This window comes from Leclercia sp. UBA2479, from assembly GCF_002341985.1.
Taxonomy (GTDB): domain Bacteria; phylum Pseudomonadota; class Gammaproteobacteria; order Enterobacterales; family Enterobacteriaceae; genus Enterobacter; species Enterobacter pneumoniae.
The window spans coordinates 458728-574070 of sequence record NZ_DDPB01000006.1 but is presented as its reverse complement, the minus strand read 5'-3'; the positions used below and the strand labels follow the sequence as shown (position 1 = coordinate 574070).

At 54.8% G+C, this 115343-nt stretch carries 100 protein-coding genes and 1 riboswitch (1 of these 101 running past the window's edge); of the genes, 43 read left to right on the top strand and 57 right to left on the bottom strand.

All coding sequences use genetic code 11. The features are described 5' to 3' along the window. Positions 1–40: 40 nt before the first annotated feature. From ispC to rpsB, 5 genes are all read right to left on the bottom strand, one after another. On the bottom strand, positions 41–1240 hold the full coding sequence (gene ispC, locus B3B59_RS07585) for a 1-deoxy-D-xylulose-5-phosphate reductoisomerase (RefSeq protein WP_233802025.1): 1200 nt from the start codon (positions 1238–1240) through the stop codon (positions 41–43). A 95-nt stretch (positions 1241–1335) separates the two neighbouring features. Continuing rightward, positions 1336–1893: a ribosome recycling factor gene (gene frr / locus B3B59_RS07580; RefSeq protein ID WP_040077093.1), complete on the bottom strand. Its 558-nt coding sequence runs from the start codon at positions 1891–1893 to the stop codon at positions 1336–1338. 168 nt (positions 1894–2061) lie between these two features. After that, the gene (gene pyrH, locus B3B59_RS07575; protein WP_004098747.1) at positions 2062–2787 is read right to left on the bottom strand and encodes a UMP kinase; all 726 of its coding nucleotides are present in this window, start codon (positions 2785–2787) and stop codon (positions 2062–2064) included. Positions 2788–2937: 150 nt separating this feature from the next. Beyond that, positions 2938–3789: a translation elongation factor Ts gene (gene tsf, locus B3B59_RS07570; protein WP_040077095.1), complete on the bottom strand. Its 852-nt coding sequence runs from the start codon at positions 3787–3789 to the stop codon at positions 2938–2940. Positions 3790–3906: 117 nt separating this feature from the next. After that, positions 3907–4632: a 30S ribosomal protein S2 gene (gene rpsB / locus B3B59_RS07565; RefSeq protein WP_040077096.1), complete on the bottom strand. Its 726-nt coding sequence runs from the start codon at positions 4630–4632 to the stop codon at positions 3907–3909. 321 nt (positions 4633–4953) lie between these two features. On the opposite strand from rpsB, the gene map reads away from it, so the two are divergent. The 4 genes from map to B3B59_RS07545 all read left to right on the top strand — a co-directional run bounded on the left by map (position 4954) and on the right by B3B59_RS07545 (position 9844). Continuing rightward, positions 4954–5748 (top strand): type I methionyl aminopeptidase, encoded by a 795-nt coding sequence (map, locus tag B3B59_RS07560; protein ID WP_040077097.1) that lies wholly within the window; start codon positions 4954–4956, stop codon positions 5746–5748. A gap of 62 nt (positions 5749–5810) precedes the next feature. Next, entirely contained in the window at positions 5811–8486 is a 2676-nt protein-coding gene (glnD, locus tag B3B59_RS07555) for a bifunctional uridylyltransferase/uridylyl-removing protein GlnD (RefSeq protein WP_207293027.1), read from the top strand. Positions 8487–8518: 32 nt separating this feature from the next. Next, positions 8519–9343 (top strand): 2,3,4,5-tetrahydropyridine-2,6-dicarboxylate N-succinyltransferase, encoded by an 825-nt coding sequence (gene dapD / locus B3B59_RS07550; protein WP_008501915.1) that lies wholly within the window; start codon positions 8519–8521, stop codon positions 9341–9343. Between the two features lie 111 nt (positions 9344–9454). Continuing rightward, the gene (locus tag B3B59_RS07545) at positions 9455–9844 is read left to right on the top strand and encodes a DUF3461 family protein (RefSeq protein WP_008501916.1); all 390 of its coding nucleotides are present in this window, start codon (positions 9455–9457) and stop codon (positions 9842–9844) included. 55 nt (positions 9845–9899) lie between these two features. On the opposite strand, the gene cdaR is transcribed toward B3B59_RS07545, so the two are convergent. From cdaR to dgt, 3 genes are all read right to left on the bottom strand, one after another. Continuing rightward, positions 9900–11057 (bottom strand): DNA-binding transcriptional regulator CdaR, encoded by a 1158-nt coding sequence (gene cdaR / locus B3B59_RS07540; protein WP_286808559.1) that lies wholly within the window; start codon positions 11055–11057, stop codon positions 9900–9902. A 154-nt stretch (positions 11058–11211) separates the two neighbouring features. Beyond that, a complete protein-coding gene (gene degP / locus B3B59_RS07535) occupies positions 11212–12639 on the bottom strand; it encodes a serine endoprotease DegP (protein ID WP_040077099.1) in 1428 nt (475 codons plus the stop codon). A gap of 131 nt (positions 12640–12770) precedes the next feature. Beyond that, positions 12771–14285: a dGTPase gene (gene dgt, locus B3B59_RS07530; RefSeq protein ID WP_046884953.1), complete on the bottom strand. Its 1515-nt coding sequence runs from the start codon at positions 14283–14285 to the stop codon at positions 12771–12773. An 83-nt stretch (positions 14286–14368) separates the two neighbouring features. On the opposite strand from dgt, the gene mtnN reads away from it, so the two are divergent. The 3 genes from mtnN to B3B59_RS07515 are packed head-to-tail and all read left to right on the top strand — an operon-like array spanning position 14369 to position 16504. Next, positions 14369–15067 (top strand): 5'-methylthioadenosine/S-adenosylhomocysteine nucleosidase, encoded by a 699-nt coding sequence (gene mtnN / locus B3B59_RS07525; RefSeq protein ID WP_286808558.1) that lies wholly within the window; start codon positions 14369–14371, stop codon positions 15065–15067. Beyond that, a complete protein-coding gene (gene btuF / locus B3B59_RS07520) occupies positions 15060–15860 on the top strand; it encodes a vitamin B12 ABC transporter substrate-binding protein BtuF (RefSeq protein ID WP_286808557.1) in 801 nt (266 codons plus the stop codon). The genes mtnN and btuF overlap by 8 nt, the downstream gene beginning before the upstream one ends. Before the next feature lie 20 nt (positions 15861–15880). Next, complete coding sequence (locus tag B3B59_RS07515) at positions 15881–16504, top strand: TRIC cation channel family protein (RefSeq protein WP_040077103.1); 624 nt, start codon at positions 15881–15883, stop codon at positions 16502–16504. 54 nt (positions 16505–16558) lie between these two features. Here B3B59_RS07515 and erpA read toward each other — a convergent pair whose 3' ends face one another. Together erpA and clcA are read right to left on the bottom strand one after the other, a co-directional pair. Next, a complete protein-coding gene (gene erpA, locus B3B59_RS07510; RefSeq protein ID WP_040077104.1) occupies positions 16559–16903 on the bottom strand; it encodes an iron-sulfur cluster insertion protein ErpA in 345 nt (114 codons plus the stop codon). A gap of 80 nt (positions 16904–16983) precedes the next feature. Beyond that, positions 16984–18372, bottom strand: coding sequence for a H(+)/Cl(-) exchange transporter ClcA (gene clcA, locus B3B59_RS07505; protein WP_286808555.1), 1389 nt, complete (start codon positions 18370–18372; stop codon positions 16984–16986). Between the two features lie 265 nt (positions 18373–18637). Between clcA and hemL the strand changes: the two genes are divergently transcribed. Beyond that, on the top strand, positions 18638–19918 hold the full coding sequence (hemL, locus tag B3B59_RS07500; protein WP_040077106.1) for a glutamate-1-semialdehyde 2,1-aminomutase: 1281 nt from the start codon (positions 18638–18640) through the stop codon (positions 19916–19918). A 278-nt stretch (positions 19919–20196) separates the two neighbouring features. On the opposite strand, the gene fhuB is transcribed toward hemL, so the two are convergent. From fhuB to hrpB, 6 genes are all read right to left on the bottom strand, one after another. Then, positions 20197–22179, bottom strand: coding sequence for a Fe(3+)-hydroxamate ABC transporter permease FhuB (fhuB, locus tag B3B59_RS07495; RefSeq protein WP_207293022.1), 1983 nt, complete (start codon positions 22177–22179; stop codon positions 20197–20199). Then, positions 22176–23066 carry a Fe(3+)-hydroxamate ABC transporter substrate-binding protein FhuD gene (gene fhuD, locus B3B59_RS07490; RefSeq protein ID WP_412098725.1) on the bottom strand — a complete coding sequence of 297 codons (891 nt, stop codon included), beginning with the start codon at positions 23064–23066 and terminating at the stop codon, positions 22176–22178. The genes fhuB and fhuD overlap by 4 nt, the downstream gene beginning before the upstream one ends. Continuing rightward, a complete protein-coding gene (gene fhuC, locus B3B59_RS07485) occupies positions 23066–23863 on the bottom strand; it encodes a Fe3+-hydroxamate ABC transporter ATP-binding protein FhuC (RefSeq protein ID WP_040077109.1) in 798 nt (265 codons plus the stop codon). The genes fhuD and fhuC overlap by 1 nt, the downstream gene beginning before the upstream one ends. Before the next feature lie 48 nt (positions 23864–23911). Then, positions 23912–26092 carry a ferrichrome porin FhuA gene (gene fhuA, locus B3B59_RS07480; protein WP_212477178.1) on the bottom strand — a complete coding sequence of 727 codons (2181 nt, stop codon included), beginning with the start codon at positions 26090–26092 and terminating at the stop codon, positions 23912–23914. A gap of 234 nt (positions 26093–26326) precedes the next feature. Then, on the bottom strand, positions 26327–28852 hold the full coding sequence (gene mrcB, locus B3B59_RS07475; protein WP_046884959.1) for a bifunctional glycosyl transferase/transpeptidase: 2526 nt from the start codon (positions 28850–28852) through the stop codon (positions 26327–26329). A gap of 88 nt (positions 28853–28940) precedes the next feature. Next, complete coding sequence (hrpB, locus tag B3B59_RS07470) at positions 28941–31370, bottom strand: ATP-dependent helicase HrpB (RefSeq protein WP_286808550.1); 2430 nt, start codon at positions 31368–31370, stop codon at positions 28941–28943. A gap of 73 nt (positions 31371–31443) precedes the next feature. Here hrpB and thpR point away from each other — a divergent pair, with 73 nt between their 5' ends. The 9 genes from thpR (at position 31444) to panD (ending at position 38459) form a co-directional block, all read left to right on the top strand. Beyond that, a complete protein-coding gene (gene thpR, locus B3B59_RS07465) occupies positions 31444–31974 on the top strand; it encodes an RNA 2',3'-cyclic phosphodiesterase (RefSeq protein ID WP_040077114.1) in 531 nt (176 codons plus the stop codon). A gap of 12 nt (positions 31975–31986) precedes the next feature. Beyond that, on the top strand, positions 31987–32691 hold the full coding sequence (gene sfsA, locus B3B59_RS07460; protein WP_286808548.1) for a DNA/RNA nuclease SfsA: 705 nt from the start codon (positions 31987–31989) through the stop codon (positions 32689–32691). Between the two features lie 175 nt (positions 32692–32866). Beyond that, positions 32867–33322, top strand: a complete 456-nt coding sequence (gene dksA / locus B3B59_RS07455; RefSeq protein ID WP_012016093.1) for an RNA polymerase-binding protein DksA — start codon at positions 32867–32869, stop codon at positions 33320–33322. Between the two features lie 71 nt (positions 33323–33393). Next, positions 33394–34284, top strand: a complete 891-nt coding sequence (gluQRS, locus tag B3B59_RS07450) for a tRNA glutamyl-Q(34) synthetase GluQRS (protein ID WP_286808546.1) — start codon at positions 33394–33396, stop codon at positions 34282–34284. Between the two features lie 54 nt (positions 34285–34338). Then, complete coding sequence (pcnB, locus tag B3B59_RS07445) at positions 34339–35736, top strand: polynucleotide adenylyltransferase PcnB (RefSeq protein ID WP_207293808.1); 1398 nt, start codon at positions 34339–34341, stop codon at positions 35734–35736. Next, the gene (gene folK / locus B3B59_RS07440) at positions 35733–36212 is read left to right on the top strand and encodes a 2-amino-4-hydroxy-6-hydroxymethyldihydropteridine diphosphokinase (protein ID WP_046884963.1); all 480 of its coding nucleotides are present in this window, start codon (positions 35733–35735) and stop codon (positions 36210–36212) included. Before pcnB ends, folK begins: the two co-directional genes overlap by 4 nt. Before the next feature lie 122 nt (positions 36213–36334). Continuing rightward, entirely contained in the window at positions 36335–37126 is a 792-nt protein-coding gene (gene panB, locus B3B59_RS07435; RefSeq protein ID WP_040077119.1) for a 3-methyl-2-oxobutanoate hydroxymethyltransferase, read from the top strand. A gap of 11 nt (positions 37127–37137) precedes the next feature. Continuing rightward, complete coding sequence (gene panC, locus B3B59_RS07430; protein ID WP_040077120.1) at positions 37138–37992, top strand: pantoate--beta-alanine ligase; 855 nt, start codon at positions 37138–37140, stop codon at positions 37990–37992. 86 nt (positions 37993–38078) lie between these two features. After that, positions 38079–38459, top strand: a complete 381-nt coding sequence (panD, locus tag B3B59_RS07425) for an aspartate 1-decarboxylase (RefSeq protein WP_039030334.1) — start codon at positions 38079–38081, stop codon at positions 38457–38459. A 3-nt stretch (positions 38460–38462) separates the two neighbouring features. Here panD and B3B59_RS07420 read toward each other — a convergent pair whose 3' ends face one another. The 4 genes from B3B59_RS07420 to B3B59_RS07405 all read right to left on the bottom strand — a co-directional run bounded on the left by B3B59_RS07420 (position 38463) and on the right by B3B59_RS07405 (position 42021). Then, complete coding sequence (locus B3B59_RS07420) at positions 38463–39710, bottom strand: polysaccharide deacetylase family protein (protein ID WP_286808544.1); 1248 nt, start codon at positions 39708–39710, stop codon at positions 38463–38465. 63 nt (positions 39711–39773) lie between these two features. Next, a complete protein-coding gene (locus B3B59_RS07415) occupies positions 39774–40214 on the bottom strand; it encodes a PTS sugar transporter subunit IIA (RefSeq protein WP_207293012.1) in 441 nt (146 codons plus the stop codon). Positions 40215–40327: 113 nt separating this feature from the next. Next, positions 40328–41098: an ABC transporter permease gene (locus B3B59_RS07410; RefSeq protein ID WP_040077124.1), complete on the bottom strand. Its 771-nt coding sequence runs from the start codon at positions 41096–41098 to the stop codon at positions 40328–40330. After that, positions 41095–42021, bottom strand: coding sequence for an ABC transporter ATP-binding protein (locus B3B59_RS07405; protein WP_040077125.1), 927 nt, complete (start codon positions 42019–42021; stop codon positions 41095–41097). Before B3B59_RS07405 ends, B3B59_RS07410 begins: the two co-directional genes overlap by 4 nt. Positions 42022–42128: 107 nt before the next feature. Between B3B59_RS07405 and can the strand changes: the two genes are divergently transcribed. Beyond that, positions 42129–42791, top strand: coding sequence for a carbonate dehydratase (gene can / locus B3B59_RS07400; RefSeq protein ID WP_040077126.1), 663 nt, complete (start codon positions 42129–42131; stop codon positions 42789–42791). 66 nt (positions 42792–42857) lie between these two features. Here the strand turns inward: can and hpt are convergent, their stop codons facing one another. Next, a complete protein-coding gene (gene hpt / locus B3B59_RS07395) occupies positions 42858–43394 on the bottom strand; it encodes a hypoxanthine phosphoribosyltransferase (RefSeq protein ID WP_046884965.1) in 537 nt (178 codons plus the stop codon). 207 nt (positions 43395–43601) lie between these two features. On the opposite strand from hpt, the gene B3B59_RS07390 reads away from it, so the two are divergent. Further along, positions 43602–45992 (top strand): glucose/quinate/shikimate family membrane-bound PQQ-dependent dehydrogenase, encoded by a 2391-nt coding sequence (locus tag B3B59_RS07390; RefSeq protein WP_286808542.1) that lies wholly within the window; start codon positions 43602–43604, stop codon positions 45990–45992. Positions 45993–46176: 184 nt separating this feature from the next. On the opposite strand, the gene cueO is transcribed toward B3B59_RS07390, so the two are convergent. Continuing rightward, positions 46177–47736 carry a multicopper oxidase CueO gene (gene cueO, locus B3B59_RS07385; RefSeq protein ID WP_286808540.1) on the bottom strand — a complete coding sequence of 520 codons (1560 nt, stop codon included), beginning with the start codon at positions 47734–47736 and terminating at the stop codon, positions 46177–46179. 145 nt (positions 47737–47881) lie between these two features. On the opposite strand from cueO, the gene B3B59_RS07380 reads away from it, so the two are divergent. The 3 genes from B3B59_RS07380 (at position 47882) to speD (ending at position 50001) form a co-directional block, all read left to right on the top strand. Further along, complete coding sequence (locus B3B59_RS07380) at positions 47882–48229, top strand: YacC family pilotin-like protein (RefSeq protein ID WP_040078596.1); 348 nt, start codon at positions 47882–47884, stop codon at positions 48227–48229. Positions 48230–48335: 106 nt separating this feature from the next. Further along, entirely contained in the window at positions 48336–49205 is an 870-nt protein-coding gene (speE, locus tag B3B59_RS07375; protein WP_212477191.1) for a polyamine aminopropyltransferase, read from the top strand. Between the two features lies 1 nt (position 49206). Next, positions 49207–50001 carry an adenosylmethionine decarboxylase gene (gene speD / locus B3B59_RS07370; protein WP_040077131.1) on the top strand — a complete coding sequence of 265 codons (795 nt, stop codon included), beginning with the start codon at positions 49207–49209 and terminating at the stop codon, positions 49999–50001. 31 nt (positions 50002–50032) lie between these two features. Here speD and yacL read toward each other — a convergent pair whose 3' ends face one another. Together yacL and acnB are read right to left on the bottom strand one after the other, a co-directional pair. Next, complete coding sequence (yacL, locus tag B3B59_RS07365) at positions 50033–50395, bottom strand: protein YacL (RefSeq protein WP_040077132.1); 363 nt, start codon at positions 50393–50395, stop codon at positions 50033–50035. A gap of 190 nt (positions 50396–50585) precedes the next feature. Beyond that, a complete protein-coding gene (acnB, locus tag B3B59_RS07360; protein WP_286783704.1) occupies positions 50586–53183 on the bottom strand; it encodes a bifunctional aconitate hydratase 2/2-methylisocitrate dehydratase in 2598 nt (865 codons plus the stop codon). A 525-nt stretch (positions 53184–53708) separates the two neighbouring features. Between acnB and B3B59_RS07355 the strand changes: the two genes are divergently transcribed. Further along, a complete protein-coding gene (locus B3B59_RS07355) occupies positions 53709–55184 on the top strand; it encodes a DUF3300 domain-containing protein (RefSeq protein ID WP_286808538.1) in 1476 nt (491 codons plus the stop codon). 10 nt (positions 55185–55194) lie between these two features. After that, positions 55195–55986, top strand: coding sequence for a DUF2950 family protein (locus tag B3B59_RS07350; RefSeq protein WP_046884971.1), 792 nt, complete (start codon positions 55195–55197; stop codon positions 55984–55986). A gap of 49 nt (positions 55987–56035) precedes the next feature. On the opposite strand, the gene traT is transcribed toward B3B59_RS07350, so the two are convergent. The 5 genes from traT to pdhR form a co-directional block, all read right to left on the bottom strand. Further along, a complete protein-coding gene (gene traT, locus B3B59_RS07345) occupies positions 56036–56767 on the bottom strand; it encodes a conjugal transfer complement resistance protein TraT (RefSeq protein ID WP_046884972.1) in 732 nt (243 codons plus the stop codon). Positions 56768–56960: 193 nt separating this feature from the next. After that, a complete protein-coding gene (gene lpdA, locus B3B59_RS07340) occupies positions 56961–58385 on the bottom strand; it encodes a dihydrolipoyl dehydrogenase (protein ID WP_046884973.1) in 1425 nt (474 codons plus the stop codon). A gap of 174 nt (positions 58386–58559) precedes the next feature. Then, positions 58560–60458: a pyruvate dehydrogenase complex dihydrolipoyllysine-residue acetyltransferase gene (gene aceF / locus B3B59_RS07335; protein ID WP_046884974.1), complete on the bottom strand. Its 1899-nt coding sequence runs from the start codon at positions 60456–60458 to the stop codon at positions 58560–58562. Positions 60459–60472: 14 nt separating this feature from the next. Continuing rightward, positions 60473–63136: a pyruvate dehydrogenase (acetyl-transferring), homodimeric type gene (aceE, locus tag B3B59_RS07330; RefSeq protein ID WP_040077140.1), complete on the bottom strand. Its 2664-nt coding sequence runs from the start codon at positions 63134–63136 to the stop codon at positions 60473–60475. A 121-nt stretch (positions 63137–63257) separates the two neighbouring features. Beyond that, positions 63258–64022: a pyruvate dehydrogenase complex transcriptional repressor PdhR gene (gene pdhR / locus B3B59_RS07325; protein WP_040077141.1), complete on the bottom strand. Its 765-nt coding sequence runs from the start codon at positions 64020–64022 to the stop codon at positions 63258–63260. Positions 64023–64555: 533 nt separating this feature from the next. On the opposite strand from pdhR, the gene aroP reads away from it, so the two are divergent. The 3 genes from aroP (at position 64556) to B3B59_RS07310 (ending at position 68450) form a co-directional block, all read left to right on the top strand. Then, the gene (gene aroP, locus B3B59_RS07320) at positions 64556–65929 is read left to right on the top strand and encodes an aromatic amino acid transporter AroP (protein ID WP_154298787.1); all 1374 of its coding nucleotides are present in this window, start codon (positions 64556–64558) and stop codon (positions 65927–65929) included. A 162-nt stretch (positions 65930–66091) separates the two neighbouring features. Then, positions 66092–67489, top strand: a complete 1398-nt coding sequence (locus B3B59_RS07315) for a glycoside-pentoside-hexuronide (GPH):cation symporter (protein ID WP_046884975.1) — start codon at positions 66092–66094, stop codon at positions 67487–67489. A 10-nt stretch (positions 67490–67499) separates the two neighbouring features. Then, positions 67500–68450, top strand: a complete 951-nt coding sequence (locus B3B59_RS07310) for a family 43 glycosylhydrolase (RefSeq protein WP_286808533.1) — start codon at positions 67500–67502, stop codon at positions 68448–68450. Between the two features lie 18 nt (positions 68451–68468). Here the strand turns inward: B3B59_RS07310 and ampE are convergent, their stop codons facing one another. Together ampE and ampD are read right to left on the bottom strand one after the other, a co-directional pair. Beyond that, positions 68469–69323 (bottom strand): beta-lactamase regulator AmpE, encoded by an 855-nt coding sequence (ampE, locus tag B3B59_RS07305; protein ID WP_040077145.1) that lies wholly within the window; start codon positions 69321–69323, stop codon positions 68469–68471. Then, on the bottom strand, positions 69320–69883 hold the full coding sequence (gene ampD / locus B3B59_RS07300) for a 1,6-anhydro-N-acetylmuramyl-L-alanine amidase AmpD (protein WP_040077146.1): 564 nt from the start codon (positions 69881–69883) through the stop codon (positions 69320–69322). The genes ampE and ampD overlap by 4 nt, the downstream gene beginning before the upstream one ends. An 87-nt stretch (positions 69884–69970) precedes the next feature. Here ampD and nadC point away from each other — a divergent pair, with 87 nt between their 5' ends. The 4 genes from nadC to hofC all read left to right on the top strand — a co-directional run bounded on the left by nadC (position 69971) and on the right by hofC (position 74079). Continuing rightward, on the top strand, positions 69971–70864 hold the full coding sequence (nadC, locus tag B3B59_RS07295) for a carboxylating nicotinate-nucleotide diphosphorylase (protein ID WP_046884976.1): 894 nt from the start codon (positions 69971–69973) through the stop codon (positions 70862–70864). A 192-nt stretch (positions 70865–71056) separates the two neighbouring features. Beyond that, a complete protein-coding gene (gene ppdD / locus B3B59_RS07290; protein WP_040077149.1) occupies positions 71057–71515 on the top strand; it encodes a prepilin peptidase-dependent pilin in 459 nt (152 codons plus the stop codon). Beyond that, complete coding sequence (gspE, locus tag B3B59_RS07285; protein WP_286808531.1) at positions 71505–72890, top strand: type II secretion system protein GspE; 1386 nt, start codon at positions 71505–71507, stop codon at positions 72888–72890. The genes ppdD and gspE overlap by 11 nt, the downstream gene beginning before the upstream one ends. Beyond that, the gene (hofC, locus tag B3B59_RS07280; RefSeq protein WP_286808529.1) at positions 72880–74079 is read left to right on the top strand and encodes a protein transport protein HofC; all 1200 of its coding nucleotides are present in this window, start codon (positions 72880–72882) and stop codon (positions 74077–74079) included. The genes gspE and hofC overlap by 11 nt, the downstream gene beginning before the upstream one ends. Before the next feature lie 31 nt (positions 74080–74110). Here hofC and B3B59_RS07275 read toward each other — a convergent pair whose 3' ends face one another. Further along, positions 74111–75154, bottom strand: a complete 1044-nt coding sequence (locus B3B59_RS07275) for a GMP reductase (RefSeq protein WP_040077152.1) — start codon at positions 75152–75154, stop codon at positions 74111–74113. A gap of 227 nt (positions 75155–75381) precedes the next feature. Between B3B59_RS07275 and coaE the strand changes: the two genes are divergently transcribed. From coaE to yacG, 3 genes are read left to right on the top strand one after another with little or no spacing between them, the layout of a single operon-like run. Beyond that, on the top strand, positions 75382–76002 hold the full coding sequence (gene coaE / locus B3B59_RS07270; protein WP_040077154.1) for a dephospho-CoA kinase: 621 nt from the start codon (positions 75382–75384) through the stop codon (positions 76000–76002). Further along, entirely contained in the window at positions 76002–76745 is a 744-nt protein-coding gene (gene zapD, locus B3B59_RS07265; protein WP_040077155.1) for a cell division protein ZapD, read from the top strand. Before coaE ends, zapD begins: the two co-directional genes overlap by 1 nt. 9 nt (positions 76746–76754) lie before the next feature. Next, positions 76755–76949 carry a DNA gyrase inhibitor YacG gene (gene yacG / locus B3B59_RS07260; protein WP_286808528.1) on the top strand — a complete coding sequence of 65 codons (195 nt, stop codon included), beginning with the start codon at positions 76755–76757 and terminating at the stop codon, positions 76947–76949. Between the two features lie 34 nt (positions 76950–76983). Here the strand turns inward: yacG and mutT are convergent, their stop codons facing one another. The 23 genes from mutT to leuO all read right to left on the bottom strand — a co-directional run bounded on the left by mutT (position 76984) and on the right by leuO (position 104144). Then, the gene (mutT, locus tag B3B59_RS07255; RefSeq protein ID WP_207292999.1) at positions 76984–77376 is read right to left on the bottom strand and encodes an 8-oxo-dGTP diphosphatase MutT; all 393 of its coding nucleotides are present in this window, start codon (positions 77374–77376) and stop codon (positions 76984–76986) included. A gap of 57 nt (positions 77377–77433) precedes the next feature. After that, complete coding sequence (secA, locus tag B3B59_RS07250) at positions 77434–80139, bottom strand: preprotein translocase subunit SecA (protein ID WP_040077158.1); 2706 nt, start codon at positions 80137–80139, stop codon at positions 77434–77436. 60 nt (positions 80140–80199) lie between these two features. After that, a complete protein-coding gene (gene secM, locus B3B59_RS07245; RefSeq protein WP_212477213.1) occupies positions 80200–80700 on the bottom strand; it encodes a secA translation cis-regulator SecM in 501 nt (166 codons plus the stop codon). A gap of 250 nt (positions 80701–80950) precedes the next feature. Then, on the bottom strand, positions 80951–81868 hold the full coding sequence (lpxC, locus tag B3B59_RS07240) for a UDP-3-O-acyl-N-acetylglucosamine deacetylase (RefSeq protein ID WP_040077161.1): 918 nt from the start codon (positions 81866–81868) through the stop codon (positions 80951–80953). Positions 81869–81969: 101 nt separating this feature from the next. After that, positions 81970–83121, bottom strand: coding sequence for a cell division protein FtsZ (gene ftsZ, locus B3B59_RS07235; RefSeq protein ID WP_040077163.1), 1152 nt, complete (start codon positions 83119–83121; stop codon positions 81970–81972). Positions 83122–83184: 63 nt separating this feature from the next. Beyond that, the gene (ftsA, locus tag B3B59_RS07230) at positions 83185–84441 is read right to left on the bottom strand and encodes a cell division protein FtsA (protein ID WP_046884982.1); all 1257 of its coding nucleotides are present in this window, start codon (positions 84439–84441) and stop codon (positions 83185–83187) included. Further along, entirely contained in the window at positions 84438–85277 is an 840-nt protein-coding gene (ftsQ, locus tag B3B59_RS07225) for a cell division protein FtsQ (protein WP_046884983.1), read from the bottom strand. Before ftsQ ends, ftsA begins: the two co-directional genes overlap by 4 nt. A 1-nt stretch (position 85278) precedes the next feature. Further along, entirely contained in the window at positions 85279–86199 is a 921-nt protein-coding gene (locus B3B59_RS07220; protein WP_233801969.1) for a D-alanine--D-alanine ligase, read from the bottom strand. Next, positions 86192–87667 (bottom strand): UDP-N-acetylmuramate--L-alanine ligase, encoded by a 1476-nt coding sequence (gene murC, locus B3B59_RS07215; RefSeq protein ID WP_040077168.1) that lies wholly within the window; start codon positions 87665–87667, stop codon positions 86192–86194. Before murC ends, B3B59_RS07220 begins: the two co-directional genes overlap by 8 nt. Positions 87668–87723: 56 nt before the next feature. Further along, the gene (gene murG / locus B3B59_RS07210; RefSeq protein ID WP_207292996.1) at positions 87724–88788 is read right to left on the bottom strand and encodes an undecaprenyldiphospho-muramoylpentapeptide beta-N-acetylglucosaminyltransferase; all 1065 of its coding nucleotides are present in this window, start codon (positions 88786–88788) and stop codon (positions 87724–87726) included. Further along, positions 88785–90029 carry a cell division protein FtsW gene (gene ftsW, locus B3B59_RS07205; protein WP_040077170.1) on the bottom strand — a complete coding sequence of 415 codons (1245 nt, stop codon included), beginning with the start codon at positions 90027–90029 and terminating at the stop codon, positions 88785–88787. Before ftsW ends, murG begins: the two co-directional genes overlap by 4 nt. After that, on the bottom strand, positions 90029–91345 hold the full coding sequence (gene murD / locus B3B59_RS07200) for a UDP-N-acetylmuramoyl-L-alanine--D-glutamate ligase (RefSeq protein ID WP_286808524.1): 1317 nt from the start codon (positions 91343–91345) through the stop codon (positions 90029–90031). The genes ftsW and murD overlap by 1 nt, the downstream gene beginning before the upstream one ends. A 2-nt stretch (positions 91346–91347) precedes the next feature. After that, a complete protein-coding gene (mraY, locus tag B3B59_RS07195) occupies positions 91348–92430 on the bottom strand; it encodes a phospho-N-acetylmuramoyl-pentapeptide-transferase (RefSeq protein WP_040077172.1) in 1083 nt (360 codons plus the stop codon). After that, entirely contained in the window at positions 92424–93782 is a 1359-nt protein-coding gene (murF, locus tag B3B59_RS07190) for a UDP-N-acetylmuramoyl-tripeptide--D-alanyl-D-alanine ligase (protein ID WP_263616175.1), read from the bottom strand. Before murF ends, mraY begins: the two co-directional genes overlap by 7 nt. Beyond that, positions 93779–95266, bottom strand: a complete 1488-nt coding sequence (gene murE / locus B3B59_RS07185; RefSeq protein WP_286808522.1) for a UDP-N-acetylmuramoyl-L-alanyl-D-glutamate--2,6-diaminopimelate ligase — start codon at positions 95264–95266, stop codon at positions 93779–93781. The genes murF and murE overlap by 4 nt, the downstream gene beginning before the upstream one ends. Further along, entirely contained in the window at positions 95253–97019 is a 1767-nt protein-coding gene (locus tag B3B59_RS07180; RefSeq protein WP_040077175.1) for a peptidoglycan glycosyltransferase FtsI, read from the bottom strand. The genes murE and B3B59_RS07180 overlap by 14 nt, the downstream gene beginning before the upstream one ends. A gap of 15 nt (positions 97020–97034) precedes the next feature. Continuing rightward, complete coding sequence (ftsL, locus tag B3B59_RS07175; protein ID WP_040077176.1) at positions 97035–97400, bottom strand: cell division protein FtsL; 366 nt, start codon at positions 97398–97400, stop codon at positions 97035–97037. Further along, the gene (gene rsmH / locus B3B59_RS07170) at positions 97397–98338 is read right to left on the bottom strand and encodes a 16S rRNA (cytosine(1402)-N(4))-methyltransferase RsmH (protein WP_040077177.1); all 942 of its coding nucleotides are present in this window, start codon (positions 98336–98338) and stop codon (positions 97397–97399) included. The genes ftsL and rsmH overlap by 4 nt, the downstream gene beginning before the upstream one ends. A gap of 2 nt (positions 98339–98340) precedes the next feature. Beyond that, positions 98341–98799: a division/cell wall cluster transcriptional repressor MraZ gene (mraZ, locus tag B3B59_RS07165; protein WP_040077178.1), complete on the bottom strand. Its 459-nt coding sequence runs from the start codon at positions 98797–98799 to the stop codon at positions 98341–98343. 598 nt (positions 98800–99397) lie between these two features. After that, positions 99398–100402: a catabolite repressor/activator gene (cra, locus tag B3B59_RS07160; RefSeq protein ID WP_040077179.1), complete on the bottom strand. Its 1005-nt coding sequence runs from the start codon at positions 100400–100402 to the stop codon at positions 99398–99400. Between the two features lie 179 nt (positions 100403–100581). Further along, a complete protein-coding gene (gene ilvN, locus B3B59_RS07155; protein ID WP_040077180.1) occupies positions 100582–101073 on the bottom strand; it encodes an acetolactate synthase small subunit in 492 nt (163 codons plus the stop codon). A 1-nt stretch (position 101074) separates the two neighbouring features. Next, entirely contained in the window at positions 101075–102799 is a 1725-nt protein-coding gene (gene ilvI / locus B3B59_RS07150; protein ID WP_046884990.1) for an acetolactate synthase 3 large subunit, read from the bottom strand. A 382-nt stretch (positions 102800–103181) separates the two neighbouring features. Then, complete coding sequence (leuO, locus tag B3B59_RS07145) at positions 103182–104144, bottom strand: transcriptional regulator LeuO (RefSeq protein WP_046884991.1); 963 nt, start codon at positions 104142–104144, stop codon at positions 103182–103184. Between the two features lie 561 nt (positions 104145–104705). Here leuO and leuL point away from each other — a divergent pair. The 6 genes from leuL to B3B59_RS07120 all read left to right on the top strand — a co-directional run bounded on the left by leuL (position 104706) and on the right by B3B59_RS07120 (position 110243). Next, positions 104706–104846 carry a leu operon leader peptide gene (leuL, locus tag B3B59_RS20480; RefSeq protein ID WP_207292991.1) on the top strand — a complete coding sequence of 47 codons (141 nt, stop codon included), beginning with the start codon at positions 104706–104708 and terminating at the stop codon, positions 104844–104846. A gap of 90 nt (positions 104847–104936) precedes the next feature. Next, positions 104937–106508: a 2-isopropylmalate synthase gene (leuA, locus tag B3B59_RS07140; RefSeq protein ID WP_040077183.1), complete on the top strand. Its 1572-nt coding sequence runs from the start codon at positions 104937–104939 to the stop codon at positions 106506–106508. After that, the gene (gene leuB, locus B3B59_RS07135) at positions 106508–107599 is read left to right on the top strand and encodes a 3-isopropylmalate dehydrogenase (RefSeq protein ID WP_207292990.1); all 1092 of its coding nucleotides are present in this window, start codon (positions 106508–106510) and stop codon (positions 107597–107599) included. The genes leuA and leuB overlap by 1 nt, the downstream gene beginning before the upstream one ends. Before the next feature lie 2 nt (positions 107600–107601). Further along, on the top strand, positions 107602–109002 hold the full coding sequence (gene leuC / locus B3B59_RS07130) for a 3-isopropylmalate dehydratase large subunit (protein ID WP_207292989.1): 1401 nt from the start codon (positions 107602–107604) through the stop codon (positions 109000–109002). A gap of 11 nt (positions 109003–109013) precedes the next feature. Further along, positions 109014–109619, top strand: coding sequence for a 3-isopropylmalate dehydratase small subunit (gene leuD, locus B3B59_RS07125; RefSeq protein WP_046884994.1), 606 nt, complete (start codon positions 109014–109016; stop codon positions 109617–109619). Positions 109620–109970: 351 nt separating this feature from the next. Beyond that, a complete protein-coding gene (locus B3B59_RS07120) occupies positions 109971–110243 on the top strand; it encodes a hypothetical protein (RefSeq protein WP_040078599.1) in 273 nt (90 codons plus the stop codon). Positions 110244–110430: 187 nt separating this feature from the next. Here the strand turns inward: B3B59_RS07120 and B3B59_RS07115 are convergent, their stop codons facing one another. Beyond that, complete coding sequence (locus B3B59_RS07115) at positions 110431–111609, bottom strand: sugar efflux transporter (RefSeq protein ID WP_040077189.1); 1179 nt, start codon at positions 111607–111609, stop codon at positions 110431–110433. A gap of 101 nt (positions 111610–111710) precedes the next feature. Beyond that, positions 111711–111863: a glucose uptake inhibitor SgrT gene (gene sgrT / locus B3B59_RS07110; protein ID WP_046884995.1), complete on the bottom strand. Its 153-nt coding sequence runs from the start codon at positions 111861–111863 to the stop codon at positions 111711–111713. Between the two features lie 87 nt (positions 111864–111950). Between sgrT and sgrR the strand changes: the two genes are divergently transcribed. From sgrR to thiP, 3 genes are all read left to right on the top strand, one after another. After that, positions 111951–113606, top strand: a complete 1656-nt coding sequence (gene sgrR / locus B3B59_RS07105; protein WP_286808515.1) for an HTH-type transcriptional regulator SgrR — start codon at positions 111951–111953, stop codon at positions 113604–113606. A gap of 36 nt (positions 113607–113642) precedes the next feature. Continuing rightward, positions 113643–113742, top strand: a riboswitch (TPP riboswitch). Positions 113743–113773: 31 nt separating this feature from the next. After that, positions 113774–114757, top strand: coding sequence for a thiamine ABC transporter substrate binding subunit (thiB, locus tag B3B59_RS07100; protein ID WP_233801950.1), 984 nt, complete (start codon positions 113774–113776; stop codon positions 114755–114757). After that, a protein-coding gene (gene thiP / locus B3B59_RS07095; protein ID WP_286808513.1) for a thiamine/thiamine pyrophosphate ABC transporter permease ThiP crosses the window boundary here: on the top strand, positions 114733–115343 show its start. 1000 nt of this gene lie beyond the right edge of the window; the window shows 611 of its 1611 coding nt (coding positions 1–611); the start codon lies at positions 114733–114735; its stop codon lies beyond the right edge, outside the window. The genes thiB and thiP overlap by 25 nt, the downstream gene beginning before the upstream one ends.

Here is a 115343-nt window from a genome sequence, read left to right as displayed (position 1 = left end):
CTAACGCTAACAAATAGCATGACCACTAGTGGCTGGTTTATCACCAGCTTGCGAGGTGGGTCACCGCTTTTTGCGCCACTACCCTTGCTTGCGCATCTACGGCCAGCACATCATCGACACTTTGCGGTTCGCGTAAATCCATCGTTTCAAGCACCCGCTGATTTAATTCGGCAATATCCGTGAAGCGGATCTGTTGCGCTAAAAACGCGGCCACCGCGATTTCATTGGCGGCATTAAGCGCCGTCGTTGCGGCCTGGCCTTGATCAAAAGCCTCCATTGCCAGTTTAAGGCAAGGGTAGCGTTGGTAATCAGGCGCATTAAACGTTAACGAACTTAATTTGCAAAAATCGAGCGGCTTCACACCAGAGACTACGCGGTTTGGCCACGCCATCGTATGTGCGATAGGCGTACGCATATCCGGTTCGCCTAATTGCGCTAACACGCTGCCGTCCAGATAACGCACCATCGAGTGGATCACCGATTGCGGATGAATCAATACCTCCATCTGCTTTGCAGAGGCATTAAACAACCATCGGGCTTCAATGTATTCCAGACCTTTATTCATCATGGTGGCGGAATCGACGGAAATTTTACGTCCCATCGACCAGTTCGGATGACGGCAAGCCTGATCGGGCGTCATTGCGCTCAGATCGGACAAAGGCGTGTCGCGAAAAGGGCCACCAGACCCGGTAAGCAATATGGAGGAGACCCCATTTTGCTCCAGATCAGCGTACCCCAGGTTCTGTTGAAAAGGTTGCGGTAAACTCTGAAAAATCGCGTTATGTTCGCTATCCACCGGCAACAAGCTGGCGCCGTTCTGTTTTACCGCCTCCATGAACAACCGCCCACAGGTGACTAACGACTCTTTATTCGCCAGTAGAACCGTTTTACCGGCGTCAATTGCCGCAAGCGTAGGCAACAAGCCCGCCGCGCCCACAATCGCCGCCATAACCTGATCGACGTCATCCAGCGCTGCCATTTCGCACGCCGCCTGCTGGCCACTTAACACCTCAGTGCGGCTCCCCTGCTCTGACAGCAGCCGTTTCACTTGACGTGCGCTCTCGTCATCATCCATCACCGCATAGCGGGGTGTGAATTCCAGACACTGTTCCACCATGCGCGAGACGTTCTTCCCCGCCACCAGCGCAGTAACGCGGTAGTGTTCAGGATTATGGCGAACGACGTCGAGGGTGCTGCAACCAATGGAGCCGGTTGAGCCGAGAAGAGTTAATTGCTTCATGAGATGTCCGGAAATAGTGAAACCAGCAAAGCAAAACGCCGTCAGCAAAGCCATAAAGGCCTTCTGGACGGCGTTTTATCAGATTACGTCAGAAATCAGAACTGCATCAGTTCCGCTTCTTTGTCTGCCAGCGCCGCATCGACTTTTTTGATAGCAGCGTCAGTCAGCTTCTGAACATCGTCCTGAGAACGACGATCATCATCTTCACTGATCTCTTTTTCTTTCAGCAGGGCTTTCACTTTGTCGTTTGCATCACGACGTACGTTACGTACGGCGACACGCGCGCCTTCAGCTTCACCACGAACAACTTTGATCAGCTCTTTACGACGCTCTTCCGTCAGCGGAGGCAGCGGAACGCGGATATCAGTACCCGCAGAGCTTGGGTTCAGACCCAGGTCGGAGGCCATGATCGCTTTCTCAACGGCTGGACCCATAGAACGATCGAAGACGTTGATTTTCAGCGTACGGGTATCTTCTACCGTGACGCTCGCCAGCTGGCGCAGCGGAGTTGGCGTACCGTAGTATTCAACAACAATGCCATCCAGCAGGCTTGGGGAAGCACGACCGGTGCGCACTTTGCTGATTTGGTTTTTGAACGCTTCTACGCATTTGTCCATGCGCACTTCAGCATCTTTTCTGATATCGCTAATCACGTTACGGATCCTTGAAAACTTGTCTCAGGCAGACTATCCGCCAGCACGGCCTCACGGGCTGTGCTAAGTATAGTCGCGTTTAAATCATGACAGCGCCAAAGGCGCGTCCAGGTGAGAATTCACTACAAAGTAAAGCGGAATCTTACCTGTATTTGTCGCCGACGGAAATTATTCCGTGATCAAAGTGCCTTCTTTTTCGCCCATCACGACGCGACGCAGCGCGCCAGGCTTGTTCATGTTGAAGACACGAATCGGCAGTTTGTGGTCACGAGCCAGCGTGAAGGCGGCAAGATCCATTACTTTCAGCTCTTTATCCAGCACTTCGCTGTAAGTCAGCTGATCGTACATGGTAGCTGAAGGATCTTTTGCCGGATCGGCAGTAAACACGCCATCCACTTTGGTGGCTTTCAGCACCACATCGGCTTCGATTTCGATACCGCGCAGGCAGGCCGCGGAATCGGTAGTAAAGAACGGATTACCGGTACCGGCGGAGAGGATCACCACACGGTTGTTACGCAGCAGGCTAATCGCTTCTGCCCAGCTGTAATTGTCGCACACGCCATTCAGCGGAATCGCGGACATCAGGCGCGCGTTCACATAGGCACGGTGCAGAGCGTCACGCATGGCCAGACCATTCATCACGGTAGCCAGCATTCCCATATGGTCGCCCACAACGCGGTTCATCCCCGCTTTCGCCAGACCAGCACCACGGAAAAGGTTACCACCGCCAATGACCACGCCAACCTGGATACCCAGTTCGACCAGTTCTTTGATTTCCTGTGCCATGCGGTCAAGGATGCTTGCGTCAATACCGAAGCCTTCTGATCCCTGCAGCGCTTCGCCACTCAGCTTAAGCAGAATGCGTTTGTACACGGGTTTTGCATTGGTAGCCATGTTTCTTTCCTGAGACTGTCAACGATTAAGATGGGGGTTAATTCTGGCGACATGTTAAGCCGCAAACCAGAACAGCGATACTAGAGCCAGTCTGATTTTATATGACGGGTGACAAAAAGAAGCCGCCCTCAGGCGGCTTCTTTTCGCTGATTAAGACTGCTTGGACATTGCAGCAACTTCTGCTGCGAAGTCAGTCTCAACTTTCTCAATGCCTTCGCCCACTTCGAAGCGGATGAAGCCAGTTACGTCAGCGTTGTGCTCTTTCAGCAGCTGAGCAACAGACTTGCTTGGGTCCATTACGAAAGGCTGACCAGTCAGAGAAACTTCGCCGGTGAATTTCTTCATGCGGCCTTCAACCATTTTCTCTGCGATCTCTTTTGGCTTACCAGACTGCATCGCGATGTCCAGCTGAACCTGGTACTCTTTCTCTACCACTTCAGCAGACACGTCTTCTGGCTTAACGAATTCTGGTTTGCTTGCAGCGATGTGCATTGCCAGCTGTTTAACCAGCTCTTCGTCAGCGCCTGTAGCCGCAACCAGAACACCGATACGTGCGCCGTGCTGGTAAGAACCCAGTACTTCGCCTTCCAGAGAAGAAACGCGACGGATGTTGATGTTCTCACCGATTTTAGCAACCAGCGCAACACGCTCTTCTTCGAACTGAGCTTTCAGCACTTCAACGTCAGTGATTTTGCCAGCAACAGCTGCGTCCAGTACTTTGTTCGCAAATGCCTGGAAACCGCCATCTTTAGCAACGAAGTCAGTCTGGCAGTTAACTTCCAGAATGATGCCGTAGGTGCCGTCGATTTTGGTGATGATCACGCCGTCAGCAGCAACGTTGCCTGCTTTTTTAGCTGCTTTGATCGCACCGGATTTACGCATGTTTTCGATTGCCAGCTCGATGTCGCCGTTCGCTTCAGTCAGCGCTTTTTTGCAATCCATCATGCCTGCGCCAGTACGCTCACGCAGCTCTTTTACCAGGGATGCGGTAATTTCAGCCATTCTTAAATCCTCGGGAGATGTGAACTGCCCGGCCGGAGGCCAAACAGTATAAATTGAAAAAAGGGGCCGGTAATGGGCCCCTATTCATACACGGTACTAATAAGGGGTAAAACCTTATTATTCAGCTTCTACGAAGCTTTCTTCCGCCTGAGAAGCCAGATCCTGGGAACGGCCTTCACGAACGGTAGTAGCTACAGCGCTCAGGTACAGGCTAACAGCACGGATTGCGTCGTCGTTACCCGGGATAACGAAGTCAACACCGTCCGGATCGGAGTTGGTATCAACGATAGCGAATACCGGGATACCCAGGTTGTTAGCTTCTTTGATTGCGATGTGCTCGTGGTCTGCATCGATTACGAACAGCGCGTCTGGCAGGCCGCCCATATCTTTGATACCGCCCAGGCTGTTTTCCAGCTTGTCCAGTTCACGAGTGCGCATCAGCGCTTCTTTCTTAGTCAGCTTGTCGAAAGTACCGTCCTGAGACTGAGTTTCCAGATCTTTCAGGCGTTTGATTGACTGACGAACGGTTTTCCAGTTGGTCAGCATGCCGCCCAACCAGCGATGGTTCACGAAGAACTGGTCGCAGCTGTTAGCAGCATCTTTCACAGCTTCGCTTGCAGCGCGCTTAGTACCAACGAACAGAATCTTACCTTTACGGGAAGCAATCTTGTTCAGCTCAGCCAGGGCTTCGTTGAACATTGGTACAGTTTTCTCAAGGTTGATGATGTGAACTTTGTTACGTGCGCCGAAGATGAAAGGCTTCATTTTCGGGTTCCAGTAACGGGTCTGGTGACCGAAGTGAACACCAGCCTTGAGCATGTCGCGCATGGAAACAGTTGCCATGTTTAAAACCTCTATATTAAAAGTTGGGGTTATGCCTCCACGTATCCCATATTACCGACCCCAAAGGGCACCCCGGAATATGTGCCGATACGTGTGTGTTATTACACAAAGTGAGATTTGTCGCTTCCGTCCACCCTGTGTATCTGAGATGGATCGGAAGTCCGGCGCGCTTTATACCACAAAACGCCACCAGAAACCAACTGTTGTTGGCCGTGCGTGCTGCTTCTGATTCTCAATTTGGCAGGCAGTACGCCTGACTGATACCATTGACAGCACTCAGACTAGTATTGTCGAAAAAATCGACACCGATGGACAGATTACATGGCTATCTCTATTAAGACACCTGAAGAAATTGAAAAGATGCGCGTTGCCGGTCGTCTGGCCGCCGAAGTGCTGGAAATGATCGAGCCGTTCGTCAAACCGGGCGTGAGCACCGGCGAACTGGACCGTATCTGTAATGATTATATCGTGAACGAGCAGCACGCGGTCTCCGCCTGCCTCGGCTACCACGGTTTCCCGAAATCCGTCTGCATCTCTATTAATGAAGTGGTGTGCCACGGTATTCCGGACGACGAAAAACTGCTGAAAGATGGCGACATCGTCAATATCGATGTGACCGTGATTAAAGACGAGTACCACGGTGACACCTCAAAAATGTTCATCGTCGGTAAGCCGACGATTCAGGGCGAACGCCTGTGCCGTATTACCCAGGAGAGCCTCTACCTGGCGCTGAAAATGGTGAAGCCTGGTATTCGCCTGCGCACTATCGGTGCGGCCATTCAGAAATTCGTTGAAGCGGAAGGTTTCTCTGTGGTTCGCGAGTATTGCGGTCACGGTATTGGCCGCGTCTTCCACGAAGAGCCGCAGGTGCTGCATTACGATGCTGACGACGGCGGCGTGGTGCTGCAAAAAGGGATGACGTTTACCATTGAGCCGATGGTTAACGCCGGTGACTACCGTATCCGCACCATGAAAGATGGCTGGACGGTGAAAACCAAAGACAGAAGCTTGTCTGCGCAGTACGAGCATACTATTGTGGTGACAGATAACGGCTGCGAAATAATGACGTTACGCAAGGATGACACCATCCCGGCGATACTCTCGCACAACGAATGATAAGAAGCCGGCAAATGCCGGCTTTTTTAATGGCTATCATATTTTCTTATGGATGGCGCGCTATGAGTAACCTTTTACCCGAACAGTATGCCAACACGGCACTCCCCACCCTGCCCGGCCAGCCGGATAACCCCGGCGTCTGGCCGAAGACAGATCTCACCTGTGCCGACATTAAAGCGCATATCGACACATTCCAGCACTGGCTGGGTGAAGCATTCGACAGCGGGATCTCTGCCGAATCACTCATCGAAGCGCGCACTGAATTTATTGATCAGCTGTTACAGCGCCTGTGGATTGATTATGGCTTTGGCCAAATTAGCGACGTGGCGCTGGTTGCGGTGGGCGGTTATGGCCGCGGCGAATTGCACCCCCTGTCGGATATCGACCTGTTAATCCTGAGCCGTAAAAAGCTGCCCGACGATCAGGCGCAAAAAATTGGTGAGCTGTTAACGCTGCTGTGGGACGTGAAGCTGGAAGTGGGCCACAGCGTGCGCACCCTGGAAGAGTGTCTGCTCGAGGGCTTAGCGGATCTTACCGTCGCCACCAACCTGATTGAGACTCGCCTCCTGATCGGCGACGTCGCGCTATTTCTGGAGCTGCAAAAGCACATTTTCAGCGACGGATTCTGGCCTTCAGAAAAATTCTTTGCCGCCAAGGTCGACGAACAGCAGGTACGTCACCAGCGTTATCACGGCACCAGTTATAACCTGGAGCCGGATATTAAAAGCAGCCCCGGCGGCCTGCGCGATATCCACACCCTGCAATGGGTCGCTCGTCGCCATTTCGGGGCCACCTCGCTCGATGAGATGGTCGGCTTTGGTTTTTTAACTCCCGCCGAACGTATTGAGCTGAATGAGTGTCTGCACCTGCTTTGGCGTATCCGCTTCGCGCTGCATCTGGAAATCACACGCTACGATAACCGCCTGCTGTTCGACAGGCAGCTTAGCGTCGCGCAGCGCCTGAACTATAGCGGCGAAGGGAACGAGCCGGTAGAACAGATGATGAAAGACTTCTACCGCGTCACCCGTCGCGTCACCGAGCTGAATCAAATGCTGCTCCAGTTGTTTGATGAAGCCATTCTGGCGCTCACCGCCGATGAAAAACCGCGCCCCATTGACGACGATTTCCAGTTGCGCGGCACGCTTATCGACCTGCGCGACGAAACGCTTTTTATCCGTGAGCCAGAAGCGATCCTGCGGATGTTTTATACCATGGTGCGTAACAGCACGATTACCGGGATCTACTCTACGACTCTGCGCCATCTGCGCCACGCTCGGCGTCACCTTCGCCAGCCGCTGTGCTACATCCCGGAAGCCCGCTCACTGTTTCTTAGCATGCTTCGCCATCCGGGTGCCGTGAAACGCGGGCTACTGCCCATGCACCGCCACAGCGTGCTCTGGGCCTATATGCCCCAGTGGTCACATATTGTCGGGCAGATGCAGTTCGATCTTTTTCATGCCTACACCGTGGATGAACACACCATTCGCGTATTGCTGAAGCTGGAAAGCTTCGCCCGGGAAGAGACCCGGAGCCAGCATCCGCTCTGCGTAGAGCTCTGGCCGCGCCTGAACCATCCGGAACTGATCCTTATTGCCGCCCTGTTCCATGATATTGCCAAAGGCCGGGGCGGAGACCACTCCGTGCTGGGTGCGCAGGACATACTGAAATTCGCCGAGCTTCACGGACTTAATTCACGCGAAACGCAGCTGGTCGCCTGGCTGGTTCGTCATCACCTGTTGATGTCGGTTACCGCGCAACGGCGAGATATCCAGGATCCGGAGGTGATCAAGCAATTTGCCGAAGAGGTACAGACTGAGAATCGTCTGCGCTTCCTGGTGTGCCTGACGGTAGCTGATATCTGCGCTACCAACGAATCCTTATGGAATAGCTGGAAGCAGAGTTTGCTCCGCGAGCTCTACTTTGCCACGGAGAAACAGCTACGACGCGGGATGCAGAATACGCCAGACATGCGTGAACGCGTGCGCCACCATCAGCTACAGGCGTTGGCGTTATTGCGCATGGAGAGTATTAATGAAGAGGCGCTGCACCAGATCTGGGCGCGCTGTCGCGCTAATTACTTTGTGCGTCATACGCCAAATCAGCTGGCATGGCACGCGCGACATCTGTTGAAGCACGACCTCACCAAACCGCTCATTCTGCTTAGCCCACAGGCCACGCGCGGCGGAACGGAGATCTTTATCTGGAGCCCGGACAGGCCTTACCTGTTCGCTGCGGTCTGTGCCGAGCTGGACAGACGTAATTTGAGCGTGCACGACGCACAGATTTTTACCACCCGCGACGGTATGGCGATGGACACCTTTATCGTGCTGGAGCCGGACGGCAGCCCGCTGGCGTCAGACCGCCACGAGCCGATCCGCTTCGGACTGGAACAGGCGATCACCCAGAGCAGTTGGCAGCCGCCGCAGCCGCGTCGCCAGCCGGCAAAACTGCGTCACTTTACCGTGGACACCGAGGTTAATTTCCTGCCAACCCATACCGATCGCAAATCCTTTATGGAGCTCATTGCGCTGGATCAGCCAGGGCTGTTGGCACGGGTCGGGCAGATCTTTGCCGACCTCGGTATTTCGCTCCACGGTGCCAGAATTACGACAATCGGTGAGCGAGTAGAAGATTTATTTATAATCGCCACCGCCGACCGGCGTGGCCTTAATAATGACCTGCAACTTGAAGTGCAACAACGGTTGACAGCAGCCCTCAATCCAAACGATAAAGGGTGACGTGTTTTTTAGTGAAATGGAAAGAGTAAACAATGCAGCAGTTACAGAACGTTATTGAGTCCGCCTTTGAGCGTCGCGCCGAGATAACTCCGGCAAATGTGGATACCGTAACCCGCGAAGCGGTTAACCAGGTGATTTCTTTGCTGGATTCCGGCGCGCTGCGTGTGGCAGAAAAAATCGACGGTCAGTGGGTCACTCACCAGTGGCTGAAGAAAGCCGTGCTGCTCTCTTTCCGTATCAACGACAACCAGGTTATTGACGGCGCAGAAAGCCGCTACTTCGATAAAGTCCCGATGAAATTCGCCGATTACGACGAAGCGCGCTTCCAGAAAGAGGGTTTCCGCGTAGTGCCGCCAGCCGCTGTTCGCCAGGGCGCCTTTATCGCACGTAACACTGTGCTGATGCCGTCCTATGTGAACATCGGTGCGTACGTTGACGAAGGCACCATGGTTGATACCTGGGCGACCGTGGGCTCTTGCGCCCAGATCGGTAAAAACGTTCACCTTTCTGGTGGCGTAGGCATCGGTGGCGTTCTGGAGCCGCTGCAGGCTAACCCAACCATCATCGAAGATAACTGCTTCATCGGCGCACGCTCAGAAGTGGTTGAAGGCGTGATCGTTGAAGAAGGCTCGGTGATCTCCATGGGCGTTTACATCGGCCAGAGCACCCGTATTTACGATCGTGAAACCGGCGAAGTGCACTACGGCCGTGTACCAGCGGGCTCCGTAGTGGTCTCCGGCAACCTGCCTTCGAAAGATGGCAAATACAGCCTGTACTGCGCGGTGATTGTGAAGAAAGTCGATGCGAAAACTCGTGGCAAAGTCGGCATCAACGAACTGCTGCGTACCATCGATTAATCAGGTATAACAAAAAGCGGGGGCTACCCCGCTTTTTTTGTATCTGCTGGTGGCGAGAATAGATTTTTTCGTTAATTATTCATAGGTTATGTTGAGATCAAGGGTACCGCTATGTACGATAATCTAAAAAGTCTGGGCATTACCAATCCTGATGAAATTGATCGTTACAGCCTCCGGCAGGAAGCCAACAACGATATCCTGAAAATCTATTTCCACAAGGATAAGGGCGAGTTCTTCGCCAAGAGCGTGAAGTTCAAATACCCACGTCAACGTAAAACCGTTGTGGCGGATGGCGTTGGTCAGGGTTACAAAGAAGTGCAGGAGATCAGCCCGAATCTGCGCTATGTGATCGATGAACTCGATCAGATTTGCCAGCGCGATCGCACCGAAGTCGATCTCAAGCGTAAGATCCTCGACGATCTTCGCCATCTGGAGAGCGTGGTCACCAACAAGATCAGTGAAATCGAAGCGGATCTTGAGAAGCTGACCCGTAATAAATAATACCGGGTGCGGTCAAACCTTTAAAACGGCAACCTGGTTGCCGTTTTGCTTTGCGTTATCTCTGCTCATCCAGCTGCAATGCCACATACAGCAACAGTCTGTCGTCAAAATTCCCCAGGTCCAGCCCCGTCAGCTCCGAGATACGGTTAAGACGATACTCCAGCGTATTACGGTGAATAAACAACGCCCGCGAAGTCGCCAGCGGTTGCACGTTGTGACGGAACCATGCCTGTAACGTACGGCGCAAAAGCCCATTGTTATCCATCGCCTTCAGACGCGTCAGCGGGCGGGCCAGTTCATTTGCCTGCCAGCCCCCGCGCAGACTGTCGAGCAGTACCGGTAGCATCAAATCCTGATAGAAATAGCTGCGGCTCTCGGGCATCCGCTGTTTCCCAACCATCATGGTAGTCCGTGCAGTACGCCAGGAGCGGGCAATGCTGCCCGGGCCGGTGAAGTAGTTCCCCAGCGCCACGCGAAAACGCAGTTGCCCGTTCTCTTTCATACGGGCAATAAGCTGCTCAACACGACGACGATGATCTTCGGCATCCCAGCGTCCAAACTGATTGAGCGCCGGTTTTAACACCACCATCTCCGTTAACGAAACAATCGCGACGAGGTTGTTGCGTTCTGGCGTCGCCAGCGCGTTTTGTAGTTGCTGCAGTTCAACCATGGCACTGTCTACGCCCAGCTGACCGCTGTCGACCTCAATCACCGCGACCACGCGCGGTTGATTCAGATCGATACCCAGACGCTGGGCCCATTCGGTTAGCGCCGGGGTGTGTTCTTCAGCCTGAATCAGGTTCATCACCAGTTCTTCACGCAGACGACTATCCTGAGCCAGCAGGTGCATCAGGCGGGATTGTTCCAGCATCATCTCGGCGGTCATGCACACCAGCTCGCCATACTTGCGCAATGACTCTGGCTCGCCGGTCAGCCCGATAACGCCAACAATTTCGCCTTCCAGACGCAGCGGCAGGTTAATACCCTGTCGCACGCCGTGCAGATGGCGGGCCACCGCATCGTCGATGTCCACCACGCGCCCCTGAGAAAGCACCAGCAGTGCGCCTTCGTGCATTTCCCCAATACGCTCACGATCGCCGCTGCCTATGATCCGCCCGCGGGCATCCATAACGTTGATGTTCGTATCAATAATGCGCATCGTTCGTGCCACGATATCCTGCGCCATTTTGGTATCAAGATGCCAGCCAGCCATGTCGTCCTCCTCTGAGCAGAGCTCAAGCATAGGGAAGTTCAACCGGGGCTGCATTGTGCGAATGCACAAAAACGGGGGGAGATGTATGGACTTGTGGAAAGGGTCACAGAAAGAGGAAAAGCCCCTGCATCACCGGACGCAGGGGCTTTGGAGATTACTGCATTAACAAATAGAGAGAAGTGTCGCCACGCTGGATATTCAGCGCCAGCACCGAAGGCTTGCTGTCGAGAATTTTGCGCAACTCAGCGATGTTTTTCACAGGCTGCTGATTAGCGCCCATAATCACGTCACCTTTCTTCAGGCCAATGCGCGCAGCCGGAGAGTTGGCTTTCACGTTACTCACCACCACGCCTTTATCTTGCCCTTTATTGCTCATCTCAGCGCCTTCGATGCCGCTGAAGATAGAGCTGGAATCGACCTGGCTCTGGCTGCTCTGCTGCAGTTCCAGGGTCACGTTGACTGGCTTACCTTCACGCAGCAGGCCCAGCGAGACTTTGCTGCCAACTGGCATAGAGCCCACTTCCGCACGCAGCGCGGCAAAGCTGCTTACTGGCTTGCCGTTCAGGGTGGTAATAACGTCACCCGCTTTAATACCGGCTTTCGCAGCGGAAGAGTTCGGCATCACCTGGCTGACAAAGGCACCGCGCTGAGCATCGACTTTCATCGCTTTCGCCAGTTCCGAGTTCAGCTCAGTCCCCATAATCCCCAGTTCGCCGCGTTTCACCTGGCCAAACTCAACCATCTGACTGGTCAGGTTTTTAACCATGTTGCTCGGAATAGCAAAGCCGATACCGATATTGCCGCCGTCCGGGGCCAGAATCGCGGTGTTGATACCGATCAGTTCACCATTCAGATTGACCAGCGCACCGCCGGAGTTACCGCGGTTAATCGCCGCATCGGTCTGGATGAAGTTTTCATAGTTTTCTGCATTGAGGCCGCTACGACCCAGCGCGGAGACAATACCGGAGGTGACTGTCTCGCCAAGGCCGAACGGGTTACCGATGGCTACCGTATAGTCACCCACCCGCAGAGCATCGGAATCGGCAAGCTTAATCGCGGTCAGGTTTTTCGGATCCTGAATCTGGATCAGGGCGATATCGGAGCGCGGATCTTTACCCACCACTTTGGCGTCAAACTTACGGCCATCGCTCATCTGCACTTTAATGCTGTTGGCGTTATCCACCACGTGGTTGTTCGTCACGACGTAGCCTTTAGCCGCATCGATGATGACACCGGAACCCAGTGCCATGAATTTTTGCTGCGGCGCTGCGCCGTCACCGCCGCCCTGACCGCCCTGGCAGAATGGCGAACTCTGGAACGGCGAACCGTCCTGACAGAACGGCGAGTTGTCGCCGAAGAATTGCTGGAAGTTACGCGGCATACGCGGGGTGTTTACCGCGGTGCTGCCTTCAACATTAATGCTCACCACCGATGGCATCACCTTTTCCAGCATCGGTGCCAGGCTTGGCATCTGCTGGGCGGTGGTTGCCGAAGCGGTCTCTGCAGCTGATGCAGAAAGTGGAGACAACGCCAATCCTAAACTCAACGCTAATGCACTCATTGCTAATGTGGTTTTTTTCATCTTTCTCAATCTCGATTTGCCAGTAACGCACAATTGCTGTGTACATGAGATTCGTTTTATAGCGCGAAGTTCCAGTATTACGATCTCAGGAAAAGTAAAAATTTATTGTCCATCTTTACAAAACTCACGCTTTATTCAACCGCCATTAAACGGCGGTACTCATCCCAGGCATATAGGTCTGTCATGCCGCTGATATAATCCTGAATCAGGCGACAACGATAATAGTATTCATATACTGGCCAGTCTAACGCCTGTCGATCATATTTCCCGACGGCCTCAATGTAGGCCAGCCGATGGCGGGTGGAGAGTTTCTGAAATAAACGTGATTCAATAGGTAAACGTCGCACCCGCTCTTTTTCTACCAGCTCGCTAAACTCATCAGTCGATAATTGCAATAAGGGACGATAGATCTCCAGCAAACCGCTGATAACGCGGTATCCCTGTAATTCGAGCTGTTCAACATCCGGGTGACTAAAAACGTGGCGAAGCGCAACATTCTTATATAAATCAAGCAACTGACTAAAATCACTGCCATCTTCAAGTAGAGCCTGATTAAAGTCACCGCGATAAATCATCGGCAAATTATCAATAAAGCGGTTTGCCGCATAGGGCACCAGCTTATTAAGTGTATTGACGCGCAAATACATAAAGAACTGATCTTCAGCGCTGCGCCGCAGGGAATTCGCGCGCGATTTCTCCCAGGCGTTTTCTACAACCTGAGAAAATAGCGATCCTTTTTCATGCGTCCCCCAGGCGTCATAAAGATGCTGATAAAGCTCCTCTACGCTAAAGATTCTTTTTTCAACCGCATCCTCCAGGTCGGCCACGCAGTAGGAGATATCGTCCGCAGCCTCCATAATCCAGGTCAATGGAAAACGGCCATGAGGCGTCAGCGACAACTCTTTACGCAACCGTTCGATATAGGCCTCTTCCGAGAGGTAATAGCCAGGCTTTTTCATCAAATAATGATGGCTGGCAGGAGGTTCCCCTTGCCACCAGGCCGGACGCGTATATTTTAAAATACAGCCCACCTGGGCCCAGGTGAGGTTCATGCGCATCAGAGAGTGCACCAGGCGTATCCCCTGCGCGTTACCCTCAAAATGACAGAGATCCTGGCGTACCTTGCGCCGCAGTTCATTCAGCGCCTCTTCGCCCTCCCGCAGGCGCAGGTCGCGCACAATACAGCGATCCTCGCTCAGCGGTTGGCTGGCGGCATCCGACGGGAACAAACGCTGGCGGAACCAGTCGTTGATAGCGGCCTCACCAAAATGGCCAAACGGCGGGTTACCGATATCGTGCATCAGACAGGCCATCTCAACGATGCTTTCGAACGGCCCCGTCAGTTCATCCAGACCGTAGGCCTCCAGCAGACGCTGCTCTTTGAGGCGGCTTAACACCTCTTTCGCGATGTAGCGGCCAACCTGCTGGACCTCCATCGAATGGGTGAGACGCGTACGCACGGCAGCGTTACGTTCGAGGGGAAAAACCTGCGTTTTTTGTTGCAGTCGGCGGATTGCCGCTGAGTTGATAATGCGCCCGCGATCGCTTTCGAAGATCCGCAGGATCTCATGTTCGCTTTTATGACCTTGCGGCGAGCGGTAACGCCGGTGCCAGTTAATTTTGTTGCGAAAATCGATATGTGACATGTGCTCTCCCGCGCGGAAAATGCGTTTCCCCTGAAGCGCATGATAGACTATGCCTCTAATCATGGCACATCGCGAGTAAATCTATGAAAATCGGTATTATTGGAGCAATGGAAGAAGAAGTTACGCTGCTGCGTGACAAAATTGAGAACCGTCAGACCCTCACCCTGGGCGGCTGCGAGATCTATACCGGCCTGCTGAACGGAACTGAAGTTGCTCTGCTGAAATCCGGTATTGGTAAAGTGGCGGCCGCGCTGGGCACAACGCTGCTGTTAGAGTGCTGCAAGCCGGACGTGATTATCAATACTGGCTCCGCTGGCGGCCTGGCGCCGACTCTGAAAGTGGGCGATATCGTCGTCTCTGATGAAGCGCGTTATCACGATGCCGACGTCACCGCCTTTGGTTACGAGCTGGGTCAACTCCCTGGCTGCCCGGCAGGCTTCAAGGCCGATGAGAAGCTGGTTACCGCAGCAGAAAACTGCATCGCTGAGCTGAACCTGAACGCGGTACGTGGCCTGATTGTCAGCGGCGATGCCTTCATCAACGGCTCCGTCTCACTGGCGAAGATCCGCCATAACTTCCCACAGGCGATTGCCGTGGAGATGGAAGCGACCGCTATTGCCCATGTTTGTCATAACTTTAAAATGCCGTTTGTGGTGGTTCGCGCCATCTCCGACGTGGCCGATCAGCAATCTCACCTGAGTTTCGATGAGTTCCTCGTCGTGGCGGCTAAGCAGTCCAGCCTGATGGTTGAGACCCTGGTGCAGAAACTGGCGCGTGGTTAAGTCGCTTTACAGGGCGCTGTTCACCCTGCTTCTGCTCACACCGGCGTGGCTGAATGCTGCGCCGCGTGTTATTACCCTCTCCCCTGCCAATACCGAGCTGGCCTTTGCCGCTGGCATCACGCCGGTTGGCGTGAGTAGCTATTCCGACTATCCGCCCGCCGCGAAAACTATCGAGCAGGTTGCCACCTGGCAGGGGATGAACGTCGAACGCATTGTGGCGCTAAAACCGGATCTGGTGCTGGCCTGGCGCGGAGGGAATGCCGAGAGGCAGATCAATCAACTCTCCTCCCTGGGCATTAAGGTCGTCTGGGTTGACGCCATCAATATCGAACAGGTCGCGCAAGCGATTCGCGATCTCGCCCCCTACAGTCCAGCGCCGCAAAAAGCGGAACGCGCAGCCCAACAACTGCTGGATGACTATCAGGCGTTAAAAGCGAAATACAACACGCCATCGCGCAAACGCGTCTTCTTACAGTTCGGCAGCCAGCCCCTGTTTACCACGGGTGCCGGATCACTGCAGCACCAGGTTCTGGAGCTGTGTGGCGGGGAGAATATCTTCGCTGAAAGCCGGGTGCCCTGGCCGCAGGTGAGCCGCGAACAGGTGTTGATGCGCCATCCTCAGGCGATTGTCGTTGCCGGCGGGGCAGGCGAAATTCCCAAAATCGAGCAATACTGGCATAGCCAGCTAAAAATACCCGTGATTCCACTCACCAGCGACTGGTTTGAGCGTGCAGGCCCGCGTATTATCCTCGCCGCAAAACAACTCTGTTCTGCGCTGCCGCAGAGTCATTAATCACTTTCGGGGATTTAACGATGCTCGTTTACTGGCTGGATATTCTCGGTACAGCCGTTTTTGCGATTTCCGGCGTTCTGCTGGCCGGTAAATTACGCATGGACCCGTTTGGCGTTCTGGTGTTAGGGGTGGTTACAGCCGTGGGCGGTGGCACTATCCGCGATATGGCGCTCGATCATGGTCCGGTATTCTGGGTGAAAGATCCTACCGATCTGGTCGTAGCGATGGTTACCTGCCTGCTTACCATCGTACTGGTGCGTCAGCCGCGACGTCTACCGAAGTGGATTCTCCCCGTGCTGGATGCCGTGGGGCTGGCGGTCTTCGTCGGCATTGGCGTGAACAAAGCCTTTATGGCAGGAACCGGTCCGATGGTCGCTATCTGCATGGGTGTATTGACCGGAGTCGGTGGCGGGATTATTCGCGATATTCTGGCCCGCGAGGTGCCCATGATTTTGCGCACTGAAATTTACGCCACAGCCTGTATCGTTGGCGGCATCGTTCATGCCACCGCCTGGTATACCTTCGGCATGCCGCTTGAAAGCGCTGCCATGCTAGGGATGGTGGTCACCTTGACCATTCGTCTGGCGGCTATTCGCTGGCACCTGAAGCTACCTACTTTTGCGCTGGACGAAAACGGGCGCTGAAAAGCAAAACGGCAACCCTGAGGTTGCCGTTTTTGTCTTCTGCACCGTGCAATTTTAGATGCTGAAGGAGGAGCCGCACCCGCAGGTGCTCTTGGCGTTCGGGTTAGTTACCACGAAACGGGAGCCTTCCAGGCCTTCGGTGTAGTCCACCGCACCACCCACCAGATATTGCAGGCTCATCGGGTCGACCACCAGGGCCACGCCCTGCTTCTCAATGGTCATATCGCCATCGTTAATCTGATCGTCAAAGGTAAATCCATACTGGAAGCCGCTACAACCGCCACCGGTAATATAAACACGCAATTTCAGCGCCGGGTTATCTTCATCGGCGATCAGGTCTTTTACTTTTTTAGCTGCTGCTTCAGTAAATTGCAGCGGCAGCGCGATGTCATCACTCATTTTATGCTCCCATGAATACTGCTATCGGGTTAAAAATCACCCAATTCTTGTTGTCATTATCTAATACCCTGGTATAGCAATCAAGTATTCTGCTCTGCCTCTTGCTTCGCCAGTGTGCGCGCAAGAATGGTGGAGTATAGCGGTTTACCGCCCAGGAATTGGGCTAATAGTGTCGCGCCGAGGCAGGTAATGATCATTGGCAAAATGAGCTGATAGTTGTCGGTCATCTCCAGCACCAGCACAATGCCGGTCAGAGGTGCGCGTAAAGAGGCCGCCAGCAACGCCCCCATTCCGGCAATGGCAAAGGTCCCGGCATCAAGATGATACGCCGGAAATCCAGCCGCAGCGGCCATGCCAAAGGCGGTACCCAACAGCGTGCCCAGCGCCAGCATGGGCGCAAAAATTCCGCCAGGCGCGCCTGACGAAAAACATAACACCGTGGTAACGACGCGGGAGAGAAACATAAACAGCAGCAGGCCGATGCTGAAATTACCGGCGGCCGCAATCGGGATTAAGCCAAAACCGCCACCTGCAGCATTCGGTTCGATAAACCCCAGGATACCGCATATCCCCCCGAGCAGGCCGCCAACCAGCACCCATTTGGTAGTGTTTCCGCCATGGATACGCTGGAACATATCCTGCGCCCGCAATATCAGCGTATTAAAAAGCGGCCCGACGATGCCAAAAATCATCCCCAACACCAGATAGAGCCACAGCGTATTCACCGGCGCGTTGGTCAGCTTGCCCACCTCTATCACCGCCCCTTCGCCATTGAAGATACGAAAGACGATGCTCGACATAATCACGCCGGTAAATACTGCCTTAATGGAGATCAGGTTGTAACGAAACTGGGCGCGCATCTCTTCAATGATAAATAAGATGCCTGCCAGCGGCGCATTAAACGCGGCGCTAAGGCCTGCCGCAGCCCCGGTAGCCAACAGGGTATGACGTGCTTCCGGGCTACGCATGCGAAAAATATCACCCACCATGCGCCCCACGTTCCCGCCCAGTTGAACCGTGGGCCCTTCTCGCCCAAGCACCATACCGGCACCGAGCGTTCCCATACCGCCGATAAACTTGACGGGCAGTATGCGCCACCAGCGCACCGGGCGCAGCTCTTCGAGCGCGCCTTCAATCTCCGGAATGCCCGACCCCCCCGCTTCAGGGGCAAACTTACGCACCAGGAAATAACCTGTCGCCGCCAGGAGCGCGGACAGCCCAAAGGCCAGGCCCCACACCAGCCAGCTGCGATCGGCATAGCTTGCAACGGTGCCAATACGCCAGTTCAGCACTATGTTGACCGCTTTTTCGAAAGCGACGCCAACGAACCCTGCCAGGGTTCCCACCACCGCAGCGGCAAGCAGGATCGCCAAAGGCGTTTTATCACGGTTAAGCAAGCGGCGTATGCTGATACGCTGCCGGGCACGTGCCAGCTGCTGTTGTTCAAAAGAGGGAGTATCTGTTTTCATGGTCTGTTCTTATTGATCATACAAATAGCCGGAGGGATTCTACCAGACGTATCCCGTCTGGCCTGCAAAAGTGCTGAATAAAATCGCAAATGAATGTGGCTAAAATGTTCACCCCAATCATTCGGGCGGCCGGGCAAAAAATGCAGGGACGAGCCGGGTAGTCAGGCCAACGCACAAGCAACTTGAGGTATCACGGGTATATAACCTTCTGCGAATCACTTAGAATAGTGTGCTTAATCATTTTATACGAACCAGGAACGACGCCATGAGCAAGTCAGAAACGCTTTACAGCGCTGCCCGCGAACTTATCCCGGGTGGTGTTAACTCCCCAGTACGCGCTTTTACCGGCGTAGGCGGTACGCCGCTGTTTATTGAACGTGCGGACGGCGCATACCTGTACGATGTGGATGGTAAAGCCTATATCGACTACGTCGGCTCGTGGGGCCCGATGGTGCTGGGACACAACCACCCGACCATTCGCAACGCGGTGATTGAAGCTGCGCAGCGCGGCTTAAGCTTCGGCGCCCCGACCGAAATGGAGGTCAAAATGGCCGCCCTGGTCACCGAGCTGGTTCCGACCATGGATATGGTGCGTATGGTGAACTCTGGTACCGAAGCGACCATGAGCGCAATCCGCCTGGCGCGTGGCTTTACTGGTCGCGACAAGATCATCAAATTTGAAGGTTGTTACCACGGCCACGCTGACTGCCTGCTGGTCAAAGCCGGTTCCGGTGCCCTGACTCTCGGTCAGCCGAACTCGCCGGGCGTTCCGGCGGATTTCGCGAAGCATACCCTGACCTGCACCTATAACGATCTCGACTCCGTGCGCGCGGCCTTTGAGCAATACCCGCAGGAGATCGCCTGTATCATCGTAGAGCCTGTTGCCGGCAATATGAACTGCATTCCACCGCAGCCTGAATTCCTGCCTGGCCTGCGTGCCCTGTGCGACGAGTTTAATGCCCTGCTGATCATCGATGAAGTCATGACCGGTTTCCGTGTCGCATTAGCGGGTGCCCAGTCTTACTACAACGTGGTGCCAGACCTGACCTGCCTCGGTAAAATCATCGGCGGCGGTATGCCGGTAGGGGCCTTTGGTGGCCGTAAAGAGGTGATGGATGCGCTGGCGCCTACCGGGCCGGTCTACCAGGCGGGCACGCTTTCCGGCAACCCGATTGCGATGGCGGCGGGCTTTGCCTGCCTGACCGAAGTGGCCCAGCCGGGGGTTCATGAGACCCTGAGCGACCTGACCACGCAGTTGGCAAACGGCCTGCTGGAAGCGGCACAAGAAGCCGGTATCCCGCTGGTGGTAAACCATGTTGGCGGCATGTTCGGCCTCTTCTTTACCGATGCCGCAACCGTGACCTGCTATCAGGATGTTGTGAAGTGCGATGTGGAGCGTTTCAAACGTTTCTTCCACCTGATGCTGGAAGAGGGTGTCTACCTGGCGCCGTCGGCGTTTGAGGCGGGCTTTATGTCAGTTGCGCATAGCGTTGAGGATATCAATAACACCATTGATGCCGCGCGCAGAGTGTTCGCGAAGCTCTAAGGGCCTGATGCCCTCACCCTGGCCCTCTCCCACGGGGAGAGGGTACAAATACTAAAAACGGCAACCTCTGGTTGCCGTTTTGCTTTTACCCGGTGCGGTCTGGTGCCCTCACCCTGACCCTCTCCCGCAGGGAGAGGGTACAAATACTAAAAACGGCAACCAGAGGTTGCCGTTTTGCTTTGACCCGGTGCGGTCTGGTGCCCTCACCCTGACCCTCTCCCACGGGGAGAGGGTACAAACACTAAAAACGGCAACCTGAGGTTGCCGTTTTGCTTTTATTATCTGCTCTGCTTTCTCAGCAGCCAGATAAAGTACGGCGCGCCGATAAAGGTCGACAGCAGCCCCGCCGGGATCTGATAAGGGAAAAGCACCATTCGCCCGCACCAGTCCGCGAACACCAGCAAAATACCCCCCGTCAGCGCCGACATCACAATGTGCGGCATCGTACGACGAAAACCCATCATACGGGCAATGTGCGGCGCCATCAGGCCGATAAAGCTTAAAGGGCCGATGGTCATGGTCGCTGTGGCGGTCAGGCACGCCGCCAGTAAGAGTAAGCCCACGCGAGACGGCGTCAGCGCTATGCCTACCGCCCGGGCGGTGTCGCCCCCCAGCGGCAGCACCGTCAGCCAGCGACGACAAAGTGGCACGATAGCCATAAGCACCACCAGCGCGATGCCCGTGCTCACCACCTGCGCGGTAGAGGCGTTATAGGTAGACCCCGCAAGCCAGGTGAGGATCTGCGCCATACGCGGGTCACCACTGGCCTGCAGCATCATTAACAGCATGGTAAAGGCAGTGCTGAGCGCCATCCCGGCCAGCAGCATACGGTGAGGCGAAAAGCCCCCGCGCCCGGCCGAGACCATAATGATCAGCAGGGTTACCGCCGCACCCAAGCTGCCCGCCGGCATCAGCCAGCCGAAGGCGTTGCCAGGGACGAAGAAAAGCATTAAGACGACGCCGAAGGCCGCACCAGAGCTGATACCCAGCACTTCCGGGCTCGCCATCGGGTTGCCGGTCAGGCGCTGAATAATACAGCCCGCGACCGCCAGCATTACCCCGGCAATCAGCGCCGCCATGACCCGCGACCAGCGCCACGGCATCAGCTCATCCAGCAGCGCCCCACTCGCCCAGTGCCAGCCTGTGGCATCACGCCCAAAGGCCAGCGCGGCCATCACCGCCAGTAACAGCAGCAGGCCGCCCCCCAGGGCATACCACAGCACGTGATGACGTTCGGCAGCAACATGGTTCCCGGCGTTCATCGCGGGCGCGCTCATGCTTCGCAGGCGCGGCAGGAGCCACAGCAGCAGCGGTGCCCCCACGATCGCCGTCACGGAGCCGGTCGAGACCTCCATCCATACGCGGGTTAGCCACAAAATAATCTGATCTGACAGCCAGAGGATAAGGGCCCCAATCAGGGGAGCGACCAGCAGCCGGGTTAGCAGGCGGCGGGCACCAACCATTTTCGCCAGCAATGGCGCAAACAGGCCGATAAAACCAATGATCCCGACGGCGTTGACCAACAGGGCGCTGATCACAATCGCCAGCGTCAGCGCGGCCAGACGCGCCAGTGACAGCGCCAGCCCGAGATTACGCGCCACGCCATCATCCAGCCCCATCAACGTCAGCGGGCGCAGCAGTAATAGCGTGAGCAAGACGCCGCCCAGCAGTTGTGGCCACAGCCGCTGCACAATGCTCCAGTCGGTCTGCGTTAGCGTACCGGTACTCCAGAGGAACATGCTTTGCAATTCATCGTGATGGAAGATCACCAGCAGCTGGTTGATCGCACCGCAGTAGAGACTGACGACCAGACCGGCAAGGATCAGCGTCACCGGTGATAACCGCTTGCCCCAGGCCACGCCAAAGACCAGCGCACCGACCACGCAGGCGCCAATCAGCGCCGCGAACTGCGGTGCCAGTGCGCCCGGCAACGCCCACAGGGTGGCGATAGTCATCCCCAACTGCGCGCCGGTCGCCACCCCCAGGGTGGTGGGTTCCGCCAGGGGATTGCGTAGCACTTGCTGGAACAGTACCCCCACCAGGCCCAGGCCCGCCCCCACCAGCAGCGAGATCACCAGACGCGGTAACAGGCTGTAGTGGAAGATCATCTGTTCGATCTTATCAATATTTGGCGCAACAACCGCTTCGCCCCACTGGGCTCGCGGCAACGCGGTCGTCAGGTTGCTCCAGGTTAAACCCAGCGCCAGCACAAACAGCGCGACCAGCAGTAGCCCCGGCAGCAATGTTATCCGTGATTTCATGCTTTGCCTCCCAGTGCGCTATCCAGTACCCGGGCAAAGTGCATCGCCGACAGGGTCGCGCCGTAGAACCACACGGCCGGTACGCGCTGGAAACGCTGCTGGCGGACAAAGGGCATCGCCTGCCATAGCGGGGTTTTCATCAATGTCTGCATCTCACGCTCATTGCCATGATCAAAACAGAGCACATCGACATCACGAAACGCCGCCAGCCTGTCAATGCCTATCGCGGTGCTGCCCCAGAAGGTCATCTCCCCTTCCCAGGCATTATTTATTCCGTAGCGATCCATCACCTCCTGGAAGAGGCAGTTTTTGCCGAACACCAATACGTGGCGGGCGTCCAGCAGCGTAATCATCAGCAAAGGCCGATCGCCGCGCCCGGCGAAACGCGGTTTGTAGCTATCAATGACGCTGTCGAAGTGATCAAGATGCTGACGGGCCGCGGCCTCCAGGTTTAACAGCTGGGCCATCTCGTTGAGCGAGTGACGCGCTTGCGTTAGCGGTGCTTTCCCGTCGCTAAACGAGAACCCCCGGCCTGGCGCAATCCGCGCCAGCTTCTCCTCTGAGGGGCCATACCCTGCCGACCACACCAGATAGGAGGGTTTCATTTGCGTCAGCAATTCGAGATTGGGCTCGGTGCGCAAACCGATGTCGATGACCGAGTCAGGGAGGCTGGGCTCGTTTACCCACAGCCGATAGTTGGGGATATCCGCAACGCCATAAGGCGTGACGCCCAGCGCGAGCAACAGCTCAACGGGCAGCCACTCCAGGGCGACAATACGGTCGTTATTGATGGCGGCTGCGGCATGTGCGGTGCCCATTTTCCAGAGCAACGGCGAAAGGGCCATCGCCGTCAACAACCGACGGCGGCTAATCGTTAAATCAGACATCAATAGACAAAGCTCACCGGTGCCGCCCCGGCAGGGTGCGGCAGAATGCCCATCGGAATACCGTAAATGGTTTCCAGCGTCTCACTGCGCATCAGTTCTGAAGGCGTGCCCTGGGCAATCATTTCCCCCCCGCGCAGCGCCACCAGATAATCACAGTAGCGGGCAGCCATGTTGATATCATGCAGCACCGCAATGACCGTCAGCCCACGCTGCTGGCTTAAACGATGTACCAATGCCAGCACATCGACCTGATGGGCGATATCCAGTGCGGAGGTAGGTTCATCCAGCAGCAGGCAACGGCTATCTTGCGCCACCAGCATCGCGATCCACGCCCGCTGACGTTCACCGCCAGAGAGGCTATCAACCAGGCGATGTGCTAGTGGTTTTAATCCCACCAGGGCGATAGCTTCTTCCACTTTTTCACGGTCGGCTACGCCAAAACGTCCCAACGCCCCATGCCACGGATAACGCCCAATCGCGACCAGCTCGCGCACGGTCATCCCTTCGGCCTGCGGCAATTGCTGCGGCAGATAGGCCACCTTGCGGGCAAAGGCCTTACTGCTCCAGCTTTCCAGCGGCTGTCCATCCAGCAAAATATCGCCTTCTGATGGCGGCTGATGACGACCAAGCATTTTCAGTAAGGTGGATTTGCCGGAGCCGTTATGGCCGATCAGACCGGTGACCTGGCCTGCAGGAAAGGTCAGCGAAAGGGGGTGCAGCAGCGTACGCCCAGGCACGCGAAAGGAGGTGGCATTTAGCGAAAAGGTTGTATCGGATTGCGTTGTTTTGTCCTGCATCGTAGCCAACTTAGTAAAAGGGCACGGCGAACCGTGCCCGAAGGAAGATTAGAAGCGGAAAGTCGCGGTGGCGACAACCTGGCGTTCAGCACCCCAGAAGCAGCCGTAGGTATTGAAGCAGCTTGCGACGTATTCACGATCGAACAGGTTGTTGACGTTAACCGCAACGCTGGATCCAGCAAGCCCCAGACGTGCAAGATCATATTTCACGACAGCATCCATGACCGTTGAACTCCCCACTTTGAAGGTGTTATCAGGATCGCCGTAACTGCTACCCACATAACGACCACCGGTACCTAAGGTTAACCCTGAAAGCGCGCCTTCATAGAAGGTGTAATCGCCCCACAGAGACGCCATATTTTTAGGAACCTGAACAGGGGTCAAACCTTTGTACGTTGTGTCATCGGTGTACTCTGCATCCGTATAGGTATAAGAAGCCGTCAGGTTAATGTTGGCATTCACCGCTGCTTTTGCTTCTAACTCTACGCCACGAGAACGCACTTCACCTGCAGCAACTTGTGCAAACGGATTCGTGGGATCGGTGGTTAAGTTATTCGTTTTGGTGAGTTCATATACCGCAGCAGTCACGACGACCGGCAGCTCTTTTGGAATGTATTTTACACCGGCCTCGTATTGCTTACCTTTAGACGGAGCATACGCGACGTTGTCAGCAGGCGTAGCAGCCCAAGCTTTTGACGGGTTTGGTTCGAACGATTCGCTGTAGCTGAAGTACGGGGTAATACCGTTGTCAAAGAGATAGTTAATCCCTGCACGCCAGGTAAACTGCTCATCGTTACGTTCAACTTTTTGACCGCTTGAACGGATGGTAGTTGCCTGCTTAGACCAGTCGTAACGACCGCCCAGCGTGGCAACCCATTTCTCCCACTCCAGTTGATCCTGGACATACAGACCGGTTTGGTGTTGGGTATTGAGCTGGAATGGTTGTGCATCCGGGAAATCTACATCGGTATACACTGGATTATTCATATCCAGCGTAGGCGCTGTGCCGTAGGCATTATCGATATCATTATGCAGACGTGAATAGTCGATACCTGTCAGCAAAGTATGCGCAACTTCACCCGTACCGAATTTACTCTCCAGCTGCGTGTCTACGCCAAAATCGTTGTAACGCTCATCAGAAACAATAATTGAACGCGTCAGTTGATTACCCGTTGCGCCGAAACCGTACACGCTCTGTTGAGATGTTTTGATTTGGCTATAACGTAAGTTTTGACGCACGGTGAAAGTGTCATCAAAACTATGTTCAAAGCTATATCCGACCATGCGCTGGTAACGAGAATAGGTGTTGTTGGGCGCATAATCGGTGAAGTTCACGGGAACACGAGAACCATCAGGTAACGGCTCAACAGTACCTTCTTTCGGTAACCAGCCGTAATAGCCCATTGAAGGATCGTTCTGAATATTTGCGCGCAGCGTCAGATTAGTTTTGTCATCAGGCTTCCAGCTAAATACCGGTGCGATGGCATAACGTTTTTGCTTTGAGAAATCCTGCTGTTGGTCATTAGAGCGGGCAAGACCGGTGAGACGATAAGAATAGATACCGTCGTCATCAAGAGAGTCACTGAAATCGAAACCGGTCTGGAACAGGTTATCCGTCCCCATCTTGAACTGAATTTCTTTTAATGGTTCCGATGTTGGGCTCTTGCTCACCATTGAGATCAACCCACCTGGGTTGCTTTTTCCATACAGCACTGAGGTTGGGCCGCGCATCATTTCTACGCGTTCCAGCATATAGGGATCAACTACAGCAGCACTGTAGTAATCACCCTGCAACTTGATACCATCCAGGTAGTTGTTAGGCGTCGGGCCAGGTGTATAGAAACCACGAATAATAACGAAATCGTAAGAGGTTGAAGAACCACGCGTAGAAACCGCAGCACCCGGAGTATAGGCTAAGGCCTCTTTTACCGAACTCGGTTGACGGGTATCCATTTCTGCACGCGTCACGACTGAAACCGACTGCGGGGTTTTCTCAATCGGGGTATCGGTTTTCGTTGCGGTGGCCGAGTGTTTCGCCGCGATGGTCGCAGCGGGTCCCCATGCGCTCTCCTGTGGAGCTGGCGCTGCGGTAACGGTAATCGTCTCTTCTTTTTTCGGGGTTTCAGCGGCCTGTGCATAGGCAGACATGCCGCTAACCGCTGTGGCTACAACCACTGCGATTTTACGCAGTGAGTAATTGATTGGCTGAGCAGTTTTTGAAAGCGCCATTGGTATCTCTCTGAGCAAGAGTGAATGATAACGTAAACGAGAATTATTATTATGACCGCAGCATATTATGCGAAACGCTGGCGGCATAGCAAGCGAATAGCGGCCCTACGGAAATTGAGGGGATAAGAAATAAACAAGAGAAAAACGGGGGTTATAAAGAGGGAATAAACCGGTTAGAGAAATGTTTGTTTTAAGTGAAATCCCCCTCTCCTCTCGAAGAGGGGGTCTGGCACGTTAATTACCGCCGAACATATCCTTAATCCAGCCAGCGACACCGTCGCTCTCTTTCTTCTCATTCTGCTGCTGCGGCTGCTGTTGTTGCAGCTGCTGTTGCGGCTGAGAAGATTGCTCGAACGGGTTACCCGTGGGTTCCGGAGCGGCCTGCTGACACAGCGAATCTGGATTGCTGGTCCAGACCGGCAGGCTTCGCATCCCGCCGCCACAGACGAAGGTACCCGACTCATCCACGCCCATATCCACGATATCTTCCGGTGGCGTCAGAACTAACGGCACTGGCGACTGGTTAGTCAGATAGCGCTGATAGATAGACATCGCACCGCTGGCACCGTACAGCTTAGTGGGCTGGTTGTTATCACGACCCACCCAGGTAATCACCACTTCACGTCCATCAATACCGGCAAACCAGGTGTCGACGTTGTTATTGGTGGTACCGGTTTTACCCGCCAGATGCAGGCCCGGATACTTCGCGCCCAGCTGGCGCCCCGTACCACGCTGCACAACCTGCTGCATGGTCCACAACGTCATGTAGGCCGCCTGCGCCGGAACGGCACGCTCCGCCTGCGGGAAGCTCTGATACAGCACCGTACCATCTTCGGCAATGACCGAACGCAGCGCGGAGAGAGGAGCGCGATTACCGCCGCTGGCGATGGTCTGGAACGCCTGCGCCACTTCGATTGGCGTCAGGTTCAGTGCGCCGAGGATCATCGCCGGAACCGGATGCAGCTGGTTTTTAGGCACACCCAGTTTTACCCAGGTATCGGTAATCGCCGGCAGGCCAAGCGCCATACCCAGGTTTACCGTCGGTACGTTCATGGAACGCGTCAACGCATCCACCAACATCACCTGTCCGCTGAACTGACGATCGTCGTTCTGCGGCGACCAGACCTGGCCATTCGGCTGGCGCAGAGAGATCGGCGCATCCGCAATCCAGGTGTTCAGGCGATACTGGTTCGGCTGGCTCAGCGCCGTCAGATAGGTGGCCGGTTTCGCCAGAGAACCAATCGAACGACGCGCCTGCATGGCACGGTTATAACCGGCATACTGCGGCTCTGCCCCGCCTACCATGGCGCGCACTTCCCCGCTGTAGCGGTCAACCACCACCATCGCGGTTTCCAGGTCGCTCAGCTTGCGCTGTTTCTTCAGGACCGGAATACCTTCCACGGCCGCTTTTTCCGCAGCATCCTGCGCCACGGAGTCGAACGTGGTGAAGATCTTCACGCCGGAGAGATCTTTCACTTTATCGCCAAGCTTCGCCTGCAACTCCTGACGAACCATCTGCATAAACGCAGGCTGCGGGGAGATAACGCCACCGCGCGGCTGTACGCCAAGCGGACGTGCGCTCAGCATTTCGTACAGCTCCTGGTCGATCACTTGCTGCTGTTGCAGCAGGCGCAGCACCAGGTTACGGCGCTCCAGCGCCAGTTTCGGGTTGCGCCATGGGTTGTAGATCGACGCCCCTTTTACCATGCCCACCAGCAGCGCCTGCTGGTCAAGGCTCAGCTCTTCGACCGGACGACCAAAGTAGTACAGGCTCGCCAGCGGGAAACCACGGATCTCGTTATCGCCGCTCTGACCGAGGTACACCTCGTTCATATACAGTTCAAGGATACGATCCTTGCTGTAGCGGGCATCCATCAGGACTGCCATGTAGGCTTCGTTAGCCTTACGCCAGTACGAGCGCTCGCTGGAGAGGAACAGGTTTTTCACCAGCTGCTGGGTCAGGGTACTCGCCCCCTGCACCGTGCGGCCGGCCGTCAGGTTGGCCAGTACCGCACGGCCAATAGAGTAAAGACTCACCCCGTCATGCTCGTAGAAATGACGGTCTTCGGTTGCCAGCAGAGTATCGACCAGCAGATCCGGGAAGCCATTTCGCGCCACAAACAGGCGCTGCTCGCCGTTCGGCGAAGAGAGCATGGTGATCAGGCGCGGATCGAGACGGAAGAAACCGAACTGGCGGTTATTATCCATGTTCTCGATGGTATCCAGATGATCGCCATCGAAGGTCAGACGCGCGCGCACCTGCCCCTCTTTGCTGTCCGGGAAATCGAACGGACGGCGGATCATCTCAATGCTCTTCGCCTGCACGGTAAATTCGCCAGGACGCGTCATTTTCGTCACCTGACGATACTGCGTCGCCTCCAGCAGTTTGACCATCTCGTTCTTGCTGATGGACATGTCCGGCTCAAGGTTCACCATCCGCCCGTAAACGGCCGCAGGCAGTTGCCATACTTTACCGTCGATACGGCTACGGATTTTTTGATCCAGATAGACGCCATAGATCGCCATCAGGGCGATAAACACAATAAAGAGCTTCAGTAACAGCCAGAACCAGCCGCGTTTTCCACGAGGCTTACGCCCTTTGCCTTTTCCTTTGCGCGGCATCGGTTCTTCATCCTCATAATCGTCTTCATAGTCATCGTCGCGCTCTTCATTTCTGAGTCGACGACGGCTTACTTTCTCTTTTGCCGGACGCGTCGGTTTCCCTTTACGTCCAATAGGCTCGCGGTCATTCCCCGCCATGCTTTTTCTCCGCAACTATCAGGCGCAAAGGCCCGATTCTCTGTTCTTAATCCCGTAGGAGAAAGAAGAAATCTCTCAAATATAATGACTACGAATATTTCTTCGTCCGTCGTGTCGGTGCCGCGTTCGCCGGATCGTCCGGCCAGACATGTTTAGGGTAACGCCCCTTCATCTCTTTTTGCACCTCACGGTAGCTTCCTGCCCAGAATGCGCTCAGATCGCGGGTGATCTGCAGCGGACGCTGCGCCGGTGAAAGCAGCTCCAGTACCAGCGGGACACGCCCCTGCGCAATAGCCGGGGTAGTGGCTTCACCGAACATCTCCTGCATCCGCACGGCCAGCACGGGTGGATTATCTTCATGATAACGAATGGCTATCCGGCTTCCGGTTGGCACAGTGTAATGCTCTGGCAGCTCAGTATCCAGCCGTTGACGTAATGACCAGTCGGTCAGATTCTGTAACGCTGCCTTAACATCCAACGCTTTCAGGGCGCGCAAAGAGTGTACGCCACCCATTTGCGGCAGTAACCAGTTTTCGAGGTTGGCCAGCAGCGAGGCATCATCTACGGCAGGCCAGTCATATTCCGGCAACCAGCGAGCCGCACACAGCAGACGAAGACGAAATTGTTCGGCCTGCGGACTCCAGGTCAATACCTCCAGCCCCTTATCGCGGATGCCGTTCAGCATCGCCTGGTGCAACTCCTCTTCAGAAGGTTTAGCCAGCGGCTTCACGCTCAGGGTCAGGCGGCCGATTTGCGCCCGACGCAGCGCTTTTAGCGTGCCCTGTGTCTCGTCCCACTCAATGGTATCGGACTGCTCAACCAGCTGCGGGCAGCGGCTGACCAGCGCCTCGATATCTACGGCAACGGCCTGCAGGATGCGGGCGTCTGGCGACTGGCTGCCCTGTAATAAGAGTGGCGCAATGAGCCACTCATGCCGCGTTAACCCGTCATCACGATCCAGCATCGCCCCCATGCCGTTCGCCAGCTGGTAACGGCCTTCCAGCCCGCGACGACGCGCCAGGCGATCCGGAAAGGCCCTGGCCAGCAGCGCCGGGATCCTGGCAGCATCGGGCGATCCGCCGTTACTGTTCAAACGCTTCATCAGCGTTTTAGCGCGCTGCTGCCAGCCTGGCTGATGGCGCGAAAATGCCAGCGCCAGATCGCTATTCCCTCCGCGTGGTGGCTCCTCAAGAATAGCCGCCAGTTTCGCCGCCGTGGCGATTTCATCGTCGCCCTTTGCCCCAGCCAGCATTGCAGCCAGCCGCGGGTCATTGCCCAGCGCCGCCATTTTCTGGCCAAAGGCGGTGAGCCGCTCGCCTGCCAGCGCCCCAAGCAGGGTAAGCAAGCGCCGTGCGGCAAGCAGGTTGACGGCTGGGGGGTGATCCAGCCAGCAGAGCTGGGTCGGATCCTGACACCCCCACTGCAATAGCTCCAGCAGCAGGCCACTCAGATCGCTTTGCAGGATCTCCGGCGTGGCTTGCGCCGCCGCGCGTTCTGCCTGCTCAAATGGGATCAGATGCAGACAGATGCCCGGCTCCAGACGACCGGCGCGGCCTGCGCGCTGGGTCATCGACGCCTGACTGACACGCTGGGTGATAAGCTTCGTTAGCCCGGTGCGCGGATCGAACTGAGCTACGCGCTCCTGGGCGGTGTCGACCACCAGACGGATCCCTTCAATGGTCAGACTGGTTTCGGCAATATTGGTGGCCAGCACCACTTTACGCATCCCCTGCGCAGGCGGCAGGATCGCTTTACGCTGCTCGGCGAGCGTTAAGGCGCCGTAGAGTGGACAAAGCAGCACATCGCTTCCCACCCGGGAGGCGAGATGTTCCTGCACGCGCTGAATCTCTCGGGTGCCGGGCAAAAATAGCAACACGGATCCGCTCTCCTGACGCAGCAGCTCCGCGGTGGCAACGGCGACGGCCTCGTCGAAGCGCAGTTGCGCGGAAAGCGCCTGATAGCGGCGTTCCACCGGAAAGGTGCGTCCTTCAGAAGTGATAACTGGCGCATCCGGTAATAGCCGTTGCAGACGATCGTTATCCAGCGTCGCCGACATGATCAACAATTTCAGATCGTCGCGCAGCCCCTGCTGCACATCAAGCAGCAGTGCCAGCGCCAGATCGGCCTGCAGGCTGCGTTCGTGATACTCGTCAAGGATCACCAGACCGATGCCCGTCAGCTCAGGATCCTGCTGCAGCATCCGGGTGAGGATCCCTTCGGTCACCACCTCCAGCCGGGTGGCGTCACTGACGCAACTTTCGGCGCGCATTCGATAACCTACCGTCTCGCCCGGCTTCTCGCCCAAAAGTTCGGCCAGACGTTGCGCCACGTTTCGGGCAGCGAGCCGTCTTGGCTCCAGCAGTATGATTTTGCCCGGAATGAGGCCCTGGTTGAGGATTTGCAGCGGTAGCCACGTCGACTTACCTGCGCCAGTAGGGGCATTGAGCAATATCTGCGGCGCGTGTTGTAAGGCGGTGAGAAGTTCAGGAAGGACTGCGGCGACCGGCAACGAGGACACGTTTGGCTCCAGAGGGTTAACATTAGCGGGCGTACATTGTAGCATCGCCTCAAACCATAACCGAGCACCCCGAATGTCTGAGACGAAAAGGCTTTTTTTCGCCATTGAACTGCCCGCCCCGCTGCAGCGTAAGATTGTGCGCTGGCGCGCCGAGAACTTCGTACCTGAGGCAGGACGTCCGGTGCAGGCAGCGAATCTGCACTTGACGCTGGCTTTCCTCGGCGAGGTGAGCGATGAAAAGCGGCAGGCGCTGGCAGCCATGGCGGGTCGTATTCGCCAGCCGGGGTTTACCCTGCAGCTTGACGATGCCGGACAGTGGCTGCGTTCCCGCGTCGTCTGGCTGGGCACTCGCCAGCCGCCGCGCGGTTTATTGCAACTCGCCAGTATGCTGCGGGCGCAGGCTGCACGCAGCGGCTGTTATCAAAGCCCCCAGCCATTTCATCCGCATATCACTCTGCTGCGCGATGCCAGCCACGCGGTAGCCATTCCGCCTCCGGGGTTTTCCTGGCACTTTCCGGTCACAGATTTCGTACTTTATGAGAGCGTGTTCGCCCGCGGGCGCACCCGCTATACGCCGCTTCAGCGCTGGACGCTGAACGAGTAATAAGGAATTTACATGCAGTTTATCCCGGCCTTACAACCCGCTACCCTGGTTCAGCGCTACAAACGCTTTCTTGCCGATGTGGTCACGCCTGAGGGGGAGACCCTCACCCTGCACTGCCCGAATACCGGCGCGATGACCGGTTGCGCCACGCCGGGCGATACCGTCTGGTACTCCACCTCGCTTAATGCCAAACGCAAATATCCGCATACCTGGGAAATTACCCAAACCACGCAGGGGGCGTTTATATGCGTCAATACGCTACGGGCAAACCAGCTGGTAAAAGAGGCGATCGCCCTTGATATGGTTGCCGAACTGCGTGGCTACAGCAGTATCAAAAGTGAAGTGAAGTATGGCGCAGAGGGCAGCAGAATTGACTTTATGTTACAGGCAGAGGATCGCCCCGAGTGCTATATTGAAGTGAAATCAGTGACGTTAGCTGACCAAGATAACGGCTATTTTCCGGACGCGGTGACCCTGCGCGGTCAAAAGCATCTCCGGGAGTTGATAAGTGTAGCGGCGGCGGGCAAACGCGCCGTGTTGCTGTTTGCGGTTTTACACTCAGCAATTGAACGATTTTCACCTGCCCGCCATATTGACCCCAAATACGCGCAACTGTTGAATGAGGCACAAAAGCAGGGGGTGGAGGTTTTCGCTTATAAAGCGGAACTTTCTGCCGATAATATGACTCTGAGATCGGCTCTTCCCGTTACGTTTTAAGGGGCTAGTCGATTGACTATTAAGTATTCTGGTCGTGTGCGCAAATACGCTTTTCCTCACAGGCTTGTCAAGTGTTACGTTTAGATAATTGCCATCCGGAAAAGCATCTGCTATTTATAGCGGCCTGATTTTTCCCCCAACCGGGGATCGATAGTGCGTGTTAAGGAGAAGCAACATGCAAGAAGGGCAAAACCGTAAAACATCGTCCCTGAGTATTCTCGCCATCGCTGGGGTGGAGCCGTATCAAGAGAAGCCGGGCGAAGAGTATATGAACGAAGCCCAGCTGTCGCACTTCAAGCGAATCCTTGAAGCATGGCGTAATCAACTTAGGGATGAAGTGGATCGCACCGTTACACATATGCAGGACGAAGCTGCAAACTTCCCGGATCCGGTAGACCGTGCCGCTCAGGAAGAAGAGTTCAGCCTCGAACTGCGTAACCGTGACCGCGAACGCAAACTGATTAAAAAGATCGAGAAAACGCTGAAAAAAGTCGAAGACGAAGATTTCGGCTTTTGCGAATCCTGTGGTGTCGAAATCGGCATTCGTCGTCTGGAAGCGCGTCCTACAGCCGACCTGTGCATCGACTGCAAAACACTGGCAGAGATCCGCGAAAAACAGATGGCGGGTTAATCCCCGCTCTGTCAGCACGTTCACACAGGCGGGAGTCTCTCCCGCCTTGTTACTTTTAGTCTCCCGGTACCATGCCTGAATCTGACTATATTGGCCGCTTTGCCCCCTCGCCTTCGGGTGAGCTGCATTTCGGTTCCCTTATTGCTGCCCTCGGCAGCTATCTGCAAGCGCGAGCCCGCCGCGGTATCTGGCGTGTGCGGATTGAAGATATCGACCCCCCGCGTGAAGTTCCCGGTGCGGCAGAGACCATTCTGCGTCAGCTGGAACATTACGGCCTGCACTGGGATGGCGACATCCTTTGGCAATCTCAGCGCCATGAAGCCTACCGTGAACGCCTGGCCTGGCTACGCGAGCAAGGTTTTTCATACTATTGCACCTGCACCCGCGCCCGTATTCAGAGCGTGGGCGGCGTGTATGATGGCCATTGTCGTACCCTGAATAATGGCCCCGAAAACGCTGCCGTTCGATTAATGCAGCACCACCCTGTGACCCAGTTTCATGATGGTCTGCTTGGCGAAATCCACGCAGACGCGCGGTTGGCGTGCGAAGATTTTATCGTCCATCGTCGTGACGGGTTGTTTGCTTATAACCTGGCGGTGGTGGTCGATGATCATTTCCAGGGCGTGACGGAAATTGTGCGCGGTGCCGATCTGATTGAACCCACCGTGCGCCAGATTTCGCTCTATCAGCAGTTCGGCTGGGCGATCCCTGATTATGTCCATCTGCCGTTAGCATTGAATCGCGAAGGGTTAAAGTTATCAAAGCAGAACCATGCCCCGGCATTGCCGAAAGGCGATCCTCGCCCTGTGCTTATCAATGCTTTACAATTTCTAAACCAGGATGTAACACATGAGTGGCAGGATTTGCGAACCGAAGAATTGCTGCAAAAAGCCATTGAAGGCTGGACGCTAAATAGCGTGCCGAAAATCCAGCATTCTCAAACGCGTCTCGCTGAGCTATGATTAGCCGCTATTTTTTTGTCCTGAAGCCTGACACACACACTACCGAGGTGCACTATTTTTACCCGAGTCGCTAATTTTTGCCGTAAGGTGCTAAGCCGCGATGAGAGCATGGCGGACGACGTCATTGCTCAACACTCTATGTCGGTTATTCCGCGCGAGCAGCATGCTATTTCCCGCAAAGATATCAGTGAAAATGCCCTCAAGGTACTTTATCGCCTGAATAAAGCGGGTTACGAAGCTTATCTCGTAGGGGGTGGCGTGCGCGATCTGCTGCTTGGCAAAAAACCAAAAGATTTCGACGTGACCACCAGTGCCACGCCGGAGCAGGTGCGTAAATTATTCCGTAACTGCCGGCTGGTAGGTCGTCGCTTCCGTCTCGCCCACGTTATGTTTGGGCCAGAAATCATTGAAGTCGCCACTTTCCGTGGGCACCACGAAGGCACGCCAACTGACCGCACGACCTCCCAGCGCGGCCAGAACGGTATGCTGCTGCGTGACAATATCTTCGGCAATATCGAAGAAGATGCCCAGCGCCGCGACTTTACCATCAACAGCCTTTACTACAGCGTGGCGGACTTTACCGTTCGCGATTACGTCGGCGGTATGCAGGATCTGAAAGAGGGAATGATTCGCCTGATCGGCAATCCTGAAACCCGCTATCGAGAAGATCCGGTGCGCATGCTGCGCGCAGTACGTTTCGCCGCTAAGCTCGGAATGCGTATCAGCCCGGAAACCGCCGAGCCGATCCCACGTCTGGCAACGCTTATCAACGATGTGCCGCCGGCACGTCTGTTTGAAGAGGCATTGAAACTGCTGCAGGCAGGCTACGGCTTCGAAACCTATAAGCTGCTGCGTGAATACAGCCTGTTCCAGCCGCTATTCCCGATCATTACCCGCAACTTCACCGAGCAGGGTGATAGCGCCATGGAGCGCATCATCAATCAGGTGCTGAAGAATACCGACACCCGCATTCACAGCGATATGCGCGTTAACCCGGCCTTCCTCTTTGCGGCGATGTTCTGGTATCCGCTGCTGGAAACGGCGCAGAAAATTGCGCAGGAGAGCGGTCTCGCCTATTACGACGCCTTTGCGCTGGCAACGAACGACGTGCTGGACGAAGCCTGCCGTTCGCTGGCCATTCCAAAACGCATTACCACCCTTATCCGTGATATCTGGCAGCTCCAGCTGCGTATGTCACGCCGCCAGGGTAAACGCGCCTGGAAGCTGATGGAACATCCAAAATTCCGCGCGGCTTACGATCTGCTGGCCCTGCGTGCCGAGGCTGAGAATAACCACGAGCTGCAGCGTCTGGCGCAGTGGTGGGGTGAGTTCCAGGTCTCTGCGCCGCCGGAGCAGAAAGATATGTTGACCGACCTGGGTGACGATCCGGAACCCCGCCGCCGTCATCGCCGTCCGCGTAAGCGTGCTCCGCGTCGCGAAGGGGCAGCATGACCCTGGCGTATATCGCCATCGGCAGCAATCTGGCCTCTCCGCTGGAGCAGGTTAATGCTGCCGTTCAGGCGCTGGGCGACATCCCGCAAAGTCGTATTGTCGCCCTTTCCGCTTTCTACCGTACACCTCCGCTTGGCCCGCAGGATCAGCCCGATTACCTCAATGCCGCTGTTGCGCTGGAGACCGCGCTCAGCCCCGACGCGTTGCTCGACCACACCCAGCGCATTGAGTTACAGCAAGGCCGCGTGCGTAAAGCCGAGCGCTGGGGACCCCGCACCCTGGATCTTGATATCATGCTGTTTGGGGATGCGGTGATCGCCACCGAACGTCTGACCGTGCCGCATTACGATATGAAAAATCGCGGGTTTATGCTCTGGCCGCTGGCTGAAATCGCCCCGCAGTTAACCTTTCCGGACGGTGAGTCCCTTACCGCCCTGCTGCAACGGCTGAACGCCGAAAAACCCGCACGCTGGTAGCCGTCTTTCTTTGTCGATTAACCATGAATAATTTATGGTTAATCGCTTAGCTAAAATCATTGTTCCCCCGAATCTTACTGTTAGAATGCGCAAAGATTTGCTTTGGGCTATCAGGAAACAGTATGAAACCAACCACCATCTCCGCATTGCAGAAATGCAAACAGGAAAAGCAGCGCTTCGCGACCATCACCGCCTATGACTACAGCTTCGCCAAACTCTTCGCCGAAGAGGGCATCAACGTCATGCTGGTGGGCGATTCGTTAGGGATGACGGTCCAGGGACATGATTCAACTCTGCCGGTGACGGTTGAAGATATTGCTTATCACACACGCGCCGTGCGCCGCGGTGCTCCGGCTTGCCTGCTGCTCTCCGATCTGCCGTTTATGGCTTATGCGACGCCGGAGCAGGCCTTTGAAAACGCAGCAACCGTGATGCGTGCCGGGGCGAATATGGTCAAAATTGAAGGTGGTGCCTGGCTTATCGATACCATCAAAATGCTCACCGACCGTGCCGTACCTGTCTGTGGTCATCTGGGGCTTACGCCGCAGTCGGTCAATATCTTTGGCGGCTATAAAGTGCAGGGGCGCGGCGACGCAGCCCAGACGTTGTTCGACGACGCGAAGGCCATCGAAGCCGCGGGCGCACAGCTGCTGGTACTTGAATGCGTGCCGGTTGAACTGGCGAAACGTATTACCGATGCGCTCTCTATCCCCGTTATCGGGATTGGCGCGGGCAATGTGACCGACGGCCAGATCCTGGTGATGCACGACGCCTTCGGTATTACCGGCGGCCACATTCCAAAATTTGCAAAGAATTTCCTCAGTGAAGCGGGCGACATGCGCGCCGCAGTCAGGCAGTATATTACCGAGGTTGAATCCGGTGTTTACCCGGCTGAAGAACACAGTTTCCATTAAGGAGTCTCGTTGTGCTAATCATTGAAACCCTGCCGCTGCTCCGTCAGCACATCCGTCGTCTGCGTCAGGAAGGTAAACGTATCGCGCTGGTGCCGACAATGGGCAACCTGCACGACGGGCATATGAAGCTGGTAGACGAAGCCAAAGCCCGCGCCGATGTGGTGGTGGTGAGTATCTTCGTGAACCCGATGCAGTTCGACCGCGTCGACGACCTGGCGCGGTATCCGCGTACGTTGCAGGAGGATTGCGAGAAGCTGAATAAGCGTCACGTTGATTTGGTCTTCGCTCCGGCACCGAACGAAGTCTGGCCGAAAGGGACCGAGGAGACCACCTACGTCGACGTCCCTGGCATCTCCACAATGCTCGAAGGTGCCAGCCGCCCTGGCCACTTCCGCGGGGTCTCTACCGTCGTCAGTAAGCTTTTTAATCTGGTGCAGCCGGATATCGCCTGCTTTGGTGAGAAAGATTTCCAGCAGCTGGCACTGATTCGCAAGATGGTTGACGATCTGGGTTACGACATCGAGATTGTCGGCGTGCCAATTGTGCGCGCGAAAGATGGCTTGGCCCTGAGTTCACGCAATGGTTACCTCACCGCAGACCAGCGCAAACTGGCACCGGGTCTGTATAAAGTTATGAGCGACATGGTCGAGCAGCTGCAGCAAAAAGCATTGAGCAGCGAAGAGATTATTGCCATCGCTGAGCAGGCATTGAATGACAAGGGCTTTCGCGCGGATGATATCCAGATTCGGGATGCCGATACGCTGTTGGCGCTTTCGACAACCAGCAAACGCGCAGTCATTCTGGTTGCCGCCTGGCTGGGTCAGGCGCGGCTGATTGATAACACAGTAGTTGAACTGGCTCAGTAATGGCTGAGCCGATAGAGAGCTAACGGATTAGTTACCCCTCCCGCTTATTGATCGGCGGGTTACGACAGAGAGTAAAGGTAAACGTAATGATTCGCAAAATGCTGCAAGGTAAGCTGCACCGTGTCAAAGTCACCCAGGCCGACCTGCACTATGAAGGCTCCTGCGCGATCGATCAGGATTTTCTCGACGCGGCGGGTATTCTTGAAAACGAAGCCATTGATATCTGGAACGTGAGCAACGGCAACCGTTTCTCCACCTATGCCATTGCGGCTGAACGGGGGTCTAAAATCATCTCCGTTAACGGTGCCGCTGCGCACTGCGCTAACGTCGGTGATATTGTCATTATCGCCAGCTTTGTCATGATGTCCGATGAAGAAGCGCGCCGCTGGCAGCCGAAAGTCGCCTACTTCGAAGGCGATAACGAAATGAAACGTACCGCAAAAGCTATCCCGGTCCAGGTTGCCTGAGTATTACCCCTGCGGCTGATTACTGATCAGCCGCGACATCGTCTCCAGGGAGTCCGTCCTGAGAATATATAACCGTTTGAGTAAAAACGGATTATCCCCCGGCTTCACCTTTCCTTTCACCGTTGTCACTGCCAGATGAAAACCGGCGTCGTTCGCTGCTTTCACCGCTTTATCGTTATAACCACCAAACGGATACGAGAGGTACAACACGTGCGGGTTGAACTGCGCCAGTGCCCGCCGTGAGTGTTTAAAGTCCATCACAATATTATGGTAACTGCGGCTCAGCAGAATCGGATGATGATAGCCATCTACCCGATGCAGAAAATGTGTATGTGACTGGAAATCAAACACTGAATGAATTTCACGTAGCTCGGAGAGGCTCATAAACTGTAACGCTTTGGGATCCCACTTCTGCGGATGGCGTTTAATACGCGACGAGATAATAAACGCGGTGGCGTTGAACCCGTACGCTTTCAGAATGGGGTAAGCATAGCGACTCACCGATTTTAAACCGTCGTCAAACGTAATCACTACCGCCTTCGCGGGCAGGTTAATCTTGTTACGGACATACCCTTCCAGCTGATAGAGGTTCAGCGTGGTGTAGCCCTGATCGCGCAGCCACGCCATCTGGTTATTAAACGCACGTACGCTGGTCGTGGTGGAGGTATGGCGAAAACGGGTGTTCTCTTCATCACGCAAAATGTGGTGATAAGTGAGTACCGGCAGGCCGTTATCTTCCTGCGCATCCAGGCTACTGACCCACGCGAGGCGATTACCGATACGAATCTGGAACCAGGTCTGGTTTAAACGATCTTTCAGCTTGCTCTGAATGGGATAACGCAGGTTATTTGCCAGAGTGCCAAAGGGGGCGCTGCCGGCATTTGGCGCATTATAAACCGGGGTGTCTTTCCAGGTGATCAGATTCTGATTACTGAGGGGTTTATTCAGATCGCCGAGGCTGTCTTCTACGCGCTGCTTCCCCTGCACCTCTTCCAGATGGCCTTTATCAATAAAACCGGTGCCGAAGCCAAAGCGGAATTCAAAGTAATCGGCCGCGGTAGGCACGACGGCCAGAATCTGTCCGGCGCGAATATTGCCGACGTTAATCACCCCGTTGCCGACCTGCGCCCAAATCGCCGCATCTTCGGTGGTTTGCATATAGCGGGTGGGAAGCCCTTGCTGGCTTAACAGGCTGGCGGTCGCGCCGCCTGAGAGCAGCAGCAATAACAGAAGAACAATTCGCGAGAACATAAGAGCTTAATCGGGAGCTAAAAACTGGCGTCATTGTAACAAAAGCGACGCTGATACCAATGATTAATGTTTGTACGGGTCGTTTAGCAGGACAAAGGGGGGATTTTTTTGCTGCTGATGCCAGAGGCTGCTAACAAGCGGCGCACCCTGGGCCACGATGCGATCGCGAAAGGTCGCACTGTCCAGGGATTCACGCAGTGGATACATCGCCTCCAGAAGCGGATAGCTGATCCCGGTGATCACTTCACAGTTGCGGTGTTTATGGCTGAGCAGTGCCGCTGCGCGATACGGCGCGGCGCCGGTGATATCGGTCAGGAAGATGACACCCTCTCCGCTGTCGGTATGGTGTAGCGCATCGCACATCATGCGGCTCAGCATGTTAGTGCTCAGACCACGCCAGAAGTTGACCACCTGGCACTGTACCAGCGGTCCAAAGCTGGCCGTCAGTTGATCCAATAGCGCCTGCCCTTGTTCGTCATGGCATGTGATTACCCAACCCAGCATACAATTCTCCTTTTGCAGAGGCGTAGTGTAGCGGGAGCCGGGATTTGCAGGGGTGATGACCGTCAAAAAACCGTATCTCATGACCCGGCGGCGGGCGCCGCCGGGCAGGAAGGTTAGGTACGCAGGCCGCGTCCCCGTTGAATCAGGGTGTAGCAGAGCAGATAAAACGCCACGATAAAGATCGCCAGCACGCCCACTGTCGTCACCAACGGCACATCAGAGATGCCAAGGAAACCGAAACGGAAACCGCTAATCATGTAGACGATGGGGTTCAGGTGTGACAGCGCCTGCCAGAACGGCGGCAGCAGCGTCAGCGAGTAGAACACCCCGCCGAGGTAGGTCAGCGGCGTCAGCACGAACGTGGGGATCAGGCTGATATCATCAAAGGTTTTCGCAAAGACAGCATTGAGCAGGCCTGCCAACGAGAAGAGTACTGCCGTTAACAGCAGCGTCAGCCCGACAAACAGCCAGGAGTGTACCTGGAACGGCACAAAGAACAGTGAAATTGCCGTTACCAGTACCCCTACGCACAAGCCACGCGCTACCCCGCCCCCTACGTAACCGGCGATGATCACATGCGTCGGTACCGGTGCCACCAGCAACTCTTCAATGTTGCGCTGGAACTTGGCGCTGAAGAACGACGATGCCACGTTGGCGTAGGCGTTGGTGATCACCGCCATCATAATCAAACCTGGCACGATGAACTGCATGTAAGTAAAGCCGTGCATCTCACCAATTCGCGACCCAATCAGATTGCCGAAGATGATGAAATAGAGGGTCATGGTGATCACCGGCGGCACCAGCGTCTGGATCCAGATACGCATAAAGCGATTGATCTCTTTGGCCCAGATACTCTTCAGCGCCACCCAGTAAAGCTGCATCATGCGCTTTCTCCTTGTTTCTGATGGACCAGCGAGACGAACAGCTCTTCCAGTCGGTTGGCTTTGTTACGCATACTCAACACCTGAATTCCCTGAGCACTCAGTTGACTAAATACGCTATTAATTCCCTGCTCACGCAGAACTTCCACTTCAAGCGTGGACGTATCCACCAGCCGGTATTGATAGCCTTCCAGCTTCGGCAGCGCGCTTTTCGCCGCCAGATCGAGAATAAAGGTCTCTGACTTCAGCTTTGAGAGCAGATTTTTCATGGAGGTGTTTTCCACCAGCTCGCCATGCTGAATGATGCCGATATTACGGCACAGCATCTCCGCCTCTTCGAGGTAGTGAGTTGTCAGAATAATGGTGGTGCCTTTGTCGTTCAGATCTTTCAGGAACCCCCACATGGAACGACGCAGCTCGATATCGACACCCGCGGTCGGTTCATCAAGTATCAGCAGCTTTGGCTCGTGCATCAGCGCACGGGCAATCATCAGACGGCGCTTCATACCGCCGGAGAGCATCCGCGCACGCTCATTGCGCTTTTCCCACAGGTCGAGCTGTTTCAGGTATTTTTCGCTACGCTCAACGGCATCTTTGCGCTCAACCCCGTAATAGCCCGCCTGGTTTACGACGATCTGCTGTACGGTCTCGAACGGGTTGAAGTTGAACTCCTGCGGCACCAACCCCAGTTGACGCTTGGCATTGACGACATCTTTTTCCAGGTCGTAGCCGAAGACGCTGACCCGGCCAGAGGTTTTATTAACCAGTGAGCTGATAATGCCGATAGTGGTGGATTTTCCTGCCCCGTTAGGCCCCAGAAGCGCGTAAAAATCACCGGCCTCCACCTTCAGATCTATACCACGGAGCGCCTGAACGCCGCCGGGATAGGTTTTCTTAAGCTGTTCAAGCTCCAGTGCAATCGTCATGGATTAGACTTACCTTAAGTTCTTTCACATCGAGTGTGGTTTTAAAAAAAATCACGTTGCCCTATATTAGCGCAACGCACTCACTTGGTTACAGGCCGTTAACCGCCATGAAAGACATAGATACACTCATCAGCAATAATGCACTATGGTCAAAAATGCTGGTGGAAGAGGATCCCGGCTTTTTCGAAACGCTGGCGCAGGCGCAGAAACCGCGCTTTTTATGGATAGGGTGTTCTGACAGCCGCGTTCCTGCTGAGCGGCTCACCGGCCTTGAACCCGGCGAACTTTTTGTCCACCGTAACGTCGCCAACCTGGTCATCCATACCGACCTTAACTGTCTCTCTGTCGTGCAATATGCCGTCGATGTTCTGGAAGTCGAACATATCATTATTTGTGGCCACTACGGCTGCGGCGGCGTTCAGGCGGCGGTTGAAAACACAGAACTGGGGCTGATTGACAACTGGCTGCTGCACATCCGCGATATCTGGTTCAAACATAGCTCACTGCTGGGAGAAATGCCGCAGGAGCGCCGCCTCGATACCCTGTGTGAACTCAACGTCATGGAGCAGGTGTACAACCTGGGCCACTCAACAATCATGCAGTCAGCGTGGAAGCGCGGGCAAAAGGTGACCATTCACGGCCTGGCGTACGGAATTCATGATGGCTTGCTGCGCAATCTGGAAGTGACCGCCACCAACCGCGAGACGCTGGAGCAACGCTATCGTTCCGGGATTGCCAACCTGAGACAGAAGCACGTTAATCACAAGTAAGCGCTCGAAAAACAAAACGGCAACCTCAGTGTTGCCGTTTGTCTCTTACGGATCTCATCCAGCCGATCACTCGTCCAGTAGCACCACTTTGCCGATGTAAGGCAGATGGCGATAACGCTGAGCGTAGTCGATACCGTAGCCCACAACGAACTCATCCGGGATAGAGAAACCGATATACTCTACCGGCACGTCCACTTCACGACGGGTCGGTTTATCCAGCAGGGTACAGATGGCGAGGGATTTCGGCCCACGCAGACTCAGGATTTCGCGCACTTTGGAGAGCGTGTTGCCAGAGTCGATGATGTCCTCAACGATCAGTACATCTTTACCGCGAATATCCTCATCCAGATCTTTGAGGATTTTCACATCGCGGGTTGTCGACATGCCGCTGCCATAGCTGGAGGCGGTCATAAAATCGACTTCATGGGATACCTGGACTTCACGGCACAGGTCGGCCATAAACATGAAGGAACCGCGTAACAGCCCCACCAGCACCATATCAGAACCGCTGTCTTTATAATGCGCGGTAATTTCACGGCCCAGCTCGGCGATACGCGCTTTGATCTCCGCTTCCGGGATCATCACTTCAACAGTATGTTTCATATTACTAACCGTTTGATTGTAAAACACATCTCTCAATGCGGATGAACCTGCGTCCGTCATCGATTCACAAGCGGGCCATTATAACAGCAAATGGATAGCCCTGGCGCATGAGATATAAAAAGCAAAATTTGTGATTCCGATCACACTTGTTAATACCTATAATTAATTGCTAGCAAATAATTAACAAAACTGACGAGTACATTTTCTATGGCTGAAACAAAATCTAAACAGCCCCGTCTACTGGTGACATTAACGGCGGTGTTCGCAGCTTTCTGCGCGCTGTATCTGTTAATCGGTGGCGTCTGGCTGGTCGCAATTGGCGGCTCCTGGTACTACCCGATCGCGGGTCTGGTGATGGTTGGCGTCACCGTCCTGCTGTGGCGTAGAAAGCAATCAGCACTGTGGCTGTATGCCGCCCTGCTCCTTGCAACAATGATTTGGGGCGTCTGGGAAGTCGGTTTCGATTTCTGGGCACTGACGCCGCGCAGTGACATCCTGGTCTTCTTTGGCATCTGGCTGATCCTGCCATTCGTCTGGCGTCGTCTTTGGGTGCCGTCCAGCGGTGCCGTCGCGGCGCTGGTCGTGGCGCTGTTAATCAGCGGTGGCATCCTGACATGGGCGGGTTTTAACGATCCGCAGGAAGTCAAAGGCACCCTGAGCAGCGAATCGACGCCTGCCGCAGCGATTTCGCAGGTGGCTGATGGCGACTGGCCGGCCTACGGGCGTAACCAGGAAGGTCAGCGTTACTCTCCGTTAAAACAGATCAACGCCGATAACGTTAAAGATCTGAAAGAAGCCTGGGTCTTCCGTACTGGCGACCTGAAAATGCCTAACGATCCAGGCGAGTTGACCAACGAAGTGACGCCAATCAAAGTGGGCAACATGCTTTACCTGTGTACGGCGCACCAGCGTCTGTTCGCGCTCGACGCGGCCACCGGTAAAGAGAAATGGCACTTCGATCCACAGCTGAACTCCAACCCGTCGTTCCAGCACGTTACCTGCCGCGGTGTCTCTTACCACGAAGCGCGTGCCGATAATGCCAGCCCGGAAGTCATTGCCGACTGTCCGCGCCGTATTATGCTGCCGGTCAACGATGGTCGTCTGTTTGCCATCAACGCCGAAACGGGCAAGCTGTGCGAAACCTTCGCTAACAAGGGTATTCTGAATCTGCAGACCAACATGCCGGACACCACGCCGGGTCTGTATGAGCCGACTTCTCCGCCAATCATCACCGATAAAACCATCGTGATTGCCGGTTCGGTAACGGATAACTTCTCTACCCGCGAAACCTCGGGCGTTATCCGTGGTTTTGACGTGAATACCGGTAAACTGCTGTGGGCCTTCGACCCGGGCGCGAAAGATCCAAACGCGATCCCGTCAGACGAACACACCTTTACCTTTAACTCACCAAACTCCTGGGCCCCTGCCGCGTATGACGCGAAGCTGGACCTGGTCTACCTGCCGATGGGCGTGTCCACGCCGGATATCTGGGGCGGTAACCGTACGCCGGAGCAGGAGCGCTACGCGAGCGCCATCGTGGCGCTGAACGCGACCACCGGTAAGCTGGCATGGAGCTATCAGACCGTTCACCACGATCTGTGGGATATGGATATGCCGTCCCAGCCGACGCTGGCGGACATTACCGTTAACGGTAAAACCGTTCCGGTGATCTATGCTCCGGCGAAAACCGGCAACATCTTCGTGCTGGATCGCAGCAACGGTAAGCTGGTCGTCCCTGCTCCGGAAAAACCGGTTCCACAGGGCGCAGCCAAAGGCGACTACGTCAGCAAAACGCAGCCGTTCTCTGACCTGAGCTTCCGTCCGAAGAAAGACCTCAGCGGTGCAGACATGTGGGGTGCCACCATGTTTGACCAGCTGGTGTGCCGCGTGATGTTCCATCAGCTGCGCTATGAAGGTATCTTCACTCCACCGTCTGAACAGGGCACGCTGGTCTTCCCGGGTAACCTGGGGATGTTCGAATGGGGCGGGATCTCCGTTGACCCTAACCGTCAGGTGGCAATTGCTAACCCGATGGCGCTGCCGTTTGTCTCGAAACTGATTCCGCGCGGCCCGGGCAACCCAATGGAGCAGCCGAAAGATGCGAAAGGCAGCGGTACCGAAGCCGGTATTCAGCCGCAGTATGGCGTGCCGTATGGCGTGACGCTGAACCCGTTCCTCTCTCCGTTTGGCCTGCCGTGTAAACAGCCTGCCTGGGGTTACATCTCTGCGCTGGATCTGAAAACCAATCAGGTTGTCTGGAAAAAACGTATTGGTACGCCGCAGGACAGCATGCCGTTCCCGATGCCGGTTCCTGTGCCGTTCAATATGGGTATGCCAATGCTGGGTGGCCCAATCTCTACCGCCGGTAACGTGCTGTTCATTGCCGCAACCGCAGATAACTACCTGCGTGCGTACAACATGACCAACGGTGAGAAGCTGTGGCAAGGCCGTCTGCCAGCGGGTGGACAAGCCACGCCGATGACCTATGAAGTGAATGGCAAGCAGTATGTTGTCATCTCTGCAGGTGGTCACGGTTCGTTTGGTACGAAGATGGGCGACTACATTGTTGCTTATGCTCTGCCGGACGACACAAAGTAAAAGCAAAACGGCAACCTCGGTTGCCGTTTTTAGTGTTTGTCCCCTCTCCCCGTGGGAGAGGGCCAGGGTGAGGGCATCAGGCCGCACCGGGTAAACGCAAAACGGCAACTTCGGTTGCCGTTTTAGTGTTTGTCCCCTCTCCCCATGGGAGAGGGCCAGGGTGAGGGCTTTAGTCAGCTCAGAGCTAAACCGTGAACCCCAGCATCATTCCGGTATCTTCATGTTCCAGCAGATGACAGTGCGCCATATAAGCAAACTCCTTCGGTGCATCGTGATCAAACTTCACCAGCACCTCGCTCACGCCCCCTTCTACCTTCACGGTATCTTTCCAGCCTGAACGATGCGCGGCAGGCGCGTTGCCGTTTTCCGAGAGAATGCGGAACTGGGTACCGTGGATGTGGAACGGGTGCAGCATCATGTCCCCCTCGCCGGAGATGAACCAGCGTTCATACAGCCCTTTGGTCGCCGCGAACATCGGGGTGTTCATATCGAAAGCTTTGCCGTTGATCATATTGGCATTGTGCAAATCGAATCCATGCCCGCCGTGGTTCATGCCGCCCATCTTGCCGTGATCCATATTCATATGGCCTTCCATCTGCCCGTGCTGCATACCGGACATTGCCTGATGGCCATAGCGCTTCATCAGGGCCTGCATGCCCATCATATCGAGCATCGGGTCCATCGAAAGCTGCAGCTTACGCTCTGTAAGCCCCTCCAGCGCGGGTAACGCCGGCAGGCTGGCCAGTTTATCGGGTAGCGTGCCGGAGGCAGCCACTAGGAGCGGCTGGACGCGCAATACCGGATGCGGCTTATCAAATGGCGCAACGGCCATCCCCATCTGGCTGACCGGCAGGGTCACCAGGTCAAATGCCTTACCGTCGCTGATATCCACCAACACCTCAAAGCGCTCGCCCATCAGCATCGGCAGCTCGCTTACCTTAACCGGCTCCGGCAGCAGACCGCCGTCGCTCGCCACCACATACAGCGGGCGCTTGTCGCTGGTAGCAAAGTTGAGGGAGCGGGCGTTACACCCGTTGAGCAGGCGCAGACGCAGCCAGCCTTTGGGTGCGCTGTGCTGAGGATAAATCGCACCGTTGGTTAACAGCGTGTCGCCAAACCAGCCTACGGCTGCGCTCATCACGTCGAGCTGATAATCGATCTGCCCGTCGGCAGTAAACTTCTTGTCCTGCACAATCACTGGCACATCATCAATGCCCCACTGCTTCGGCAGACGCAGCAATCGGCTTTCATCGTCTTCAATCAGCACCAGCCCGGCTAATCCCATCGCCACCTGATGGCCGGTTTTGCCGTGCTGATGGGGATGAAACCAGCAGGTTGCCGCACGCTGTTGCGGCGTAAAAGAGACCGTGCGCTGACCGCCTGGTTTGATAATCCCCTGCGGCCCACCATCCACCTCGCCGGGCACTTCCAGTCCGTGCCAGTGAAGCGTGGTCTCCTGAGCGAGGGTATTGTGAATATTAACGGTAACAGCTTTACCCTGGCGCAGCTGGAGTGCCGGGCCGAGCAGATTACCGTTATAGCCCCATGTGGTGGCCTGATGTGGGCCAAAGGTGGTTTTCCCCTGCTGGACGACCAGACGGATTTGATTTCGTGCATCGGGAGCGATTAAGTCAGGGATAGGCAAAGCGGGCCTGTCGGCGGCAAATACCGCACGACTCCAGAGCGGAAGCGCGCTGGCGACACCCAGCGCAGCAGAATATTTTAAAAAATCACGGCGTTGCATGTTCATTTCCTTAATTCCAGCAGACGGGTATCAGAGCATAAACCCTCCCCTTAGCGGAAGGTCAATAAGTGCAGACAGAATAAAGATCGTCGCACCGGCGGGAAGTGTGCTAACGTTGAATTTCCGTGACGTATTGGTAGAAGCAATGAAGACGTTTTTCCGCACAATTCTGTTCAGCAGCCTTATGATTAGTTGCGCAAATAGCTATGCGCTGAGTGAAAATGAAGCCGAAGATATGGCGGATCTGACGGCAGTGTTTGTGTTTCTGAAAAACGATTGCGGCTACCAGAATTTACCCAACGGACAGATTCGTCGTGCTTTAGTCTTTTTTGCCCAGCAAAACCAGTGGGATCTCAGCAACTACGATAGCTTTGACATGAAGGCGCTCGGTGAAGACAGCTACCGCGATCTCAGCGGCATCGGCATTCCTACCGCGAAAAAATGCAAAGCGCTGGCCCGCGACTCGTTGAGTCTTCTTGCCTACGTAAAGTAACCTTTCTGACGCCTCCTTGTTGAAATTATGGCCGTGCAACCCCCGGGGTTGTTAGCTATGATGTTGCGCCTGGTTTTCTCGGGTGTTAACAAAGGAGGTATCACCAATGACCAAAAATGCGCTGTGGCATGAAACGCTGCACGATCACTTTGGGCAGTACTTTGCCGTTGATAACGTGCTGTATCATGAAAAGACCGATCATCAGGATCTGATTATCTTCGAGAACACGGCTTTTGGCCGCGTGATGGCGCTGGATGGCGTTGTACAAACCACCGAACGTGATGAATTCATCTATCACGAAATGATGACCCACGTCCCGCTGTTGGCTCACGGCCACGCCAAACATGTGCTGATCATCGGCGGCGGCGACGGTGCGATGCTGCGAGAGGTCTCGCGTCATAAGTCGATTGAAAGCATCACCATGGTGGAAATTGATGCCGGCGTGGTCTCCTTCTGTCGCCAGTATTTACCCAACCACAACGCGGGCAGTTACGACGATCCGCGCTTTAGCCTGGTCATCGATGATGGGGTTAACTTTGTTAATCAGACCACGCAAACCTTTGACGTGATCATCTCCGACTGTACCGACCCTATCGGCCCCGGTGAGAGCCTGTTTACCTCAGCATTTTATGAGGGCTGCAAGCGTTGCCTGAAACCTGGCGGCATCTTTGTTGCCCAGAATGGCGTCTGCTTCCTGCAGCAGGACGAAGCCCTCGATAGCCACCGCAAATTGAGCAATTACTTTGCCGATGTGAGCTTCTACCAGGCGGCGATTCCGACCTACTACGGCGGCGTGATGACGTTTGCCTGGGCCACGGATAACGAAGCCCTGCGCCACCTCTCCACTGAAATTATCCAGGCGCGCTTCCATCAGGCGAATCTGACCTGCCGCTACTATAATCCCGCGGTTCATACCGCAGCATTCGCACTACCACAATATCTGAAAGACGCACTGACATCTAAGGGGGTGAGCTAAATTGAAAAAGCTTAAACTGCATGGCTTTAACAACCTGACCAAAAGCCTGAGTTTTTGTATCTACGATATCTGCTATGCAAAGACAGCGGAAGAGCGCGATGGTTATATCGCCTATATCGATGAACTCTACAACGCCAACCGCCTGACTGAAATCTTGTCAGAAACCTGCTCAATTATCGGCGCCAATATCCTGAACGTTGCACGCCAGGATTATGAACCGCAAGGCGCTAGCGTGACCATTCTGGTCAGCGAAGAGCCGATCGATCCCAAGCTCATTGACCAGACTGAACACCCAGGTCCGCTACCTGAAACGGTGGTGGCTCACCTCGATAAAAGCCATATCTGCGTACATACCTATCCGGAAAGCCACCCTGAAGGCGGCCTTTGCACGTTCCGCGCAGATATTGAAGTCTCGACCTGCGGGGTGATTTCACCATTAAAAGCGCTGAATTACCTGATTCATCAACTTGAATCCGATATTGTGACCGTCGACTATCGCGTACGTGGTTTTACGCGTGATATCAATGGGATGAAGCACTTCATCGATCATGAAATAAACTCGATTCAGAACTTCATGTCCGAAGATATGAAAGCGCTGTACGACATGGTGGACGTGAACGTTTACCAGGAAAATATCTTCCATACCAAAATGTTGCTAAAGGATTTCGACCTTAAGCACTACATGTTCCATACCAAACCGGAAGATTTAAGCGAAGAAGAGCGTAAGGTCATTACCGACCTGCTCTGGAAAGAGATGCGCGAGATTTATTACGGCCGCAATATTCCGGCCGTATAAAAGGTACCGGGAGCAGGGATGCTCCGGTCCATTATTTCTGTTTCATAAAGTCGCGGTAAGCGGCCACCACCTGCAGGAAATCCTCTACGCCGCACAGCGACAGGCTCTCTTCGTCGTAGTAGTTCATCCCCTCTTCCATTTCGTCGCCGGAAAACTCCAGTTGATTAGCGCGAACCATCACCTCTTCGCCGTCCATCCACAGAGTATATTCATGCCCTGCGCGTTGCCATGAGCGCTCGCTGCCTTTAACGGTGCGTGCCGCCTGTTCCACTTCATCCAGCAGGGCAAGGTTCTCTTTCACTTCTTCATTGAACCAGTGCCCGACCACTTCGTGGCCCATCGACATGCGCACTTTCACCACACCGGTGATATCGCGCAGAAATTCGTAATCCATGGTGTTTTCCTCTGCAAAGCCATTAGGGTAATTATCGCAGCAGAGAGGAAGAAAAAAAGCGTGGAGGCGGGAAGGAATGAAAATAAAAAGGTGAGAGCAAGAACCTGCGGCCTGATGCCCTCACCCCGTCCCTCTCCCACGGGAGAGGGTGCAAACACTAAAAACCGTCTCGTGGAGACGGTTTTGCTGTTTATACTGCCGTCTGGAAGATAACCCCGTCCGCTTTCTCGGTGTACTGAGAGAGCTGATCGAAGTTCAGATAGCGATAGGTATCAACAGCTGTCTTATCAACCTGAGCCACAAAGGTCTGGTACTCTTCCGGCGTTGGCAGCTTGCCAATCAGCGCCGCAACCGCCGCCAGCTCCGCGGAGGCCAAGAAGACGTTTGCACCGGTACCTAAACGGTTCGGGAAGTTACGGGTAGAGGTGGAGACCACCGTCGCACCGTCCGCCACGCGCGCCTGGTTACCCATGCACAGGGAGCAGCCAGGGATTTCGATACGCGCACCGCTCTTACCAAACACGCTGTAGTAGCCCTCTTCGGTCAGCTGAGCCGCGTCCATACGGGTTGGCGGTGCCACCCATAGGCGGGTTGGCAGCTGGCCTTTATGGGTATCCAGCAGCTTACCGGCAGCACGGAAGTGGCCGATGTTGGTCATACAGGAACCGATGAACACTTCGTCGATCTTCTCGCCCTGCACTGCAGAGAGTGGACGCGCATCGTCCGGATCGTTCGGTGCACAGAGGATCGGCTCTTTGATATCAGCCAGATCGATGTCGATCACGGCCGCGTATTCTGCATCAGCATCAGCTTCCAGCAGCTGCGGATCTGCCAGCCATTTTTCCATGCCCTGAATACGACGCTCCAGGGTACGACGATCGCCATAGCCTTCGGCAATCATCCACTTCAGCAGGACGATGTTGGAGGTCAGATACTCTTCAATCGGCGCCTGGTTCAGCTTGATGGTACAGCCTGCAGCAGAACGCTCAGCGGAGGCATCGGTCAGTTCGAACGCCTGCTCCACTTTCAGATCCGGCAGACCTTCGATCTCCAGGATACGGCCAGAGAAGATGTTTTTCTTGCCCTTCTTCTCAACGGTCAGCAGGCCCTGTTTGATAGCGTACAGCGGGATGGCGTGAACCAGGTCGCGCAGAGTGATACCCGGCTGCATTTTGCCTTTGAAGCGCACCAGCACGGACTCCGGCATATCCAGTGGCATAACGCCGGTCGCAGCGGCGAAGGCCACCAGACCGGAGCCCGCCGGGAAGGAGATCCCGATTGGGAAACGGGTGTGGGAGTCACCGCCGGTACCCACAGTATCTGGCAACAGCATGCGGTTCAGCCAGGAGTGGATAACGCCATCGCCCGGACGCAGAGAGACGCCGCCACGGTTCATGATGAAGTCTGGCAGCGTGTGGTGCGTGGTCACATCAACCGGCTTCGGATAGGCCGCCGTGTGGCAGAAGGACTGCATCACCAGATCGGAAGAGAAGCCCAGGCACGCCAGGTCTTTCAGTTCGTCACGGGTCATTGGGCCGGTGGTATCCTGAGAACCGACAGAGGTCATCTTCGGTTCGCAGTACGCGCCCGGACGGACGCCCGCGACGCCGCACGCGCGGCCAACCATTTTCTGCGCCAGAGAGAAACCACGGCTGCTTTCAGCCACGTCTTTCGCCTGACGGAACACATCGCTGTGCGGCAGACCGAGCGCTTCACGCGCTTTGGTGGTCAGGCCACGGCCAATGATCAGCGGAATACGGCCACCGGCGCGGACTTCGTCAATCAGCACGTCGGTTTTCAGCGCGAAGCTGGCCAGCAGTTCGTTGGTTTCGTGGTTACGCACTTCGCCTTTGAACGGGTAAACGTCAATCACGTCGCCCATGTTCAGGTTAGAGACATCCACTTCGATCGGCAGCGCACCCGCATCTTCCATGGTGTTAAAGAAGATAGGGGCAATTTTGCCGCCGAGGCACAGACCGCCGCCGCGTTTGTTCGGCACGTGCGGGATATCATCGCCCATGAACCACAGCACGGAGTTGGTTGCCGATTTACGGGAAGAACCGGTACCCACAACGTCACCAACGTAGGCCAGCGGGAAACCTTTCTGTTGCAGGGCTTCGATCTGCTTGATCGGGCCAACGCTGCCAGGTTGATCTGGCTCGATACCTTCACGGGCGTTTTTCAGCATCGCCAGGGCGTGCAGAGGGATATCCGGGCGAGACCACGCATCCGGTGCCGGAGAGAGGTCATCGGTGTTGGTTTCACCGGTCACTTTGAAGACGGTAACGGTGATTTTTTCAGCCAGCGCAGGACGGTTCAGGAACCATTCAGCATCGGCCCAGGACTGCATCACCTGCTTCGCGTAGACGTTGCCCGCTTTCGCTTTCTCTTCCACATCGTAGAAGTTATCGAACATCAGCAGCGTTGAAGAGAGCGCTTTCGCGGCAATCGGTGCCAGCTTGTCGTTATCCAGCGCATCAATCAGCGGATGAATGTTATAGCCGCCCTGCATGGTGCCGAGCAGTTCAATCGCTTTTTCAGGAGTAACCAGGGGGGAGGTCGCATCGCCTTTAGCAATGGCGGCAAGGAATCCGGCTTTGACATAGGCAGCTTCATCTACGCCAGGCGGTACACGGTTGATCAACAGATCTAACAGGAATTCTTCTTCGCCCTTAGGCGGATTCTTCAGCAGCTCGACGAGCGCGGCCATTTGGGTTGCATCTAAAGGTTTGGGTACAATTCCCTCGGCGGCACGTTCTGCTACGTGCTTACGGTATTCTTCTAGCACGACGGTTCTCCTCGCTCTCATTGTCATATGCGGCCGGCGTTCTCTTCACGCTCCTGTGAGACAGCAGTTTGTAGGGTAAATGCCCGATACCGCGTCGGGCAGCATAGCAGGATTTCTGCACAGTGTTAATCTGTTTACAAAAAAGCAACATTAAATACTTTGCTGAATCGTTAAGAATGGTATAGCAGGGAAAGAGAGCGTGTTCAGGGCACAAAAAAACCGCCTAAAAGCGGTTAATTTGTTGCCTTAGGGTGGTAGCACACCGGGCTGGCAGATTTGCGGCAAAACCCGAATTGCCGGGCTCTGCATGTCCCGGTGGCTGCTGGCCGCTCGCCAAAGCGGTCATCTGATTTACCCAATGCCTTTTCAGCCATCCGATATAATTGCGTAATAAATACTCACACTCTTTGTCCGGATGTACCGGGCCATTACCAATAAAAGTCAAAAAGTAAAAAGGCGGGTGAATAATACTCGCGCCAACCGTAACGCCGCGCGACACAGCGCTGGTTTCGTTGGAGTCATATTATGAAGATGCCCTTTAAGCCCCCTCTGCTTGTCCTTCTGTGCAGTGCCGGGCTGTTCGCCGCCACGGGCGTGATGTTCGTCAAAAGCCGCGCAACCGAAACGCCCGCGCCAGTTTCTCAGCAACAGCCTGCCCCACCGGCCGCGCCGCCTGCACCGGTTATCGCCCCGACCTACACGGCGGCACAGCTGGACCAGTGGACGGCGCCGATTGCGCTCTACCCGGACGCGCTCCTGTCACAGCTCCTGATGGCCTCAACCTATCCGTCAAACGTGATACAGGCCGCGCAGTGGTCGCAGGACAATCCAAAACTGCAGGGCGATGCGGCGATTCAGGCGGTTTCCAGCCAGCCGTGGGATGCCATCGTGAAGTCGCTGGTCGCTTTCCCGCAGTTGATGTCGCTGCTGGGCGGTAACCCTGAATGGGTGCAGAACCTCGGCAACGCGTTTCTTGCCCAGCCAAAAGACGTGATGGGCTCCGTGCAGCGGCTGCGCGCGCTGGCGCAGCAGACCGGCGCGCTTAAATCGTCGCCACAGCAGACGGTGAGCGTGGAGAAAAAATCGGCGCCAGTCCAAAGCACAACAGCCGCTGCGATAGCACCTGCCAGCCCGACGATTATAAAAATCGAACCTGCCGATCCTCAGGTTGTTTACGTACCGACCTATAATCCGTCCACTGTCTACGGAGCATGGCCAAACGCCAGCTACCCTCCGGTGTACCTGCCGCCCTCTCCCGGCGAGCAGTTCAGCAATAGCTTTGTGAACGGGCTGGGCTTCAGCCTCGGGATTGCCACCACGTACGCGCTGTTTAGCAATATCGACTGGGACGACGACGATCATCACCATGATGATGACCACCACCATGATGACTATCACCACGATGGTTACACCCATAACGGCGATAACATCAATATCAATGTGAATAATTTCAATAAGATTACGGGCGAGCACCGCACGGACAACAATATGCTCTGGCAGCACAACCCTGGCTACCGTAACGGCGTACCTTACCCCAACGGTAAGATCGCCAGCCAGTTTCATCCAACGAGCACGCCCACGGGGCTGAGCGCCACGCCGCATCAGGCTGCCAGTCGCGACACCCAGCGGCAGGCGGCGATGGCGCAGGTGCAAAAGTCGACGAGGAAATCGCTTTCACAGCTCCAGGCTACCCGACCTTTGCAGCATCAGCCGTCCAGTCAGCAGCTTAAGCAGATTTCGCAGCGAAATAGCTTCCGCGGCTACGACGCTGCGAAACCGCACGCGCTCTCCGGCGAAACGCACGGACAGCATGCCCTTCAGCCCTCCTCGCTGCAGCACCAGACGTTCAGGGCCAATGCCCTCAGCGGGAACGAAAGCCGCGCGGCAAGCTGGCGTGCCCAGCAGCAGCGCGGCCTGCAAAGCCGGCAGCTCGCTACGCATATATCGCAGCATCCGTTACCGGCCGCGCGACCTTTACCTCATGATATTCGCCATCGTTAAGAGAGCTAACATGAAGATGACTTTACTCAGCGGTGTGGCGCTGTTCATGGCATCCACCGTCGCCGTGGCGCAACAGCAGTTCAGCACGCCTGAACAAGCTACCGATGCCTTAACGCAGGCCATCAGCGAGCAGAATGAAGGTGCGATGGGAAATCTGCTTGGTGAAAACTGGCGCAACGTTCTGCCGCCGGAGGGCGTTGACCCCGAAGCCGTCGCTCGCTTCCTGCGCGACTGGAAGGTGAAACACACCACGATTGTTAGCGGCGATACGGCGCACCTGATTGTGGGAGAGAACGCCTGGCAGCTGCCGATCCCCGTCGTGAAAACGTCAAACGGCTGGCAGTTTGATATTCAGCAGGCCGCGGACGAAATTTTGACGCGCGAAATCGGGCGCAACGAGCTTGCCGCCATCGAAGAGCTGCATGCCTACGTGGACGCCCAGCAAAGCTATTTCGCCCTCAACCAGACCTACGCGGCGAAAATCGTCAGCTCTAAGGGGAAAAAAGATGGCCTTTACTGGCCCGTATTGCCCGGCGAAGCGCCCAGCCCGCTGGGGCCTGCGTTTAGCCCGGCAGAACCCGGCGCAGGCTATCACGGTTATCGATTCAAGATCCTGCCCGATAAGCAAGGCTTTGCAATGGTCGCCTGGCCGGTCAGCTACGGACAGACGGGGGTGATGAGCTTTGTGGTTAATCAGAGCGACAGGGTATACGAGACGAATTTGGGCAGCGATACCGCGCTAAAAGCACAGGCATTAACCGCATTCAGCCCTGATAGTGCCTGGCTGCCCGTCGCGCCGTAAAGCATTAACGTGAAGGCCGGATAAGGCTTCCCTCTATCCGGCCATCTTATTACAGAATATTGGCAACCGATTTTGCCAGCTGCGCTTCAAGCACCGGCTTCGCCTCTTCAAACTTCAGGTTCACCTTGTTGGCATTCGACACCACGCGGGTCTGGTACTTCGCGCGATCGCCCTGCTCGCTGCTGGTCTGCAGCTTCACGCCGGACGTCCCCTGACGCAGCGCCGCGATGTTGTCAGTGGTCACTTTCGCCTTGCTGCGCTCGGAAATCTGCAGATCGGTGACCATGGTGTAGTTCACATCTTCTACCATCGCATCCGCCGCCATGCCGATCAGGCCTGCCGCCAGGCCCACGCCCAGCGCGGCACCGGAGGAGTTGCTGTTATACGCAGTGATACCGGCACCCAGCGCGGCACCTACGGCGGCACCTTCATAGCCAGTTTTCAGGAAGCCCTGCGCTTCGCGAAGGTCCATTTTGTCCGCTTTCAGCACGTTCGCCTGCACCCAGTAGTAGGCGCTGTCGGGAGAACTGGTCACCTTATAGCCCTTCGCCGTCAGCTCGTTCGCCAGCTGAGCCTGCAGGTTGCTCATGTCTTTATCAGATGTATTTTTCACCTGAATGTAGACCGTTTTTTCGCTGGAAGGCTCCAGCCAGACGGTTTCGCTCATCTGGGTTTTAACTTCCAGATTACGTTTCTTCACCGCGGTGGTCATTGCCCCGCATCCGGCCAGCGTCATCGTCGCTGCCAGTAAGCCAACTACCGCTACTTTCTTAAAAGACATATGTTTTCCTTTACCTGGTAATAATAATCCGGCGCATCATAACGATGAGCCGATCAACCAACAATGTAAGAAAATGTTATCGGCAGCGGTGAGGGGATTTTTAGGAAAATATCAAGGATATAGCAACCAAATCAGGTAGTTTACACGAAAAAAAACGCCTCCGAAGAGGCGTTTAACATCAGGCTGAAGAAACTTACTTCTTCTTCGCTTTAGCGTTTGGCAGGTCGGTGATGCTACCTTCAAACACTTCTGCCGCCAGGCCCACGGACTCGTGCAGAGTTGGGTGAGCGTGGATGGTCAGCGCGATGTCTTCAGCGTCACAGCCCATTTCGATCGCCAGGCCGATTTCGCCCAGCAGCTCGCCGCCGTTGGTGCCGACAATCGCACCACCGATCACACGGTGAGATTCTTTGTCGAAGATCAGCTTGGTCATACCGTCTGCGCAGTCGGAAGCGATAGCACGGCCAGAAGCAGCCCACGGGAAGGTGGCGGTTTCGTAGCTGATGCCTTTCTCTTTCGCTTCTTTCTCAGTCAGACCAACCCAGGCAACTTCTGGCTCAGTGTAGGCGATAGATGGGATCACTTTTGGATCGAAGTAGTGCTTCATGCCAGCGATAACTTCCGCGGCAACGTGACCTTCGTGAACACCTTTGTGCGCCAGCATTGGCTGACCGACGATGTCGCCGATAGCAAAGATGTGCGGCACGTTGGTACGCAGCTGCTTGTCAACGCGGATGAAGCCACGGTCGTCCACTTCCACGCCAGCTTTGCCCGCGTCAAGGTTTTTACCGTTCGGCACACGGCCGATTGCCACCAGCACGGCGTCGTAACGCTGTGGTTCAGCAGGGGCTTTTTTGCCTTCCATGGAAACGTAAATACCGTCTTCTTTCGCTTCAACGGCAGTCACTTTGGTTTCCAGCATCAGGTTGAACTTCTTGCTGATGCGCTTGGTGAAGACTTTAACGATGTCTTTGTCTGCAGCCGGGATAACCTGGTCGAACATTTCAACCACGTCAATCTCTGAACCCAGCGCGTGGTACACAGTACCCATTTCCAGACCGATGATACCGCCACCCATAACCAGCAGGCGCTTAGGTACTTCTTTCAGCTCCAGCGCATCGGTAGAGTCCCACACGCGTGGATCTTCATGTGGAATGAACGGCAGTTCAATTGGACGAGAACCCGCGGCGATGATCGCGTTGTCGAAGTTGATCACGGTTTTACCGTTCTCGCCTTCCACTTCCAGGGTGTTCGCGCCGGTGAATTTACCCAGACCGTTTACCACTTTCACTTTACGGCCTTTGGCCATACCCGCCAGACCGCCGGTCAGCTGAGTGATAACTTTCTCTTTCCAGGTACGAATTTTGTCGATGTCAGTTTTCGGCTCACCGAAGACGATACCGTGTTCAGCCAGTGCTTTGGCTTCTTCGATAACTTTCGCTACGTGCAGCAGCGCTTTAGAAGGGATACAGCCGACGTTCAGACAAACACCGCCAAGGGTGTTGTAACGTTCTACGATGACGGTTTCCAGACCTAAATCCGCCGCGCGGAATGCTGCGGAATAACCTGCCGGGCCTGCCCCAAGTACTACGACCTGAGTTTTGATTTCTGTGCTCATCATGACCTCTTAATTTATACCCGTCGTCCACCGGGTCGTTCTATCCGCCCGTATTTTACAAAATTGTTAACAATTTTGAAACAACAAACGGCTCATGAATTCTCGCTTTCGCAGTAACCTTGCTGACGCGCCGAGGTTACCAGAAAAAAGCCGGCCGACTGGCCGGCTTTTCGATTACATCACCAGGCGGCGAATGTCGCTCAGGGTGTTGTTGATGATGGTGATGAAACGCGCACCATCAGCACCGTCGATCACGCGGTGGTCGAAGGAGAGAGAGATTGGCATCATCAGACGCGGCACAAACTCTTTACCATTCCACACCGGCTCCATCGCGGACTTGGACACACCGAGGATCGCCACTTCCGGCGCGTTCACAATCGGCGCGAAGTGGGTAGTACCCAGGCCGCCGATGCTGGAGATAGTGAAGCAGCCGCCCTGCATTTCGCCGGCAGTCAGCTTACCATCACGCGCTTTTTTGGAGATGGTGGTCAGTTCACGGGACAGCTCGGTAATGCTCTTCTTGTTCACGTCTTTGAAGACCGGAACAACCAGACCATTTGGCGTATCAACCGCAACACCGATGTTGATGTATTTCTTCAGCGTCAGCTTCTGGCCATCTTCAGACAGGGAGCTGTTGAAGCGAGGCATCTGTTCCAGCGCCGCAGCAACCGCTTTCATGATGAAGACCACTGGGGTGAATTTCACATCCAGTTTACGCTTCTCAGCTTCGGCGTTCTGCTGTTTACGGAACGCTTCCAGATCGGTGATATCGGTCTTGTCGAAGTGAGTAACGTGCGGGATCATCACCCAGTTACGGCTCAGGTTAGCACCCGAGATTTTCTGGATACGGCCCAGTTCCACTTCTTCGATTTCGCCGAACTTGCTGAAGTCCACTTTTGGCCATGGCAGCATGCCCGGGATACCGCCGCCAGCGGCTGCAGCAGGTGCAGCTTCGGCGCGTTTCACCGCGTCTTTCACGTAGCTCTGAACGTCTTCGCGCAGGATACGACCTTTACGACCGGTCCCTTTTACTTTCGCCAGGTTCACACCGAACTCGCGCGCCAGGCGACGAATCAGCGGTGTTGCGTGGACGTAAGCGTCGTTTTCAGCGAACTCAGATTTGCCTTCCGCTTTTGCAGCAGGGGCCGCAGCAGGTTTAGCAGCCTGAGCCGGTGCAGCAGCCGGAGCTGGAGCAGCAGCGGCAGCCGGAGCGGCCGCAGGTGCAGCGCCTTCTACTTCGAAGACCATGATCAGAGAACCGGTAGAGACTTTGTCGCCGGTGCTGATTTTGATCTCTTTAACAGTACCGGCGAACGGCGCAGGGACTTCCATAGAAGCCTTGTCGCCTTCAACGGTGATCAGTGACTGTTCAGCGGCAACTTTGTCGCCCACTTTTACCATCACTTCGGTCACTTCAACTTCGTCACCGCCGATGTCCGGTACGTTAACGTCTTTCGCACCGCCAGCCGCTGCTGGTGCAGCCGCCTGTGCCGGAGCCGCTTCGGCTTTCGCCGGAGCCGCGCCTTCAGCGCCAGCCACTTCAAAGACCATGATCAGGGAGCCGGTAGAGACTTTGTCACCGGTGTTGATCTTGATCTCTTTAACGGTACCCGCGAACGGCGCCGGGACTTCCATAGAGGCTTTGTCGCCTTCTACGGTGATCAGGGACTGTTCAGCTTCAACTTTGTCGCCCACTTTCACCAGGATTTCAGTGACTTCAACTTCGTCACCGCCGATGTCAGGCACATTAACGTCTTTCGCTGCCGCAGCAGCAGGTGCTGCAGCCGGAGCGGCTTCTTTCTTCTCTTCTGCCTTAGCAGGTGCAGCATCAGCTGCACCGTCGGCGGAATCGAAAATCATGATCAGTTTGCCGGTCTCGGTTTTATCGCCAACAGAGACTTTGATCTCTTTAACGATGCCAGCCTGAGGAGACGGGACTTCCATAGAGGCTTTGTCGCCCTCTACGGTGATCAGCGACTGTTCAGCTTCAACTTTGTCGCCTACTTTGACCAGGATCTCGGTGATTTCAACTTCATCAGCCCCGATGTCCGGTACATTGATTTCGATAGCCATTATTCTTTTACCTCTTACGCCAGACGCGGGTTAACTTTTTCTGCATCGATATTGAATTTGGTAATTGCATCCGCAACCACTTTCTTATCGATTTCGCCACGTTTAGCCAGTTCGCCCAGGGCTGCTACAACCACGTAAGAAGCATCAACTTCGAAGTGGTGACGCAGGTTTTCGCGGCTGTCAGAACGACCGAAGCCGTCAGTACCCAGAACGCGATAATCATCCGCTGGTACGTAAGTACGAACCTGCTCAGCGAACAGTTTCATATAGTCAGTAGATGCCACCGCTGGTGCATCGTTCATCACCTGAGCGATGTACGGAACGCGCGGAGTTTCCATTGGGTGCAGCATGTTCCAGCGTTCACAATCCTGGCCATCACGCGCCAGTTCAGTGAAGGAGGTCACGCTGTACACATCGGAACCCACACCGTAGTCTTTCGCCAGGATCTGAGCCGCTTCACGAACGTGACGCAGGATAGAACCGGAGCCCAGCAGCTGAACTTTACCTTTGCTACCTTCGAGGGTTTCGAGTTTGTAGATACCTTTACGGATACCTTCCTCGGCACCTTCCGGCATAGCCGGCATGTGGTAGTTTTCGTTCAGCGTGGTGATGTAGTAGTAAATGTTCTCTTGCGCTTCACCGTACATACGGGTCAGACCGTCGTGCATGATGACTGCCACTTCGTACGCGTAAGACGGGTCGTAAGAGATACAGTTAGGGATAGTCAGAGACTGAATGTGGCTGTGACCATCTTCGTGCTGCAGACCTTCACCGTTCAGAGTCGTACGACCGGAAGTACCACCGACCAGGAAGCCACGAGCCTGTTGGTCGCCAGCCTGCCAGCACAGGTCACCGATACGCTGGAAACCGAACATGGAGTAGTAGATGTAGAACGGAATCATCGGCAGGTTGTTGGTGCTGTAAGAGGTCGCAGCAGCCAGCCAGGACGCGCCTGCACCCAGCTCGTTGATACCTTCCTGCAGGATCTGGCCTTTCTCGTCTTCTTTGTAGTATGCAACCTGCTCACGGTCCTGCGGGGTGTACTGCTGGCCGTTCGGGCTGTAGATACCGATCTGACGGAACAGACCTTCCATACCGAAAGTACGCGCTTCGTCGGCGATGATTGGAACCAGACGATCTTTGATCGACTTGTTCTTCAGCATCACGTTCAGGGCACGCACGAAAGCGATGGTGGTAGAGATCTCTTTGTTCTGCTCTTCCAGCAGCTGAGAGAAGTCTTCCAGCGCAGGCAGTTCGAGTTTCTCGGTGAAGTTAGGCTGACGAGCAGGCAGGTAGCCTTTCAGCGCCTGACGACGTTCGTGCAGGTACTTGTGCTCTTCAGAACCTTCCGGGAAGGTGATGTAAGAGAGGTTTTCAACCTGCTCATCGGTCACTGGAACGTTGAAACGGTCGCGGATATAACGCACGCCGTCCATGTTCATTTTCTTAACCTGGTGAGCGATGTTTTTACCTTCAGCGGTATCACCCATGCCGTAACCTTTAACGGTGTGGGCCAGGATGACGGTCGCTTTACCTTTGGTTTCCTGCGCTTTTTTCAGTGCAGCGTAGACTTTCTTCGGATCGTGACCACCACGGTTCAGCGCCCAGATCTGCTCATCAGTCCAGTCTGCAACCAGTGCGGCAGTTTCAGGGTATTTGCCGAAGAAGTGCTCACGCACGTAGGCACCGTCTTTGGATTTGAAGGTCTGGTAGTCGCCGTCAACGGTTTCGTTCATCAGCTGGATCAGTTTACCGCTGGTGTCTTTACGCAGCAGCTCATCCCAACGACCGCCCCACATGACTTTAATCACGTTCCAGCCAGCACCCGCGAAGATGCCTTCCAGTTCGTTGATGATCTTGCCGTTGCCGGTTACCGGACCATCCAGACGCTGCAGGTTACAGTTGATGATGAAGCACAGGTTGTCCAGCTTCTCACGGGTCGCGATGGTGATCGCACCCTTAGATTCTGGCTCATCCATTTCGCCGTCGCCCAGGAAGGCGTAAACGGTTTGCTCAGAGGTGTCTTTCAGACCACGGTGTTCCAGATACTTCAGGAATTTAGCCTGATAGATCGCACCGATTGGACCCAGACCCATGGATACGGTCGGGAACTGCCAGAATTCAGGCATCAGTTTAGGGTGCGGGTAAGAAGACAGACCTTTACCGTGAACTTCCTGACGGAAGTTGTTCATCTGCTCTTCAGTCAGACGACCTTCCAGGAAGGCACGTGCATAGATGCCCGGAGAGATGTGGCCCTGGAAGTACACCAGGTCGCCGCCGTCTTTCTCGTTGGCCGCACGGAAGAAGTGGTTAAAGCACACTTCGTAAACGGTGGCAGAAGACTGGAAGGATGCCATGTGGCCACCCAGTTCCAGGTCTTTCTTGGATGCGCGCAGAACGGTCATGATGGCGTTCCAGCGGATTGCAGAACGGATACGACGTTCCAGATCCAGATTGCCCGGGTATTCCGGTTCGTCTTCGACGGCAATCGTGTTTACGTAGTTGTTAGCCCCTGCACCTGCAGCCACTTTCACGCCGCCTTTGCGAGCTTCAGAAAGCAGCTGATCAATCAGATACTGAGCACGCTCAACACCTTCTTCACGGATGACCGATTCGATCGCCTGTAGCCAGTCGCGAGTTTCGATCGGATCCACGTCATTTTGGAGACGTTCTGACATGGGGGTATTCCTTATCTATCTAATACGTTGATTTGTCTGGAACCTGTCCCATTGTATTTTCGCCAGAAAACACAATAAGACAGGTTCTGCGTTTAGTTGCCGCGCTCTAAAAAACTGGCGCTTAATCCTTTCGTTGCTGTATGCGGCGTAATGAACGTTCGCGACGCGACTGTTCACGGCTGCGGTCCAGCAAGATTTCCTCAATGAAAGCCAGGTGACGGTGCGACGCTTCACGCGCCTGCTCCGGCTCCCCGGCCATTATCGCCTCGAATACTCGGGTGCGATGGTTGCTTACCAGTGGGAGCATTTCCCGACGGGCATACAACAATTCAAAATTCTGACGAACGTTCTGGGCCAGCATCGGCTCCATGCAGCGTAGCAGATGGAGGAGCACAACATTGTGGGCTGCTTCGGTAACAGCGATTTGATACTGGACAACGGCATCGGACTCGGCGTCTAAATCGCCGGACTGCTGTGCCCGTTCAATGGCTTGATGCAGTTCGCGAATACGGTCGCGATCGGCATCATTGCTGCGCAGGGCCGCGTAATAAGCCGCGATGCCTTCAAGCGCGTGACGGGTCTCAAGCAAGTCAAACTGGGATTCTGGGTGGTCAGAGAGAAGTTCTACCAGCGGATCGCTGAAGCTCTGCCACAGGCTGTTTTGCACAAAAGTTCCGCCGCCCTGGCGACGAAGCAGCAGGCCCTTGGCTTCGAGACGTTGGATCGCCTCACGCAGCGAGGGGCGGGAAACGTCGAACTGTTTTGCCAGCTCGCGTTCAGGCGGGAGTTTTTCGCCGGGGCGCAGTGTCCCCTCGAGGATTAAAAACTCCAGCTGCTGCTCTATCACATCAGAAAGTTTAGGTTGGCGAATTTTGCTGTAGGCCATATTCCCTGTCTTACGCCTTTTGCCCGGAGTAAATTGGTCTTACCAATTTCATGTTCGTATCGCTAAAGTAACAAAGTATTCACCTTGTGTCCATATTGGTTTTGATTGAAATCATTAAACCCGGCACATTTTAACAACCTTACAGAAATAACGTTTCAGAAATGTAACTTTGCCCAAATGAAATTATTACCCATAAAGAGGCAGTTTTAACTTTAATGAAACGCAAAATACTCAATCTGAACCGATTCACCTCGCCAAATTATGAAATATGCGCCACTTAGAGAGCATTTTTATTCTATACACAGATAAAAGGGGTTAAACGAGTCGATTAACAACTGGTTTCTTTTTATTCAACTCGTCATCGTCCCTTCATAAAGCAGGTGCATTCGCGGGCGCTTAACACTATTCTGGCGTTAACGGAAGTCATGTCCTGTATTTTAGGTCAACTTCACCGTAAAGAAATAAATACATGAAATGGAATTTCATAATTACACACGCCTGAGCGTGAACATAACAAACACACACGAGGTTTCATGATGGAAGGTCAACAGCACGGCGATCAGCTAAAGCGCGGCCTTAAAAACCGCCATATTCAGCTTATCGCGCTGGGCGGCGCTATTGGCACGGGTCTGTTCCTGGGCAGCGCGTCCGTTATTCAGTCTGCGGGTCCTGGCATTATTCTGGGTTATGCCATTGCCGGCTTTATTGCATTTCTGATTATGCGCCAGCTGGGGGAAATGGTCGTGGAGGAGCCTGTAGCGGGTTCATTCAGCCACTTCGCCTATAAATACTGGGGAAGCTTCGCCGGGTTTGCATCTGGCTGGAACTACTGGGTGCTGTACGTCCTGGTGGCGATGGCTGAGCTGACCGCGGTGGGTAAATACATTCAGTTCTGGTACCCGGAAGTCCCGACCTGGATTTCCGCTGCAGCCTTCTTTGTCATTATTAACGCCATCAACCTGACCAACGTAAAAGTGTTTGGTGAGATGGAGTTCTGGTTTGCCATTATTAAAGTCATTGCCGTCGTCGCCATGATCCTGTTCGGCGGCTGGCTCCTGTTCAGCGGTAACGGTGGTCCGCAGGCCACTGTGCGTAATCTCTGGGAACAGGGCGGGTTCCTGCCGCACGGCATGACCGGTCTGGTGATGATGATGGCGATTATTATGTTCTCCTTCGGCGGCCTGGAACTGGTGGGCATTACCGCCGCCGAAGCCGACAACCCGGAGCAGAGCATCCCGAAAGCGACCAATCAGGTTATCTACCGTATTCTGATCTTCTATGTGGGTTCACTGGCCGTGCTGCTCTCGCTGCTGCCGTGGACGCGCGTTACCGCTGACACCAGCCCGTTCGTACTGATCTTCCACGAGCTGGGTGACACCTTTGTGGCAAACGCGCTGAACGTTGTTGTCTTGACCGCTGCGCTCTCCGTTTACAACAGCTGCGTTTACTGCAACAGCCGTATGCTGTTCGGCCTGGCCCAGCAGGGCAATGCCCCGAAAGCGTTGCTTAACGTCGACAAGCGTGGCGTACCGGTGAACACCATTATTGTTTCAGCCGTGGTCACTGCATTGTGCGTGCTGATCAACTACCTGGCACCGGAATCGGCCTTTGGCCTGCTGATGGCGCTGGTGGTTTCTGCCCTGGTCATCAACTGGGCCATGATCAGCCTGGCGCACATCAAGTTCCGCCGTGCCAAGCAGCAGCAGGGCGTCAAAACGCGCTTCCCTGCCCTGCTCTATCCGCTGGGTAACTATGTCTGTCTGCTGTTTATGGCAGCGGTGCTGGTGATTATGCTGATGACGCCGGGTATGGCTATCTCTGTGTATCTCATCCCGGTCTGGATCGTGATCCTCGGCGTGGGCTACCTGTTTAAGCAAAAGAACGCCAAAACGGTAAAAGTACAGTAATCCTGCCTCTCTCTGTGCCCCTCTGCGGGCACAGAGCCTGTTACCTTCCTCACACTTTCTCATCCATAGCACATTCTTCCATATCAGCGCCTTTATACTGCAACGCATAAATTGCTTTGGCAGCAAATAATTCTCTCCATATCGTAACGCGGAGAAATGTCGATGGATAACAATAAACTTTCAGTGAAAGAAAAGATCGGCTATGGGATGGGTGACGCGGGATGTAACATCATCTTCGGCGCCATAATGTTGTTTGTTAACTATTTTTATACGGATATTTTCGGGCTGGCGCCTGCGCTGGTCGGCGTATTACTGCTGTCGGTGCGCGTCATCGATGCAATAACCGATCCGATTATGGGGGCTATCGCCGACCGAACCCGCAGCAAATATGGTCGTTTTCGTCCATGGTTGTTGTGGATTGCCTTCCCTTACGCGCTGTTTAGCATTCTGATGTTCACCACCCCAGAGTGGAGCTATAACAGCAAAGTTATCTATGCGTTTGTCACCTATTTCCTGCTGTCACTGACCTATACGGCCATCAATATTCCGTACTGCTCCCTCGGGGGCGTGATCACCAATGATCCTAAAGAGCGCGTGGCCTGCCAGTCTTACCGTTTTGTCATGGTCGGTATTGCCACGCTACTGCTGTCGCTGACATTGCTGCCGATGGCTGACTGGTTCGGCGGAGAAAACAAAGCGAAAGGCTACCAGATGGCAATGACGGTGCTGGCGCTCATTGGTACCTGTATGTTCCTGTTCAGCTTCTCTACCGTGCGCGAACGAGTACGCCCTGCGGTACAGACCAACGATGAACTCAAAAACGACCTTAAAGACGTATGGAAAAACGACCAGTGGGTGCGCATCCTGCTGTTGACCATCTGCAACGTCTGCCCGGGCTTTATCCGCATGGCCGCCACCATGTATTACGTCACCTGGGTTATGGGTGAAAGCACTCATTTCGCCACCCTGTTTATCAGCCTGGGCGTGGTGGGCATGATGATCGGCAGCATGCTGGCGAAAGTGCTGACTGACCGCTGGTGCAAACTGAAAGTCTTCTTCTGGACCAATATCGTGCTGGCGATATTCTCTTGCGCCTTCTACTTCTTCGACCCTAAAGCCACGATGACCATTATCGTGCTCTACTTCCTGCTGAACATCCTGCACCAGATCCCGTCTCCACTGCACTGGTCGCTGATGGCGGATGTGGATGATTACGGCGAGTGGAAAACCGGCAAACGTATTACCGGTATCAGCTTCTCCGGCAACATCTTCTTCCTGAAGCTGGGTCTGGCGATTGCCGGGGCGATGGTCGGTTTCCTGCTCTCCTGGTATGGCTACGATGCGGGTGCCAAAGCGCAAAGCGCTGACGCCATCAACGGGATCGTCCTGCTCTTTACCGTCATTCCGGGCGTAGGGTATCTGATTACCGCAGGTGTGGTTCGTCTGCTGAAAGTCGACCGTGAAACCATGAAGCAGATTCAGGCGGACCTGGAAAAACGCCGTACCAACTATCGAGAGCTGAGCGACTATCAGGATTTGAAAGCCGCAGAGACCAAATAAGGAGCGCGAAATGCGTCACTGGCCAAACCCGTTTATTGAGCAACGTGCCGATCCCTATATTCTCCGGCATGAGGAACAGTATTACTTTATCGCCTCGGTGCCGGAGTACAACCGGCTGGCGATTCGCCGCGCCGATACCCTGGAAGGCCTGCGTGATGCGCAAGAGGTGGTGGTCTGGCATAAACCGGACAGCGGCCCGATGGGTAATCTCATCTGGGCGCCCGAGCTGCATGCGATAGACGGCAAGTGGTATATCTACTTTGCCGCCGCCCATACCCAGGCGCTGGATGAGCTCGGGATGTTCCAGCATCGAATGTACGCGCTGGAGTGTAGCGACAGCGATCCGCTCACCGGTACGTGGGTGGAGAAAGGGCAGATTAAGACGCAGTACGATACGTTTGCCCTGGATGCCACCACCTTTATTCATCAGGGCAAACGCTGGTATTTATGGGCGCAGAAAGCACCGGATATTGCCGGAAACTCCAATCTTTATCTGTGCGAAATGGAGAATCCCTGGACGCTGAAAGGCGAACCCGTTCTGCTAAGCAAACCGGAATTCGACTGGGAGTGCCGGGGCTTTTTGGTGAACGAAGGGCCGGCTATCTTAAGCCATGGTAATCGTCTGTTTATCAGTTACTCCGCCAGCGCGACCGATGAAAATTACTGTATGGGCCTGCTGTGGATCGAGAAAGATGCCGACCCGCGTAATCCGGCGAACTGGCACAAATCGCCGCAGCCGGTCTTCACCACCAGCTATGAAAACCGTCAGTACGGCCCGGGGCATAATAGCTTCACGCAGACGGCTGATGGGGAAGATGTGCTGGTCTATCATGCGCGCAACTATACCGAGATAGAAGGCGACCCGCTTTACGATCCCAACCGCCATACCCGCCTGAAGTTAGTTCACTGGAACGAAAACGGGATGCCAGATTTCGGCATCCCGCCTGCAGATAGCGAGTAACAGTTACGGCACGCGGGTTTAGATCAGCGTGCCGTAAATCGTTAGCAGCGCCACAATCACCACGATAACAAACGAGGTTTTCTTGGCCATCGACACGGCAGCTTTTGGCGTGGCGATTTTGTCGGTATGCGGCTCGCGCGCCAGCGAGAACTGCGCAAGTCGGGTCAGAACCTGATATTGCGAGGTGCGGCGATCCCCGAGCGACGCAAACCAGGCAGGTAACGCTTTTTCACCATGACCAATCAAGGCATAGACTACACCGACCAGGCGCACCGGCAGCCAGTCCAGCACATGCAGAATGGCATCAATGCCTGATTGCAGTCGTTCGTGTGGTGTCAGGTAGCGCGCCAGCCAGCTCTGCCAGGCGCGTAAAAACGCATAGCCCATCAGCAGCACCGGGCCCCACGGGCCGCCAACCACAAACCAGAACAGCGGCGCCAGATAGAAACGGTAGTTAATCCACAGCAAGGCATTTTGCAGCTCGCGCAGAAACTCCCGCTCGTCGCAGTCAGGCGGCACACCGTGAATAAGAGTTAACTCGCTGGCCATGGCACCCCGGGCGTGGCTGTCGTTGCGCGCAGCCGCTTTCAGGTAAGCGTGGTAGTGCAAACGCACTTTCCCGGCACCAATACAGAGCACGCCGAGCAAAATCCAGACCACCAGCAAAGGGACGTTAAAAAAGAGGCCGTGTAAGGCGCGTAACAGCAAGAAGACCACCAACATGACGCCGGCGGTCATTATTAACGTACGCAGTAACGAGAAATGTTTAATCCGACGGAAAAAGATCTCCGACCGGTGATCCAGTTGCCAGTGTTCGCCCAGCTTAAATAAGCGCTCAGCGATCATAACCAGCAGTATGGTGAACAACGTCATGTCATCTCCTTGTCTGACGAAGCGTTAAGCATGGCGTGGAATCGGCTCCAGTCAAAGGCCGGGCCGGGATCGGTTTTTCTTACCGGTGCGATATCACTATGCCCGGTAATGTGGTTAGCCATTTCCGGATAGCACGCGATCAACAGGCGGGTTATCGCAACCAGCGCATGATATTGCGCATCGGTATAGGGCAGCACATCTGTGCCTTCCAGCTCTATTCCGATGGAGAAATCATTACAGCGTTCTCGCCCTTGATAAGTCGATACGCCCGCATGCCAGGCTCGCTTGTCAAAAGGAACATACTGGACGATTTCGCCATCACGGCGAATCAGGCAGTGGGCAGAAACCCGCAAATGCGCGATTTCCGCAAAGAAGGGGTGCGCGTTGGGATCTATCGTTCCGGTAAAGAGCGCGTCAATCCATGGGCCCCCGAACTCCCCCGGTGGCAGACTGATGTTATGCACCACCAACAGCGAGGGGGTGACCTCTTCAGGGCGGCAATCGTGGTGTGGCGAGGGCACACGCCGTGCATCCACCAGCCATCCATGTTCCAACTGCATGCGGGCTCTCCTTATTTATGGTGCTGATACCCGGTTCAGAGTAGCATGTTTCAATCTTATGATTCGTTACCAATTTGGAGTTTTATCATGCCGCCTCGCCGCTACAACCCCGACCAGAGACGTGACGCACTTCTGGAACGTATTAATCTGGATATACCGGCAAGTGTCGCGCACGCCCTGCGCGAAGATCTGGGAGGCGATGTTAACGCCGACAACGACATCACTGCTCTGCTTTTGCCAAAAGAAGCGCACTCTCACGCGGTGGTGATCACCCGTGAAGCGGGGATCTTCTGTGGTAAACGCTGGGTAGAAGAGGTCTTTACCCAGCTGGCGGGAGATGAGGTGCAGGTTACCTGGCATGTTGCGGATGGCGATAGCGTGACCGAAAATCAGCCGCTGTTTGAACTCAATGGCCCTTCCCGCGTATTGCTGACGGGTGAACGCACCGCACTCAATTTTGTGCAAACCCTGTCAGGCGTGGCCAGCGAAGTACACCGTTACGTGGCCTTACTGGAAGGTACGCATACTCAGCTACTGGACACCCGTAAAACTCTACCAGGCCTGCGCACGGCGCTGAAATACGCCGTCATCTGCGGTGGTGGAGCGAACCATCGCTTAGGGTTATCCGATGCGTTTCTGATTAAAGAAAACCACATTATCGCCTCTGGCTCCGTACGCCAGGCGGTAGAGAAAGCCTTCTGGCTGCATCCGGATGTGCCGGTAGAAGTGGAGGTAGAAAGCCTGGATGAACTGGAAGAGGCGCTGAAAGCCGGGGCCGATATCATCATGCTGGATAACTTCACGACCGATCAGATGCGTGAAGCGGTGAAGCGTACCCAGGGCCAGGCTCGCCTGGAGGTCTCGGGCAACGTCACGCATGAAACAATCCGTGAGTTCGCCCAGACAGGCGTTGACTATATCTCCGTCGGAGCGCTGACCAAGCACGTACGCGCGCTCGACCTGTCGATGCGTTTTAAATAGTTCCCGCTCACCCGGCCGGCGCTCCGGTCGGGCTTTTCTCCGCCCCTTTTTACGATCCTTCTCGCAGCGTTGTATCTCCTCTCTGCAAGCGCGTCATAACCTTCTGAAGCCGCCTCCACGAAACCATTTTTGTCGCTCGCCCTGACGATAACAGGCTGACACAGTGTCGCCAGTTAACCACAGGAGCGACACATGAACAGACAACAAGGATTTACGCTAATTGAACTGATGGTGGTCATAGGGATCATCGCGATACTGAGCGCCATTGGCATCCCCGCTTATCAAAACTATCTGCGAAAAGCGGCCCTCACCGACATGCTACAAACCTTTATTCCTTACCGCACCGCAGTCGAACTCTGCGCGCTGGATCATGGCGGAACGGATAGCTGCGACGCGGGTGCGAATGGTATCCCCTCTCCGGCGACGTCCCGCTACGTCTCTGCGATGTCTGTCGCCAATGGTGCTGTGACCCTGACGGGTCAGGAGAGTCTGAATGGCCTGAGCGTAGCCCTGACCCCAGTCTGGGATAATGGCAACGGCATTACGGGCTGGACTCGCACTTGCACGATCAGCGATGACAGCGCCCTGAAGCAGGCCTGCGAAGATGTGTTCCGCTTTACGGATCCAGCAGGAGAGGCAGATGAATCCTGAGAAACTGATGGCGCTGTGTCAGCGCCATAACGCGCTACTCCTCAACAGCACCGAGGCACGGTTGAGCATTGCCGTGCTGGGCCAACCGGCGCCAGAGATGCTGGATGCACTGCGCTTCGCAACGCAAAAAAACGTCGATATTGAATGCTGGAGTGCCGAACGCATGGAGAAATACCGGCAGGCGGCCTCGCAATCCCATCTTCCCGTCCAGGCCGATACCGGGCGTTCGGCGGTGGAGATCCTCAACCGTACGCTGAGTCACGCCCTTGAACAGCGCGCTTCGGATATTCATATCGAACCTGCAGATGAGAGCTGGCAAATTCGGCTACGCATTGATGGCGTGCTCTATTCCCAGCAGCCCCTCTCCGTGGCGCTGGGTACTAGCCTGACGGCACGACTTAAGGTGCTTGGCAATCTCGATATCGCCGAACGTCGGCTGCCGCAGGATGGGCAATTCACGGTTGAACTCTCGGGCGCACCGGTGTCATTTCGCATCGCCACCCTGCCCTGCCGTCGCGGCGAAAAAATCGTACTCCGCCTGCTTCAACAGGTACAACAAGCCCATCAGCTTGACCAGTTGGGGATGGCCTCTTCTCAGTTGCACTGTTTTCGTGAGGCGTTGATGAAACCACAAGGGCTAATCCTGGTGACCGGCCCCACCGGCAGTGGGAAAACAGTCTCCCTATACAGTGCCCTTCAGGCGCGCAATGCGCCTGAAGTGAACATCTGCAGCGTTGAGGATCCCATCGAAATTCCCCTGGAGGGGCTGAATCAGACGCAGATCAATCCCCGGGCAGGATTGACGTTCCAGAGCGTGCTGCGCGCTTTTCTTAGGCAAGACCCGGATATCATTATGGTGGGCGAAATCCGTGACGGTGAAACAGCGGAAATTGCTATGAATGCGGCTCAAACCGGACATCTGGTGCTTTCCACCCTGCACACCAACTCAACCGCAGAGACGCTGGTGCGTTTGCAGCAGATGGGGGTGGCGCGCTGGATGATCTCATCGGCGTTATCGCTGGTTATCGCGCAACGCCTGGTACGACGACTCTGCCCTCATTGCCGCCAACAAACAGAGCGCGAAGTGCCGCTGCCCGGCACATTGTGGCCAGGGCCGCTGCCGCACTGGCTGCCCGCTGGCTGTGACCGTTGTTATCATGGTTTTTATGGCCGGGTGGCGATATTTGAAGTGATGGCGATCAGTAGCGATCTTCGCCTCGCCATTGCGCGTGGTGCGCCAGTTGAAGAGATTGAAGCGCATGCACGTCAGGCAGGCATGATGACGCTGTTCGAACATGGCTGTATGGCCGTGGAAGAAGGGAAAACCACGCTGGAGGAGCTGGTGCGCGTGTTAGGAATACCTCATGGCCAGTGAACAGCTGTGGCGATGGCGCGCCCTTAATCAGCAGGGCGTAAGCATAGAGGGGGCCATCCTGGCCCCTGACCGTGAAAGTGCATGGCAAAAGCTGCAAGATAAGGCGCTTTTCCCGCTGTCATTGCGTCGCGGCACGCTGCGTCAGGCGCACTGGCAGCCCCAGCATCGCTATGAGGTCATCCATCAGTTGGCTACGTTGCTACAGGCAGGTTTAACGCTATCGGCCTCTCTGGAGCTACTTGCACAGCAACATCCGGTTAAACACTGGCAGGCGCTATTGCAGAGCGTCGCCGAGGATCTCAGCGCGGGTAGCCCCTTTTCCGACACGCTCAAGAAATGGCCTGGCGTGTTCCCGCCGCTCTACATCTCAATGATGAAAACCGGAGAACTGACCGGTAAGCTCGATGAGTGTTGCCGTCAGCTCGCTATTCAGCAAAAAACGCAACAGCAGCTCAGCGCAAAGGTTAAAAAGGCACTCCGCTACCCGATTATCATCCTTTCGCTGGCCATCGCCGTCGTACTGGCGATGGTGACGATGGTCTTACCCGAATTTGCTGCTATCTACAAAACCTTTAATACACCTTTACCCGCACTCACGCAGGGCGTGATGGCCGCAGCCGCGTTTTTACAACGCTGGGGTTGGGTCTTTTTGGTTCTGCTGGTTGCTGCTGGTTTAGGCCTGATGGGCCTGCGTCGCCACCCGCCATGGCAAAGCGTGACGATGCGCCTGCTCCTTAGGTGCCCCCTGATCGGTACGCTTGTGCGGGGTCAAAAGCTTAGCCAAATATTTACCGTGCTGTCACTCACCCAACAGGCAGGCATCACCTTTCTGCAGGGGCTGGAGAGCACCGAAGAGACGATGGAGTGCCCATTCTGGCGCGACAAACTGCAGGCGATTCGCCAGCGTGTGATGCAGGGCTCGCCCATCTGGTCAGCATTCAACACTGCCGGCCTGTTCACGCCACTCTGCATTCAACTGGTTCGCACCGGCGAAGTTTCTGGCGCACTGGATACCATGCTCTATAACCTGGCGCAGCATCATAATGCACAGACCTTTCAACACGCGGATGACCTCGCGTCTCTGCTGGAACCACTCCTGTTGATTGTGACGGGCGTCATTATTGGCACGCTGGTGGTGGCGATGTACTTGCCTATATTTCATTTGGGGGATGCGATGAGCGGGGGATAACGCTGGCGCGCTGAGGCGCCAGCGAGAAGGATTACAGGCTATTGAAAACGCGGTTTTCCTGTTCCTGAACGCGGATAAAGGTCGTGCGCTTAGTCAGCTCTTTCAGGCGAGATGCACCCACGTAGGTACAAGCTGAACGCAGGCCGCCCAGAATGTCGCGTGCGGTGTGATCCACCGGGCCACGCAGAGGCAGCTTCACGGTTTTTCCTTCAGCGGCGCGGTATTTCGCCACACCGCCGACGTGTCGGGTCATGGCGGATTCGGAACTCATGCCGTAGAAGAGCATGAATTTCTCGCCATTCTCTTCAACGATGTTGCCGCCGCTCTCTTCATGCCCTGCCAGCATCCCACCCAGCATCACGAAATCTGCGCCGCCGCCGAACGCTTTAGCCACGTCACCGGGTGTGGTGCAGCCGCCATCGCTGATGATTTGCCCGCCCAGGCCATGCGCCGCATCGGCACACTCAATGACTGCAGAGAGTTGGGGATAGCCGACACCGGTTTTGACGCGAGTGGTGCAGACGGAGCCCGGACCGATACCAACTTTTACGATGTCAGCGCCAGAAAGAATCAGCTCTTCACACATTTCGCCGGTTACCACGTTGCCCGCGATAATGGTCTTCGTTGGCCAGGCTTCGCGCGCCTTACTAACGAACTGTACGAAGTGTTCGGAGTAACCGTTAGCCACATCGATACAGACAAAGTTCAGGGCCGGGTTAGCGGTAAGGATCTGTTTGGTTTTCTCGAAATCGGCATCAGAGGTGCCGGTAGAAACCATGACGTGCTTCAGCACGTTCTCGGAAGCGGCGCTGGCGAACGCACTCCACTCTTCCACGCTGTAATGCTTATGCACCGCGGTCAGAATGTCGAAGCTTGCCAGTGCAGTCGCCATTGCAAAAGTACCCACGGTATCCATGTTGGCGGCGATAATTGGCACACCAGACCAGGTCTGACCGGAATGTTTGAAGGTGAATTGACGTTCGAGTTCAACGTCTGAGCGGCTCTTGAGGGTAGAGCGTTTAGGGCGGATAAGAACGTCTTTAAAACCTAACTTCAGATCTTCTTCGATACGCATTAGCGGATTCCTGGGGTCAATGGCGAAAAACGAAACTCACAACTCCAGTGACGCTATCATACGCACTAATACTGGCTGCGCAAGACTGCGAAATTCTCTTTTTTTACGCTACAATCCTATAAATTTACCTGCTCAAAAGTAAGTAAACAGGGCTAAACCTTGATTGCTGAATGATTAAATTTTAAGCAATTGATTTTAATAATGAATAATTCCCAGGATTTTGTTTAATGGGGTACATCGTTGCGTTAACGGGGGGCATTGGCAGTGGCAAAAGCACTGTTGCTGACGCCTTCTCTCATCTGGGTGTCACGATAATTGACGCCGATATTATTGCCCGTCAGGTGGTAGAACCCAATACACCCGCACTTCAGGCCATTGCCGAACATTTTGGTAGCCAGCTTATTGCGCCGGATGGCACGTTAAATCGTCGCATGCTGCGCGAGCGTATCTTCTCTCATCCCGATGAAAAAGCCTGGCTCAACGCCCTCCTCCACCCCTTAATTCAGCAAGAGACTCAACGGCAGATTGCTGCAGCAACCTCACCTTACGTAATGTGGGTGGTCCCCCTGCTGGTGGAGAATCGTCTGCACGATAAAGCCGATCGGATTCTGGTGGTCGACGTCTCTCAGGAGACCCAAATTCAGCGCACCATGGCGCGTGATAACGTTGCGCGCCATCATGCGGAAACTATTCTGGCCGCGCAGGCCACGCGTGAAGCACGCCTTGCCGTCGCGGATGATGTTATTAATAATGACGGCGCACCGGATGCCATTGCATCCGCTGTTGCCCGCCTGCATGCACAATACCTGCAACTTGCAGCGCAGGCCGATTCACAGGAAAAGCCATAATGCACACCCACATTCTGTTTGAGCATCCGCTCAATGAAAAAATGCGTACCTGGTTGCGCATCGAGTTTTTAGTCCAGCAGCTGTCAAATTCTCTTCCGGTTAATAACCACACCTCAGCCCTGCACTTCTTTCGCAATGTTGGCGATCTGCTGGATGTGTTAGAGCGCGGTGAAGTCCGTACGGAGCTGTTAAAAGAGCTGGAGCGCCAGCATCGCAAACTGCAGGCATGGGCTGAAGTCCCTGGAGTAGATAACAGTCGTATCGACGCGCTGCGTCAGCAGCTAAAAAACAGCAGCGGAATACTGATGAGTGCGCCGCGTATTGGCCAGTTCTTGCGTGAAGATCGCCTGATTGCGCTGGTACGTCAGCGTTTGAGCATCCCGGGTGGCTGCTGTAGTTTTGATTTACCCACCCTGCACATTTGGCTGCATATGCCCCAGGCGCAACGTGATGCGCAGGTCCAGAGTTGGCTTCAGAGCCTGGAGCCGCTTATTCAGGCCTTATCCTTAATTCTGGATTTGATTCGCAACTCGGCGCAGTTCCGTAAACAGACCAGTCTGAATGGTTTTTACCAGGATAATGGAGAAGATGCCGACCTGCTGCGTCTGAATCTGGCGCTGGACGAGCAGCTCTACCCGCAGATTTCAGGCCATAAAAGCCGTTTTGCGATCCGTTTTATGCCGTTAGATAGCGAACATGGCGTGGTGCCAGAACGTCTCGATTTCGAGCTGGCGTGTTGTTAAGGAGTAAAGATGTCTGATGTTACGACAGTAAACTGCCCGACCTGCGGTAAAACCGTGGTCTGGAGCGAGCAAAGTCCGTTTCGCCCATTTTGTTGCAAGCGTTGTCAGCTTATTGATCTGGGTGAATGGGCTGCCGAAGAGAAACGTATTCCCAGCGCGGGCGATCTCTCAGACAGCGATGACTGGAGCGAAGAACAGCGCTAAGACGCAAAGCCTGCCGGCGCATAGTCCGGCAGACTCACTGGCCCCGTTTCAGGCGTGAAATCACCGGCTCATTCGCAGGTGGGAACTTCTCCGCATCCAGCTCACTTTGCGCAACCCAGCTCCCTGGCTGCCCCTCCTTGCCCCACGGCTCACCGTCCCAGCTCTCCACCAGCCAGAACCACAGAGTGATATGGCGATCGGGAAACTGGTACTCCAGTTTTTCATAAAGCGTCGCACCCTGAGGAGTGATGCCAACCTCTTCCTGTAATTCACGCACCAGCGCCTGCTCTGCACTTTCGCCCGCTTCAATCTTACCGCCCGGAAATTCCCACTTGTTGGCCATATGGGCATCGGCGGCACGCTGAGTGATAAAAATTTGCTGTTTCGCGTTACGGATAATACCGGTCGAGATATTCAATACTTTCATCGAATTACACCTATAAAAAAGGCGCAGAACGCTGCGCCTTTTTAGTCAGTTCATCACTTAGCTCAGGCGACCGTGGCACGCCTTATATTTTTTACCCGAACCACATGGGCAAGGATCATTACGACCCACTTTGCGATCCCCACTCTGCGCGGCAATGGCGGCTGCAGCCTCGCTGTCATCCGTCTGGTGGCTCAGCTGCTGCATCTGAGCCAGACGCTCGGCTTCTTCACGACGCTGCTGCTCCATTGCTTCCACCTCTTCCGGCATACGGACCTGAACTTTGCTCAGGGTGCTGATCACTTCATATTTGAGTGACTCCAGCATGGCGGCGAACATCGCAAAGGATTCACGCTTGTACTCCTGCTTAGGATCTTTCTGCGCATAGCCACGCAGGTGGATACCCTGACGCAGATAATCCATCGCAGCCAGGTGCTCTTTCCACAGAGAGTCCAGCGTCTGCAGCATTACGCCTTTTTCGAAGTGGCGCATCATCTCTGCACCCACAACCTCTTCTTTGCGTTTATAGACTTCTACCGCAGAAGCGAAGATGCGTTCACGCAACGTCTCTTCATGCAGCTCTGGCTCTTTATCCAGCCACTCTTTAATCGGCAGGTCGAGATCGAAGTCGTTTTTCAGGCGCTCCTGCAGCCCTTCCACGTCCCACATCTCTTCCAGGGACTGCGGAGGAATATGTCCGTCGATAGTCGCTTTGAAGACGTCTTCGCGGATGCTGTCGATGGTTTCGCTCACATCAGACACGTCCAGCAGTTCGTTACGCTGGGTGTAGATCGCACGACGCTGGTCGTTCGCTACATCATCGTATTCCAGCAGCTGTTTACGAATATCGAAGTTGCGGCTTTCTACTTTACGCTGTGCGTTGGCAATCGCTTTGGTCACCCATGGGTGCTCGATGGCTTCGCCCGGCTTCATCCCCAGCTTACGCATCATGCCGGAAACGCGGTCGGAGGCGAAGATACGCATCAGGGCATCTTCCATAGACAGGTAGAAGCGAGAAGAACCGGCATCACCCTGACGACCCGCACGGCCACGCAGCTGGTTATCGATACGACGTGATTCGTGACGTTCCGTGCCGATAATATGCAAGCCACCTGCGGCCAGCACTGCGTCGTGACGCACCTGCCACTCGGCTTTGATCTGAGCAATCTGCTCCGGAGTTGGATTTTCCAGCTCGGCCACTTCAGCCTGCCAGCTACCACCCAGCATGATATCTGTACCACGGCCTGCCATGTTGGTGGCGATGGTCACGGCAGAGGGATAACCCGCCTGCGCAACGATATCTGCCTCTTTCGCGTGGAATTTGGCGTTCAGTACGTTGTGCTTGATACCTGCTTTCGTCAGTTCATTCGAGACCACTTCCGATTTTTCGATGGAAATCGTACCTACCAGCACCGGTTGACCGGCAGCGGTACGATCGCGAATATCTTCAATGATGGCCTGAATTTTTTCTGCTTCGGTCATATAGACCAGATCCGGCATGTCCTTACGGATCATCGGACGGTTGGTCGGCACCACAACGGTATCCAGCTTATAGATAGAGCTGAATTCGAAGGCTTCAGTATCTGCCGTACCGGTCATGCCTGCCAGCTTCTCGTACAGACGGAAGTAGTTCTGGAAGGTAATAGACGCCAGCGTCTGGTTTTCATTCTGGATGTCGACGCCCTCTTTGGCTTCGACAGCCTGATGCAAACCGTCGGACCAGCGGCGGCCCTGCATGGTACGGCCAGTGTGCTCATCAACGATGATCACTTCGCCGTCTTTCACAATGTAATCAACGTCGCGGGTAAACAGGACGTGTGCACGCAGCGCAGCGGTGACGTGGTGCATGAGCATGATATTGGTCGGGGAGTAGAGTGACTCACCCTCGTCCATAATGCCCTGCGCAACCAGCAGCTCTTCAATTTGCACCAGGCCGCGTTCGGTCAGGTTAACCTGACGCGCTTTTTCATCCACAGAGAAGTGGCCTTCACCCTGGAAGGTATCCGAGTCCTCTTTTTCCTGACGAATCAGATGTGGGATGATTTTGTCGACTTTGCGGTACATTTCAGAGCTGTCTTCCGCCGGACCGGAGATGATCAGTGGCGTACGTGCTTCATCGATGAGAATGGAGTCAACTTCATCCACCAGCGCATAGTGCAGTTTACGCTGTACGCGCTCTTCCGGGCTGAACGCCATGTTGTCACGCAGGTAGTCGAAGCCGTATTCGTTGTTGGTCCCGTAAGTGATGTCGGCGTTATACGCTTCACGCTTGGCGGGTGCTGGCAGACCAGACATGTTGATGCCTACGGTCATGCCTAAGAATTCGAACAGGGGACGGTTGTTTTCGGCGTCACGCTGCGCCAGATAGTCGTTGACGGTTACTACGTGAACGCCTTTACCGGAGAGCGCGTTCAGGTACGCCGGCAGCGTTGCGGTCAGGGTTTTACCTTCACCGGTACGCATCTCTGCGATGCAGCGATCGTTCAGGACCATACCACCCAACAGTTGCACGTCGAAGTGACGCATCCCAAATACGCGCTTACTCGCCTCACGTACCACAGCAAATGCTTCAGGGATCAGGCTTTCTACGGTCTCGCCTTTTTCAAGACGCGCGCGGAATTCAGCGGTCTTCGCTTTCAGCTCGTCATCGGACAGTTTTTCCATTTCTGGCTCAAGGCCATTGATGACGGTGACAGCTTTACGCATGCGGCGCAGGGTACGATCGTTACGACTACCAAAAACTTTAGTTAATAATTTGATTAGCATAATAAAATCTCAAACATCCCGGTCAGGATAGATAAATTAAGTGATTAAAAAACGATTAATTTAACTGAGATGTTGAGGCCCGGCGCGGATACCCTGCACCTGGCTTATCCAGGCGGATACAAAGAAGGTCGATTCCGGGGCTAAGGAGATAACCGCAGGCTGAGGCAGGGTAGCCAGCGGTTTACTCTGCTGCGTTAGCAGCGTGTTGAGCGTATCAAGCAGCGCCAGATGGTGCGCCTGTACTGGCAGCGACTCTTCGATGGCAGGCAGCGCCTGCGGCGCCATCGCAAATGAGAGATGACGAATGACGGTACGAATCGCATGCTGGTGCCAGTAATCCACCGTGAAATTGGTACGGCGGTTCGCTTCCAGCAGCGCAAGATTGGTGAAATTAACGCGGGTGGTGAAATCATGGGTGGCGGACGTCTTCGCCGGCGTCGATGCCTCAGCGCTGTTGCTGAGCGCAGGCAAACCGAGACTCGCCGCGACCATCCCCAACAGGAGATGCGGCCAGAAGTAACGTCTGCCAAATTGTCGCCAGCGCGTCAGAATTCCGCTCAATTGCCCCACCACAATAAGAGAGCCACAAGGCTCACAATTTGATTTTGTTTATTTTCGCGTCCAGATATTACCACTAAAGGCCATACACAGCAGCAGTAATGAGGCACAGAGAGAGTTAAAAATGGTCATGAAACCAGCAAACGCGCCGTTGACCGCAAAATTCCGGAAAGACAAAAACAAAAAAGACTGGTATCCCTGGCCGGAGAGAGTGCCAGGTTAACCAGTCTATTTTAGTTAACGGGTGTAACCGTTAGGCCAGAACAGTGCTTGGTGCTTTGAACGCCAGCGGCAGTTCTGCTTCGTCCTGGAAGGTCACATATTCCCATGCTTCCTGTTTAGCCAGTACAGCCTGCAACAGTTTATTGTTCAGCGCATGACCGGATTTATACGCGGTAAATGCACCAATAATGTTGTGACCACACATAAACAGGTCGCCAATCGCATCCAGCATTTTGTGACGAACAAATTCATCTTCAAAACGCAGGCCGTCTTCATTCAGTACGCGATAATCGTCAACAACGATGGCACAATCGAAGCTGCCGCCCAGGCACAGGCCACGGGATTGCAGATATTCGATATCACGCATGAACCCGAAAGTACGGGCGCGACTGATTTGACGCATAAACGCATCAGCAGAGAAGTTCATCGCATAACGTTGGGTGCTGGAATCAATCGCCGGATGGTTAAAGTCGATGGTAAAGTCCAACGAAAAACCATTAAACGGTCTGAATTCAGCCCATTTGTCGCCATCTTCAACGCGAACGGTCTCTTTGATACGAACAAATTTCTTCGCACTGTTCAGCTCTTCGATGCCGGCATCCAGCAACAGATAGACAAACGGTGCAGCACTGCCGTCCATAATCGGGATTTCTGGCGCATCGACTTCAACAATAATGTTGTCGATACCCAGACCCGCCAGCGCGGCGTTAAGGTGCTCTACGGTAGAAATCCGCACGTCATGCTCGTTCACCAGGCAAGTACAGAGCATAGTATCACGCACAGATTTGGCATCGGCCGGGAAATCTACCGGTGGATTCAAGTCGGTGCGACGATAGATGACCCCGGTGTTTGCCGGCGCAGGGCGCAGCGTCAGCGTGACTTTCTTGCCGGTATGTAAACCGACACCCGTCGCCTGAACGATACGTTTTAATGTCCTTTGTTTGATCATCGTATAATCTCGCCAAATTACTTATCCAACCGAGAGTGTATATCACTATCGGCAGGGCAGTTTAGCACAAAGAGCGCAAATCCCCAAATTCCAGCCTAATCCTAGTCAGCTTGCTTACGCAGGAACGCTGGGATGTCCAGATAATCCGGTTCTTTCTGGGTTTGCGGTGTATTGTCATTAACCACTTTCGCGGCCGGTTTCTGCTCCTGCGTCAGCGGGGTCATACCGTGCTGCGGGTAGCGATCCATAACTGGCTGCTGAGTCTGTTTGTTAGTGACAAGCGTGATCTCAGGGCGCTTGTCCATGCCGATGCCAGTTGCAACAACGGTAACGCGCAGTTCGTCGTTCATCTCTGGATCCAGAGAGGTACCGATAACCACGGTCGCGTTGTCGGAAGCGAACGCACGAATGGTGTTACCCACCGTTTCGAACTCATCCAGACGCAGGTCGAAGCCGGCGGTGATGTTAACCAGCACGCCGCGCGCACCAGAGAGGTCGATATCTTCCAGCAGCGGAGAAGAGATCGCCATTTCTGCGGCTTCTTCAGCACGGTCTTCACCGCTTGCCACGCCGGAGCCCATCATCGCGTAGCCCATTTCGGACATCACGGTGCGAACGTCTGCAAAGTCGACGTTCATCAGACCCGGACGGGTAATCAGCTCAGCGATACCCTGAACGGCGCCTTTCAGCACGTCGTTCGCAGCACCGAAGGCATCCAGCAGGGAGATACCGCGACCCAGCACTTTCAGCAGCTTGTCGTTCGGGATAGTAATCAGCGAGTCCACATGTTTGGACAGCTCAGTAATACCCTGCTCCGCAAACGCCATACGTTTTTTGCCTTCAAAGTTGAAAGGCTTAGTGACGACAGCAACGGTCAGAATACCTAAATCTTTTGCAACTTCAGCCACCACTGGCGCAGCACCCGTGCCGGTACCACCACCCATGCCAGCTGCGATGAACACCATGTCTGCACCATCCAGCGCAGCACGCAGTGCTTCACGGTCTTCTTCGGCTGCGTTACGGCCGACTTCCGGGTTAGCCCCAGCGCCCAGACCTTTCGTGATGCCGCCACCGATCTGAATCGTCTGGCCGACAGCCGTCTTTCGCAGGGCCTGAGCGTCGGTGTTAACTGCAAAGAATTCCACGCCTTCGATGCGTTCACGCACCATGTGCTCTACGGCGTTACCGCCGCCGCCACCGACGCCGATGACTTTAATCACCGCGTCGTTGGTTAATTCCATAGGTTCAAACATAGTTTCTCTCTCCGTTGTGCCTGTCGCCCGAAACCGTTAATTCTCTCCGGTCTCTTAAAAAAATTAAAACTCTTTTCGTAGCCAGGTGTTGATTCGTTTAATCCACGACCCCACCGACGCACGTTTTTCCACTTCTGCTTCACCGCTGAGATGGGTTTCCTTCCCGTAGTGAAGCAGGCCCACGGCCGTAGAGTAATAGGGCTCCTGGGCATAATCTGTCAGACCGGTGATATTCAGCGGGGCCCCGATACGCACCTGCGTATGGAACACGCGCTGTGCGCAGGCCGCAAGACCTTCAATTTGCGCCGCACCGCCGGTTAATACAATCCCCGCCGCAAGATGATGTTTCACTCCCTGCTGGCGAAGCTGTTCCTGTAATTGCAAAATCTCTTCGTTAACAAGGTTCAGCAGCTCGGTGTAACGCGGCTCAATAACCTCTGCCAGAGTCTGACGCTGCAGACTGCGAGGAGGACGTCCCCCTACGCTTGGCACTTCAACGCTCTCGTCTTTACCGACGATAGAGCCGAGCGCACAGCCATGGCGCACTTTAATCGCCTCTGCATCGCTCGGTGGCGTGCCGAAGGCGTAAGCGATATCGCTGGTTACCACGTTACCCGCATACGGGATCACTTTGGTATGACGCAATGCACCACCGGTATACACCGCCATGTCCATTGTACCACCGCCGATATCCACGACACAGACGCCCAGTTCACGTTCGTCTTCAGTCAACACCGAATAACTGGCTGCCAGACCGGCGAAAATAAGTTGGTCAACTTTGAGGCCACAACGTTCAACGGCTTTGACGATGTTCTTCGCCATATCGTTGTGACATGTGATCAAGTGCACTTTTGCCTGCATACGTACGCCTGAAAGCCCGACCGGATTTTTAATGCCTTCCTGATAGTCGATGGCATATTCCTGCGGGATCACATGCAGGACGCGATGCTCATCACGCACGCGCACGGATTTCGCCGTATGGACCACGTTCTCAACGTCTTCCTGTGTCACTTCTTCTTCTGAAATCGGCACCATACCGATTTCATTCTGGCAGCTGATATGCTTGCCAGAGAGCGCCAGATACACAGAGGAAATCTGGCAGTCTGCCATTAATTCTGCCTGATCGATGGCGCGCTGTACGCACTTCACCACCGACTCGAGGTCGTTTACCCCACCTTTATCCATACCACGAGACGGGCAACTGCCCACGCCAATGATATTGACCATACCGTCGGGCAGAACTTCCCCTACTAAAGCGGCTACCTTCGCGGTGCCTATCTCCAGTCCAACTACCAGTTTTCTGTCCGTCGCCTTGATCATTGTTGTTCTGCCTGTACCTGTGCCTGATTTTGTTGCTGCCTGGTTTCCTCATCCGGCGCCGGGATCCACCCCACCGACGCGCCTGAGTCATAGCGCAAATCAACGTAGCTTATCCGTTTGCCATCGGCCTGCGCCTGTTGTTGCAGAACCGGATAGAGTTCTACAAATCGCGCCAGACGCTTCATGGTGTCGCCGCGGCCAAGGTTAAGCTTGATGTCATTCGTCAGCGTTAACTGCCATGAACGTCGCGCTGTCATCGCCGCATTCTTTAACGTAAACCGATCCTTAGCCAACACCTGCCCCATGTTACGAAAACCTTCCAGCACCTCATTTTCGCTGCCTTCCGGCCCATATAACATGGGTAAATTTTGCTTGCTGACGCGATCGGCAGGGACGCTGAAGGAATTTCCGTCTGCGTCAACCATATGCTGATCATTCCACCGCGCAATGGGCACAAATTCAACCAGATGAATCTTCAATTCATCGGGCCACTGCTTGCGTACGCTTGCCTGTTTTATCCACGGCAGACGTTCAATCTGGCTCTGGATGATGTTGACGTCCTGAGTCATAAAGGTTCCCGGCGATCCCAACGCCAGGATTGACTGGCGTATATCATCGTTACGGGTGTAATGACGATCGCCGGTCACCACCAGTTTCGACAGGGGTAACCGCTGCGCATCTTCCATCCAGCCCAGCACCATCCAGCCGCTGACAAACACGGTACATAGCACGGCAAGCAGGAAGATAATCCCTGCAAGACGCGTTCCATTATTGCGACGAGACGAATACTCTTCCTCTTCGTCACGATTTCGCGTGTTCAGCGCAGCCTGAGACATATCAGCGCGCCTGATCCAGAATACGTACAACAAGCTGGGAGAAACTCATGCCCGCCTGACGCGCCGCCATGGGCACCAGGCTGTGGCTGGTCATTCCTGGAGAGGTGTTCGCCTCCAGCAGGTAAAACTGCCCATCACTGTCCTGCATCACATCAATACGACCCCAACCGCGACAACCTAAAACAGTCCATGCTTTAAGGACCAGAGACTGTAACTGCGCTTCATCCTTCTCTTCCAGACCTGCAGGGCAGAAATATTGCGTCTCATCAGAGAGATACTTCGCCTCATAATCATAGAAGGTTCCGGCTGGTTGGATACGAATCGACGGTAAAATTTCTTCACCAAGCATGGCGACGGTAAATTCCGGCCCGCTGAGCCATTTTTCAATCAGAACTTCTTCATCATGTTGAAATGCCAGCGCTAATGCCGAAGATATATCGCCTGCATTGTCCACTTTAGACATGCCAACGCTGGAGCCTTCGCGGCTGGGCTTAACAATAACCGGCAAACCCAGCGCGGCAATTCGCGAAATAACGCTGTCTGGCAGGCCTAATTCAAATTCGCGGCGCGTAACAGCAACCCATGGCGCGACCGGTAAGCCCGCACCCTGCCACAACAATTTGCTGCGCAACTTATCCATAGAAATGGCCGACGCCATGACGCCACTGCCGGTATAGGGCAAGCCAATCAAATCCAGTAACCCCTGCAGGGTGCCATCTTCACCGCCACGACCGTGGAGGGCGATGAAAACCTTATCAAATCCCATCTCTTTCAGGCGCGTGACATCCGTCTCCTTTGGATCGACCGGGTGCGCATCAATGCCACCTTCGCGAAGACCCGCCAGTACTGCTGCGCCAGAGTTCAGAGAAACGTCGCGTTCAGCGGAAGTCCCGCCAAGCAGGACGGCGATCTTATCAGCCATGGCGTTCTTCCTCCGAATTTTGCGGCTTCAGTTTGATTTCAGCTAAGTTACGGGCGATCTTGCCGATATTTCCCGCACCCTGAACCAGAATCAAATCATTACCGGTCAGCACGGGGGCGAGCATCGCCGCTACCTGTGCGTGGTCGGGGACCAGAATCGGGTCAATCTTACCGCGCCCACGAATGGTACGACACAGCGAACGGCTGTCCGCGCCCGGAATTGCCGCTTCACCCGCAGAGTAAACATCCAGCATCAGCAGGGCATCCACCTGTGACAGGACGTTAGCGAAGTCATCATAGAGATCGCGGGTACGGGTATAGCGATGAGGCTGGAATACCATCACCAGATTTTTATCTGGCCAGCCGGCACGCGCCGCCTTAATGGTGGCATCCACTTCCGTAGGGTGATGACCATAGTCATCTACCAGCATAGCGGTACCGGTTTTGCCGTTAACCTCTGCCAGCGGGAACTCCCCAAGGAAATCAAAACGACGGCCAGTGCCCTGGAAGCTCTCCAGCGCGCGCAAAATTGCCTCGTCTTCAATGCCCTCTTCCGTTGCTACGGCAACCGCCGCCGCGGCGTTTAGCGCGTTATGGCGACCCGGCGCGTTCAGCGTGACCTGCACCAGCTCTTTATCCTGGCGGGCCAAGGTAAAGTGTCCCTGAGCGCCAATCTGCTGATAGTTCTCAACGCGCACATCGGCATCTTCACTGAAGCCGTAAGTAGTTATCTGACGCCCCACTCGCGGCAGCAGCTCGCGGATGACCGGATCGTCCACACACATTACTGCACGTCCATAAAACGGCAGATTGTGCAAAAAGTTGATGAATGTTTGCTTTAAATTTTCGAAATCGCCCTGGTAAGTATCCATGTGGTCGGCTTCGATGTTGGTAACAATCGCCACCATCGGTTGCAAATGCAGGAATGACGCATCACTTTCATCCGCTTCAGCAATCAGGTAACGGCTGTGACCCAGACGTGCATGCACGCCTGCCGCTTTGACCAGCCCGCCGTTCACGAACGTTGGATCGAGACCCGCTTCGGCATAAATACTGGAGACCATCGCCGTCGTCGTGGTCTTACCGTGAGTTCCGGCAACAGCGATGCCGTGACGGAAACGCATCAACTCAGCCAGCATTTCGGCGCGGCGGATTACCGGGATACGCGCTTCGTGCGCAGCCACAATCTCCGGGTTATCGGCAGAAATCGCGCTGGATACCACCACCACGCTCGCGTCACTGACGTTTTCCGGGCGATGGTTGAAATAGATTGTTGCGCCAAGCGACGCCAACTGTTGCGTAACAGGGTTCGGCGCCAGATCAGAACCGCTGATCTGGTAACCTTCATTCGCCAGCACTTCGGCAATACCGCCCATACCGGCGCCGCCGATGCCAACGAAGTGAATGTGCCGGACGCGACGCATCTCGGGCACGATTGAACGCAGTTTCGCCAGTTGTTGTGTATTCATTCTCTAAACGCCATCGACTACTTAAAATTCGTGCAGCGCAACACGCGCTGCGAGGGTTAAGCCTGGGCTGCCAGGCTCACTTCTTTTGCTACCCGCTCGGTGGCATCCGGGATCGCGGCCGCGCGTGCGTGCTGCGCCATCTCCAGTAATGTCTCCCGGTTCCAGCCCGCCAGGGTGGTGGCGACCGCATCTGCGGTAAACTGCGGCTGTTCAAAGATTTTTGCGGCGCCCGCTTTTTCAAGTGGCAACGCATTCCAGTACTGCTGACGGTCTTTATGCTGGAACGGCACAAACAGCGCCGGCAAACCGGCGGCAGCGATTTCGCTTACCGTCAATGCACCAGAGCGGCAAACTACCACATCGGCCCAGGCGTAAGCGGCGGCCATGTCGTCGATAAATTCGGTGACCTTATGCTGCGGCTGACCGGCCTCTGCATAAGCTTGCTCAACGGTCTGCTGAGCGCCTTTACCGCTTTGATGCCAAATTGTCACAGCCTCACCCAGCTTCGCGGCCACCTGCGGCATCGTCTGGTTCAACACGCGCGCGCCCTGCGAGCCTCCGACGACCAGCACCCGCACCGGCCCTTCACGACCGGTGAGTCGCGCCTGGGGTAGCGGCAGCGCCAGCACATCAACGCGCACCGGGTTACCCACGACATCGGCTTTCGGAAACGCTCCCGGGAAAGCCTGCATCACTTTGCTGGCAATTTTCGCCAGCCATTTATTGGTGAGGCCCGCGATACCGTTCTGCTCATGCAGCACAACGGGGATACCCAACGACCATGCCGCCAGGCCACCCGGGCCAGAGACATAACCGCCCATGCCCAACACCACGTCCGGCTTAAAGCGTTTCATGATGGCGCGCGCCTGACGCCAGGCATTGAAAATGCGTACCGGTGCGAGCAGCAAAGCTTTCAGTCCCTTGCCCCGAAGACCGGAAATACGAATAAAGTCGATCTCGATACCATGTTTCGGCACCAGATCGGCTTCCATGCGGTCTGCGGTTCCTAGCCAGCGTACTTGCCAGCCCTGATCCATCAAATGGTGCGCAACCGCCAGCCCCGGAAAGACATGTCCGCCGGTACCGCCTGCCATCACCATTAACCGCTTCGGTTGATTCATCGTGAACCTCGTGTAAACGCCTGGGCATTCTCCAGACGCGTTTCATAATCTATACGTAGCAAAAACATAATGGCGGTCGACATAATCAACAGACTCGAGCCACCATAACTGATCAACGGCAACGTCAGCCCCTTTGTGGGCAGCATGCCGGCCGCCGCGCCGACGTTCACCAGAGCCTGGAAACTGAACCAGATCCCGATCGAGCACGCCAGAAAGCCCGAGAAGCGATGGTCAATCACCAGCGCTTTTCGGCCAATCGACATGGCGCGGAAAGCGACGAAGAATACCATTAAAAGTGCTAATACCACACCGATATAACCCAGTTCTTCCCCAATGATGGAGAAGATGAAGTCGGTATGTGCCTCCGGTAAATACTCAAGTTTTTGGACGGAATTCCCCAGCCCCTGCCCCCAGAATTCACCCCGTCCAAACGCCATCAATGACTGGGTGAGCTGATAACCGCTGCCGAAGGGATCTTCCCACGGATTCCAGAACGAGGTGACGCGGCGGATACGGTAGGGTTCAGCCAGAATCAACAGCACGACGGCAGAGATGCCCATCCCGATAATGGCGATGAACTGCCACAATTTGGCGCCAGCGAGAAACAGCATGGCCAGCGTGGTGACAAACAGCACGACCACGGTACCCAGGTCAGGCTGCGCAAGCAGTAATACCGCCAGCACCAGAATCACGCCCATCGGTTTTAAAAAGCCGCGCAGGTTGTTACGCACCTCATCGACTTTACGCACCAGGTAGTTGGCCAGATAGCAGAAGAGCGACAGTTTGGTAAACTCCGCAGGCTGAATACGCAGCGGGCCAAAGGCAATCCAGCGCGATGCCCCGTTAACAGAACTGCCCACCACCAGAACAATCAGCAGCATGACGATAGAGGCGATAAGCATTGCGGTGCTGTGCCGCTGCCAGAACTCCATCGGCAGACGCAGTGTCACCATCGCCAGACAGAATGCGAGAATAATGTACAAACCATCACGCTTGGCAAACAGGAAAGGATCGTTCGCCAGACGCTGCCCCACGGGCATCGAGGCGGAGGTCACCATAATAAAGCCAATAGCGGCCAGCCCCAGCGTAAGCCAGAGCAGCACACGGTCATACATGATAAGGCTATCGGAATCTTTATCCCGTGAGCCCATGACCCAGCCTTTCAGCGCCGCGAAGATCCACGCCAGGATACCGAATCCCGGAAGGCGCGGCAGGCGAAGGCGAGGGAAAGATAAACGCATCAGCCTAACTCCTGCGCCAGGCGGGTGAAGAGATCGCCACGCTGTTCAAAGTTTTTAAACTGATCAAGGCTGGCGCAGGCAGGAGAGAGCAACACCATATCGCCCGGCTTCAGCGTGGGGGCGAGCAGGCGCATCGCCTGTTCCATGGTTTCTGTCTGCTGTGCGACCTCCGGACGTAATGCCGCCAGCTCTGCGCCATCCCGGCCGAAGCAGTAAAGGCGCACGTTGTCGCCCTTCAGATACGGTTTCAGAGAGGAGAAGTCAGCCGATTTGCCATCACCGCCAAGCAACAGATGCAGCGTACCCTCTACGTGCAGGCCATTCAACGCCGCCTCGGTGCTACCCACGTTGGTGGCTTTGGAGTCGTTGATCCAGCGCACGCCGTTGTGTTCCAGCGCCAGCTGGAATCGGTGAGCAAGGCCGGTAAAGGTGGTCAGGGCTTTCAGACTGGACGCACGCGGTAACCCGGCGGCATCCGCCAGCGCCAGTGCGGCCAGCGCATTGGTGTAGTTATGCTGCCCGGAGAGCTTCATCTCTTTTACGTTCAGCACTTTTTCACCCTGCACGCGCAGCCAGGTTTCGCCCTGCTGACGATTCAGATGATAGTCACCCATGTTGATACCAAAGCTGATGCAGCGCTCATCGGCGCCGCGAACCGGCATGGTCAGCGCATCATCGGCGTTAACCACACAAACTTCTGCATTCTCGTAAACCCGCAGTTTGGCTGCACGGTATTGCTGCAGACCAAACGGGTAACGGTCCATATGATCTTCGGTTACGTTGAGGATCGTGGCGGCCACGGCCTTCAGGCTGGAGGTGGTTTCCAGCTGGAAGCTGGAAAGCTCCAGAACATACAACTCGCGTCCCTGATCGAGCAGCATTAAGGCGGGCAATCCAATGTTTCCGCCGACACCGACGCTCACGCCTGCCGCTTTTGCCATCTCACCCACGAGGGTCGTGACGGTGCTTTTACCGTTAGAGCCGGTAATGGCGACGATTGGCGCCTGTGCTTCACGGCAGAACAGTTCAATATCACCCACAATTTCAACGCCCGCATCGGCTGCGGCGCTTAACGAAGGGTGCGCCAGCGCCATACCGGGGCTGGCAACGATCAGATCGGCTGCCAGCAGCCAGTCATCATTAAGACCACCAAGGTGGCGTTCAACCTGTTCCGGCAGTTTGTCCAGCCCAGGCGGAGAGATACGCGTATCCATTACGCGCGGCGTCACGCCGCGCGCAAGGAAAAAGTCCACGCAGGAGAGCCCGGTAAGGCCCAGCCCGATGATAACGACTTTTTTACCCTGGTAATCTGCCATGATTAACGTACCTTCAGCGTTGCCAGGCCAATCAGCACCAGCATCAGCGAAATAATCCAGAAGCGCACAATCACGCGCGGCTCCGGCCAGCCTTTCAATTCATAGTGATGGTGAATCGGCGCCATACGGAAGATGCGCTGACCGCGCAGCTTGAATGAGCCCACCTGCAAAATCACTGACAGGGTTTCAACCACGAACACCCCTCCCATGATCACCAGCAAGAACTCCTGACGCAGCAGCACGGCGATGATGCCCAGTGCACCACCCAGCGCCAGCGAACCGACGTCACCCATAAAGACCTGCGCCGGATAGGTGTTGAACCACAAGAATCCGAGCCCCGCGCCCACAATCGCCGTACAGACAATCACCAGCTCGCCGGCATGACGCAGATAAGGAATGTGCAGGTAGTTCGCGAAGTTCATATTCCCGGTTGCCCACGCCACCAGCGCAAACCCGCCAGCCACGAAGACAGTCGGCATAATAGCCAGGCCGTCCAGACCATCGGTCAGGTTCACCGCATTACCGGTACCCACAATGACGAAGTAAGCCAGCAGGATGTAGAAGATCCCCAGCTGTGGCATCACATCCTTGAAGAACGGCACCACCAACTCGGTGGCCGGGGTATCTTTGCCGGCCAGGTAGAGCGCGAATGCCACACCCAGCGCAATCACCGACATCCAGAAGTATTTCCAGCGGGCTATCAGCCCTTTGGTATCTTTGCGTACCACTTTGCGGTAATCATCGACAAAACCAATAATCCCGTAGCCCACCAGCACAACCAGCACACACCAGACATAGGGGTTAGACGGGTAGGCCCACAACAGCACGGAAACGACGATCGCCGTCAGAATCATGATGCCGCCCATGGTTGGCGTACCACGTTTGCTGAAGTGTGATTCCGGACCATCGTTACGGACAACCTGGCCGAAAGAGAGCTTTTGCAGATGGGCAATCATGCGCGGGCCCATCCATAAAGAGATGAACAACGCAGTCAGCAGGCTGACAATGGCGCGAAACGTCAGATAGGAAAAGACGTTAAAGCCTGAATAATATTTGACCAAATGTTCGGCCAGCCAAACTAACATGTCCCATTCTCCTGTAATGCGCGCACAACGTCTTCCATGGCTGCGCTACGTGAACCTTTCACCAAAACGGTGATGATTTGTTTTTCCTGAATCAACGCCTTCAGGCGGGTGATCAGGGCGGCTTTGTCAGCAAAGTGCTCACCTGCGCCGCTTGCCTCACTAAGTGTCTGGCTTAATGCTCCGGTGCTTAACACGCGATCAATACCTGAAGCTTTCGCTGCTTCCCCCACCTGGCGGTGACACGCAACGCTTTCATCACCCAGCTCTGCCATATCACCGACCACCAGCACGCGGTAGCCCGGCATTTCGGACAGCACCTGAACCGCAGCGGTCATCGACCCGACGTTGGCGTTATAGGAGTCGTCCAGCAGCAGTTTGTTTTCCCCCAGTGGGACCGGGAACAGACGACCTGGTACCGCGGTCAAATTTGCCAGTCCGGTTTTGATAGCGCTCAGGGGAGCACCGACCGCCATGGCCAGCGCCGTCGCGGCCAGCGCGTTGGCGATGTTATGGCGCCCCGGCAACGGCAGCAGAACGTCCGTGCTGCCGGTTGGCGTTTGTAAGGTGAACTCTGTACCGTGCGAGGTCACATGGATATTGGTTGCCGTAAAGTCGCTGTTGGCGGCATTCGGTGAAAATCGCCAGGTTTTGCGATCGCCAATCACGCTCTTCCAGTTCAACTGGTCGTTATTATCGGCGTTCATGATGGCGATACCGTTCTGCGGCAGACCGGTATAGATTTCGCCCTTCGCTTTCGCCACGCCTTCGAGCGAGCCAAACCCTTCGAGGTGAGCGGCCGCCAGATTATTGACTAACGCCGCCTCCGGTTTAGTCAGGCTGACGGTCCAGGCGATTTCGCCCTGGTGGTTAGCACCAAGCTCAATCACGGCATACTCATGCTCTGGCGTCAGACGCAGCAGAGTCATCGGCACACCGATGTCATTATTCAGGTTCCCGGCAGTGTAGAGAGTATTACCGCATTGGCTCAAAATGGCCGCGGTCATCTCCTTAACCGAGGTTTTACCGGATGAACCGGTCAGCGCCACGATCCGCGTAGGGACCTGTTGGCGCACCCATGCCGCCAGTTCACCAAACGCCTGGCGGGTATCTTTCACCACCACCTGGGGCAAATCGACATTCAGCTTACGACTCACTAACAGTGCGCCAGCGCCGGCCTCTTTGGCTTGATCGGCAAAATCATGAGCGTCAAAACGCTCGCCCTTCAGTGCCACAAACAGGCACCCTGGGGTGATTTTACGGGTGTCCGTTGTTACCGCATCACAGGTCAGATCCTGTCCCTGTAGTTCACCGTGCAAAATGCCGGCGAGTTGGTTTAGCGATACGCTAATCATGCTACGACCCCCAGCAGACGCGCTGCGGTCACACGATCGGAGTAGTCCAGACGGTTGGTCCCCACGATCTGATAATCTTCGTGCCCTTTACCCGCCAACAAGACCACGTCGTTTTCACCGGCCTGCATAATGGTGTTAGTGACCGCTTCGGCGCGCCCTTCAACAACGCGAGCACGTCCGGCGTCCAGCATCCCGGCCAGGATATCGTTAATGATGGCGCGCGGCTCTTCGGTACGTGGGTTGTCATCCGTCACGACCGGAATGTCTGCAAACTCTTCCGCGATGGCGCCCATCAACGGACGTTTGCCTTTATCACGATCGCCGCCACAGCCAAACACGCACCAGAGTTTGCCGGCACAGTGCAGACGAGCTGCCTGCAGCGCCTTCTCCAGTGCGTCCGGAGTGTGGGCATAATCAACCACTACGGTCGGTTTACCCGGTGCGCTGAAGACTTCCATGCGGCCACATACCGGCTGCAGGCGAGCAGAGATTTTAAGCAGTTCTGCGAGTGGATAACCCAGTGCCAGCAGCGTTGCCAGCGCCAGTAGCAAATTGCTAACGTTAAACGCGCCCATCAGACGGCTTTCAATTTCGCCTTCGCCCCAGGAGGAGGCGAAACGGATGGTTGCACCGCTGTCGTGGTAGTCCACTTCCGTGGCTTTTAGCCAGCGGCCATGACAGTTCGGGTTGATATGATCGTCCATCGACACGGCAACAGCGTCCGGCAGCTTAGCTAGCCAGCGGCGGCCGACTTCATCGTCGGCATTAATGATCGCCTGACCGCAGTGGTGAGTAGAATAGAGCAGCCATTTCGCGGCCTCGTAATTTTCCATATCACCGTGATAATCGAGGTGATCGCGGCTCAGGTTGGTGAACACCGAGGCGGCAAACTTCAGCGCCGCCACACGATGTTGAACCAGCCCGTGAGAAGAGACTTCCATTGCAGCGAAGGTTGCCCCCTGCCCTGCCAGACCCGCCAGCACGTGCTGGACGTCAACCGCAGAGCCGGTGGTGTTTTCTGTTGGGATCACTTTGCCCAGCAAACCATTACCGACGGTGCCCATCACCGCACCGGTCTCGCCAAGCAGCTGCGCCCACTGCGCCATAAGCTGCGTGGTGGTAGTTTTGCCGTTCGTACCGGTTACGCCAATAAGACGCAGTTGTTCAGACGGTTCATGATAAAAACGCCCTGCCAGTGCAGAGAGACGCTCATTCAGCTGGCTGAGAAAGATTACCGGCACGCCGTGCATTTCACGGATTTCACCGTCGGTCGCCTCATCTTTTGCCTCAGCAATAATGGCAGCTACACCTTGCGCAATCGCCTGCGGGATATACCGACGCCCGTCCGCCTGATGACCGACCACCGCTACAAAGAGATCGCCCGATGCAGCCACACGGCTGTCGAGTACCATCTCCCGCAGTGCTCGCTCCGGTGCGTTTGGCACCCATGGAGCAAGAAGGTCGCGCAAATTACGATCTGCCACCTGTTCCCTCACCTTGATTAATTACAAATTCACTTTTCTCGCCCGTTGCCAGCGCATCCGGTTCGATGTTCATGGTACGTAAAACGCCGCCCATGATGGCACCAAACACCGGCGCGGAAACGGCGCCACCGTAGTATTTACCCGCCTGTGGATCGTTAATTACTACCACCAGCGCAAAACGCGGATTGCTTGCAGGCGCTACGCCTGCGGTATAGGCAATGTATTTATTAATGTAGCGACCGTCCGGCCCTACTTTTTTCGCTGTACCGGTCTTAATCGCAATACGATAGCCTTTAATTGCGGCTTTGACCCCGCCGCCGCCTGGCAGCGCCACGCTCTCCATCATATGCACAACCGTACGTACGATAGACTCCGGGAAGACACGCTCGCCGGGGACCGGGGGATCAACTTTGGTAATCGACAGCGGACGATAGATGCCATAGCTGCCAATCGTTGCGTAGACTCGCGCTAACTGTAACGGGGTTACCATTAGCCCGTAGCCGAAAGAGAAGGTGGCCCTCTCTATGTCAGACCACCGTTGTTTTTGAGGATATAAGCCACTGCGTTCTCCGACCAACCCCAAATTGGTCGCCTTTCCTAGCCCAAAACGTGAGTAAGTTTCTACTAACGCTGAGGACGGCATCGCTAACGCCAGCTTAGAAACACCGACGTTACTCGACTTCTGCAGAACCCCGGTCAGGGTCAATTCGCTGTAGCGCGCCACGTCTTTGATTTCGTGGCCGTTAATTCGATAAGGAACGGTGTTCAGCACCGTGTTTTCATTGACGATACCGCGTTGCAGGGCGGTCATGACGACCATAGGCTTCACGGTTGAACCCGGTTCAAACACGTCGGTAATGGACCGGTTACGCATTGCGTCTTTGGCGGTACCGGCGAAATTGTTCGGGTTATAGGAAGGACTGCTGGCCATCGCCAGCACTTCGCCGGTGCTGACGTCGACCAGCACAGCGCTACCTGATTCAGCTTTGTTGAAAGCGACGGCGTTATTCAGCTCACGGTAAACCAGCGCCTGCAGACGCTCATCGATGCTGAGGGCGAGGTTGTGTGCCGCCTGGCTATCGGTAGAGGAGATATCTTCAATGACGCGGCCATAGCGGTCTTTACGCACGATACGCTCGCCTGGCTGGCCGGTGAGCCATTTATCGAAACTCTTCTCGACGCCTTCAATACCCTGGCTATCCACGTTGGTAAAGCCGATGAGGTGAGCGGTAACTTCCCCTGACGGATAGTAACGGCGTGACTCTTCACGCAGATGGATCCCCGGCAGTTTCAGCTTTTTAATGTAATCAGCCATATCAGGATTGACCTGGCGCGCCAGATAGATGAATCGCCCTTTCGGGTTGGCATTCACCCGCGCGGCGAGCTGATCCAGCGGCATTTTGAGCGCGTCAGAGAGTGCTTTCCAGCGGTTATCCAGAGAGATCCCGCCGGCGTCATGCAGCTCCTTCGGATCGGCCCAGATCGCTTTTACCGGCACGCTGACGGCCAGCGGACGACCAGAACGATCGGTGATCAACCCTCGTGATGTCGAGACCTCTTGTACGCGAAGGGAGCGCATGTCCCCCTGACGTACCAGCATATCCGGTGCGATGATCTGTAGCCACGCCACCCGCCCCAGCAGAAAGCCCAGCGCCAGTAAGATACAGCCGCATAACAACGCAAAACGCCAGCTGATAAAGCTGGCCTGTTCTTCCTGACGTTTTGGTTTTAGCGCTTTTGCCGCTGCTCTCATGCGTCGCGTTTTCCCTTATTTTTGTACTACGATATTTTCCTGAGAAGGATCAACATGCTGCATCTGCAGCTTTTCCGTTGCGATCCGTTCAACCCGGCTATGATCGCCGAGCGCATTTTCTTCAAGAATCAAATTTCGCCACTCAATGTCCAGCGCATCACGTTCCAGTACCAGCTGTTCACGTTGCGCCGTTAACAAACGGGTGTGGTGTGCGGTGGTGACCACCGTTACGGCCGTTACGATAATGCAGATGAACAGGCAGAGTGGCAGTTTCCCAAATCGCAAAAGATCGTCACCGATCACGCCAGGCAAGGCATGGCGCTCGTTGCTTCCTAACGATCCCGTCACTTTGCTGAGGGTCTCTGTCACTCTGCTGATCATGCGTTCGTCCTTTCTGCAATGCGCAGTACTGAACTACGGGCACGTGGATTTTCAGCCACTTCTTCTTCGCCCGGCATTAACTTGCCTAGTGCACGCAACTGACGGCCGCCCAGTTTCCTGAGTTGCTCTTCAGTCATCGGTAACCCTGCCGGAACCTGCGGACCGCGGCTCTGTTCGCGCATAAAACGCTTCACAATGCGGTCTTCCAGCGAATGGAAACTGATGATTGAGAGCCGCCCTCCCGGGGCCAGCACGCCGAGCGAGCTTTTTAGCGCCTGCTCTATCTCTTCCAGTTCACTGTTTACCCAGATGCGCACCGCCTGGAATGTACGGGTCGCGGGATGTTTGTATTTATCCTTCACCGGCATCGCCGCTGCGATAACTTCCGCAAGCTCTTTGGTACGGGTCATCGGCTCAATACGGTTACGCTCAACGATGGCGCGGGCAATGCGCTTACCAAAACGTTCTTCACCAAAGGTTTTGATCACCCAGGCGATATCCGCCTCTTCGGCCGTCAGCAACCATTCGGCGGCAGACTGTCCGCGCGTAGGATCCATACGCATGTCCAGCGGGCCATCGCGCATAAAGGAGAAGCCGCGCTCTGCGTCATCAAGCTGTGGTGAAGAGACGCCAAGATCGAGAAGAATACCGTCGATCTTACCGGTCAGATCGCGTTCAGCGACATAGTCAGCCAACGCAGAGAAAGGGCCATGTACGATGGAAAAGCGCGGATCATCGATGGTCTTCGCCACGGCAATAGCCTGCGGATCGCGATCGATTGCCAGTAAGCGACCTTCTGCTCCCAGTTGGGAGAGAATCAGACGCGAGTGACCGCCGCGACCAAATGTCCCATCAATATAAATGCCGTCAGGACGAATATTCAGGCCGTTTACGGCCTCGTCCAACAGCACCGTCGTATGTTTATAATTTTCCATCATTTTTATAGAGACAAATCCTGCAATCGATCCGTTAACATCGCGGAATCGGACTGCTCAGCGTCGATATCATCCTTGACCTGTTGATACCAGGTCGTTTCGTCCCACAGTTCAAACTTGTTGAACTGTCCGACCAGCATCACTTCTTTCGTCAGACCAGCATGTTGCCGCAGTACCGGGGCGATCAATAATCGGCCCGCACTGTCCATCTGACATTCACTCGCATGCCCCAACAACAAACGCTGCACGCGGCGTTCCTGTGGATTCATGCTCGACAGTCGAGACAGCTTTTGCTCAATGATTTCCCATTCAGGCAAGGGGTAAAGCAGCAGGCAGGAGTGGTTGATGTCAATGGTGCACACCATTTGACCAGAAGCGCTCTCGTTCAGCTCATCACGATATCGGGTTGGTACCGATAAACGCCCTTTGCTGTCGAGATTGACTAACGTCGCTCCACGGAACATGCCAGCCTCACCCCCTCAATACCACTTTAACCCACAAAATCCCACCCGAAGGAGTTTACGGAGCGAGGGAAAACCTTGTCAAGCCAGGACTTCCGCCATACCAGACTAAATACGCCAAGTTTACGGACGTAACCTGACCCGGCTAATAACTGAACAACCGGCGAGGCAAATTAACGTTATGAATATTTGTAAGAAAAAATCGAATAAACATAGTGGCGTTAAAGATCACTTCTCTCATCGCAAGGAAATATAAAGTGTCAGTTTGCGACGCGGGCAGCATTTTAAGACATATTGCAGGGGGATAACAGCGCCAGTTGCACGGCTATGTGTCGCAGCCTGCCGCGGTACTGCGCTGGGGAGGTTCAGATGGGAAAAAATGGCTGATAATTCAGCACCGCGCTTCAGGAATGTTACAAAATAATACAACATGGTAAACGAATAACATTGAAATAAGCAGGAAACTGACAAATTTAAATGTTCGAGTAATTGAAGAAGGGGGCTGGCCCTTTTTTAAAGAATTATCCTAAAAAAAATATGGCCATTATTTTTAGAGTATTTAAGCAAAATAACAGGGCAGCCCACCTGCCCTGTCAGGCTATTACACGCGGCTGAGTACACCACGGCGATAAAGATTACGCCGAATACGGGTTAATCCCGGTTTAGGTTTGCGCGGCTCATCCAGGCTTGCCAGCACGATTTCCAGCACTCGTTCCGCCACATCGCGGTGGCGCTGGGCAACGGCCAGTACCGGGCACTGCAGGAAATCGAGCAGTTCATTATCCCCAAAGGTGGCGATAGCCAGATCCGAGGGTAATTTTCCTTCACGACGCAGCGTCACGTCCATCACCCCCTGCAACAGGGCAAAAGAGGTGGTAAAGAGCGCCTGCGGCATCTCGTGCGTCTCTAGCCACTTCTCAAAAAGCTGCGCAGAGGCTTCACGTTCATAGCTATTGGCATAGAGGAACTCCACTTTGCGCGGATCGTCTTTCCATGCGGTCCGGAAGCCCTGTTCACGCAGGTAGCTGACAGATAGCTCTGGCAACGCGCCCAGATAGAGGACTTTCTCTGCCGGGAAGGTGCGCAGCTCTGCCGCCAGCATTTCGGCGTCGTCCTGATCCGCCCCCACAACACTGGTGAAATGTTCGCGATCCAGCGCACGGTCCAGAGCGACAATTGGCAGCGGATCGTTAGCCCAACGCTGATAAAAAGGGTGCTCCGGTGGCAGGGAGGTTGAAACAATGATCGCATCAACCTGACGCTGCAGCAGATGATCGATACAGCGCATTTCGTTATCAGGCTGATCTTCCGAGCAGGCGATAAGCAGCTGATAGCCACGCTGGCGCGCCTGACGTTCCAGATAATTTGCAATACGGGTGTAGCTGGTGTTTTCCAGATCCGGAATGACCAGACCTATTGAACGGGTGCGTCCGGCGCGTAAACCCGCCGCTACGGCATTCGGATGGTAGTTATGTTCACGAACCACTGCCATGACTTTCTCAACGGTCTTATCGCTCACACGATATTGCTTCGCTTTACCGTTAATCACATAGCTTGCCGTAGTTCGTGACACGCCGGCGAGCCGGGCGATTTCATCCAGTTTCACAATTGCCCCTCAAAAAAAATAAAAGAGTCCATGACCTCAACAGGGTTATGGCTAAATCTTTTAACATCTAAGCGCAGAAAAGAGTGTGCGGCAACCGCTTTTGTCTGCACAAAGGTGCAGGCCACAAAAAAAAGCCCGGTTATGAAGACCGGGCATGTTCGAGAGAGGCTCGTTGAGACTTAGCGCATCACTTTATCGCCGCGGGATAACCCTACGACGCCAGAGCGAGCCACTTCAACGATTTTTGCCACATCTCTTACCGACGCGAGGAAAGCATCAAGCTTGTCACTGGTACCCGCAAGCTGCACGGTATAAATAGACGGAGTAACATCGATGATCTGGCCGCGGAAAATCTCCGCGTTACGTTTCACCTCTTCGCGCCCGTAACCGGTGGCCTGAACTTTTACCAGCATGATTTCCCGTTCAACATGGGCCCCCTGCCCCAGCTCGCTCACGCGCAGTACATCCACCAGCTTATGCAGTTGCTTTTCGATCTGCTCCAGCACTTTGGCATCGCCTACGGTCTGAATGGTCATCCGCGAGAGGGTAGGATCGTCGGTGGGCGCCACGGTCAGGCTTTCAATATTGTAGCCGCGCTGTGCGAAAAGCCCGATGACTCGCGATAAGGCCCCAGACTCGTTTTCCAGTAAGACAGATAATATCCGGCGCATATCAGGTTCTCTCCGTTTTGCTTAACCACATTTCATCCATTCCGCCTCCGCGAATGTGCATCGGATAGACGTGTTCAGTGCCGTCTACGATCACATCGACAAACACCAGGCGATTGTTTTTCACCTGTTCAAGCGCTTGCGCGAGCTTCGCTTCCAGCTCTGCCGGATCGGAAACCCGGATCCCAACGTGGCCATAGGCTTCTGCCAGACGAACGAAATCAGGCAGTGACTTCATATATGAATGAGAGTGGCGGCCCGAGTAGATCATGTCCTGCCACTGCTTCACCATCCCCAGATAACCATTGTTAAGGTTTAACACCAGCACCGGAAGGTCATATTGCAGCGCCGTGGAGAGCTCCTGAATATTCATCTGGATACTGCCATCACCCGTCACGCAAACGACGGTTTCCGCTGGCAGCGCCATCTTCACGCCCAGCGCGGCAGGCAGGCCAAAGCCCATGGTTCCCAGACCGCCAGAGTTAATCCAGCGGCGAGGTTTATCAAACGGATAGTAGAGTGCCGCAAACATCTGGTGCTGACCTACGTCTGAGGTGACATAAGCATCGCCGTTTGTCAGACGCCAGATCGTTTCGATTACCGCCTGCGGTTTGATGTGCTCGCTTTGCGTGTCGTATTTCAGACACTGACGCGTACGCCACTGTTCGATCTGCAGCCACCAGTCACGTATGTCGTCGAGCGGCTGCGTGGTTGTCTCCTGCGGCAGTAGCTCCAGCATCTGCAGCAGCACCTGGCGCGCATCGCCCACAATCGGAACGTCCGCCGCGACGGTTTTAGAGATCGAGGTGGGATCGATATCGATATGCAGTACGGTCGCGTTCGGACAATATTTCGCGAGATTATTGGTGGTGCGATCATCAAAGCGAACCCCGACGGCGAAAATCACATCGGAGTTGTGCATCGTCATGTTGGCTTCATAGGTGCCGTGCATGCCAAGCATCCCCAACGCCTGACGATGGGTGGCCGGAAATGCCCCTAATCCCATCAGTGAAGAGGCTACCGGCAGGTTGAGCTTTTCAATCAGCTCACGCAGCGGTTCTTCACAATGGGCATTAATGGCCCCGCCACCGACATAGACAACCGGTTTTTTCGCCGCCAGCAGCGTTTGCAGGGCGCGCTTAATCTGCCCTTTGTGTCCCTGGGTTGTCGGATTATAAGAGCGCATACTGACCGAATCAGGCCAGACGTACGGCAGCTTATTCGCCGGGTTGAGGATATCTTTTGGCAGATCCACCACGACCGGGCCAGGACGGCCGCTGGCCGCCAGCCAGAATGCCTTTTTCAGCACGCCCGGAATGTCTTCCGTCTGTTTCACCAGGAAGCTGTGCTTGACCACCGGCCGGGAGATCCCAACCATGTCACACTCCTGAAAGGCGTCATAACCTATCAGCGATGTCGCGACCTGACCGGAGAGGATCACCAGTGGGATAGAGTCCATATAGGCGGTGGCAATCCCGGTAATGGCATTGGTTGCACCAGGGCCAGAAGTGACAAGCACCACGCCCACTTCGCCGGTCGCGCGCGCCAGTCCATCAGCCATATGCACCGCCGCCTGCTCGTGGCGCACCAGCACGTGGTCAATACCGCCAACGGTATGTAGTGCATCGTAAATATCGAGGACTGCGCCCCCAGGATAACCGAACACTTGCTTCACGCCCTGATCGATTAACGACCGGACGACCATTTCGGCGCCAGACAACATCTCCATGCTTTGCCTCCAGGCATCACGTTACAGACGGACAGCAGAGATCATTTCTGCTCCATCTTTATTGACCAGGGTGACCCCAGTCATTTTTATTGTGCAGAGTGACAGTTAACATAACCGCTTGCCCTCAGGCAGGCAATTCGCGCTCCCCCGAAGGGGATAGCCTAAGAAAGTAGAATCAAGGGGTATAAGGTTGAGTTATGGATAAATATACTGCCAGCAGGAAATGCACCGACCAATAATCACATAAACTGGAAGCGTCACAGAAATTCATCCATTTTTGTGACAAAGAAGGCGAGGTAAAAAAATGGCTGACAGTATAAAATTTCATAACGCTTAAAAAATGCAGGATAAACAACAAATATGGTGCTTATCCTGTGATGTTTTAGCGATGACAGACATTCACTAATAACTCTTCCATCCACTGATGACCTTTATCGCGCCCCGCCGCTTCATGCCAGGAGAGATAACAGGTCCGCGTATTCAACTGCAGAGGCAACGCCTGAATACGTAAGCTCAGCGGTTCGGCAAATTTCTCAGCCAGCCAGCGCGGAGCGATAGCGACCAGATGTGTTTGCGACACAATATTTAATACACTAACCATTGCCATGCCCTGATAAGCAACGCTGGCTTGTTTATCCGGCGTGTCATACCACGGCTGACTGAAGGAAGCATATCTGTCCAGGGCAACAACGGCGTGCTGCTCATTATAAATATCGCTTTCATGCAGCGTGCCATGCAGACGCGGATGTTTTTTACTGGATACCAGAACCATTTCATCTTTGAATAAAGGCACGCAGGAGAATTCCGGGCGACGAAACTCTTCATAACCAATAACAAACTCCGTCTCCTGATAACGCAGTTGATGTTCCGTGTTTTGATTGAGAGAGGATTTGAAGACAAGTTGAATATTGGGGGCGATCTCACCCACTTTATTATAAATAATCGAGGTTAAATAATTATCCAGCGGGCTGCATACACAGAGATGGAAAATACGCTCGCTAACTAACGGCTCAAAACCGGAACCCGGTAGTTCATTTTGCACCAGTTGCAGCGCTTGTCGCACCGAAGCGAACAGCTGGTACGCGCGGGCGGTGGGCTGAATCCCTCTGCCATACCTTACAAATAATTCATCATTAAACATGACTTTAAGTCTTGCAACCGCATTACTTACTGCCGGTTGCGACATCCCCAGGGCGTGTGCCGCCCGGGTAATATTTTGCTCCTGCATTACCGCATCAAAGACGGTAAGCAGATTAAGATCCACGGTACGCAACTGAGGTTTAGTATTCTCATTCTGCGGTGCTTTTTCACTATTTTCGTCACACATATCCATCTTCACTGTCATGCTAAGCTCCTTTTACTTGTGCGCAATAATAAGCTGACAAAATATGATTTATCACGCATATAAAACAAGCAAAAGAGAAATATATAAATTTCAGAAAACATCAAGCTCTGTCACAAGCGATAAAAAGGAGCTCTATACCTTAAAAAGGGAGTTACCTCGTCAAAACATACTAAATAGTTTAGTAATCCAATGAAATCATAATCCCTATAAATATACAATATGGCATCTAATTAAGGATTATTTAAGCCACTATTAATTGTTAACAACTTTCTAGAGGTAATCATTAACAATGAATTATCAACCTTATCACTTTATTCTTCATCACAAAAAAAGAGCCTAAACAACCTTCTGATTCAAAAGGCAATAAAGAATATTACCGATATGTCGCAAAATCTGTACAAATGCAAACAAACATCTTCTTTTAATTCCAGCGATGAATATGCAAATTAATCGCAGAGCATTTAAATTGTCTTCAACGAAAAAAGCAGCACAATTAGCTCATTTCATCTTTGGTTGTCTGCCCCCTCGTCCGCCCTTTTCACCCTTGCGGGGTTGACATCAATGCGCGTATCCAGTACCACTAAAAGCATATCGCATTTAACCGAGGCTAGATTCATGATCCGCAGCATTCGTTTCACCGGTCTACTACTACTAAACGCATCCATTGTGCGCGGTAGACTGGCGGACGAAATTCAGCGTTGAATCGTCTCTGGTAAACAAAAAACCCGCGCCACTGCGCGGGTTTTTTTATGCTCGTAGCAAGGCGCCCAAATACAGACAAGGACCTAACCCATGAGCCAGCAAGTCATTATTTTCGATACGACCTTACGTGATGGTGAACAGGCATTACAGGCCAGCCTGAGTGTTAAAGAAAAACTGCAGATTGCTCTGGCCCTCGAACGTATGGGCGTAGATGTCATGGAAGTGGGTTTCCCGGTCTCCTCCCCGGGTGATTTTGAATCTGTACAGACCATCGCCCGCACGATCAAAAACAGCCGGGTTTGTGGTCTGGCGCGCTGTGTAGAAAAGGATATCGACGTCGCTGCCGAGTCGCTGAAAGTGGCTGAAGCTTTCCGTATCCATACCTTTATCGCCACCTCGCCAATGCACATTGCAACCAAATTGCGTAGTACGCTGGACGAAGTGATTGAGCGCTCCATCTATATGGTAAAACGCGCCCGTAATTACACTGATGACGTGGAATTCTCATGCGAAGACGCGGGCCGCACCCCAATTGCTGACCTGGCGCGCGTCGTCGAAGCCGCCATCAGCGCAGGCGCAACCACCATCAATATCCCGGATACCGTCGGCTATACCATGCCGTTCGAGTTCTCCAATATCATCACCGGGCTGTATGAGCGTGTGCCTAACATCGACAAAGCCATCATCTCTGTGCATACCCACGACGACCTGGGCCTGGCCGTAGGTAACGCCATTGCCGCCGTCCACGCGGGTGCCCGCCAGGTTGAAGGCGCGATGAACGGTATCGGCGAGCGCGCCGGTAACTGTTCACTGGAAGAGGTCATCATGGCCATCAAGGTGCGCAAAGACATCATGAATGTGCACACCCGCATCAATCACAACGAAATCTGGCGTACCAGCCAGACGGTCAGCCAGATCTGCAACATGCCGATCCCGGCGAATAAAGCCATCGTCGGCACCGGCGCCTTTGCCCACTCCTCGGGCATTCACCAGGATGGCGTGCTGAAAAATCGCGAAAACTACGAAATCATGACCCCGGAATCCATCGGGCTGAATCAAGTGCAGTTGAACCTGACCTCCCGTTCCGGCCGTGCGGCGGTGAAACACCGTATGGAAGAGATGGGTTACAAAGAGGCCGACTACAACATGGATCAGCTGTATGACGCGTTCCTGAAGCTGGCGGATAAAAAAGGTCAGGTATTCGATTACGATCTGGAAGCTTTGGCGTTTATTAATAAGCAGCAAGAGGAACCAGAGCACTTCCGTCTGGATTACTTCAGCGTGCAGTCGGGCTCCAGCGATATTGCCACCGCCTCCGTCAAACTGGCCTGTGGTGAAGAAGTGAAAGCCGAAGCGGCTAACGGAAACGGCCCGGTCGATGCGATCTATCAGGCCATCAACCGCATCACCGACTATGACATTGAGCTGGTGAAATACGGTTTAAGCGCCAAAGGTCACGGCAAAGATGCGCTGGGTCAGGTAGACATTGTGGTCAACTACAACGGCCGTCGCTTCCACGGCGTAGGTCTGGCGACCGATATCGTCGAATCCTCCGCGAAGGCGATGGTGCATGTCCTGAACAACATCTGGCGCGCCGCTGAGGTCGAGAAAGAGTTACAACGCAAAGCTCAGAATAAAGAGAACAATAAGGAAACCGTGTAATGTCGAAGAATTACCATATTGCTGTGTTACCGGGTGATGGAATTGGCCCCGAAGTTATGGCACAGGCGCTGAAAGTACTGGAAGCGATTCGCACCCGTTTTGCGATGAAAATTACCACCAGCCACTATGATGTGGGCGGTATCGCCATTGATAATCACGGTACGCCGTTGCCACAGGCCACGGTCACCGGCTGTGAAAACGCCGATGCCGTTTTGTTCGGCTCCGTGGGCGGCCCGAAATGGGAGCATCTCCCTCCTGCCGGGCAGCCTGAGCGTGGTGCTCTGCTGCCGCTGCGTAAGCATTTCAAATTATTCAGTAACCTGCGTCCGGCCAAACTCTACCAGGGCCTGGAAGAGTTCTGCCCACTGCGCGCCGACATCGCCGCCAACGGTTTCGATATCCTTTGCGTACGTGAATTGACGGGCGGGATCTACTTCGGCCAGCCGAAAGGCCGCGAAGGCAGCGGTCAGCATGAAAAAGCATTTGATACCGAGGTCTATCATCGCTTTGAGATCGAGCGCATTGCCCGCATCGCCTTTGAATCTGCACGCAAGCGCCGTCACAAAGTGACCTCAATTGATAAAGCCAACGTCCTGCAATCCTCCATTTTGTGGCGTGAAATCGTGAACGAGATCGCTCAGGAGTATCCGGACGTTGAGCTGTCACATATGTACATCGACAACGCGACCATGCAGTTGATCAAAGACCCGTCACAGTTCGACGTACTGCTCTGTTCGAATCTGTTCGGCGATATTCTGTCTGACGAGTGCGCCATGATCACCGGCTCTATGGGCATGCTGCCCTCTGCCAGTCTGAACGAAGAAGGTTTTGGTCTGTATGAGCCTGCTGGTGGCTCGGCGCCGGATATTGCGGGTAAAAACATCGCTAACCCTATTGCGCAGATCCTCTCCCTGGCGCTGCTGTTACGCTACAGCCTGGATGCAAACGATGCGGCAACCGCCATTGAAAATGCCATTAACCGCGCCTTAGAAGAGGGCGTGCGGACAGGCGATTTAGCCCGCGGTAACGCGGCAGTCAGTACCGAAGAAATGGGCGATATCATTGCCCGCTATGTCGCTGAAGGGGTGTAATCATGGCGAAGACGTTGTACGAAAAAATTTATGATGCTCACGTGGTTTACGAAGCGCAGAACGAAACCCCGCTGCTCTATATCGATCGCCATCTGGTACATGAAGTGACCTCTCCGCAGGCGTTTGACGGCCTGCGTGCTCATCATCGTCCAGTGCGCCAGCCGGGTAAAACCTTCGCGACCATGGATCATAACGTTTCCACCCAGACGAAAGACATTAACGCGTCCGGTGAGATGGCGCGGATTCAGATGCAGGAGCTGATCAAAAACTGCAACGAGTTTGGCGTAGAACTCTATGATCTGAACCACCCTTACCAGGGTATCGTGCACGTGATGGGCCCTGAACAGGGTATCACCCTGCCGGGGATGACCATAGTCTGCGGCGATTCCCACACCGCCACCCACGGCGCATTTGGCGCGTTAGCATTCGGTATCGGCACCTCTGAGGTCGAACATGTTCTGGCGACCCAGACCCTGAAGCAAGGGCGCGCGAAGACCATGAAGATTGAGGTAAAAGGTCAGGCCGCCCCTGGTATTACCGCAAAAGATATTGTCCTTGCGATCATCGGTAAAACCGGCAGCGCTGGCGGCACCGGTCACGTGGTGGAGTTCTGCGGCGATGCCATCCAGGCGTTGAGCATGGAAGGACGTATGACCCTGTGCAACATGGCTATCGAAATGGGTGCCAAAGCGGGCCTGGTCGCGCCGGACCAAACCACCTTTGACTATGTGAAAGGGCGTCTGCATGCGCCAAAAGGCCAGCATTATGACGAGGCAGTTGCCTACTGGAAGACGCTGAAGACCGATGACGGCGCCACCTTCGATACTGTGGTAACCCTGCAGGCCGAAGAGATCGCACCGCAGGTCACCTGGGGGACTAACCCGGGGCAAGTTATCTCCGTGAACGACGCGGTTCCGGATCCCACCTCCTTTGCCGATCCGGTTGAACGCGCCAGCGCCGAGAAAGCGCTGGCCTATATGGGCTTACAGCCGGGCGTACCCTTAACTGAGGTGACGATCGATAAGGTGTTTATCGGCTCCTGCACCAACTCGCGCATCGAAGATTTACGCGCCGCGGCAGAGATCGCCAAAGGCCGCAAAGTGGCACCGGGCGTTCAGGCGCTGGTCGTCCCTGGCTCTGGCCCGGTGAAAGCGCAGGCGGAGGAAGAGGGTCTGGATAAGATCTTTATCGACGCCGGCTTTGAATGGCGTCTGCCTGGCTGCTCTATGTGTCTGGCCATGAACAACGACCGTCTTAACCCAGGTGAACGCTGCGCCTCTACCAGCAACCGTAATTTCGAAGGCCGTCAGGGTCGCGGTGGACGCACGCACCTGGTCAGCCCGGCCATGGCAGCGGCCGCCGCCGTTACCGGCCATTTCGCCGACATCCGCAACCTGAAATAAGGAAGACAATCATGGCAGAGAAATTTACCCAGCATACGGGCCTGGTTGTCCCTCTGGACGCGGCCAACGTCGACACCGACGCCATCATTCCAAAGCAGTTTTTACAGAAGGTGACCCGCACCGGCTTTGGCGCGCACCTGTTTAACGACTGGCGTTTCCTCGATGACAAAGGCGAAGTACCGAACCCGGAATTTGTGCTGAACTTTCCGGAGTTCAAAGGGGCTTCCATCCTGCTGGCTCGCGAAAACTTTGGCTGCGGCTCCTCGCGTGAGCACGCGCCATGGGCATTGACCGATTACGGTTTCAAAGTGGTTATCGCCCCCAGCTTTGCCGACATCTTTTATGGCAACAGTTTTAACAACCAGCTGTTGCCGGTGACCCTGAGCGATGCGCAGGTAGACGAGATGTTTGCGCTGGTGAAAGCGCAGCCGGGGATCACCTTTGAGGTGGACCTGGAAGCTCAGGTGGTGAAGGCGGGCGAAAAGTCTTACAGCTTTAAGATTGATGATTTCCGCCGCCACTGCATGCTCAATGGCCTGGACAGCATCGGCCTGACGTTACAGCATGAAGAGGCAATCTCCGCCTACGAGAACAAACAGCCTGCGTTTATGGGCTAAAAAACAGGCCCGCGTCTGGCGGGCCTGTTTTCCCTTACCTGTTTTTCCTTCCCTGTATTACCTTTCCCTTTAATAAAATATAAATAAATAATAATTATCAAAATAAAATAATCATTATTTCCGCATATAAATAACGCCATTCCGACCTCATAATAAATAATAAAACCAAATTCAAAGCGCCTTATTTAATGATCAAAATCAACAGGGTCCAATATTAATAACACTTATACTTGGCGGACATGATAATTTGCAAGGAGCACTACCATGAATAAACGTCGTTTTGTCGCCATCGTATTATCGACTCTGCTTTTAGCCGGTTGCGGAATGAGTCCGGCCGTAACAGAGAAAGAGATGAAAGATGCCGCGTCATTTGCCCTGAATGTCGACGCCAGCAAGGTAACCATCTCAAATGTGGACAAAAAAGGGGTTAAAACCAATTTCGTCGCCACCGTCAATAACACGGCCCACCGTTGCTACGTAACCAAAGTCGGCGCGGCAAAATTATATGGCGTGATTCCATTAGGCGCTGAGGATACGGTATCCGATGCGATTTGTGCCGGCACTAATAACGGCACCAGTAATACCACATGTGATGCGCTTTCCAGGAAAGCCGGTCGTTGTTAATAAAAGAGTCAAGGCTAGTGGAGATATTTCCCCCCTCCGCTAGCCTCACACCCTGCATAGGTTTCAACAATAATAACGGCTCGTCGTTTTTTACCGTTAAATACTCTACTTACTCACGGTTCTTCATTATTCCCTTAATAAGAACCGCCATCCTGTTTTTATTCTTTCCCGAACCGCTTAATCACGGTCAGACATCTTTCACCCGGGAGGTGATCGCTAAGGTCACCACCGAGATAGCCGCAATCGTCCAGTAAACCGCTGCATGTCCGTAGCTCTGGGCCAGAGCGCCCTGAATCATCCCCGCCAGAATCACCCCCGTAGAGATGCTGTTTGTGAACAGGGTGGTGGCCGAGCCCGCCCGGCCGGGCATCAAATCCTGGAACCAAAGCATCCCTATCCCGGCAACGATCCCGATAAAAATGGCATTAAACAGCTGGAGCGCCAGCAGCGCCTCACGGCTATGAAACAGAATTAACCCCACGTAAAACATCACCCCCGCCGCCACGGCAAGGGTCATCATTCGGCGTTTACCGAAGCGTTTTACGTAATATCCCGCCAGGATCATGGCCGGGATCTCAAGCCCCGCGGCCGTGCCCATCAAAATACCCGCCAGCTTATCCGGCAACCCCAGATCGCTGCTGATCCACAAAGGCATATCAATGATATACATGGTGTTACAGGTCCACATCAGCGTCGAGGCGATAAACAGCAGGCGGACATTTTTGTTATGCCAGCCGCTCACCTGGGTCACCGGGGTATCCACTGTCTGCTCTACCCGTGCGACAGAGGGCAGCGCAAAGGCGATAAGCCCCAGACTGATGGCGAAGATTGCCGCCGCGATGGAGAACATGGCGGTAAAGCCGTAATTGAGGGCCAGCATAAAGGCCAGCGGCGGGCCGATTACCCACGCCAGCGAGAGCTGAGCACGCATGACCGAACTGAACATCACCACTTCCCGCGCGGAGTTGTCGGCGTATTCACGGGCCAGGGCAAAGAGCTGTGGCATGGCGGTGTTCGCCAGCGCCGCCAGCAGAACCCCGCAGGTAAGTAAGGTCATGTAATGGCGGTTAAATGCAAACAGCAGTGCGTTAGCAATGGCCATGGCGCAGCAGAAGAGGATCAATTTACGCCGGTCGCCCTGACTGTCGGAGCGCTTCGCCAGCCACAGGCTGACCAGAATCCCGGCGATGGCATTGACCGTGTAGAACAACCCTACCCAGAAAGGTTGCGCCCCGACTTCACGACTCAGGAACAGGCTTAAGGTCGGAGCCTGCAGCGCGCCGGCGACGCCCATCATAAACGCCACTATCATAAACGCGGCATAGACACCGTTGAGGCGGCGACCCATCGTCATTAACCAGAGCATGACCCTATCCTTAAGCGCAAAAGAAATGAAAAAAGCCAGCAGATAATAACTGCTGGCGTGGTGATTAGCACCAATACTCAGTCACACATGATCGAGGCGAGTCAGCGTTCAGAAGTCGGCGTTGTAACGTCCCACTGCATCAACTCTTCCAGTATTTTGAACCGTTGTGCTTCACACTGGCGGGCCAGCCAGGACACTCCCTTTGTCGCGGCAAAGTACTGTTGGAAAAACTGACGTGCGGTCGACTTCCTCATATTCACCTCCTCGCTTCATCGAAGAGAATTATTGGCTTAATATAGGGATTAATAAATTGCTGATTTTTTGTCAGGAGTTCCTCTTTTATGGCCTCTGGTCGCCTGCAACAACAATTCATCCGCCTGTGGCAATGCTGTGAAGGCCAGACCCAGGATACTACCCTCAGTGAACTGGCCGCGCTGCTTAACTGTTCGCGCCGCCATATGCGTACCCTGCTCAATACGATGCAGCAGCAGGGCTGGCTGAACTGGGAGGCCGAAGCCGGACGCGGTAAACGCTCGCGCCTCACGTTTTTGTATACCGGCCTGGCGCTGCAGCAACAGCGGGCCGAAGACCTGCTGGAGCAGGATCGGATCGATCAACTGGTGCAGTTAGTCGGAGATAAAGCCGCGGTGCGGCAGATGCTGGTTTCTCATCTGGGCCGCAGTTTCCGCCAGGGGAAGCATATCCTGCGCGTCCTCTACTATCGACCGATGAAAAACCTGATGCCGGGTAGCGCATTACGTCGATCCGAGACCCACATGGCGCGGCAAATCTTCAGCGGGCTGACCCGCATAAATGAGGAAAACGGGGAACTGGAAGCCGATATCGCGCATCACTGGCAGCAGATTGCCCCCCTTCACTGGCGCTTTTTTTTACGGCCCGGCATCCATTTTCATCATGGCCGTGAACTGGAGATGAGCGATGTGATTGCCTCGCTTGAGCGCGCCAGAATGTTGCCGCTCTATTCCCACATCGTTAGCGTTCAGTCTCCTACCGCGTGGACGCTGGATATTCACCTCTCTGAACCAGACCGCTGGCTGCCGTGGCTGCTGGGTTACGTCCCTTCAATGATTTTGCCGCGTGAATGGGAATCGATGCCTAAGTTTGCCAGCCAACCCGTGGGGACAGGCCCCTATGCGGTGGTGCGCAATAACAATAATCAGTTAAAGATTCAGGCCTTTGACGATTACTTTGGCTATCGCGCGCTGATCGATGAAGTAAACGTCTGGGTATTACCCGATATCAGTGAAGAGCTGAGTCCAGGGCTGACGCTTGAGGGGCCGACCGAAGGGGAGAAAGCGGTAGAGAGCCGTCTGGAAGAGGGGTGCTATTACCTGCTCTTCGACGCGCGATCCCGACGCGGTGCCAGCCAGGAGGTCCGTCAGTGGATCAGCCAGATCCTCTCTCCCGCTAAATTGATCTATCAGGCGGAAGCGCAGTACCAGACTTACTGGTTCCCCGCCTGGGGCTTGCTGCCTCGCTGGCACCATGCCCGGCCAGGATGTGGCGAAAAACCTGCAGGTCTTGAGAGCATTACCTTGACTTACTACCGTGAACACGTTGAACACCGGATCATCGGCAGAATGATGAGCGCTATGCTGGCCGCCGAAGGGGTAAAACTGGAAATAGTGGAAGTGGATTATGACGCGTGGCATCGCGGCGATATCGTCAGCGATATCTGGCTAAATAGCGTGAACTTTACTCTGCCGCTCGATTTCTCGCTCTTCTCGCACCTGTATGAGGTCCCGCTGCTGCAAAACTGCATTCCCCGCGACTGGCAGCAAGACGCCGCCGAGTGGCGGGCGGGTGAGATGAACCTCGCGGTGTGGTGCCAGCATCTATTGGCACAGCAAGCGATGGTACCGCTTATTCACCACTGGCTGATGATTCAGGGTCAGCGCAGTATGCGTGGTCTGCGGATGAACACGCTCGGCTGGTTTGACTTTAAATCGGCGTGGTTTGCGCCGCCGGAGCCATAACACTTTCGTAATATTCACCAAATCATTACAATACTGCCGTTCTCAACGGGGTGCTGCGCGAAAGCGTGTGCTGAGAAAATACCCGTCGAACCTGATCCGGATAACGCCGGCGAAGGGATTTGAGGCTGTCACTCAAAATCCTTTGCCACTCAACATTGAGGTGCAAAGTGTTAAAAAAAGCTCTTCCCCTGCTGGCCCTGCTGGCGCTGCCTGCTTTCGCTAAACCCGTGCTGACGGTCTATACCTACGACTCCTTCGCCGCTGACTGGGGCCCTGGCCCGGTGGTCAAAAAAGCCTTTGAAGCCGACTGCAATTGTGAACTGAAGTTCGTGGCGCTGGAGGATGGGGTTTCCCTGCTCAACCGGCTGCGCATGGAAGGTAAAAACAGCAAAGCCGACGTCGTGCTGGGGCTGGATAACAACCTGCTCAATGCGGCCACCCAGACCGGATTGTTTGCCAAAAGTAATGTCCCGAACGATGCAGTAACTGTGCCGGGTGGCTGGAAAAATGACACCTTTGTGCCTTTCGATTATGGTTACTTCGCCTTCGTTTACGACAAAACCAAACTGCATAACCCACCGAAGAGCTTGAAAGAGCTGGTTGAAAGCGATCAAAAATGGCGCGTGATCTATGAAGATCCCCGCACCAGCACGCCGGGTCTCGGCCTGCTGCTGTGGATGCAGAAAGTCTATGGCGATAAAACCCCGGAAGCCTGGCAGAAACTGGCTGCCAAAACGGTGACCGTCACTAAAGGCTGGAGCGAAGCGTACGGGCTCTTCCTGAAAGGAGAAGGGGACCTGGTGCTGAGCTATACCACCTCCCCGGCCTATCACATCATCGAAGAGAAAAAAGAGAACTATGCTGCCGCTGACTTTGCAGAAGGACACTACCTGCAGGTGGAAGTGGCTGCCCGCACCGCAGCCAGCAAACAGCCAGAACTGGCAGAGCAGTTCCTGAAGTTTATGGTCTCGCCGGCCTTCCAGAAGGCAATCCCGACCGGTAACTGGATGTACCCGGTGACCGATGTTGCGCTGCCTGAGGGCTTTAATAGCCTGGTCAAACCGAAAAATACGCTGGAGTTCACCCCGCAACAGGTTGCGGATAAGCGTGCTGGCTGGGTAAGTGAATGGCAACGCGCCGTCAGCCGTTAATCGCGGGCTGGCTCATACCGGGGCTGACGGCCGCCACGCTGTTGGTGGCTGTCGCTCTGGGCGCCTTTCTGTCGCTGTGGTTCAGTGCGCCCGACGCCGACGTCTCTGCGCTGTGGCACGACAGTTATTTATGGCACGTCGTACGCTTCTCATTCTGGCAGGCCTTTTTGTCAGCCCTGCTCTCCGTCGCGCCCGCCATTTTGCTGGCGCGTGCGCTGTATCGCCGTCGTTTTCCCGGCAGGCAAGCCCTGCTGCGCCTGTGCGCTATGACGCTAATACTGCCCGTGCTGGTCGCCGTGTTTGGCATACTCAGCGTCTATGGCCGTCAGGGCTGGCTGGCCCAAATTTGTGCAGCGATCGGGCTGAACTGGCGCTTCTCTCCCTATGGCCTGCAGGGGATCTTACTGGCCCACGTCTTCTTTAATTTGCCTATGGCCACCCGCCTGCTCTTACAGGCGCTGGAGAACATTCCCGGCGAGCAACGCCAGCTTGCCGCCCAGCTCAATATGCGCGGCTGGTCCTTCTTCCGCTTCGTTGAATGGCCATGGCTACGCCGCCAGATCCTCCCTACTGCCGCACTAATCTT

Excerpts from the sequence above, each read along its gene's own strand:
- B3B59_RS07315 (WP_046884975.1), top strand. The coding sequence starts at position 66,092 with ATGGATAACAATAAACTTTCAGTGAAAGAAAAGATCGGCTATGGGATG.
- hemL (WP_040077106.1), top strand. The coding sequence starts at position 18,638 with ATGAGCAAGTCAGAAACGCTTTACAGCGCTGCCCGCGAACTTATCCCG.
- mraY (WP_040077172.1), bottom strand. The coding sequence starts at position 92,430 with ATGTTAGTTTGGCTGGCCGAACATTTGGTCAAATATTATTCAGGCTTT.
- leuA (WP_040077183.1), top strand. The coding sequence starts at position 104,937 with ATGAGCCAGCAAGTCATTATTTTCGATACGACCTTACGTGATGGTGAA.
- glnD (WP_207293027.1), top strand. The coding sequence starts at position 5,811 with ATGAGTAACCTTTTACCCGAACAGTATGCCAACACGGCACTCCCCACC.
- lpxC (WP_040077161.1), bottom strand. The coding sequence starts at position 81,868 with ATGATCAAACAAAGGACATTAAAACGTATCGTTCAGGCGACGGGTGTC.
- secA (WP_040077158.1), bottom strand. The coding sequence starts at position 80,139 with ATGCTAATCAAATTATTAACTAAAGTTTTTGGTAGTCGTAACGATCGT.
- dksA (WP_012016093.1), top strand. The coding sequence starts at position 32,867 with ATGCAAGAAGGGCAAAACCGTAAAACATCGTCCCTGAGTATTCTCGCC.
- B3B59_RS07120 (WP_040078599.1), top strand. The coding sequence starts at position 109,971 with ATGAAAGATGCCGCGTCATTTGCCCTGAATGTCGACGCCAGCAAGGTA.
- leuL (WP_207292991.1), top strand. The coding sequence starts at position 104,706 with ATGCGCGTATCCAGTACCACTAAAAGCATATCGCATTTAACCGAGGCT.
- B3B59_RS07415 (WP_207293012.1), bottom strand. The coding sequence starts at position 40,214 with ATGCTGGGTTGGGTAATCACATGCCATGACGAACAAGGGCAGGCGCTA.
- pyrH (WP_004098747.1), bottom strand. The coding sequence starts at position 2,787 with ATGGCTACCAATGCAAAACCCGTGTACAAACGCATTCTGCTTAAGCTG.
- lpdA (WP_046884973.1), bottom strand. The coding sequence starts at position 58,385 with ATGAGCACAGAAATCAAAACTCAGGTCGTAGTACTTGGGGCAGGCCCG.
- B3B59_RS07275 (WP_040077152.1), bottom strand. The coding sequence starts at position 75,154 with ATGCGTATCGAAGAAGATCTGAAGTTAGGTTTTAAAGACGTTCTTATC.
- degP (WP_040077099.1), bottom strand. The coding sequence starts at position 12,639 with ATGAAAAAAACCACATTAGCAATGAGTGCATTAGCGTTGAGTTTAGGA.
- nadC (WP_046884976.1), top strand. The coding sequence starts at position 69,971 with ATGCCGCCTCGCCGCTACAACCCCGACCAGAGACGTGACGCACTTCTG.
- B3B59_RS07390 (WP_286808542.1), top strand. The coding sequence starts at position 43,602 with ATGGCTGAAACAAAATCTAAACAGCCCCGTCTACTGGTGACATTAACG.
- folK (WP_046884963.1), top strand. The coding sequence starts at position 35,733 with ATGACCCTGGCGTATATCGCCATCGGCAGCAATCTGGCCTCTCCGCTG.
- sgrR (WP_286808515.1), top strand. The coding sequence starts at position 111,951 with ATGGCCTCTGGTCGCCTGCAACAACAATTCATCCGCCTGTGGCAATGC.
- dapD (WP_008501915.1), top strand. The coding sequence starts at position 8,519 with ATGCAGCAGTTACAGAACGTTATTGAGTCCGCCTTTGAGCGTCGCGCC.
- murD (WP_286808524.1), bottom strand. The coding sequence starts at position 91,345 with ATGGCAGATTACCAGGGTAAAAAAGTCGTTATCATCGGGCTGGGCCTT.
- ftsA (WP_046884982.1), bottom strand. The coding sequence starts at position 84,441 with ATGATCAAGGCGACGGACAGAAAACTGGTAGTTGGACTGGAGATAGGC.
- coaE (WP_040077154.1), top strand. The coding sequence starts at position 75,382 with ATGGGGTACATCGTTGCGTTAACGGGGGGCATTGGCAGTGGCAAAAGC.
- aceF (WP_046884974.1), bottom strand. The coding sequence starts at position 60,458 with ATGGCTATCGAAATCAATGTACCGGACATCGGGGCTGATGAAGTTGAA.
- yacL (WP_040077132.1), bottom strand. The coding sequence starts at position 50,395 with ATGGATTACGAATTTCTGCGCGATATCACCGGTGTGGTGAAAGTGCGC.
- B3B59_RS07420 (WP_286808544.1), bottom strand. The coding sequence starts at position 39,710 with ATGTTCTCGCGAATTGTTCTTCTGTTATTGCTGCTGCTCTCAGGCGGC.
- cueO (WP_286808540.1), bottom strand. The coding sequence starts at position 47,736 with ATGCAACGCCGTGATTTTTTAAAATATTCTGCTGCGCTGGGTGTCGCC.
- gspE (WP_286808531.1), top strand. The coding sequence starts at position 71,505 with ATGAATCCTGAGAAACTGATGGCGCTGTGTCAGCGCCATAACGCGCTA.
- sgrT (WP_046884995.1), bottom strand. The coding sequence starts at position 111,863 with ATGAGGAAGTCGACCGCACGTCAGTTTTTCCAACAGTACTTTGCCGCG.
- thpR (WP_040077114.1), top strand. The coding sequence starts at position 31,444 with ATGTCTGAGACGAAAAGGCTTTTTTTCGCCATTGAACTGCCCGCCCCG.
- leuB (WP_207292990.1), top strand. The coding sequence starts at position 106,508 with ATGTCGAAGAATTACCATATTGCTGTGTTACCGGGTGATGGAATTGGC.
- ftsQ (WP_046884983.1), bottom strand. The coding sequence starts at position 85,277 with ATGTCTCAGGCTGCGCTGAACACGCGAAATCGTGACGAAGAGGAAGAG.
- fhuD (WP_412098725.1), bottom strand. The coding sequence starts at position 23,066 with ATGTCTGATTTAACGATTAGCCGCCGTCGGTTGTTGACGGCGATGGCC.
- murF (WP_263616175.1), bottom strand. The coding sequence starts at position 93,782 with ATGATTAGCGTATCGCTAAACCAACTCGCCGGCATTTTGCACGGTGAA.
- B3B59_RS07405 (WP_040077125.1), bottom strand. The coding sequence starts at position 42,021 with ATGACGATTGCACTGGAGCTTGAACAGCTTAAGAAAACCTATCCCGGC.
- fhuC (WP_040077109.1), bottom strand. The coding sequence starts at position 23,863 with ATGCAGGACAAAACAACGCAATCCGATACAACCTTTTCGCTAAATGCC.
- yacG (WP_286808528.1), top strand. The coding sequence starts at position 76,755 with ATGTCTGATGTTACGACAGTAAACTGCCCGACCTGCGGTAAAACCGTG.
- speE (WP_212477191.1), top strand. The coding sequence starts at position 48,336 with ATGACCAAAAATGCGCTGTGGCATGAAACGCTGCACGATCACTTTGGG.
- map (WP_040077097.1), top strand. The coding sequence starts at position 4,954 with ATGGCTATCTCTATTAAGACACCTGAAGAAATTGAAAAGATGCGCGTT.
- B3B59_RS07515 (WP_040077103.1), top strand. The coding sequence starts at position 15,881 with ATGCTCGTTTACTGGCTGGATATTCTCGGTACAGCCGTTTTTGCGATT.
- erpA (WP_040077104.1), bottom strand. The coding sequence starts at position 16,903 with ATGAGTGATGACATCGCGCTGCCGCTGCAATTTACTGAAGCAGCAGCT.
- ilvI (WP_046884990.1), bottom strand. The coding sequence starts at position 102,799 with ATGGAGATGTTGTCTGGCGCCGAAATGGTCGTCCGGTCGTTAATCGAT.
- B3B59_RS07180 (WP_040077175.1), bottom strand. The coding sequence starts at position 97,019 with ATGAGAGCAGCGGCAAAAGCGCTAAAACCAAAACGTCAGGAAGAACAG.
- rpsB (WP_040077096.1), bottom strand. The coding sequence starts at position 4,632 with ATGGCAACTGTTTCCATGCGCGACATGCTCAAGGCTGGTGTTCACTTC.
- mraZ (WP_040077178.1), bottom strand. The coding sequence starts at position 98,799 with ATGTTCCGTGGAGCGACGTTAGTCAATCTCGACAGCAAAGGGCGTTTA.
- leuO (WP_046884991.1), bottom strand. The coding sequence starts at position 104,144 with ATGACAGTGAAGATGGATATGTGTGACGAAAATAGTGAAAAAGCACCG.
- murG (WP_207292996.1), bottom strand. The coding sequence starts at position 88,788 with ATGAATCAACCGAAGCGGTTAATGGTGATGGCAGGCGGTACCGGCGGA.
- ampD (WP_040077146.1), bottom strand. The coding sequence starts at position 69,883 with ATGCAGTTGGAACATGGATGGCTGGTGGATGCACGGCGTGTGCCCTCG.
- ftsW (WP_040077170.1), bottom strand. The coding sequence starts at position 90,029 with ATGCGTTTATCTTTCCCTCGCCTTCGCCTGCCGCGCCTTCCGGGATTC.
- mutT (WP_207292999.1), bottom strand. The coding sequence starts at position 77,376 with ATGAAAGTATTGAATATCTCGACCGGTATTATCCGTAACGCGAAACAG.
- mrcB (WP_046884959.1), bottom strand. The coding sequence starts at position 28,852 with ATGGCGGGGAATGACCGCGAGCCTATTGGACGTAAAGGGAAACCGACG.
- ispC (WP_233802025.1), bottom strand. The coding sequence starts at position 1,240 with ATGAAGCAATTAACTCTTCTCGGCTCAACCGGCTCCATTGGTTGCAGC.
- cdaR (WP_286808559.1), bottom strand. The coding sequence starts at position 11,057 with ATGGCTGGCTGGCATCTTGATACCAAAATGGCGCAGGATATCGTGGCA.
- B3B59_RS07410 (WP_040077124.1), bottom strand. The coding sequence starts at position 41,098 with ATGATGCAGCTTTACTGGGTGGCGCTGAAGAGTATCTGGGCCAAAGAG.
- leuC (WP_207292989.1), top strand. The coding sequence starts at position 107,602 with ATGGCGAAGACGTTGTACGAAAAAATTTATGATGCTCACGTGGTTTAC.
- rsmH (WP_040077177.1), bottom strand. The coding sequence starts at position 98,338 with ATGATGGAAAATTATAAACATACGACGGTGCTGTTGGACGAGGCCGTA.
- clcA (WP_286808555.1), bottom strand. The coding sequence starts at position 18,372 with ATGAAAACAGATACTCCCTCTTTTGAACAACAGCAGCTGGCACGTGCC.
- murC (WP_040077168.1), bottom strand. The coding sequence starts at position 87,667 with ATGAATACACAACAACTGGCGAAACTGCGTTCAATCGTGCCCGAGATG.
- ftsL (WP_040077176.1), bottom strand. The coding sequence starts at position 97,400 with ATGATCAGCAGAGTGACAGAGACCCTCAGCAAAGTGACGGGATCGTTA.
- ppdD (WP_040077149.1), top strand. The coding sequence starts at position 71,057 with ATGAACAGACAACAAGGATTTACGCTAATTGAACTGATGGTGGTCATA.
- zapD (WP_040077155.1), top strand. The coding sequence starts at position 76,002 with ATGCACACCCACATTCTGTTTGAGCATCCGCTCAATGAAAAAATGCGT.
- B3B59_RS07545 (WP_008501916.1), top strand. The coding sequence starts at position 9,455 with ATGTACGATAATCTAAAAAGTCTGGGCATTACCAATCCTGATGAAATT.
- leuD (WP_046884994.1), top strand. The coding sequence starts at position 109,014 with ATGGCAGAGAAATTTACCCAGCATACGGGCCTGGTTGTCCCTCTGGAC.
- pdhR (WP_040077141.1), bottom strand. The coding sequence starts at position 64,022 with ATGGCCTACAGCAAAATTCGCCAACCTAAACTTTCTGATGTGATAGAG.
- hpt (WP_046884965.1), bottom strand. The coding sequence starts at position 43,394 with ATGAAACATACTGTTGAAGTGATGATCCCGGAAGCGGAGATCAAAGCG.
- dgt (WP_046884953.1), bottom strand. The coding sequence starts at position 14,285 with ATGTCACATATCGATTTTCGCAACAAAATTAACTGGCACCGGCGTTAC.
- aceE (WP_040077140.1), bottom strand. The coding sequence starts at position 63,136 with ATGTCAGAACGTCTCCAAAATGACGTGGATCCGATCGAAACTCGCGAC.
- B3B59_RS07310 (WP_286808533.1), top strand. The coding sequence starts at position 67,500 with ATGCGTCACTGGCCAAACCCGTTTATTGAGCAACGTGCCGATCCCTAT.
- panB (WP_040077119.1), top strand. The coding sequence starts at position 36,335 with ATGAAACCAACCACCATCTCCGCATTGCAGAAATGCAAACAGGAAAAG.
- traT (WP_046884972.1), bottom strand. The coding sequence starts at position 56,767 with ATGTCTTTTAAGAAAGTAGCGGTAGTTGGCTTACTGGCAGCGACGATG.
- mtnN (WP_286808558.1), top strand. The coding sequence starts at position 14,369 with ATGAAAATCGGTATTATTGGAGCAATGGAAGAAGAAGTTACGCTGCTG.
- B3B59_RS07115 (WP_040077189.1), bottom strand. The coding sequence starts at position 111,609 with ATGCTCTGGTTAATGACGATGGGTCGCCGCCTCAACGGTGTCTATGCC.
- aroP (WP_154298787.1), top strand. The coding sequence starts at position 64,556 with ATGATGGAAGGTCAACAGCACGGCGATCAGCTAAAGCGCGGCCTTAAA.
- B3B59_RS07220 (WP_233801969.1), bottom strand. The coding sequence starts at position 86,199 with ATGGCTGATAAGATCGCCGTCCTGCTTGGCGGGACTTCCGCTGAACGC.
- hofC (WP_286808529.1), top strand. The coding sequence starts at position 72,880 with ATGGCCAGTGAACAGCTGTGGCGATGGCGCGCCCTTAATCAGCAGGGC.
- fhuA (WP_212477178.1), bottom strand. The coding sequence starts at position 26,092 with ATGGCGCTTTCAAAAACTGCTCAGCCAATCAATTACTCACTGCGTAAA.
- sfsA (WP_286808548.1), top strand. The coding sequence starts at position 31,987 with ATGCAGTTTATCCCGGCCTTACAACCCGCTACCCTGGTTCAGCGCTAC.
- ftsZ (WP_040077163.1), bottom strand. The coding sequence starts at position 83,121 with ATGTTTGAACCTATGGAATTAACCAACGACGCGGTGATTAAAGTCATC.
- B3B59_RS07380 (WP_040078596.1), top strand. The coding sequence starts at position 47,882 with ATGAAGACGTTTTTCCGCACAATTCTGTTCAGCAGCCTTATGATTAGT.
- B3B59_RS07350 (WP_046884971.1), top strand. The coding sequence starts at position 55,195 with ATGAAGATGACTTTACTCAGCGGTGTGGCGCTGTTCATGGCATCCACC.
- can (WP_040077126.1), top strand. The coding sequence starts at position 42,129 with ATGAAAGACATAGATACACTCATCAGCAATAATGCACTATGGTCAAAA.
- fhuB (WP_207293022.1), bottom strand. The coding sequence starts at position 22,179 with ATGAAATCACGGATAACATTGCTGCCGGGGCTACTGCTGGTCGCGCTG.
- ilvN (WP_040077180.1), bottom strand. The coding sequence starts at position 101,073 with ATGCGCCGGATATTATCTGTCTTACTGGAAAACGAGTCTGGGGCCTTA.
- B3B59_RS07355 (WP_286808538.1), top strand. The coding sequence starts at position 53,709 with ATGAAGATGCCCTTTAAGCCCCCTCTGCTTGTCCTTCTGTGCAGTGCC.
- tsf (WP_040077095.1), bottom strand. The coding sequence starts at position 3,789 with ATGGCTGAAATTACCGCATCCCTGGTAAAAGAGCTGCGTGAGCGTACT.
- ampE (WP_040077145.1), bottom strand. The coding sequence starts at position 69,323 with ATGACGTTGTTCACCATACTGCTGGTTATGATCGCTGAGCGCTTATTT.
- gluQRS (WP_286808546.1), top strand. The coding sequence starts at position 33,394 with ATGCCTGAATCTGACTATATTGGCCGCTTTGCCCCCTCGCCTTCGGGT.
- panD (WP_039030334.1), top strand. The coding sequence starts at position 38,079 with ATGATTCGCAAAATGCTGCAAGGTAAGCTGCACCGTGTCAAAGTCACC.